The following is a 109,522-nucleotide window of genomic DNA, read 5'->3' on the forward strand; positions in this document are numbered from 1 at the left end:
CCTCGATGTCTCGAGCTTCTACCGGGCCTTTCGCGCCGCCTACGACGTCACGCCGAAATCGCTCCGGGAGCAGGCGGGGACCCTTCCGCCGGAGTGAGGTCTGGCCACAAGCTGTTGTGTTGCCCGACGGGCAAAACACCCAAGCGATCGGTCAACGCGCGTCGGCAAAAATATTCCACTTTACCGAAATTCGGAAACGGCGTATCCATCGCCTCGACCCGGCCCAAGGAAGAGGGGCGTATCGCGATCGTCACGAACGCGGGCCGGACGGCGGTGGACGTGGGCCACATCGGTGCGACGGTGATCGCAGGGCGGGCAACCGTGAGCGAGGCACATCGCACGCACGACCGGTGTGATCTGCGTACGGCAAAATCGTGTGGTCCTGGCGCCCGCAGGCTGGCGTCAAGCGTTGCGGTGATGTGGCGGCCCGACCGGGCGCGCGCATCGTCAGTCGCAAGGCGACGGGGGCAAGAGTGCATCGCTCCCCGGGGAGAGCGCGACATAAGCCGTAAAGCCACTGCGCAGGGAAGGCCGGATGTTTTGGCTACACCTGTATGCCGCTGTGCAGATTCTTGTTGCCACCTTTCGCACAGTGGACCGTGGGTGCCCGGCCGGCACCCGGTCTTCCCTGCGCCCTCTTTCATTTGAGGGTGACGCGAGATGTAAAGCTCGGGCGAAACACGCCGCGAGGATGCGAAGCTGTGTCTGTGATCGAAAACCAGATGGCGAACATTGTCGCGAGCACCAATCCGTCACCGTCATCCTGAGGTGCTCGACCTGCGGCGTGCCGCAGGGCGAGCCTCGAAGGGCGACGGCCCGGCTGCATCTCGGCCGTTCATCCTTCGAGGCTCCCGGCGCGATGCTTGGCATCGCGCCACTCGCACCTCAGGATGACGGAATGGACATTGTCGCCGCGGCGAGATTCTGATGACGCTCGCAATGACGAGGATGACGCAATTGTGCGCGAAAACTCCGGCCTCGTGCCCCGGACGCAGCGCAGCGTCCCTTCGACGGTGCGCTGCAGAGCCGGGGCCCATGTTGCAGCGAGCGCTGCGGCCTGCTGGGTCCCGGCTCTGCGCAGCAGCGTAAGAACGCTGCGGCGCGTCCGGGACACGAGAGCAAATGCTAAACCGGCTTGCCCGCATACGGCATCGACGCCGTCAGGCCGCCGTCCACCGGGAACGCCTGGCCGTTGACATAGGAGGCTTCGTCGCTGGCCAGAAACAATCCCATCGCGGCGAGCTCGTGCGGCTGGCCGGCGCGCTTCAGCGGGTTGAGCTGGCCGATCTTGTCGGAAGTGCCGCGCTCTTTCGCGCGGTCGAACACCGGCTTGGTCATGCCGGTCTCGATCAGGCCCGGGCATACCGCGTTGATGCGCACGCCGGTGCCGGAGAGCGAATAGGCCGTGGTCTGCACCAGGCTGATCACGCCGGCCTTGCTCGCCGCATAGGGATGACCGCTGGCGCCGGCCTTGAGGCCCGCGACGGACGCGGTCAGCACGATCGCGCCGGACTGCTGCTTCACCATGTGCGGCATCGCGTGCTTCACGGCCAGGAACGGTCCGATCAGATTGACGCGCAGCACCTCCTGCCACTGCTCCACGGTTTGCTCGCCGAGCGGCACCAGCCCGCCGGAGACGCCGGCATTGGCCCAGATCACGTCGAGCCGGCCGTGCGTCTTCACCGCCTTGTCGATGACGGCGATGACGTCCTGCTCGGAACCTGCATCCGCGATCATGGCTTCGGCGACGCCGCCGGCCTTCTTCACCTCGTCGACGGTCTCCTTCACCGCCTCGGTGCGATCCACCGCGATCAGTTTTGCACCTTCCCTTGTGAACAGCAGCGCAGCCGCACGGCCGATGCCGCTGCCGGCGCCGGTGATGATGACGGATTTGCCTTGCAGGCGGCCCATGCGTTTCTCCCTCTGGTGTGCCGCACGACGCTTGCCGCGCGACGGAATTTCAAACAAGATTTCAAACGGTAAAGTGTCTTGAGACAGGTTCGCTACTCACGTACAGCGACATCAAACGGGATGGAAGAGTTTCGATGGCAGGCGCAGACAAGCCCAATGTGGTCACGACACGGTGGTGGTGGGTCCGTCACGCGCCGGTGCGCAATGACGGCGGCAACATCTACGGACAGTCCGACATCGCCTGCGACACCAGCGACACCTATGTGTTCAATGCTGTTGCCAAGGTGCTGCCACGCAAGGCGGTCTGGTATTCGAGCAATCTGATGCGCACGCACCAGACCGCCGAAGCGATCTGGGCGGCCGGATTCCCAAGGCCCGCATCCATGACATGGGAAGCGGATCTCGCCGAGCAGAACCTCGGCCGTTGGCAAGGCATGAACCGCGCGCAGTTCATCGCCAGCCGCCCCGTGGGGTCGAGCTGGTTCGCCGACATCAACGAGCCTGCACCTGGCGGCGAAAGCTTCATGGACCTCTATAACCGCACGCGCCGCACCATCGAGCGGATCAACGCAGAGGCGGCCGGGCAGGATGTGATCGCGGTCGCCCATGGCGGCACCATCAAGGCGGCGCTCGGACTTGCGCTCGAGGGGCAGTTGGAGAAGGCGCTGTCGTTCGACATCGACAATTGCTCGATCACGCGTATCGATCATTTTGCAAGCCCCGAACGCACGGTCTGGCGATTGCCGATGGTGAACCAGCAGCCATGGATCGCTGATGACGCGCATGCGGCGATGCACCAGCCGGCGGGACCGGAAGTCAAGAAGCTCGCCTGATCCATTGTCCGCTCGCGCGACCACGGCGTAAGCTTCAGGCCAATTCAAATCATACTCTGGGAGAGAAACATGACCTTGTTCGACATGAAGGGCAAAGTTGCCGTCATCACGGGATCGACGCGCGGCATTGGGCTTGCGATCGCCGAGCGCATGGCCGAGCACGGTGCCAAGGTGGTGATCTCCTCGCGCAAGGCCGACGTCTGCGACCAGGTGGCGAAGGGGATCAACGACAAGTTCGGCAAGGGTACCGCGGTCGCGATCGCCGCCAACATCTCGTCGAAGGAAAATCTGCAGAACCTGATCGACGAGAGCAACCGCGCCTTCGGCAAGATCGACGTGCTGGTCTGCAACGCGGCCTCGAACCCGTATTACGGCCCGCTCGCCGGCATCTCCGACGATCAGTTCAGGAAGATTCTCGACAACAACATCGTCGCCAACAACTGGCTGATCTCGATGGTGGTGCCGCAGATGATCGAGCGCAAGGACGGCTCGATCATCATCGTCTCCTCGATCGGCGGTCTCAAGGGCTCGACCATCCTCGGCGCCTACGCGATCTCGAAAGCGGCCGACATGCAGCTGGCGCGCAACCTCGCCTGCGAATACGGCAAGGACAACATCCGCGTGAATTGCATCGCGCCCGGCCTGATCAAGACCGATTTCGCGAAGGCGCTGTGGGACAATCCGGAGAACCTGAAAGCCTCGACCTCGCGTTCGCCGCTGCTGCGCATCGGCATCCCCGACGAGATCGCGGGCGCGGCGGTGTTCCTGGGCTCGAAGGCCGGCGACTTCATGACCGGCCAGACCATGGTGATCGACGGCGGCGCGACGATCAGCTGAGGCGGTCGGGCGGGAGGGGAACGGGCAACTACGCCGTCCCAAAATAGGTGTCATCGCCCGCGAAGGCGGGCGATCCAGTACGCTGCGGCGGTTCGATTCTAGCCGCACTGCCGCGGAGTACTGGATGCCCCGCCTTCGCGGGGCATGACAGTGAGAGTGAGGATACGGCGTCGGCTAATCCACCGCCGCGTAGACGAGGTCCCGCACCAGTGTCCGCGTAAAATCGCGCTGGCCCGGGCCCTGGCTCATGAACACCGTGAACAGATCTTCCTTCGGATCGATCCAGAAGAACGTCCCCGCGATCCCGCTCCAGAAGTAATTGCCGACACTTCCGGGGAAGGGCGCGATGCCGGCCTCGCGGCGGACGGCGAAGCCGAGACCAAAGCCATGGCCGGGCGACAGCAGCGTGCCGTTGGTCACGACGTCAGGCCCGAGGTGATCGGACGCCATCAGCTCCAGCGTCTTGCGGCCGATGATCCTGTTGCCGTCGAGCGTGCCGCCATTGCGCAGCATCAGCGCGAAGCGGGCATAGTCCATCGTGGTCGAGACGAGACCGCCGCCGCCGGACTCCATGATCGGTTGTTCCAGTGCACTGAACAGCGCGACCTTGTCGCCGGTCCACGGATCGGCCGCGAACGGCTCGGCGAGCCGGCCGGCATTCGCCTCGGAGGTCGAGAAACCGGTCTCGGCCATCTGGAGCGGGTCGAGGATGCGCTCGGTGAGGAAGCTGCCAAGCGATTGGCCGCTGACCACCTCGATGATGCGGCCGAGGATGTCGGTGGAGCGGCTGTAGTTGAACTCGTCACCGGGATGGCAGACCAGCGGGAAGCTCGCCACCAGCGCGGCATGCTCGGCATTGGTGATCTTGCGGCTGCGCACCCGCGAGTCCTGGTAGATCTTGTGCACGGGGCCGTCGCCCTGGTGCTCGTAGGTCAGACCGGAGGTATGGCGGAGCAGGTCCTGCACCGTCATCGGCCGCTTGGGCGGAACCAGTTCCAGCTTGCCGCCGCTGACGACACCGACCTTCTGGCCTGCGAACTCCGGGATGAACTTGGCGACGGGATCGCCGAGCAGCAGGTGGCCGTCCTCCAGCAGCGCCATGATGCCGACCGACACGATCGGCTTGGTCATCGAGAAGATGCGGAAGATCGAATCGAGCGCCATGGGGGCGGACCCGGTCGGGCTCTGCTTGCCGAGGGCTTCGAACCAGCCGATCTGGCCGCGGCGGGCCACCAGCACGGTCACGCCGGGGATGGTTCCCTTGTCGATCTCGCGCTTGAAGGCATCCGACATCGCCTGGAGGCGCGGGCGCGACAGACCCAGCGTCTCGGGCTTGGCCTCGGGCAAAGGCGGGGTTTTCGGCGCGATCGCGGCGTGAGGGGCGGCTGTGGCGGTCATGTTCACTCCCGGGGACACATTATTGTCGGGGATGAAGTGTGGCCCAGAAGGCGCGGCACAAACAAGCGAAGCCAGCGCGCTTCACCCTTGCAATCCGGCCTTGCAAACCAGCTGCCCCCTGTGCTTGAAAGCGGCCCTGATCCGCGCGGCGACGTGAGGGTCCGTAGGAGTGTAGCTCAATTGGTAGAGCACCGGTCTCCAAAACCGGGGGTCGCAGGTTCGAGCCCTGCCACTCCTGCCAGCTCATCCGCAACAATCAGGATCGACAGGCAGGACAGCGGCGGGCCGAAAGCTCGGACCGTGGGTGATGGGGACCGGGTAAGCCCTTGATCCGGATCAGGTCCGCGGAAGGTCGCCACGGGCATTCCGGCCGGCCCACACCTTGACCTTTGGCCCCATCCGCAGTATCTACGCCGCACTCGCAGCCGGCCCGTTAGACGCGGATCTCCGGCGCGGCTTTGAAATCCCCGAACAATCGAGCCCGGTTTCCGGCTCATCCTTCGAGACAGAGGGCTGGGCCAACGGCGGCTGTTCGGATCCCTGAAATTCTTATTGGCGTCTCAAACGATGGCAGTCAGCCCGTTCAAGTTCTTGCAGGAAGTGCGCTCGGAGACCGCCAAGGTCACCTGGCCGACCCGTCGTGAGACCACGATCACCACCATCATGGTGTTCGTGATGGTCGCCGTGGCCTCGATCTTCTTCTTCGCCGCCGACCAGATCATCCGCTACCTCATCACCTTCCTTTTGGGCATTCACTGATGGCTACAGCCGCTGCAACCCAATCGTCCGACAAGCGCTGGTACATCGTCCACGCCTATTCGAACTTCGAGAAGAAGGTCGCCGAATCGATCCGCGAGCAGGCCAAGCAGCGCGGGCTCGAGGAGCTGTTCGAGCTGGTGCTGGTTCCGACCGAGAAGGTCACCGAAGTCCGCCGCGGCCGCAAGATCGACGCCGAGCGCAAGTTCTTCCCGGGCTACGTGCTGGTGAAGATGAAGCTGACCGACGAGGCGTTTCATCTGATCAAGAACACGCCGAAGGTCACGGGCTTCCTCGGCGCCGAGAACAAGCCGATGCCGATTTCCGAATCGGAAGCCATGCGCATCCTGCACCAGGTGCAGGAGGGCGTTGAGCGGCCGAAGGCGTCGGTGTCGTTCGAGATCGGCGAGAACGTGCGCGTGGCCGACGGCCCGTTCGCCTCGTTCTCGGGAGTGGTCGAGGAAATCGACGAGGCGCGCTCGCGCGTGAAGGTCGCGGTGTCGATCTTCGGCCGCGCCACGCCGGTCGAGTTGGAATTCGGTCAGGTCGAGAAGGTCTGATCGTTTGAGGCGTGAGGCTTAGGTCTCACGCTAACAAGAGGCCGTGGGAGGGAGAGGGCGGTTGCCAGCCGCATCCGACCCAGACCACGAACCTGAAACCGCCGGCTAGCCGGCACAACAGGAGTGATACATGGCAAAGAAAGTGACCGGATACCTGAAGCTTCAGGTCCCGGCCGGTGCGGCGAATCCCTCGCCCCCGATCGGTCCCGCGCTTGGTCAGCGCGGTCTCAACATCATGGAGTTCTGCAAGGCGTTCAACGCCCAGACCCAGAAGGAAGAGAAGAACACCCCGATTCCCGTCGTGATCACGATCTACGCCGATCGTTCGTTCACGTTCGAGATGAAGACCCCTCCGATGTCCTTCTTCCTCAAGCAGGCTGCCAAGATCCAGTCCGGTTCGAAAGCTCCGGGCCGTGACAAGGCTGGCGCGGTGACCAAAGCGCAGGTGCGCGAGATCGCCGAGAAGAAGATGAAGGACCTGAATTGCGACTCGATCGAGTCGGCCATGAAGATGGTCGAGGGCTCTGCCCGTTCGATGGGTCTGGAAGTGGCGGGGTAAGCGGCTATGGCAATCGGAAAGCGTTTGAACAAAGCTCGCGAAGGTGTTGATCGCGAAAAGCTTTACCCGCTCGCGGACGCCATCAAGATGGTCAAGGAACGCGCGAAAGCGAAGTTCGACGAGACCATCGAGGTCGCGATCAATCTCGGCGTCGATCCGCGTCACGCCGACCAGATGGTCCGCGGCGTCGTGACCCTGCCGAACGGCACCGGCCGTACGCTCCGCGTCGGCGTGTTCGCCCGCGGCGCCAAGGCCGACGAGGCCAAGGCTGCAGGTGCCGACGTCGTCGGTGCCGAGGACCTGGTCGAGAAGGTGCAGAACGGCACGATCGATTTCGACCGTTGTATTGCGACCCCCGACATGATGCCGCTGGTCGGCCGTCTCGGTAAGGTGCTCGGCCCGCGCGGCCTGATGCCGAACCCGAAGATCGGTACCGTGACCATGGACGTCACCGGTGCGGTGAAGGGTGCCAAGGGCGGCTCGGTCGAGTTCCGCGTCGAGAAGGCCGGCATCCTGCAGGCCGGCGTCGGCAAGGCCTCGTTCACCGAGGAGAAGCTGGTCGAGAACATCAAGGCGCTCGCGGACGCGGTCTCCAAGGCCAAGCCCGCCGGCTCCAAGGGCACCTACATCCAGCGCGTTGCGGTGTCCTCGACGATGGGCCCGGGCGTGAAGGTCGAGCCGGGCACCATCCTGGGCTAAGGTTCGAGAATTGCATGAGGCGAGGGGCGGAATCGGGTGACCGATTCCGTCCCTTTCCATTTTAGACTGGACTCACCGGAAACAAGAACAATGGCTGACAAGGTCCTGATCTACTCGCGCTTTCCCAAGACGATGATGGCGCGTTTCGCCGAGCGGTTCGAACTGCTCGACACCGCCGGCAAACCGGCGCGAGAGGTGTTTCCGTCGGAAGACCTTGGCAGTATCCGCGCGATCCTGACCGGCGGCGGCCAGCCGCTCGGCGCGGAAGCGATGGACCTGTTTCCGAAGCTCGGCGCCATCATCTGCTACGGGACCGGTTATGACGGTGTCGATCTGAAGGCGGCCTCCGCCCGCAACATCGCGGTCGGCCACAGCCCCGGTGCCAATGCGGCCTCGGTCGCCGATATCGCGATGACCCTGATGCTGGCGACGACGCGGCGGATCCTGGTCGCCGACCAATATGTCCGCAGCGGCGACTGGGCGGCGTCGAAGCCGTCGCCGATGATGCGGCCCCAGGCCGGCATGCCCGGCCGCCGCATCGGCGTCTACGGCATGGGCGAGATCGGCCGCAAGATCGCGGCGCGCAGCGCCGCCTTCGAAAGCGAAATCGGCTATTTCAGCCGCACCAAATACGATCTGCCCTATCAATATTTCCCGACGCTGGAGGCGCTGGCCGACTGGTGCAGCGTGCTGATGATCGCGGTCCGGGCAGGGGCCGACACCCAGCATGTCGTCAATGCCGATATCCTGAAGCGGCTCGGGGCGGACGGTTATGTCGTCAACATCTCCCGCGGCTCTGTGATCGACGAGAAGGCCCTGGTCGCGGCGCTGACCGACAAGACCATCGCGGGCGCCGGTCTCGACGTCTTCGAGAAGGAGCCGCACGCCCCGGACGCGCTGACCACGCTCCCCAACGTGGTGTTCGCCCCGCATATCGGCGGCCACACCCTCGAATCGCACGTCGCCATGCAGAACTGCGTGCTGGCGAACCTGGCCGCGTTTTTCGCGGGCAAGCCGCTGCCTTATGCGGTCAAATCGGCCTGAATCGGCACCTATGGGCTCGGGTCAAGCCCCGCCGGCAACGGATTGGAACTGGTGTGAATTTTGCTCTTGGCAAGCGGGCAGAGAGCGGTTAAAGAACCGCTTCCGGACGTGCCGGCTTCGGCTGGCGCGTTCGTGCACGCATTCCGAAAACCCGACAAGACAGGAGATCATTCCTTTTCAGGACGTCCGCGAGGATTTGCCGGAAAAGGAAGGAAAACCCGTCGGTTGGTGGAATGCGGGCAGAGGTCGGGCGGTTCGCCGGCTGACCTTGTCCTGTCCAAGACTGCAGGCGCCCGCGGGGAATTTCGATTTCTCAACGGCTTAATCGCATGGCCTGCATAGACGGGTGAAGACCGGATTTCACGTCGCAGCTCGCCTGAGGGCAGGTTGCGGAATGGGTTTGGTTCGGACCTCGACACCCCGTGGGCCCAAAAGGCTCCGGGAGGGCAGGCTTTAATCGTTGTCTCGCCCCGGCGTGTCCAAAGGGTTTTGACCCAGAGGTTCAGGTTTGGGTGGGACGATGGGTGCAACCCGGCGGTCCCGCTTTCGCGATGGCCGCCAACCGGAAAGAGCTTGCTGTGGAACGAGCGGCAAAAAAGGAAGCGGTCGAACAGCTCAACGGGGTCTTCAAGACCACGAGCGTCGCGGTCGTTGCCCAATATTCCGGCCTGACCGTTGTCCAGATGCAGAAGCTGCGTACGCAGATGAAGCAGGCTGGCGCCTCGGTGAAGGTCTCGAAGAACCGTCTCGCCAAAATTGCTCTTGAAGGCACTGACGTCGTTGCCATCGGTCCCATGCTGAAGGGGCCGACCGTGATCGCCACTTCGAACGATCCGGTAGCGGCGCCGAAGGTCGCCGTCGAATTCGCCAAGACGAACGAAAAGTTCGTCATCGTCGGCGGCTCGATGGGAACGACCGTCCTGAATGTCGACGGCGTGAAGGCGCTTGCCTCGCTGCCGTCGCTTGACGAACTGCGCGCAAAGATCGTCGGCCTGCTTGTGGCCCCGGCGACCAAGATCGCTCAACTCGCCAATGCGCCCGCGGGCAAGCTCGCGCGCGTCATCCAGGCTCATGCCTCAAAGGGCGAAGCGGCCTGACGCCCTTCGCAAAACTCAAACCCGAACCAGACTTACATTCAAGGAAACTGAACAATGGCTGACCTGCAGAAGATCGTTGACGACCTCTCGAGCCTCACCGTGCTCGAAGCTGCCGAACTCGCGAAGCTCCTCGAAGAGAAGTGGGGCGTTTCGGCTGCCGCGGCTGTCGCCGTGGCTGGCCCGGCTGGCGGTGGCGCTGCCGCTGCTCCGGCGGAAGAGAAGACCGAGTTCACGGTCGTTCTGGCCGCTGCCGGCGACAAGAAGATCGAGGTCATCAAGGAAGTCCGCGCCATCACCGGCCTGGGCCTGAAGGAAGCAAAGGACCTCGTCGAGGGCGCGCCGAAGCCTGTCAAGGAAGGCGTGAACAAGGACGAAGCCGAGAAGATCAAGGTCCAGCTCGAGAAGGCTGGCGCGAAGGTCGAGCTCAAGTAAGCAACGCTTACTGGCGAAAGATCCCGGCAAGCGTCAGCGAAACCGGGGTCTCGGTCCATCTCGAAAGGGTGGGCCAGATGCAAAAGGCGTGCGACGGAACGTCCCGACGCAGGCTGAACACGAAAAAGTGTGGGGATTTGAGGGTTTACCCCTCGAATCTCCACTATTGTCGCCCCATATCGGTTCGGCAGCACGAAAGCGCGGTGGGCAGGGATGCCGGATTTCCCTGTAAGCCGTTGGGAGAGCAGGCTATTTCGGGCTTTTGCAGTCCGTGAAGACGATCGTTGTGACGGGCGGGCGTGCCTATGCGCCCCGCGCGTCGTTTTGCGTTTTGAAGGTCTGAAGAACAGATTCAGGACATGACGGCCTGAAACTGGATTTTTGGTCCCCAAGACGGGTTCGAAAAATTCAACCCGGGGAGCGGTGGCAGCCGCGTCCTGGACGACGCGCCCCGAGCGGGCGACGAAATGAGAGGCCACGATGGCGCAGCAGACATTCACCGGTCGCAAACGCGTTCGCAAGTTCTTTGGACACATCAAGGAAGTCGCCGAGATGCCGAACCTCATCGAGGTTCAGAAGGCATCCTATGACCAGTTCCTGATGGTCGATGAACCCGTGGGCGGGCGTCTCGACGAGGGCCTGCAGGCCGTGTTCCGTTCCGTGTTCCCGATCTCCGACTTCTCCGGGACCTCGATGCTGGAATTCGTCCGTTACGAGTTCGAGCAGCCGAAATACGACGTCGACGAGTGCCGCCAGCGCGGCATGACCTTCGCGGCACCGCTCAAGGTGACGCTGCGCCTCATCGTGTTCGATATCGACGAGGAAACCGGCGCGAAGTCGGTGAAGGACATCAAGGAGCAGGACGTCTACATGGGCGATATCCCGCTCATGACGATGAACGGCACCTTCATCGTCAACGGCACCGAGCGCGTTATCGTCTCGCAGATGCACCGTTCGCCCGGCGTGTTCTTCGATCACGACAAGGGCAAGACCCATTCCTCGGGCAAGCTGCTGTTCGCTGCCCGCGTCATCCCGTATCGCGGTTCCTGGCTCGACATCGAGTTCGACGCCAAGGACATCGTTTATGCGCGTATCGATCGTCGCCGCAAGATTCCGGTGACGTCGCTGATGTTCGCGCTCGGCCTCGACGGCGAGGCGATCCTGTCGACGTTCTACAAGAAGATTCTCTACAAGCGGACCAAGGAAGGCTGGCGCGTTCCGTTCGACGCCAACCGTTTCCGCGGCTACTCGACCATCAACGACCTGATCGACGCGGATACCGGCAAGGTCGTGCTCGAGGCCGGCAAGAAGCTCACCGTGCGCGGTGCGCGTCAGATGCAGGAAAAGGGCCTGAAGGCGCTGCGCCTGTCGGATGAGGAACTCGTCGGCAACTATCTGGCCGAGGACCTCGTCAATCCCAAGACCGGCGAGATTCACGCCGAAGCCGGTGAAGAGATCACCGACAAGTCCATGAAAGCCCTCAACGAGCACGGCTACAAGGAATTGCCGCTGCTCGACATCGACCATGTCAATGTCGGCGCCTACATCCGCAACACGCTTTCGGCCGACAAGAACATGACGCGTGAGGACGCGCTGTTCGACATCTACCGCGTGATGCGTCCGGGCGAGCCGCCGACGCTGGATTCGGCGCAGGCGATGTTCCAGTCGCTGTTCTTCGACGCCGAGCGTTACGACCTCTCCGCGGTCGGCCGCGTCAAGATGAACATGCGCCTCGACCTCGATGCGCCCGACACCCAGCGCACGCTGCGCAAGGAAGACATCCTCTCCGTCATCAAGACGCTGGTGGACCTGCGCGACGGCAAGGGCGAGATCGACGACATCGACCATCTCGGCAACCGCCGTGTGCGCTCGGTCGGCGAGCTCATGGAGAACCAGTACCGCATCGGCCTGCTGCGCATGGAGCGCGCGATCAAGGAGCGTATGTCCTCGGTCGACATCGACACGGTCATGCCGCAGGACCTGATCAACGCCAAGCCGGCGGCTGCCGCAGTGCGCGAGTTCTTCGGCTCCTCGCAGCTCTCGCAGTTCATGGACCAGACCAACCCGCTGTCGGAGATCACCCACAAGCGCCGTCTTTCGGCGCTTGGTCCGGGCGGTCTGACCCGCGAGCGTGCCGGCTTCGAGGTGCGCGACGTGCATCCGACGCATTACGGCCGCATCTGCCCGATCGAGACGCCGGAAGGCCCGAACATCGGTCTGATCAACTCGCTCGCCACCTTCGCGCGCGTGAACAAATACGGCTTCGTCGAGACGCCTTATCGCAAGGTGAAGGACGGCCGCGTCACCGACGAGGTCGTGTACCTCTCGGCGATGGAGGAGGGCCGGTACTCGGTCGCGCAGGCCAACGTGCCGATCGACGCCAAGGGTCGTTTCACCGAAGATCTGGTCGTCTGCCGCTCGAGCGGGACGCGCGACGTCGTGCCGATGACGCCCGACAAGGTCGACTACATGGACGTGTCGCCGAAGCAGCTGGTTTCGGTCGCCGCGGCGCTGATCCCGTTCCTCGAGAACGACGACGCCAACCGCGCGCTGATGGGCTCGAACATGCAGCGCCAGGCGGTGCCGCTGGTTCGCGCCGAGGCTCCGTTCGTCGGCACCGGCATGGAAGGCGTCGTTGCGCGCGACTCGGGTGCCGCGATCGCGGCGCGCCGTTCGGGCGTGATCGACCAGATCGACGCGACCCGCGTCGTAATCCGCGCCACGGAAGATCTCGATCCGACCAAGTCGGGCGTCGATATCTACCGGCTGATGAAGTACCAGCGTTCCAACCAGTCGACCTGCATCAACCAGCGTCCGCTGGTGAAGGTCGGCGACATCGTCAAGAAGGGCGACATCATCGCTGACGGTCCGTCGACCGATCTCGGCGAGCTCGCGCTCGGCCGGAACGTGCTCGTCGCGTTCATGCCGTGGAATGGCTACAACTTCGAAGACTCGATCCTGCTCTCCGAGCGGATCGTGAAGGAAGACGTCTTCACCTCGATTCATATCGAAGAATTCGAGGTGATGGCCCGCGACACCAAGCTCGGACCCGAGGAAATCACCCGCGACATTCCGAACGTCTCGGAAGAAGCGCTGAAGAACCTCGACGAAGCCGGTATCGTCTACATCGGCGCGGAAGTGCGCGCCGGCGACATCCTGGTCGGCAAGATCACGCCGAAGGGCGAAAGCCCGATGACGCCGGAAGAGAAGCTCCTGCGCGCCATCTTCGGCGAAAAGGCTTCCGACGTTCGTGACACCTCGCTGCGCGTTCCTCCGGGCGTGCAGGGCACGATCGTGGAAGTGCGCGTGTTCAACCGGCACGGCGTCGACAAGGACGAGCGTGCGCTGGCGATCGAGCGGGAAGAGATCGAGCGTCTGGCCAAGGACCGCGACGACGAGCAGGCGATCCTGGACCGCAACGTCTACAACCGTCTTGCCGAGCTGCTCGAAGGGCGGCAGGGCATTGCCGGTCCGAAGGGCTTCAAGAAGGACACCAAGATCACCCGTGCGGTGCTCGAGGAGTATCCGAAGTCGCAGTGGTGGCTGTTCGCTTCGCCGAACGACAAGCTGATGGCCGAGATCGAGGCCATGCGGAAGCAGTACGACGAGTCGAAGAAGGGGCTGGAACAGCGCTTCCTCGATAAGGTCGAGAAGCTTCAGCGCGGTGACGAATTGCCGCCCGGCGTGATGAAGATGGTCAAGGTCTTCGTCGCGGTGAAGCGCAAGATCCAGCCCGGCGACAAGATGGCTGGCCGCCACGGCAACAAGGGCGTGGTGTCGAAGATCGTGCCGATCGAGGACATGCCGTTCCTCGAAGACGGCACGCATGCCGACATCGTGCTCAATCCGCTCGGCGTGCCCTCGCGCATGAACGTCGGACAGATCCTCGAGACCCATCTCGGCTGGGCCTGCGCCGGCCTCGGCAAGCGTATCGGCCAGACGGTCGATGCCTACCTGTCGAAGCAGGACATCAGGCCGCTGAAGGAAACCTTGAAGAAGGTCTACGGCGAGGACGAGACGATCAAGTCGCTCAACGACAACGAACTGATCGAGCTCGGCCACAATCTGAGCCGCGGCGTGCCGATCGCAACGCCGGTATTCGACGGCGCCAAGGAAGCCGACATCGAGGAGATGCTGAAGCTTGCCGGTCTGGACGCTTCGGGTCAGTCGACCGTCTATGACGGCCGCACCGGCGATGCGTTCGATCGCAAGGTGACGGTGGGCTACATCTACATGCTCAAGCTGCACCATCTGGTCGACGACAAGATCCACGCGCGTTCGATCGGTCCGTACTCGCTCGTCACCCAGCAGCCGCTGGGCGGCAAGGCGCAGTTCGGTGGCCAGCGCTTCGGCGAAATGGAGGTGTGGGCGCTCGAGGCTTACGGCGCGGCGTACACGCTCCAGGAGATGCTGACGGTGAAGTCGGACGACGTCGCCGGCCGCACCAAGGTGTACGAGGCGATCGTGCGCGGCGACGACACGTTCGAGGCCGGTATTCCGGAATCGTTCAACGTGCTGGTCAAGGAAATGCGCTCGCTCGGCCTCAACGTCGACCTGCACAATTCCAAGGTGGGACCGGCACCGACGTCGGAAGCGGCCGAGTAACACGACCTTTCATGCCCGGCCTTCACGGCCGGGCATTGGCGCCCCTCCCGAGGCCTTGAGGGCAGGGCGCCCCGATTGAGTGATTTTCGAATTTGCGGCCGTAGGCGACCGGCACGCGAGGAGAAGACGATGAACCAAGAAATTATGAATCTCTTCAACCCGACGACTCCGGCTCAGGTCTTCGACCAGATCCGGATTTCGATCGCGAGCCCAGAGAAGATTCTGTCCTGGTCCTACGGCGAGATCAAGAAGCCGGAGACCATCAACTACCGTACCTTCAAGCCCGAGCGCGACGGCCTGTTCTGCGCCCGCATCTTCGGGCCGATCAAGGACTACGAGTGCTTGTGCGGCAAGTACAAGCGCATGAAGTACAAGGGCATCATCTGCGAGAAGTGCTCGGTCGAGGTCACGCTGTCGCGCGTCCGGCGCGAGCGCATGGGCCATATCGAGCTCGCGGCTCCCGTCGCCCACATCTGGTTCCTGAAGTCGCTGCCCTCGCGCATCGGCCTTCTGCTGGACATGACGCTGAAGGATCTCGAGCGGATCCTCTACTTCGAATATTACGTCGTTCTCGAGCCGGGTCTCACCGCGCTCAAGGACCGTCAGCTGCTGTCGGAAGACGAGTATCTGAAGGCGCAGGACGAGTACGGCCAGGATTCCTTCACCGCCATGATCGGCGCGGAAGCGATCCGCGAACTGCTCAAGGGCATGGACCTCGAGAAGCTCGAAGCCACCTTGCGCCTCGAGATGCAGGAGACCGACTCCGACATCAAGCACAAGAAGCTCGCCAAGCGCCTCAAGATCGTTGAAGCGTTCCGCCACTCCGGCAACAAGCCGGAATGGATGATCATGACCGTGGTCCCGGTGATCCCGCCGGACCTGCGTCCGCTGGTGCCGCTGGACGGCGGCCGCTTCGCGACCTCGGACCTCAACGACCTCTATCGCCGCGTCATCAACCGCAACAACCGCTTGAAGCGGCTGATGGAGCTGCGCGCGCCCGACATCATCATCCGCAACGAGAAGCGCATGCTTCAGGAAGCGGTCGATGCTCTGTTCGACAACGGCCGCCGTGGCCGCGTCATCACCGGTGCCAACAAGCGCCCGCTGAAGTCGCTCGCCGACATGCTCAAGGGCAAGCAGGGTCGTTTCCGCCAGAACCTGCTCGGCAAGCGCGTCGACTATTCGGGCCGTTCGGTGATCGTGGTCGGTCCCGAGCTGCGCCTGCATCAGTGCGGCCTGCCGAAGAAGATGGCGCTCGAGCTGTTCAAGCCGTTCATCTATTCGCGGCTTGATGCCAAGGGCCTGTCCACCACCGTGAAGCAGGCCAAGAAGCTGGTTGAGAAGGAGCGGCCCGAGGTCTGGGACATTCTGGACGAGGTGATCCGCGAGCATCCCGTGCTGCTCAACCGCGCGCCGACGCTGCATCGCCTCGGCATCCAGGCGTTCGAGCCGGTGCTGATCGAGGGCAAGGCGATCCAGCTTCACCCGCTGGTCTGCTCGGCGTTCAACGCCGACTTCGACGGCGACCAGATGGCCGTGCACGTTCCGCTGTCGCTCGAAGCGCAGCTGGAAGCGCGCGTCCTGATGATGTCGACCAACAACATCCTGCATCCGGCGAACGGCCAGCCGATCATCGTGCCATCGCAGGACATCGTGCTCGGTCTCTACTACGTCTCGATCATGCGTGAAGGCCTGCCCGGCGAGGGCAAGATCTTCGGCGACATGGCCGAGCTCGAGCATGCGCTGCACGCGAAGGTCATCCACCTCCACACCAAGATCAAGTACCGGTGGCAGGGCATGGACGAGACCGGCAAGGTCTCGACGCGCTGGATCGAAACCACCGCAGGCCGCGTCATGCTGGGCAATCTGCTGCCGAGGAACCCGCGGGTCACGTACGAGATCATCAACAAGCTGATGACCAAGCGCGAGATCTCCGGCGTGATCGACCAGGTCTACCGCCACTGCGGTCAGAAGGAGACGGTGATCTTCTGCGACCGCATCATGGCGCTCGGCTTCTACAACGCGTTCAAGGCCGGCATCTCGTTCGGCAAGGACGACATGGTCGTGCCGAATTCCAAGTGGAAGATCGTCGACACCACCCGTACGCTGGCGAAGGATTTCGAGCAGCAGTACAACGACGGCCTGATCACCCACGGCGAGAAGTATAACAAGGTCGTCGACGCCTGGTCGAAGGCCACGGAAGAAATCGCCAAGGCGATGATGAAGGAGATCTCCTCGACCAAGAAGACGGCGAGCGGGGCGGATGCCGACATCAACTCGATCTACATGATGGCTCACTCCGGTGCCCGCGGTTCGCCGGCCCAGATGCGCCAGCTCGCCGGCATGCGCGGCCTGATGGCCAAGCCGTCGGGTGAGATCATCGAGACGCCGATCATCTCGAACTTCAAGGAAGGTCTTTCGGTTCTCGAGTACTTCAACTCGACCCACGGCGCCCGCAAGGGCCTCGCGGACACCGCGTTGAAGACCGCGAACTCGGGCTACCTGACCCGTCGTCTCGTCGACGTCGCGCAGGACTGCATCATCACGCAGAGTGACTGCGGCACCAAGCTCGGCATCAAGATGCGCGCCATCGTCGATGCGGGCACCGTGGTCGCTTCGCTCGGCTCGCGCATCCTCGGACGCACGGCCTGCGAAGACATTCGTGACAGCTCCGGCAAGGTGATCATCAAGCGCGATACGCTGATGGAAGAGAGCCATCTGGATGCCATCCAGCAGGGTGGTGTGCAGGAGGTGAAGATCCGCTCGGCGCTGACCTGCGAGCTCGTCAACGGCATCTGCGGCATGTGCTACGGTCGCGACCTCGCCCGCGGCACGCCGGTCAACCACGGCGAAGCGGTCGGCGTCATTGCGGCGCAGTCGATCGGTGAGCCGGGCACCCAGCTCACCATGCGCACCTTCCACATCGGCGGTGCGGCGCAGCTGAACGAGCAGTCCTTCGTCGAAGCCAACTTCGACGGCAAGATCGTGATCAGGAACAAGGCCATCGCCCGCAACAGCGAAGGTCACCTGGTCGCGATGGTGCGCAACATGGTGGTGGCGATCGTCGATGCCGACGGCACCGAACGTGCGACGCACCGCGTCCAGTACGGCTCGCGTCTGCACGTCGACGAGGGCGACAGCGTCAAGCGCGGCCAGCGTATCGTCGAGTGGGATCCCTACACCCGTCCGCTGCTCACCGAAGTCGAAGGTACGATCGGCTTCGAGGATCTGGTCGAAGGGCAGTCGATCTCGGAAACGCTGGACGAAGCCACCGGTATCGCCAAGCGCGTGGTCATCGACTGGCGCTCGACCCGCGGCGGTGCGGACCTGCGTCCGGCCATCGTGGTGAAGGGCAAGGACGGCAAGGTGCTCAAGCTCGCCCGTGGCGGCGATGCCCGCTACATGCTGTCGGTCGACGCCATTCTCTCGGTCGACGTCGGAGCCAAGGTCAATACGGGTGACATCCTCGCCCGTGTCTCGACCGAAAGCGCCAAGACGCGTGACATCACCGGCGGTCTGCCGCGGGTGGCGGAACTGTTCGAGGCTCGGCGTCCGAAGGATGCGGCGATCATCGCCGAAATCGCGGGCACCATCCGGTTCGGGCGCGACTACAAGAACAAGCGTCGCATCTCGATCGAGCCGATGGACAAGACCGACGAGGCACGCGAGTACCTGATCCCGAAGGGCAAGCACATCCACCTTCAGGACGGCGACGTCGTCGAAAAGGGCGACTTCATCGTGGAAGGCAACCCGGCGCCGCACGACATTCTCGCGGTCAAGGGCATCGAGGAACTCGCGGCCTATCTGGTCAACGAGATCCAGGAGGTCTACCGGCTCCAGGGCGTGCTCATCAACGACAAGCACATCGAGGTGATTGTCCGTCAGATGCTCCAGAAGGTGGAAGTCACCGACCAGGGCGACACGGACATGATCTCCGGCGAGCAGGTCGACAAGATCGAGTTCGACGCGCTGAACGAGAAGGCCAAGGAAGAGGGCAAGAAGATCGCCACGGGTACGCCGGTTCTGCTCGGCATCACCAAGGCGAGCCTCCAGACCCGCTCCTTCTTCTCGGCGGCCTCGTTCCAGGAGACCACTCGCGTCCTCACGGAAGCGGCGGTCAACGGCAAGGTCGATCCGCTCGAAGGCCTGAAGGAGAACGTCATCGTCGGCCGGCTGATCCCGGCGGGCACCGGCGCTTCCATGGCCAAGATCCGCGAAGTCGCGATGAAGCGCGACAAGATGATCCTGGACGAGCGCGAGAAGCAGGCGGCCGTCGTGTCGCCGGCTCCGGAAGCTGAACTTCCTGCGCTCCCGCCTGCGGAATAATGGTTCATCCGTAGGAATACGAGGATAACGAAAAGGCCGGCGCAAGCCGGCCTTTTTGCTGCTTTGTTTCCCTGTTGCGGTGCAGGATCAACCTTTGTTCATCTTTCCTTCAGGCGCAAAAGCGCTTCTGCTAGGGGAGCTTAGACGGCGGTCCCGTGACGGGGGCAGGGCCGGAGACCACGGAACGCACATGCTTGATCTCGCAATCGTAGGCGGCGGCCCCGGCGGGCTGATGAGCGCCTGGTACCTGAAGCGTAAGCTCGGCGACCTCTGCCGCGTCACCATCTACGAGGCCTCGGACCGGCTCGGCGGCAAGATCGTCACGCGCAAATTCGATTCCGCACCCGCGATGTACGAAGCCGGCGTTGCCGAGATCTACGACTACTCGATGACCGGCCCCGATCCGCTGCGCGAGCTGATTCAGCATTTCGGACTTCAGACCATTCCGATGGACGCCGAGCAGGTCCAGTTCGGCGGTGAACTCCTCAACGACGTCGCAGGCATGCGCCGCAAATACGGCGCCAAGACCGCGGCGGCGATCGAGGCGTTCCGCAAGCGCTGCGCCGAGGCGCTGTCGCCGATCGAGTATTACGAGGGCGTCGGCGCGCACGACAACGAGAACCCCTGGGCCTACAAGACCGCCGAGCAGGTGCTCGACGAGGAGGTCGAGGACGAAACCGCAAAGCGCTTCTTCAAGGTGATGGCGCGCTCGGACATCGCGACCGAAAGCCACAACACCAACGGCCTCAACGCGCTGAAGAACTATCTGATGGATGTCGACGGCTATATCGGCCTCTACTCCATCCAGAACGGCAATGAGCAGCTGATCGAATGCCTGCAGTCGGAGGTCAACGCCGACATCCAGCTCAATCATCGCGTGCTCGCCGTCGGCAAGGCGCCGACCGGCCGCTACCAGCTCAAGATGATGAACGGCAAGGGCCCTGAGACGCGTGACTTCGACCTCGTGCTGGTCTGCCTGCCGCATTCCTGGCTCGCTACCGTCGGCTGGGAAGGCGAGCAGCTGCGCAAGTCGATGGTCAAGCACGTCTCGTACTTCGATCGTCCGGCACACTACCTGCGCGTCTCGATCCTGTTCGACACGCCGTTCTGGGGCGAGAAGATTCCCGGCGCCTGGTTCATGTCGGAGGCCTTCGGCGGCTGCTGCGTCTACAATGAAGGCGCGCGCCACGATGTCGGCAAGCATGGCGTCCTGAATTGGCTCATTCCCGGCTCGGATGCGCTGGCGTTCGCGAATCTCTCGGACCAGGAACTGATCGACGCTGCGCTGAAATCGCTGCCGGCCTCGTTCGGCGATGCGCGGGCGCATTTCATGGAAGGCAAGATCCATCGCTGGCTGTCGTCGGTGAACGCGATTCCAGGCGGTATGCCCGTGCGCGACGTCATGACCAATCACCGGCCCGAGCCGAAGGAACATCCCGGCATCGTGGTGGTCGGCGACTATCTGTTCGACTCGACCCTGAACGGGCTGCTCGATTCGTCGGACGCGGCAACCGACATCATCCTGACCGAGATGATGCGGCTGCGCCGCGAGCGTGCGCAGGACGGCAAGCCGCTGTCGGACAAGATCGATCGCGAGTATTTCGAGAACTATCGCGGCCTCGGCCCCTATAGCGAGGCGTGGCGGCATTTCACGGATCCCGACTATCTCACAAAGCTGATCGGCATCGTCTGGGGCAAGGCCAAGGGCGCCAAGCTGTTGATCGCGGGCTCGGCCAGCGGCGAGCTGGTCGGCGCACTGCGCGAGCGCGGCATCGATGCCTGGGGCATCGAGAATAACCGTGCCATTCATGCCAAGACGCCGAAGGCGCTGAAGAAGTACAACAAGCTCGGCTCGATCACCGACATGCCGTTCAAGGACGGCGCGTTCGACTTCGTGTTCGAGACCAGCCTCTGCCATGTTTCCCCGAAGCAGGTGGTCCGCGCGATCCGCGAGCTCAACCGCGTGGTCAGGACCGGTCTCGTGTTCGGCTCGATCACCTCGGACATGGCCTCGGCCGTGATCGACCGCTACGACCTGCTGCGCGGGGTCAAGAAGCTCGGCACCTGGTGGGAATGGTCCGAACTGTTCTTCGGCAACGGCTTCGACCTGTCGATGCACCGCAAGGACTGCGCCGACGCGCTCTGGGAGACGACGCTCGCCGCCAACAAGGGCCCGGGCCAGTGGTACGCCGACGCCGACAGCTTGCGCTATTCGTTCTTCGACAAGGTCGAGGAGGAGGACGACGACTAGCCTTTCGGGCGCACCGGATTTGCCAATTGCTTTGCCGAATTCATCCTGATCGCATAGAATCGGTGCAATAGCGGTTGCCGCTATGTCCTGCTTTCTCTGCGGTCATGCCGGCCGTCAGCATCGGTTGGTTTCATGGCGTCCAAGCCTCCCACTTCCAAGCCTCCCTCTCCCGACAAACAGAAGCTCGCTGCGGAAGAGGCGGCCGGGTCCGACGACAAGCTCGCCTCCGCCAAGCCCGACCTCGAGGACGACGAGGACGACGAAGACGAGGAGGATGACGAGCTGGAGCTCGATGACGACGATGAGGACGAGGACCTCGTCGTCTTCACCGCGCGCGAGGCCGCCGGAGCGCTCGCGACCATCCTCGGTTTCGTCAAACCATTTCTGACCAACTACAAGCGGATACTGTCATTCGTGGCGTTCGGCGTCTTCGTCGAGACGCTGTTCAACGTCATCATGCCGCTCAGCCTGAAGTACCTGATCGACGACGCGCTCGGCGAGGAGGATTTCCAGGCGCTGTACAAGATTCTGGGCGTGCTCGCGGTCGCCGGCATCTTCACCTCCATCGTCGCGGTCTGGTACGAGCGCTGGGACGCGCGGCTGGCCGCCTGCATCATCTCCGACGTCCGCAAGCGCCTGTTCGAGCACGTCCAGGATTTGCCGGCGGCCTATTTCGGCCGCACCAGGCGCGGTGAGATTCTGTCGCGCTTCTCCGTCGACCAGGCTGCCTTCGAAGGCTCGGTCAAGACGTTCGCCAACAGCGCGGCGCTGCCGTTCCTCGAGTTGATCGCCGGCATCATCCTGATGGTGTTCCTGAACTGGCAGCTCGCTGCGGTCGCGCTGCTGGTGTTCCCGGTCACGCTGATCGGCCCGCGCATCCTCACGCCGAAGGCGGTGCAGGCCAATTACGAGCAGAAGCAGAACGAAAGCGCGCTGCTGGGCATGGTGCAGGAGAACGTGGCGGCGCAGGCCGTGATCAAGGCGTTCAGCCTGCAGCGCAAGATGTTCGGCTTCTTCCGCTTCCGAAACGACGAGACCCGCAACAAGATCGCCTCGGCCACGTTCCTGTCGACCATGGTGGAGCGTACAGTCACCATCTCGGTGCTGATGCTGCACCTCGTCGTGCTCGCGATCGGCGCGTATCTGGCGACCAAGGGCCAGATCACGATCGGCACCTTCGTCACCTTCGAGAGCGCGTTCTGGGAAGTCTCCTACAACATCGCCCACGTGATGCATTTCATCCCGGTGTCGATCTCCTCTGCCGCCGCGATCCGTCATATGCAGGAGCTGCTCGACGAGCCGACCCGCGGGGCCGATCGTCCCGGCGCGCCCGATCTGCCGCGCGTCACCCACGACATCACCTTCGACCGCGTCACCTTCCAGTACGAAGGCAGCCAGACGCCGGTGCTGGACAATCTCAGCCTCAAGCTCGATGTCGGCAAGCGTATCGCCATCGTCGGCCCCTCGGGCTCCGGCAAGAGCACGCTGCTCAACCTGATCCTGCGGCTCTACGTGCCCGATGAGGGCCGCGTCACCATCGACGGCGTCGATGTCCGCAAGGTGACGCTGGATTCGCTGCGCCGGAGCATGGCGGTGGTGTTCCAGGAGAACATGCTGTTCAACATGTCGATCCGCGAGAACATCCGGCTCGGCAAGGAAGGCGCGACCGACGAGGAGGTGGAGGAGGCCGCCAGGAAGGCCGAGATCCACCGCTACATCATGAGTCTGCCGCAGCGTTACGACACGCCGGTCGGCGAGCGCGGCGACACTCTGTCGGGCGGCCAGCGCCAGCGCATCGCGATCGCACGTGCGGTCATCCGCAATCCGTCCGTGCTGCTGCTCGACGAGGCGACCTCGGCGCTCGACCAGACCACGGAGGCCGCGATCAACCGCACGCTGCTCAAGGTCGCCAAGGGCCGCACCATGATCTGGTCGACCCATCGCCTGAGCTCGGTGGTCGAGATGGACGAGATCATCGTGATTTCAGGGGGCAGGGCGATCGAGCGCGGCTCCCATGCCGAGCTGCTCGCCAGGAACGGAACCTACCGCAAATTGTGGAACGACCAGACCCACCAGCCGCACGACGCGGCGGCTCAGGCCGATGACGACAGCGACGATGACGACGACGACCTCGAGGATGATGAGGACGAGGACGACGAGGAGGAGTGACCGAGGAAGTTCGGCTCGAGATCGAAGGCGCCTCCGAGCGGCCGTACGAGCCCCTGAACCGACCATGCGATGAAGCGCGCCCAGCGCTGCGCCGTCCAGTAGGGGCTGGTGCCGATCGAAACCGAGCGGAAGTCGAAAGCCTTCGCGGCCGCCCAGTCGTCGCAATCCCGCTTGACCGGATCGGCGTAGAACGCCGCGATCTTGTCCGCGTCCATCCCGTCGGTCGCGAGCCATTGCGGGATGTAGACGCTGCAGAGCCGCTCGACGTCGGTGAAGACCTTGTCGCAGCCGGTGCCGGCGACGGGGCATGAGGTCGAGAACGCATCCCCGACCAGCACGAGGCCAGGCTGGCCGCTTGCGTCGTTCACGTAGAGATCGACCGGGCGAATCTTCAGCTCGCCGGGGATATCGAATGCGCCGGTGATGCGCTTGAGCCGGGGCAGGGCGGCGTCCAGCGTCTCGGCGGGGGCACTGCGCAGCTCGCGCAGCCAGGGATCGTCGAAGTCGCGATAGACGAACAGATTGGCCCGCATCCGCGTGCCGATCGGAAACAGCGTGATGTAGGGGATACGGTCGCTCGGCCGCTCCGAGAAGTAGGTCAGGGCCGGGAAATCGAACGAACTCCGCCCGGCCGGGGCGATGTCGAATCCAATTGAGATCGAGTGGCAGGCGCTGATGACGTCCCGCGCGATACCGAGCTGGTGGCGCAGGCCGACATTGAGGCCGTTGGCGAGCACGACCAGGCGGGCCGAGATGGTCTCGTCATTGGAGAGCGTGACCCTTTGCCGCTCCGGTCTTGTCTCGATCGATATCGCCTTGGCGCAGATTCGCTCGACCGTGGCAGGGATCTCGTCGCGGACCGCATTAACGAGGGAATCGTAGAGGATGTTGAACTGACGGCTCGGCGCCTTGTCGAGCAGGCGGCCGAATCGCGCGATCCAGTTCTCGCCGGCGAAGGTTGCCCGGCGCAGCACCGATTCTCCGATTCCGGTCTTCAGGAATCGCTCGACCTGGGCTTGGCCGCTGAGTTTTTCGACTCGAAAGTCCGCCGGATAGCTCTCATGCGGATCAATCAGCACCGCCGAAATGCCGGCGCGGCCGAGCATTGCGGCGGCGGTGGAACCGGACAATCCTCCGCCGATGATGGCAATGTCGGTATAGCGCATGGCGTGAATCTCTGCCGGAGGCGGCAGATTGCGCATCAACAGACAAGAAAGCCTTAGCGAGGGTTATAAAAGTATATTTCATCCGGGTTAAAATGAAGCGAGGTGGCGGAACTGGCGTACCGTTCCCATATACGGGGAGGCGTGATCAGTGCGGCGAACGGGCAAATTCCATAGGCGCGAGAAGCGCTTTGTGACTGTCGTTTCGCCTTGACTTGATCGATTCCCACTTATAGAAAGCGCCTCACTTAACGACAGGCGGTGAGCATCGCCAACGTCGGAACGGGCCACCTGTTGATCCCCCGGGATCGGATCCCAAGGGATCGCTGAAGACAGGCACCAACCTCGACGAATGCCGCTCAAACGCTGTCGATCATAGCTAGGCAATGCCAGTGCGATTTTAGTTCTCATGAGCTCGCTCTCTTGAGATCAAACTCGGATGCATGACCTCGGTGCGCAGGCCACGGCTCTCTGCCGATTGGCCTGAAAACTGCGGTCCTCTGTGGCGTCGTAACGCTTTCCGCTCAGTGATGGAGTGGTTGGCGCAATTTCGCTTTGTGCGGTTTGTTCCGCACGGGGCGGCCTCGTCGGGCAGGGAGCTCGAAAGAATTTGCGGGCCCGAAAGGGGCCGCGGCAGAAAAAGGGTGAAGGCCAGAATGCCGACGATCAACCAGCTGATCGCTCAACCGCGGGAAGTGCAGAAGTCGCGCAAGAAGGTGCCGGCGCTGCAGCAGTCGCCGCAGAAGCGTGGTGTTTGCACGCGCGTCTACACCACGACCCCGAAGAAGCCGAACTCGGCGCTTCGTAAGGTTGCCAAGGTGCGCCTGACCAACGGCTTCGAGGTGATCGGTTACATCCCCGGCGAGGGCCATAACCTCCAGGAGCACTCGGTGGTCATGATCCGCGGCGGCCGCGTCAAGGATTTGCCCGGCGTGCGCTACCACATCCTCCGCGGCGTTCTGGATACCCAGGGCGTCAAGAACCGTAAGCAGCGTCGTTCGAAGTACGGCGCCAAGCGTCCGAAGTAAGCGGGAACCAGCTCCATGTCTCGTCGCCACTCAGCGGAAAAGCGCGAAGTTCTCCCGGATCCGAAGTTCGGGAACATCATCGTCACGAAGTTCATGAACTCGGTGATGTACGCCGGCAAGAAGTCGGTCGCCGAAGGCATCGTCTACGGTGCGTTCGGTCTCATCGAAGCCAAGACCAAGCAGAGCCCGCTCGGCGTGTTCGAGCAGGCGCTCGAGAACGTCATGCCGACGATCGAGGTTCGCTCCCGCCGCGTCGGCGGCGCGACCTACCAGGTTCCGGTCGAGGTTCGCTCGGTTCGCCGTCAGGCGCTGGGCATCCGCTGGCTGATCTCGGCTGCGCGCGAGCGCAACGAGAAGACGATGACCGAGCGGCTCTCTGCCGAGCTCCTGGATGCGTCGAACAATCGTGGCAACGCCGTCAAGAAGCGTGAAGACGTGCACCGGATGGCGGAAGCCAATCGTGCCTTCTCGCACTATCGCTGGTAACGGCGACACACTCGGACTCGCAAGGAACGACCCATGCCCCGCCAACATGCCATCGAAGACTACCGTAATTTCGGTATTATGGCGCATATCGACGCCGGCAAGACCACGACGACCGAGCGCATCCTCTATTACACCGGCAAGAGCCACAAGATCGGCGAAGTGCACGAAGGTGCCGCGACGATGGACTGGATGGAGCAGGAGCAGGAGCGCGGCATCACGATCACGTCGGCTGCGACCACCGCGTTCTGGGCCGGCAAGCGCCTGAACATCATCGACACCCCCGGCCACGTCGACTTCACCATCGAAGTCGAGCGTTCGCTGCGCGTGCTCGACGGCGCCGTCTGCGTGCTCGACTCGAACCAGGGCGTCGAGCCCCAGACCGAGACCGTCTGGCGCCAGGGTGACAAGTACAAGGTTCCGCGGATCGTCTTCGCCAACAAGATGGACAAGACCGGCGCTGACTTCTTCAAGTGTCTGGCCGATATCGTCGACCGTCTCGGCGCCAAGCCGATCGCGATCCAGCTTCCGATCGGTGCCGAGAACAACTTCAAGGGTCTCGTCGACCTCGTGAAGATGAAGGGCGTCGTCTGGAACGACGAATCGCTCGGCGCGAAGTTCGACTATGTCGACATTCCGGAAGACCTCGTCGACCAGGCCAAGGAATACCGCGAGAAGATGGTGGAAGCCGCCGTCGAGCTCGACGACGACGCTCTGGCTGCCTTTCTCGACGGCAACGAGCCGGACGAAGCGACGCTGAAGCGGCTGATCCGCAAGGCGGTGCTGACCGGTGCGTTCTATCCCGTGCTGTGTGGCTCGGCCTTCAAGAACAAGGGCGTGCAGCCGCTGCTTGACGCCGTCGTCGACTACCTGCCGTCGCCGATCGACGTGCCTGCGATCAAGGGCACCGACGACCGCGGCAACGAGGTCGTGCGCAAGGCCGACGACAAGGAGCCGCTCGCGCTGCTCGCGTTCAAGATCATGGACGACCCGTTCGTCGGCACCATCACCTTCTGTCGCATCTACTCCGGCGTCCTGCAGAGCGGCACCGGCGTCGTGAACTCGACGCGCGAGAAGAAGGAGCGCATCGGGCGCATGCTGTTGATGCATGCGAACAACCGCGAAGACATCAAGGAAGCCTATGCCGGCGACATCGTCGCGCTGGCCGGCCTGAAGGAAGCGCGCACCGGTGACACGCTGTGCGATCCCGACAAGCAGGTGATCCTCGAGAAGATGGAATTCCCCGAGCCGGTCATCGAGATCGCGATCGAGCCGAAGTCCAAGGCCGACCAGGAAAAGCTGGGCGTGGCGCTGGCCAAGCTCGCCGCGGAGGATCCGTCCTTCCGCGTGTCGACCGACCAGGAGTCCGGCCAGACCATCCTCAAGGGCATGGGCGAGCTCCACCTCGACATCAAGGTCGACATCCTCCGTCGTACCTACAAGGTCGACGCAAACATCGGCGCGCCGCAGGTGGCGTTCCGCGAGCGCGTCACCAAGAAGGCCGAGGTCAAGTACACCCACAAGAAGCAGACCGGTGGTACCGGTCAGTTCGCGGAAGTGTCGATCGTGGTCGAGCCGAACGAGCCCGGCAAGGGCTACGAGTTCGAGTCCAAGATCGTCGGCGGTGCGGTTCCGAAGGAATACATCCCCGGCGTTGAAAAGGGCCTCAACAGCGTGATGAGCTCTGGCGTGGTCGCGGGCTTCCCCGTGGTCGACGTCAAGGTTCAGCTCGTCGACGGCAAGTATCACGACGTCGACTCGTCGGCGCTCGCCTTCGAAATCGCATCGCGCGCGGCGTTCCGCGAAGCGCTGCAGAAGGGCAAGTCCGTCCTGCTCGAGCCGATCATGAAGGTCGAAGTGGTGACCCCGGAAGACTACACCGGCTCGGTCATCGGCGACCTGAATTCGCGGCGCGGTCAGATCCAGGGCCAAGACATGCGCGGCAACGCCAACGTCATCAACGCGATGGTGCCGCTCATGAACATGTTCGGTTACGTGAATAACCTGCGCTCGATGAGCCAGGGTCGCGCAACCTTCACCATGCAATTCGACCACTACGCAGAAGCGCCGGCCAACGTGTCGGCAGAAGTCCAGAAGAAGTTTGCCTGATTGTCGTCGGTCTAGAGCTGACGATTGAACGGAGAGTCAAATGGCCAAAGCAAAGTTTGAACGTAACAAGCCGCACTGCAACATCGGCACCATCGGTCACGTCGACCATGGCAAGACGTCGCTGACCGCGGCGATCACCAAGGTCCTCGCCGAAGCCGGCGGCGCGACGTTCACCGCGTACGACCAGATCGACAAGGCGCCGGAAGAGAAGGCCCGCGGCATCACCATCTCGACCGCGCACGTCGAGTACGAGACGCCGAACCGCCACTACGCGCACGTCGACTGCCCCGGCCACGCCGACTATGTGAAGAACATGATCACTGGCGCCGCCCAGATGGACGGTGCGATCCTGGTCGTGTCGGCCGCTGACGGCCCGATGCCGCAGACCCGCGAGCACATCCTGCTCGCCCGCCAGGTCGGCGTGCCCGCGCTCGTCGTGTTCCTCAACAAGTGCGACATGGTCGACGATCCGGAACTGCTCGAGCTCGTCGAGCTCGAAGTCCGCGAGCTGCTCTCGAAGTACGATTTTCCGGGCGACAAGATCCCGATCATCAAGGGTTCGGCGCTCGCCGCTCTCGAAGACAGCGACAAGAAGCTCGGCCACGACGCCATCCTCGAGCTGATGAAGAACGTCGACGAATACATCCCGCAGCCGGAGCGTCCGATCGACCAGCCGTTCCTGATGCCGGTTGAAGACGTGTTCTCGATCTCGGGCCGCGGCACCGTCGTGACCGGCCGTGTCGAGCGCGGTATCGTCAAGGTCGGCGAGGAAATCGAGATCGTCGGTCTCCGTGCGACCCAGAAGACCACCGTTACCGGGGTCGAAATGTTCCGCAAGCTGCTCGATCAGGGCCAGGCCGGCGACAACATCGGTGCGCTGCTCCGCGGTACCAAGCGCGAGGACGTCGAGCGCGGCCAGGTGCTGTGCAAGCCGGGTTCGGTCAAGCCGCACACCAAGTTCAAGGCTGAGGCGTACATCCTCACCAAGGAAGAGGGCGGTCGCCACACTCCGTTCTTCACCAACTACCGTCCGCAGTTCTACTTCCGCACCACCGACGTGACCGGTGTCGTGCATCTGCCGGAAGGCACCGAGATGGTGATGCCGGGCGACAACATCGCGATGGAAGTGCACCTGATCGTGCCGATCGCGATGGAAGAAAAGCTCCGCTTCGCGATCCGCGAAGGCGGTCGCACCGTCGGCGCCGGCGTCGTCGCCTCGATCATCGAGTAATCACGCGACAGGGAATGGCGAGTGGCGAATGGATGAAATCCATTCGCTGTTCGCTACTCGCCACTCACTAAGAAAGACACGGCAATGAACGGCCAAAACATTCGTATCCGTCTCAAGGCGTTCGACCATCGTATCCTCGATACGTCGACCCGCGAGATCGTGAACACGGCGAAGCGCACCGGCGCGCAGGTCCGCGGACCCATTCCGCTGCCCACCCGCATCGAGAAGTTCACCGTCAACCGTTCGCCTCACGTCGACAAGAAGAGCCGCGAGCAGTTCGAGATGCGCACCCACAAGCGCCTGCTCGATATCGTCGATCCGACCCCGCAGACTGTCGATGCTTTGATGAAGCTCGACCTGGCCGCCGGTGTCGACGTCGAGATCAAGCTCTAAGATTTTTGGATCACGTTCGCGACTTTGCGGACAGAAAGAACAGGAAGCACGCCGATGCGCTCCGGAGTGATCGCACAAAAGGTCGGGATGACGCGGGTCTTTACGGAGGCCGGCGAACATATCCCAGTGACCGTGCTGAAGCTCGGCAATTGCCAGGTCGTAGGCCACCGCACTGAAGAGAAGAACGGTTACGTCGCGCTCCAGCTTGGTTCTGGCAGCCGCAAGACCGTTTACCTGCCCAAGGCCGAGCGCGGTCAGTTCGCGGTCGCCAAAGTCGAGCCGAAGCGGCAGGTCGAGGAATTCCGCGTCTCCGCGGATGCCATGATCCCCGTTGGCGCCGAGATCCTCGCCGATCACTTCGTCGTCGGCCAGTTCGTCGACGTCACCGGCACCTCGGTTGGTAAGGGCTTCGCCGGCGGCATGAAGCGCTGGAACTTCGGCGGTCTTCGCGCCACGCACGGTGTGTCGGTGTCGCACCGTTCGATCGGTTCGACCGGTGGTCGTCAGGACCCCGGCAAGACCTGGAAGAACAAGAAGATGCCCGGCCACATGGGTGTCGACCGCATCACCACGCTCAACCTTCGAGTCGTTCAGCTCGATGTCGAGCGCGGCCTGATCCTCGTCGAAGGCGCCGTTCCCGGCTCCAAGGGCGGCTGGATCCGTGTGCGCGACGCCGTCAAGAAGCCGCTGCCGAAGGAAGCTCCGAAGCCCGGCAAGTTCAAGGTTGCTGGCGACGCGGAAGCCGCCCCGGCTGCGCAGGAGGCGTGAGATGGAATTGAAGGTCACGACCCTCGAAGGTAAGGAAGCCGGCTCCGTCCAGCTTTCCGACGCCATTTTCGGCCTCGAGCCGCGCCAGGACATCATTGCGCGTTGCGTGCAGTGGCAGCTCAACAAGCGTCAGGCCGGCACCCACAAGGCCAAGGGCCGCGCCGAGATCTGGCGTACCGGCAAGAAGATGTACAAGCAGAAGGGCACCGGCGGTGCTCGTCACGGCTCGGCCCGCGTGCCGCAGTTCCGCGGCGGCGGTCGTGCCTTCGGACCGGTGGTGCGTTCGCACGCCACCGACCTGCCGAAGAAGGTCCGCGCGCTTGCTCTCAAGCATGCGCTGTCGGCCAAGGCCAAGGACGGCGATCTGCTGGTGATCGACAAGGCCGCGCTGGAAGCTGCCAAGACCAAGGCGCTGCTCGGTCATTTCTCGGGCCTCGGCTTGACCAACGCGCTGATCATCGATGGTGCCGAGCTCAACAACGGCTTTGCCGCTGCGGCCCGCAACATCCCGAACATGGACGTGCTGCCGATCCAGGGCATCAACGTCTATGACATCCTGCGCCGTCGGAAGCTTGTTCTGACCAAGGCCGCCATCGATGCGCTGGAGGCGCGCTTCAAATGACGAAGAACATCGAGCCTCGCCATTACGACGTGATCGTCGCTCCTGTCGTCACCGAAAAGGCGACGCTGGCGTCCGAGCACAACAAGGTCCTGTTCAAGGTGGCCGCGAAGGCGACCAAGCCGCAGATCAAGGAAGCGATCGAGAAGCTCTTCGACGTCAAGGTCAAGAGCGTCAACACGCTGGTCCGCAAGGGCAAGACCAAGGTCTTCCGCGGCAATCTCGGCTCGCAGTCGAACACCAAGCGCGCGATCGTGACCCTCGAAGAGGGCCACAGGATCGACGTCACCACCGGTCTGTAAGGTCGTACGACGATGGCACTGAAGACATTCAATCCCACGACGCCGGGCCAGCGCCAGCTGGTCATGGTCGATCGTTCGGCCCTGTACAAGGGCAAGCCGGTCAAGGCGCTCACCGAAGGCAAGCACTCTTCGGGCGGTCGCAACAACACCGGTCGCATCACCGTGCGCTTCCGCGGCGGCGGTCACAAGCGGACGCTGCGTATCGTCGACTTCAAGCGCGACAAGGTCGATGCGCCCGCGACGGTCGAGCGGCTGGAATACGATCCGAACCGGACTGCGTTCATCGCGCTGGTGAAGTACGAGGACGGCACCCAGGCCTATATCCTGGCGCCGCAGCGCCTGGCCGTCGGTGACTCCGTCGTCGCCGGCAACTATGTCGACGTGAAGCCGGGCAACGTCATGCCGCTCGGCAACATGCCGGTCGGCACGATCATCCACAACATCGAGGTCAAGATCGGGAAGGGCGGCCAGCTCGCCCGTTCCGCAGGCACCTACGCCCAGCTCGTCGGCCGCGACCACGACTACGTCATCATCCGTTTGAACTCGGGCGAGCAGCGCCTGGTGCACGGACGTTGCCGCGGCACGATCGGCGCGGTGTCGAACCCGGATCACATGAACACCTCGATCGGCAAGGCCGGTCGCGCCCGTTGGCTGGGTCGCAAACCGCATAACCGCGGCGTCTCGATGAACCCGATCGACCATCCGCACGGCGGTGGTGAAGGTCGTACCTCGGGCGGTCGCCACCCGGTCACTCCGTGGGGCAAGCCGACCAAGGGCAAGAAGACCCGCAGCAACAAGTCGACCAACAAATTCATTCTCCTAAGCCGCCACAAGCGGAAGAAGTAAGGAACGACGGACATGGTTCGTTCAGTCTGGAAAGGCCCGTTCGTCGAGGGTTCTCTGCTCAAGAAGGCAGATGCCGCCCGCGCGTCCGGCCGTCACGACGTCATCAAGATCTGGAGCCGTCGTTCGACGATCCTGCCGCAGTTCGTCGGTCTGACCTTCGGTGTCTACAATGGTCAGAAGCACGTCCCGGTGGCCGTCAACGAGGAAATGGTCGGTCACAAGTTCGGCGAGTTCTCGCCGACCCGGACCTTCCATGGCCACTCCGGGGACAAGAAAGCCAAGAAGGCTTGAGGATTAAACGATGAGCAAACCTAAGCGCGAACGGAGCCTCGCCGAGAACGAGGCCAAGGCGGTCGCCCGGATGCTGCGGGTGAGCCCGCAGAAGCTCAATCTGGTCGCCCAGCTCATTCGCGGCCGGAAGGCAGCTGCTGCGCTCGCCGACCTGCAGTTTTCGCGCAAGCGGATCGCGGTCGACGTGAAGAAGTGCCTGGAATCGGCTATCGCCAACGCCGAGAACAACCACGACCTCGACGTCGACGATCTCGTCGTGGCGCAGGCCTTCGTCGGCAACGGTCTCGTGATGAAGCGCTTTGCCGCCCGTGGCCGTGGCCGTTCGGGTCGCGTCTACAAACCATTTTCGCAGCTGACGATCATCGTTCGTCAGGTCGAAGCCGAAGCAGCGGCCTAAGGGACGCAGGAGCACACGATGGGTCAAAAGATCAATCCAATCGGTCTGCGTCTCGGCATCAACCGGACCTGGGATTCCCGTTGGTTCGCCGGCAAGCAGGAATACGGCAAGCTGCTGCACGAGGACGTCAAGATCCGTGAGATCCTGCACAAGGAGCTCAAGCAGGCGGCCGTCGCCCGCATCGTGATCGAACGCCCGCACAAGAAGTGTCGCGTCACCATCCACTCGGCTCGTCCGGGCGTGGTGATCGGCAAGAAGGGCGCCGACATCGACAAGCTGCGCAAGAAGGTCGCGGACATCACCTCGTCCGACGTCGTCATCAACATCGTCGAGATCCGCAAGCCGGAGCTCGATGCGACGCTGGTGGCGGAATCGATCGCGCAGCAGCTGGAGCGCCGCGTGGCGTTCCGCCGTGCCATGAAGCGCGCCGTGCAGTCGGCGATGCGTCTCGGCGCGGAAGGCATCCGCATCAACTGCTCGGGTCGTCTGGGCGGCGCGGAAATCGCGCGCATGGAGTGGTATCGCGAAGGTCGCGTGCCGCTGCACACGCTGCGCGCCGACATCGACTACGGCGTTGCGACCGCGTTCACGACCTTCGGCACCTGCGGCGTCAAGGTCTGGATCTTCAAGGGCGAGATCCTCGAGCACGATCCGATGGCCCAGGACAAGAGAATGGCCGAAGGCGAGAGCAGCGGCGGTGGTGATCGTGGTGGCCGTGGGCGCCGCGACAACGCTGCGGCCTGAGCTGCACCAAGAATTTGAGGGCTTAAAGCCATGATGCAACCTAAGAAAACGAAGTTCCGGAAGGCGCATAAGGGCCGTATCCACGGCGTTGCGTCCTCGGGCGCGACGTTGGCGTTCGGCCAGTTCGGCCTGAAGGCGACCGAGCCTGAGCGCGTCACTGCGCGCCAGATCGAAGCCGCTCGCCGCGCGCTGACCCGTCACATGAAGCGCGCCGGCCGCGTCTGGATCCGCGTGTTCCCCGACGTTCCGGTGTCGAAGAAGCCCGCCGAAGTCCGCATGGGCTCCGGCAAGGGTTCGCCGGAACTGTGGGTCGCGCGCGTCAAGCCGGGCCGGGTGCTGTTCGAGATCGACGGTGTCAACACCCAGACGGCGCGTGAAGCTCTGACCCTGGCGGCCGCCAAGCTGCCGATCAAGACGCGCTTCGTCGAGCGCATTGCGGAGTAATGGCCATGGCCCAGATGAAGATCGAAGACATCCGCGCGATGAGCCCCGACCAGCAGGATGACGCCATCCTGAACCTGAAGAAGGAGCGCTTCAACCTGCGCTTCCAGCGCGCCACCGGGCAGCTCGAGAACACCTCGCGCCTGCGCGAGGCTCGCCGCGACATCGCCCGCATCAAGACCATCGCCGCGCAGAAGCGCGCGAAAGAGAAGTAAGGGGCTCACGAATATGCCGAAACGTACTTTGCAAGGCGTGGTCGTCAGCGACAAGCAGGCCAAGACCATCGTGGTGCGCGTCGATCGCCGCTTCACGCATCCGATCTACAAGAAGACGATCCGCCGTTCGAAGAACTATCACGCGCACGACGAGAGCAACGAGTTCAAGCCGGGCGACGTGGTGTGGATCGAGGAATCGAAGCCGATTTCGAAGTTGAAGCGCTGGGTCGTGATCCGGGGCGAACACAAGAAAAGCGCCTGATCTGTTGGCTTTAGCCGACTGACTTCAGGGAAATGTTGAGCGCCGGCTGGGCTGGCGCAAGAGAGAAGAGGACGAGGTGCATCAATGATTCAGATGCAGACCAACCTCGACGTGGCCGACAATTCTGGCGCACGCCGTGTCATGTGTATCAAGGTGCTCGGAGGCTCCAAGCGCCGCTACGCCACGATCGGCGACATCATCGTCGTCTCGATCAAGGAAGCGATTCCGCGTGGCAAGGTGAAGAAGGGCGACGTGATGAAGGCCGTCGTGGTGCGCGTCCGCAAGGACATCCGCCGCGCCGACGGTTCGGTCATCCGCTTCGACCGCAACGCCGCCGTCCTGATCAACAATCAGTCCGAGCCGGTCGGCACCCGTATCTTCGGGCCCGTGCCGCGCGAGCTGCGCGCCAAGAACCACATGAAGATCATTTCGCTCGCGCCGGAGGTGCTGTGATGGCCGCGAAGATCCGCAAGGGCGACAAGGTCGTCGTGCTGACCGGTCGCGACAAGGGTCGCACCGGCGAGGTGTTCGAAGTGCGTCCCGACGCCGGCACGGCGCTGGTGCGCGGCATCAACGTGGTCAAGCGTCACCAGAAGCAGACGCAGGCCCAGGAGGGCGGCATCATCTCGAAAGAGGCGCCGATCCAACTGTCCAACATCGCGTATGTCGGCAAGGATGGAAAGCCGACCCGCGTCGGATTCAAGATTCTGGCGGACGGCAAGAAGGTCCGCATCGCCAAGAGCTCGGGAGCTGAGATCGATGGCTGAGGCCGCTTACACGCCGCGCCTGCGCGCGGAATACGACGCGAAGATCCGCACGGAGATGACCGAGAAGTTCGGTTATGAGAACGTGATGCAGGTTCCGCGCCTGGACAAGGTCGTGCTGAACATGGGCGTTGGCGATTCCGTCAACGACCGCAAGAAGGCCGAGACCGCCGCCACCGAGCTGACCCAGATCGCCGGCCAGAAGGCGCTCGTGACCTATTCGCGCATCGCGATCGCGACCTTCAAGCTGCGTGAAAACCAGCCGATCGGCTGCAAGGTCACGCTGCGCAAGGCCCGCATGTACGAGTTCATCGATCGCCTGGTGACGGTCGCGCTGCCGCGCGTCCGCGACTTCCGCGGCCTGAACCCGAAGAGCTTCGACGGCCGCGGCAACTATTCGCTCGGCATCAAGGAGCACATCATTTTCCCCGAAATCGACTTCGACAAGGTCACGGAAGCCCGCGGTATGGACATCACCGTCTGCACCACGGCCAAGACCGACGAAGAGGCGAGGGCCTTGTTGACCGCTTTCAATTTCCCGTTCCGGCAGTGAGACGCTGAGCTAAAGCCTCTCAAACGCGGATACCCAGGAGCCAAGCATGGCAAAGAAGAGTTCAATCGAGAAGAACAACCGGCGCAAGCGGATGACGAAGAACGCCGCTCCGAAGCGCGCGCGGTTGAAGGCGATCATCGCCGACAAGACGCTGCCGATGGAGGAGCGGTTCGCCGCCACCCTGAAGCTTGCGGAAATGCCGCGCAACTCGTCGGCCACCCGCATCCGTCTGCGTTGCGAGCTGTCGGGCCGTTCGCGCTCGAACTACCGCAAGACCAAACTGTCCCGCATCGCGATGCGCGAGCTTGGCTCCAAGGGCATGGTCCCGGGCCTCGTGAAGTCCAGCTGGTAAGGAGGGTCGTTTAGATGTCTACGCACGATCCAATCAGCGATCTGATCACCCGTATCCGCAACGCGCAGATGCGCTCCAAGAACAAGGTCTCCACGCCTGGTTCGAAGATGCGCGAGAACGTCCTCGAAGTGCTGAAGTCCGAGGGCTACATCCGCGGTTACGCCACGCTCGAGCATTCCTCGGGCCGCAGCGAGATCGAGATCGAGCTGAAGTATTTCGACGGCGAGCCCGTCATCCGCGAGATCGAACGTGTTTCCAAGCCCGGGCGTCGCGTTTACGCCTCGGTGAAGAACCTGCCGCGGGTCAACAACGGACTCGGCATTTCGGTGTTGTCGACGCCGAAGGGAATCATGGCCGACCACAGTGCGCGTGAAGCGAACGTGGGCGGTGAAGTTCTCTTCACGGTGTTCTGAGAAGGATTTTTGATCCATGTCACGAGTTGGCAAAAGGCCTGTTCCGGTTCCGTCGGGTGTGACCGCGACCGTCGATGGGCAGACCGTCAAGATGAAGGGGCCGAAGGGCCAGCTTCAGTTCGTCGTCCATGACGACGTCGAGGTGAAGCTCGAGAACGGCCAGGTGAAGGTGAACCCGCGGGTCGAGACCAACCGCGCGCGCGCGCTGTACGGTACCGCTCGCGCCCAGGTCGCGAATCTGGTCGAAGGCGTTACCAAGGGCTTCGAGAAGAAGCTCGAAATCACCGGCGTCGGTTACCGCGCCGCGATGCAGGGCAAGAACCTGCAGCTCGCGCTCGGTTACAGCCACGACGTGGTCTATGCGATCCCGGAAGGGATCACGATCACCGTGCCGAAGCCGACCGAGATCACGGTGACCGGCAGCGACATCCAGCGCGTCGGCCAGGTCGCCGCCGAGATTCGCTCCTATCGTCCGCCGGAGCCCTACAAGGGCAAGGGCGTGAAGTATGTTGGCGAATTCATCTTCCGCAAGGAAGGCAAGAAGAAGTAACGGAGCCGGTCATGTCGAAAGCCAAGGTTACGAATGCCCGGCGCAAGCGGAGTGTGCGGCTGAAGCTGCGCCGCTCCGGTGGTGGCCGTCCGCGTCTGTCGGTGTTCCGCTCGTCCAAGCACATCTACGCCCAGGTCATCGACGACCTGAAGGGCGAGACGCTGGCCTCTGCCTCCTCGCTCGAGAAGTCGATGCGCGACGGCGGCAAGACCGGCGCCGACATCGATGCTGCGAAGGCGGTCGGCAAGCTGCTGGCCGAGCGCGCCGCCGAGAAGGGCGTCAAGGAAGTCGTGTTCGATCGCGGCAGCTACCTCTATCACGGGCGCGTCAAGGCTCTTGCCGACGCGGCGCGTGAGAGCGGGCTGAGCTTCTAACAGAATTTGAGGATTGAGGCGTAAGCCTCTGAAGGATTGGAAAAATGGCAGAACGCGAACAACGTGGTGGACGCGATCAACGCGGCGGACGTGACCGCCAGCAGCGGGAGGAGCGCGACAGCGAGTTCGTCGACAAGCTCGTCCACATCAACCGCGTGGCCAAGGTCGTCAAGGGCGGCAAGCGCTTCGGTTTCGCCGCGCTGGTCGTGATCGGCGACCAGAAGGGCCGCGCCGGCTTCGGTCACGGCAAGGCGCGCGAAGTGCCTGAAGCGATCCGCAAGGCCACCGAGTCCGCCAAGCGCAACCTGACCCGCGTGTCGCTGCGCGAGGGCCGCACGCTCCATCACGACATCGCCGGCCGTCATGGCGCGGGTCGTGTCTACCTGCGTGCAGCTCCGGCCGGTACCGGCATCATCGCGGGCGGCCCGATGCGCGCCGTGTTCGAGACGCTCGGCGTCCAGGACGTGGTGGCGAAGTCGATCGGCTCGTCGAACCCGTACAACATGGTTCGCGCCACCTTCGACGCGCTGAAGCATCAGGATTCGCCGCGTTCGGTCGCAGCCCGCCGCAACATCAAGGTGTCCACCCTCCAGTCCCGTCGCATCGGCGGTGACGCCGAGGCGGCTGCCGACTAACGGAAGCTTTCGGAGTAGACCATGATGGCCAAGGCCGCAAAGACGATCAAGCTCGAGCAGACCGGCAGCGCGATCCGCCGCCATCACTCGCAGCGTTCGACGCTGATCGGGCTCAAGCTCAACAAGATCGGTCGCACCAGCGAACTGCCGGACACCCCGGCTGTCCGCGGCATGATCGAGAAGGTTCACCATCTCGTTCGCATCGTCGACGAGAAGTAGGCAAGGGCGCAGGATCCCGAACAGCGGACACCCGTATTCGGTGAAGATCGTGCGCAAGAAACAAGGAGAAGGGCGATGAAGCTCAGCGATATCGCCGACAATGCCGGCTCGCGCAAGAAGCGTATGCGTGTCGGCCGCGGCATCGGTTCGGGCAAGGGCAAGCAGTCCGGCCGCGGCGGCAAGGGCCAGACCGCGCGTTCGGGCGTGCGCATCAAGGGTTTCGAAGGCGGCCAGATGCCCTTGCATCGCCGTCTGCCCAAGCGCGGCTTCACCAACATCTTCCGCGTCGAGTTCGCCGAGATCAACCTCGACCGGCTCCAGGATGCGGTCGATGCCAAGAAGATCGACACCGGCAGCGTCGTGAACGTCGAGGCCCTGGTGAAGGGCGGCGTGCTGCGCCGCGCCAAGGGCGGCCTGCGGCTGCTCGGCCGAGGCGAGCTCAAGTCCAAGCTCAACATCGAAGTCCACGGTGCCACCAAGGCCGCGATCGAAGCGGTCGAGAAGGCTGGCGGCTCGGTGAAGATCCTCGCCCCTGCCAAGGAAGAAGGCGAGGCGGCGTAACAACTGCGTCATTGGCCCGCGGCTCGCGGGCCTTTACGCATGCGGGACGTGGACTTATCGAAGCCGAGCCCCAGATAATGTCCGGCGTCCGCTACACTAGCCCGGCCGCGGGCATGACGGCGCAATAGGCGGCGGGAGAAAGTCCAAGATGGCCTCTGCAGCGGAACAACTTGCAGCAAATCTCAATTTCGGTGCGTTTGCCAAGGCCGACGAACTGAAGAAGCGCATCTGGTTCACCCTGGGTGCGCTGCTGGTTTATCGGCTCGGGACCTACATTCCGCTACCCGGCATCGATCCCAACATCTGGGAGCAGGTGTTCCGCTCCCAGGCGGGCGGCATCCTCGGCATGTTCAACATGTTCGCCGGCGGCGGCATCCACCGCATGGCGATCTTCGCGCTGAACATCATGCCGTACATCTCGGCCTCGATCATCATCCAGCTCCTGACCACCGTCTCGCCGCAGCTCGAGGCGCTGAAGAAGGAAGGCGAGGCCGGCCGCAAGCTGCTGAACCAGTACACCCGCTATCTGACGGTCATCCTGGCCGCGTTCCAGTCCTACGGCATCGCGGTGGGCCTCGAGGGCGCCGGCAACGTCGTCAGCGACCCCGGCATGTTCTTCCGTCTCTCGACCGCGATCACGCTGACCGGCGGCACCATGTTCCTGATGTGGCTGGGCGAGCAGATCACCTCGCGCGGCATCGGCAACGGCATCTCGCTGATCATTCTTTCCGGCATCGTCGCCGAGCTGCCCGCGGCGCTCGCCAACATGCTGGAGCTCGGCCGTCAGGGCGCGATGTCGACCGGCCTGATCCTGGTCGTCATCATCATGGCGGTCGCCGTGATCGCCTTCATCGTGTTCGTGGAGCGCGCCCAGCGCCGGCTGCTGATCCAGTATCCGAAGCGCCAGGTCGGCAACAAGATGTTCGAGGGCCAGTCCTCGCATCTGCCGCTCAAGCTCAACACCTCGGGCGTGATCCCGCCGATCTTCGCGTCCTCGCTGTTGCTGCTGCCGACCACGGTGGCCAACTTCAACGCGGGCAGCGGACCGGAATGGTTCCAGTGGATCACGACGCAGCTCGGCCACGGCCGTCCGCTGTTCCTGATCATGTATCTCGCGCTGATCGTGTTCTTCGCGTTCTTCTACACCGCGATCGTGTTCAACCCGACCGAGACCGCGGACAATCTGAAGAAGCACGGCGGCTTCATTCCGGGCATCCGCCCGGGTGAGCGCACCGCGGAATATATCGACTACGTGCTGTCGCGCATCACGGTGCTCGGCGCGATTTATCTCGCGATCGTCTGCTTGATCCCTGAGATCCTGATCTCCTACGCTTCGGTGCCGTTCTACTTCGGCGGCACCTCGCTGCTGATCGTCGTCAGCGTCACCATGGACACGGTGGCACAGGTGCAGGGCTATCTGCTGGCCCATCAGTACGAAGGCCTGATCCGCAAGTCGAAGCTGCGGGGCCGTCGCCGCTAAGCGCGGCGTCCTGTCCGGCTTCCGACTCACATCGCCGATTCGCCGCGCACATAGCTGCGCGGCTTCCGCGAGGTGCATGGACCTACCGTTCGGTCGCATCGGCAGAACTGCTCTGACTGCGACGCAATCACTGATTTCAAAGGGGTTCTTGGCGGCAGGGCATTTGCTCCCCTATGATATGGGTGGCAGTGCGGAGCCGATTGTGATTTGCACTGTTGTCGAACTTCAAACACAGGTGCGCGACGTATCGCTCACCAATCCGGGGGGCGTACGCCGATGAGAATTATACTTCTGGGACCGCCGGGGTCAGGCAAGGGGACCCAGGCGCAGCTGATGGTGCAGCGCTATGGTATCGTCCAGCTGTCGACCGGCGAGATGTTGCGCGCGGCCGTCGCGGCGGGAACGCCGGTCGGCCTCAAGGCCAAGGAAGTCATGGCCAGCGGTGGCCTCGTGCCCGACGACGTCGTCGTCGGAATCATCTCCGACCGCATCGACCAGCCGGATGCCAGAAACGGTTTCATTCTCGATGGCTTTCCGCGCACCGTGCCGCAGGCCGAAGCGCTGGATGCGCTGCTCAAGCAGAAGCATCTCAAGCTCGACGCCGTGATTGAGCTTCGCGTCAACGAGAGTGCGCTGCTGAGCCGCGTCGAGACTCGCGTGGCCCAGATGCGGGAGCGCGGGGAGGAGGTCCGGGCCGACGATACCCCGGAGGTCCTGACCAAGCGTTTGGCCAGCTACCGCAACCAGACCGAACCGCTGATTCACTACTATTCGGAACGGCGGAAGCTCTCGACCATCGACGGCATGATGGCGATCGACGAGGTCACCGGCGCCATCCACCGCCAGCTCGTGGCGCTCGGGGCGACCGAATCCAAGGCGCGTGCCAAGAGCACGTCCAACAGCACTTCCAAGAGCGCTTCCAAGAGCGCTGCCAGGGCGGCCCCCGCCAAGAAGGGAGCGGCGAAGGCCAAAATGGCCAAGAAATCGGCGAAAACAGCCAAAAAGCCTGCCAAATCCGCTAAGAAAGCCGCCAAGAAGGCTGTGAAGGGTACGAAAAAGGCGGCCAAGAAGACCGTCAAGAAAGCCGCGAAAAAGGCTGCCCGGAAGTCCGCGAAGAAGTCCGTCAAAAAGGGTGCCAAAAAGGCCGCAAAAAAGGTCACGAAAAAGCGAGCTAAGCGCTAGCAGCGGTTGACGAAAGCCCCCTGAATCCCCTAATAAGCCCCGCATCCAAGTCGGATAGTTTCAAACGATGCCGGGCCCCAGGAAGACTAGGGGTGGGCGTCGTGTTCGCGTTTGTGAACACCTGCCCGAGAAACAAAGCACTTAAAGACCGGTTCCTGACGAGGGATCGGCAACAGGAGAGAGAGCCGTGGCCCGTATTGCCGGCGTGAACATTCCGACCAACAAGCGCGTGCTCATCGCGCTCCAGTACATCCATGGCATCGGCCAGAAGATTGCCGGTGAGATCCTCGAGAAGGTGAAAATTCCCGAGGATCGTCGCGTCAATCAGCTCAGCGACGCCGAAGTGCTCCAGATCCGCGAAGTGATCGACCGCGACTATCTCGTCGAGGGCGATCTGCGTCGTGAGGTCGGCATCAACATCAAGCGTCTGATGGACCTCGGCTGCTATCGCGGTCTGCGCCATCGTCGCGGCCTGCCGGTGCGCGGTCAGCGCACCCACACCAATGCGCGCACGCGCAAGGGTCCGGCCAAGGCCATCGCCGGCAAGAAGAAGTAAGTTTTCGAATCAAGATAGCGGCGTGTGGCGAACCGGGGATGACCCGTCGCCACGCGCCTTTCGTTCCACAGGTGTAGCCGCTGGCATTACGGCGGCGTTCGAGATCTCCAGGAAAGGTACTCAATGGGTAAGGAAGCCACCCGCGTTCGCCGTCGTGAACGCAAGAACATCGCCTCCGGCGTTGCTCACGTGAACTCCTCGTTCAACAACACGACCATCACCATCACCGACGCGCAGGGCAACACGATTGCCTGGTCTTCCGCCGGCACGATGGGCTTCAAGGGCTCGCGCAAGTCGACCCCGTACGCCGCGCAGGTTGCCGCCGAGGACGTGTCGAAGAAGGCGCAAGAGCACGGCATGCGTACGCTCGAAGTCGAAGTCGCCGGTCCCGGTTCGGGCCGCGAGTCGGCGCTCCGCGCGCTGCAGGCCGCGGGCTTCACCGTCACATCGATCCGCGACGTGACCACGATCCCGCACAACGGTTGCCGTCCCCGCAAGCGTCGGCGCGTTTGATACCGAGTTGCGGGCGCATCGGCGCCCGCGATGACTTTTGCAAGAAGCCGCAGGTGCGACCTGCGGCCTTTCTCCAACGCCAGTGTCTGCAACGGCAGTTCGACTGGCCTGTATGGGTGAAACAGTGACGATCCAGAAAAATTGGCAAGAACTGATTCGGCCGAACAAGCTCCAGGTTCAGCCCGGCAGCGATCCAGCTCGGTTCGCGACGATTGTCGCCGAGCCGCTCGAGCGCGGCTTCGGCCAGACCCTCGGTAACGCGCTGCGCCGCATCCTGCTCTCCTCGCTCCAGGGCGCGGCGGTGCAGTCGGTGCACATCGACGGCGTGCTGCACGAGTTCTCCTCGATCGCGGGCGTCCGTGAGGACGTCACCGACATCGTGCTCAACATCAAGGACATCTCGATCAAGATGCAGGGCGAAGGCCCCAAGCGCATGGTCGTGAAGAAGTCCGGCCCGGGCGTCGTCACCGCTGGTGACATCCAGACTGTCGGCGACGTGGTGGTGCTCAACCCGGACCTGCAGATCTGCACGCTCGACGAGGGCGCCGAGATCCGCATGGAGTTCACGGTCGCCACCGGCAAGGGCTATGTGCCCGCCGAGCGCAACCGTCCCGAGGACGCGCCGATCGGCCTGATTCCGGTCGACAGCCTATACTCGCCGGTCCGCAAGGTCTCCTACAAGGTCGAGAACACCCGCGAGGGCCAGATCCTCGACTACGACAAGCTGACCATGACGATCGAAACCAACGGCGCACTGACGCCGGATGATTCGGTGGCTTACGCCGCCCGCATCCTGCAGGATCAGCTCAACGTGTTCGTCAACTTCGAAGAGCCGCGCAAGGAAGTCGCCCAGGAGATCATCCCGGACCTCGCCTTCAACCCGGCCTTCCTCAAGAAGGTGGACGAGCTCGAGCTGTCGGTGCGTTCGGCCAACTGCTTGAAGAACGACAACATCGTCTACATCGGCGACCTCGTGCAGAAGTCGGAAGCCGAAATGCTCCGCACCCCGAACTTCGGCCGCAAGTCGCTGAACGAAATCAAGGAAGTGCTGGCCCAGATGGGTCTGCATCTCGGCATGGAAGTGCCGGGCTGGCCGCCGGAGAACATCGACGAGCTCGCCAAGCGCTTCGAGGATCACTACTGATCTGAACTCACAACAGGCGAAGGCGCGAATTCATCGCGCTTTCGCGGGCGAACGCAGGCAGCCCACCTGAGCAACAAGTCCGACGAACCGTCGCGACGAAAGCAATCTAGGGAATACCAAAATGCGTCACGGCAAGGTTCATCGTAAGCTCAACCGCACCGCCGAGCATCGCCGCGCGATGTTCGCCAACATGTGCGCGGCGCTGATCAAGCACGAGCAGATCGTCACCACGCTCCCAAAGGCGAAGGAATTACGCCCGATCGTCGAGAAGCTGGTCACCCTCGGCAAGAAGGGCGGGCTGGCCATGCGCCGCCAGGCCATCTCCGAGATGCGCGACAAGGATCAGGTCAAGAAGCTGTTTGACACGCTCGCGCCCCGCTACAAGGACCGTCAGGGCGGCTACACCCGCATCATCAAGGCCGGCTTCCGCTACGGCGACAATGCCGCGATGGCCGTGATCGAGTTCGTCGATCGCGACGTCGATGCCAAGGGCCAGGACTCGGGTCCAGTGCAGGAGAAGGAAGCCGAGGCGGCGTAAGCCGGCCGGTCTCTCAGATTTCAGAAAGCGGCGCCCCCTGGGCGCCGCTTTTTTGTATGGCGCGGCGATATCTCATGCCGCGCATCGTCTGGTGAACGCGATTGTGGCTGGGGGGCCGTCGATGCGGCTTGTGTTTGGGATTGCGCTGGCGCTGCTGACGTCACCGGCTTTTGCCGAGACCCTGGTCGAGCGCGGCGCCTATCTCGTCAACAGCGTGATGGTCTGCCACAACTGCCATACACCGCGCGGCCCTCAAGGCCTCGATCTCTCGCGCGCGCTATCGGGCGGCAGCCAGGTATTCGACGAGCCCGCCTTCAAGGTCTCCGGCTCCAACATCACGCCGGACAAGGACACCGGCATCGGCAACTGGAGCGATGCCGAGCTGAAGCGGTTTCTCGTCAGCGGCATCAGGCCTGATGGCCGCAGGGTCGCGCCGATCATGCCGACCGCGTTCTACACCGTGCTCACCACCCGCGATCTCGACGCGCTCACGGCCTATTTGCGTTCCGTGCCATCTGTGCGCCACGAGACGCCGGCGCCGGAATACCGGATCGCGCTGAAGCCGGAGGTGCCGACCTATGCCGGCAAGCAGGCCGCCGAGGCCGAGCTGTCCGACAAGCTCGCGCGAGGCCGATATCTCCTGACCCTCTCTCACTGCCTGGAATGTCACACGCCGGAGGGCCCGTCCGCCGTGCATGATTTCACCGCGGCGAGCGGCAAGGGCGGCCGGACGTTCCGGGGCCCGTGGGGCGAATCCGTCTCCGCCAACATCACCGCGGATCCCGCGGCGGGCCTTGGCGACTGGAGCGATGACGAAATCAAACGTGCGATTACGCAAGGCATCGCGCGCGACGGCCACAAGCTTAAGCCGCCGATGGCCTATGCTGCCTACGCCACCATGACGGCTCAGGATCTCGATGCCATCGTCGCATTTATCCGGACGTTGCCGCCACGCCACTAGTTGCTCACGCGTCGGTGAGGGGCGATTGCAGCCGCGTGTGCAGCGCACGATATCTGCGTCAGCATCAATGGAGACGACGTATGAACCTCGACCTTTCCGGAAAGACCGCGCTCGTGACTGGTTCGACCGCCGGCATTGGCCACGCCATCGCCAAGGGACTTGCGGGCTCGGGCGCCAGCGTGGTGATCAACGGGCGTAGCCAGGACAAGGTCGATGCGGCCGTGCGCAAGCTGGAAGGCGCGGGCGCCAAGGTCCGCGGTATCGCCGCCGACGTCTCGACCGCTTCGGGCTGCAAGGCGCTGGTGGCGGCGCTACCTGAGGTCGACATCCTCATCAACAATGCCGGCATCTTCGAGCCGAAGGACTTCTTCGACATCCCGGACGAGGACTGGACGCGCTTCTTCGAGGTCAACGTGATGAGCGGCGTGCGGCTGTCGCGCGCGTACATGCAGGGCATGCTCAAGCGCAACTGGGGCCGCATCGTCTTCATCTCCTCGGAGTCCGGGCTCAACATTCCCGTCGAGATGATCCACTACGGCATGAGCAAGACAGCCCAGCTCTCGGTCGCGCGCGGCCTCGCGCAGCTGACCCGTGGCACCGGCGTCACCGTCAATTCGGTGCTGCCGGGACCGACCATGTCGGAGGGGGTCGAGACCTTCGTGAAGGAAATCGCCAGGCAGAACGGCCAGTCGGTGGACGAGGCTGCGGCCAATTTCGTCAAGCAGCATCGCCCGAGCTCGCTGATCCAGCGATTTGCCAGCGTCGATGAGATCGCCAACATGGTGGTCTATGTCGCGTCCAAGGAAGCATCCGCCACCAACGGCGCGGCGCTGCGGGCCGAGGGCGGTATCGTCAATACGATTGCTTGATTACGTGGTCGTAGGGTGGGTTAGCCGAAGGCGTAACCCACCAACTTCGTTCCGCATTCGATGAAGCATGGTGGGTTACGCCGAGCAGATGCGCTGTGCGCATCTGCAGGGCTAACCCACCATGCTTACCGACGTCGCAGCCCTACCACCCCTCCAGCACGATCTTGCCGCGCGACTTGCCGCTCTCGAGCAGCGCGTGCGCGCGCTTGAGATTGGCTGCGTTGATCGTGCCAAAGGTCTGGTCGAGCGTGGTGCGCAGCACGCCCTTGTCGATGAGGTCGGCGACGTCATTGAGCAGATGATGCTGCGCGATCATGTCGGGTGTCTGGAACGAGGAGCGCGTGAACATCGACTCCCAGTGCACCGAGATCGCCTTGCCCTTGAAGGTGCTCATCGTGAACTCCGGCGGATCGTCGATCAGGCCGAACCGGCCCTGCGGCGCCATGAGTTCGGCGATCGCCTTGTAGTGCTGGTCGGTGAAGGTGAGGCTCGCCACCAGCGCGACCGGCGGCAGCTTGAGCTTCTCGATCTGCTCCTTCATCGGCTTGCCGTGGTCGATCACCGCATGCGCGCCGAGATCAAGGCACCATTTCTGCGACTCCGGCCGCGTCGCGGTCGCGACCACGGTGAGACCGGTGAGGCGGCGGGCGAGCTGGATCAGGATCGAACCGACGCCTCCGGCGCCGCCCGTGATCAGCAGCGTGCGCGGATCGACGCTCTTGCCGGGCACCGCGCCGAGCCGGTCGAACAGCAATTCCCATGCGGTGATGGAGGTGAGGGGAAGGGCTGCGGCCTGCGCGAACGAGAGCGACTTCGGCTTGTTGCCGACGATGCGTTCATCGACGAGATGGAGTTCGGCGTTGGTGCCCTGACGCAGGATCGAGCCGGCGTAAAACACCTCGTCGCCGGGCTTGAACAGCGTCACGTCGGGCCCGACCGCATCGACCACGCCGGCGGCGTCATAGCCAAGGATCTTGGTCTCGCCCTCGGGCGGGGCGGCGCGCTTGCGCACCTTGTAATCGACCGGATTGGCCGAGATCGCCTTCACGGCGACGCGGATGTCGCGTCCCTTGGGCTCGGGTTTCGCGGTTTCGAAATCGATCAGCGCGTCCTGATCCTCGATCGGAAGCGACTTCTTGTAGCCGACGGCCTTCATGGCTTGTCTCCATCAGATGGCGCGATAGCGTGTGACGTGCGCCTGCCATTGTAACTGTCCCGCTAGGCGCCATTTGGCAAGTACTGTAAATTCGGGGATATAGTCCCTGTTTGGATACTATTGGGAAAACACGCATGAAACGGCGGGATTTTGCCCGGCGTCCCGGCTGCTCGGTCGAGGCGACGCTGGATCTGATCGACGGCAAGTGGAAGGGCGTGATCCTCTACCACCTCCAGGACGGCACCCAGCGCTTCGGCGAGTTGCGCCGCCGGATGCCCGGCATCACCCAGCGCATGCTGACAAAGCAGCTTCGCGCGCTGGAGGAGGACAAGCTCGTCATCCGCAAGGTCTATGCCGAGGTGCCGCCGCGGGTGGAGTATTGCCTCTCCGAGCTCGGCGAGAGCCTGCGGCCGGTGATCGACATCCTCAAGGCCTGGGGCGAGAGCCACCAGCAGCGGCTGTCCTGCGCGCCGCCGCCGGTGGTCGTGAGGAAGAAGCGCGCGGCGTGAATTATCCATGCCGCCGCACTCTCGGTGTCATCCCCGCGAACGCGGGGATCCATAACCACAGAGAGGAGTTATAGTTTGAGCTGGAAACTCCGATCTTCGCCAAACGACTGCCTGTGGCTATGGGTCCCGGGTTCGCGCGTTCGCGCGCCCCGGGACGACGAGAGAAGTCAGAACGCGAACTGCGTGCGCATCGCCACCGCGTCGAACTTCGCGCCGACATCGGCGGTCGAGACCGGCGAGGCCTGCTTCGATACCGTGCCATGCAGGTAGTCGAGCATGAAGCGGACGTTGCCATTGACGTACCAGTTCAGCGCCGCCGTGTAGACGGTCTGTCGGCCGCCGGCGATGCCGGTCGCCGTTCCCAACTGGTTGTTGAGGTCGATCGTCGAGAAGCGTCCCGCAATTTCCCACGCGCCCCAGCCACCGCCGTCGAGCGAGAACGGATGCGCCGGCTTGACGCCGTTGTAGGCCGCGTTCGCCGCATTGTAGGTCCGGCCCTCGCCGGTCAGCACGTAACCGGCCTGCGCATAGCCGCCCTGGAATTTCAGGCTGGGTGCGCCGATCGGCGCGAGGCCGGTGTTGGCGGTGCGATCGATGTTGTACCAGAAGTACTCGCCCTGGAGGATCAGCGAGCCGTAGGTGGCGGCGGCTTCGACGCTGTAGACCTGAGCGCCCGAGGCATTCGCGATCGCGCCCGTCGAGATCAGCGAGGTCGGGTCGAGACGCAATTCCGGCCGGTCGCTGAGCGTGACCGTCTGCGTGTTGGCGATCAGATTGCGCGGCGGCTGGATCAGCCATTCCGCGTCGGCGCCGATATGTACCGAGTAGTCCTTGCCGCTGATCGGGTTGCCGGCAATACGCGCCACCGCGCCGTATTGCTCGCTCGTGCCCGCGGGCGCCGCGCTCGAGGCGGAGTGGATCGCGCCGGTCGACGGTCCCGTGACATAGCCGCCGATCCAGAGCTGGTCGTTGAACCAGCGTGCGCCGGCTGCGGAGCGGAAGTCGCCGGCGGCGATGCTGGTCGCGATCACGCCGGCTGAGGCGCGCTCCATGAACATGGTGTCGTTGGAGCTCGTGGCCTCGTCCATGGTGTAGGGCAGGTCCATGATGCCGGCCTCGATCGCCATCCGGCCGCCGAACGGTTTCAGGCCGGTGTAGCTGAGATAGGCATTCTCGACGCCGGACACGCCGCCGCCGGGCAGGGAGCCCGGCGCTGCGCCGCCAAAGCCGTCGGAGGAGCCGCCGAAATCGTAGACCAGCGCGAAATTCCAGTCGTTGAAGAATTTGCCGGCGACGCCGATGCGGGCGCGGCGGACGTTCTCGCCGCTGTCGAGCTTCTGCGGCACGGTCGCCGCGGTGTTGGGACGATAATCATAGCCGCCGACATCCCAATGGACGCGGCTGGTGATGGCAACGCAGTTTGCCCCGTCGGCGGTGCAGATGGTCGGCCGGTTGTTCGGCATCGTCACCACGACGCCGGACGCCGGTGCCGGTCCCTTGAGCGGGATTGCCGCGTTGGCATTGGCGACGACGGCCTTTGCCTCCGAGCGCGCTTCCGCCTTTGCTTCGGCTTTGGCCTTCGCCGTGGCTGCCGTGTTCGCCGCGGTCTGGTTCTGCAGCTTGTCGAGCTTCTGCTCCAGCATCTTCAGTTGCTGCTTCAGCAGGGCGATCTCCTGCTCGCTGCTGCTTGCCGTTTGGGCCTGGGCCTGGGCGGCCGCCAGCGCACCGGCAAGACCAATCGCCGTGGCTGCAAGTCTTGTCCTGATCACGTCATCCACTCCATGGTTTGACCAACTTCCCCAAGTCGCAAACGCAGAGCCTAGGAACGATCGATGACTGCCCTGCGACGGCGCGTCCCGGTGTGCGGGTTCCCACTGATGTAGATTCGCCGCAACCGAATCGGCCCTCCGCGACAATGCAAGATGACGGGCCTCATGCCAATCCGTAGCAACACCGCAAAATGCCCGTGATGCGCACAGGCCTTGCTGGCCGGGAGCTGGCGGGAGGGGCTGAATATTGCCGCCCGGCGCCCTTCTATTGGCCGGCGAACGCGCCTATATTCCGGCGTCTTTTCCGAGAGGTAGGAATGTTTCGCTCGATCCGTGCCGCCGTCATCACTGTACTGTGCATAGGCTTTTCGGCCTCCTTCGATCCGGCCGCCGCGCAGGACCGCCGGGTCCCGTCGTCGCCGGCCGAATTGCGGCTGTCCTATGCCCCGATCGTGCAGCGGGTGCAGCCTGCGGTCGTCAACGTCTATGCGGCCAAGGTGGTGCAGAACCGCAATCCGCTGCTCGACGACCCGGTCTTCCGCCGCTTCTTCGGCGTGCCCGGCCAGCAGCCAGAGCAGATGCAGCGCTCGCTCGGCTCCGGCGTCATCGTCGATGCCTCCGGCCTGGTCGTCACCAACGTCCACGTCATCGAGGGCGCCGACCAGGTCAAGGTATCGCTGGCGGACAAGCGCGAGTTCGAAGCCGAGATCCTGTTGAAGGATCCCCGTACCGATCTTGCCGTGCTGCGCCTGAAGGACACCAAGGAGAAATTCCCGACCCTCGACTTCACCAATTCGGATGAGTTGCTGGTCGGCGACGTCGTGCTGGCGATCGGCAATCCCTTCGGCGTGGGGCAGACCGTGACCCACGGCATCATCTCGGCGCTGGCGCGCACGCAGGTCGGCATCACCGACTACCAGTTCTTCATCCAGACCGATGCGGCGATCAATCCCGGCAATTCCGGCGGCGCGCTGGTGGACATGAGCGGCAAGCTTGCCGGCATCAACACCGCGATCTATTCGCGCTCCGGCGGCTCGCAGGGCATCGGCTTTGCGATCCCCGCCAACATGGTGCGCGTCGTCGTTGCCTCCGCCAAGGGCGGCGGCAAGGCGGTGAAGCGTCCCTGGCTCGGTGCAAAATTGCAGGCGGTGACGCCCGAGATCGCCGAGAGCCTCGGCCTGCGCTCGCCGACCGGCGCGCTGGTTGCGAGCGTGGTCTCGAGTGGCCCCGCGGCGAAGGCCGGCCTGAAATCTTCCGATCTCATCACCGGGATCGACGGCCAGACCGTGGATGATCCCAACGCCTTCGACTACCGCTTCGCGACGCGTCCGCTCGGCGGCACGGCACAGATCGACGTGCAACGCGGCGGCAAGCAGGTCAAGCTGGTGGTGGCGCTGGAGACCGCGCCCGATACCGGCCGCAACGAGCTCGTCGTCACCGCGCGCTCGCCGTTCCAAGGCGCGAAGGTGTCGAGCATCACGCCGGCGGTCGCCGATGAGCTGCATCTGGACGCCGACACCGAGGGCGTCGTGATCACCGATCTCGGCGGCGACAGCGCGGCCGCGAGTGTCGGCTTCCAGAAGGGCGACATAATCCTGGCGGTGAACAACCAGAAGATCAGCAAGACCGGCGACCTCGAAAAGGCCGCAGGCGAGCGCCCGCGGATCTGGCGCATCACGCTGGTGCGTGGCGGCCAGCAGATCAACGTTTCGCTGGGCGGATGAGTCCGAAGCGACCACAGGAGACGCCAACTCTCTTTGCCGCGGCGGGGCTCGACCACGAGGCTCCGCATCCGCTGCCGGACCGGCTGCGTCCGCGCGTGCTGTCGGAGGTCGTCGGGCAGGATCACATCCTCGGTCCCGACGGCGCGCTGACGCGCATGCTGGAGACGCGCACGCTGGGATCGCTGGTGTTCTGGGGCCCGCCCGGCACCGGCAAGACCACCGTGGCGCGGCTGCTGGCGGATGCCACCGATCTGCATTTCGAGCAGATCTCCGCGGTGTTCTCCGGCGTCGCCGACCTCAAGAAGGCCTTTGACGCCGCGCGCGCCCGCCGCGAGATGGGCAAGGGCACGCTGCTGTTCGTCGACGAGGTGCATCGCTTCAACCGCGCCCAGCAGGATTCGTTTCTCCCCGTGATGGAAGACGGCACCGTCGTCATGGTCGGCGCCACCACCGAGAACCCGTCTTTCGAGCTCAACGCGGCGCTTCTGTCCCGCGCGCGCGTATTGGTGTTTCGCTCGCTTGATGCGGCCGCGATCGAAAAGCTTTTCGCGCATGCCGAGGAGGTCGAGGGCAAGAAGCTACCGCTCGATGACGAGGCGCGCGCCGTGCTGGTGCGCATGGCCGACGGCGATGGACGGGCGTCGCTGACGCTTGCCGAAGAGGTCTGGCGTTCGGCGCGGGCGGATGAGATTTTCAACGCCGCGCAATTGCAGGACATCCTGCAGCGCCGCGCGCCGATCTACGACAAGTCGGCCGACGGCCATTACAACCTGATCTCGGCCCTGCATAAATCGGTGCGCGGCTCCGATCCCGATGCCGCGCTGTATTATCTCTGCCGCATGCTCGATGCTGGCGAGGACCCGCTGTTCCTGGCCCGCCGCGTCGTGCGCATGGCGGTGGAGGACATCGGCCTTGCCGATCCGCAAGGACTCGTCATCGCCAATGCGGCCAAGGACGCCTTCGATTTCCTCGGCCACCCCGAAGGCGAGCTCGCCATCGCGCAGGCGGTCGTCTATCTCGCCACCGCGCCGAAATCGAACGCGGTCTACACCGCTTTCAAGGCGGCGATGCAGGTCGCCAAACAGGCCGGCTCGCTGCTGCCGCCCAAGCACATCCTCAATTCCCCGACCAAGCTGATGAAGTCGGAAGGCTACGGCGCAGCCTACGAATACGACCACGACACCCCCGACGCCTTCTCGGGGCAGGACTATTTTCCAGATGCCCTCGGGCGTCAGACCTTCTACGATCCGCCGGAGCGCGGTTTCGAGCGGGAGATCCGCAAGCGTCTGGATTACTGGGCCAAGCTGCGCAAGGAGCGGGGCGGGAAGTAGGCCTTTGGAGCTTGCGGTAGGGTCGGATTTACGGTTTACGTAACGCGTAATTCGCGCTAGTCCGACCAAGAAAACACCATGCCCCGCATACCTACCCATCCCGGCGAACATCTCGCTGAAGAGCTGCGAGAACTCGGCATATCCGCCGCAGAGCTCGCGCGTCAGATCGACGTCCCCGTAAATCGCGTGACTGGCATCATCAACGGGCAGCGCGGCATCACCGCTGACACTGCGCTGCGCCTTGGTCATTGGTTTGGCTCCAGTCCGCAATTCTGGATGAACCTGCAACAGCAATATGAACTGCGGCTGGCGGAGAAAGAGGTTGGTGCGCAGGTTGCGACGCTGCCCCGTCGCGCCGCGCAGTCGACACGAAAGCTTGGAAAAACCGCATGAGCCGCCGCATCAAGAGAATGAACCCGAAACCTCGCGAGCCCGACGAGCGCAAGGAGGCACGTCCGTTCAAAGCGCGCGGTGCGTCAAAGGCCGGCCCGCGTCCGGGCGGCAAGCCGGGCATGAAGCCGCCGCCGCGCTTTGCGGGCGAGCGCGCCGAGCGGCGTCCGCCCAAGGTGGCCGCGCCGGAAACGCCTGCGCCGGCAAAGCCCGTCGAGGCGCTGCTGCCGACCAAGGTGCAGACCGTCAAGGTGACGGCCGACGAGAACAACATGCGGGTCGACCGCTTCCTCGAAGCGCGCTTTCCGGGCCTGTCGTTCTCTCACATCCAGCGTGTCGTCCGTAAGGGCGAGCTGCGCGTCGATGGCAAGCGCGTCGACAGCAAGGATCGGCTGGAGGAGGGGCAGAGCGTCCGTATTCCGCCGCTGAAACTCGACACGCCGAAGCCGGTCGACGAACTGTCGGAGGCCGCGCAGAAGACGCTCAAGGCGCTGAAGGAGATGACCATTTACGAGGACGACGACGTTCTCGTGCTGAACAAGCCGTTCGGGCTTGCGGTGCAGGGCGGCTCCGGCACGACGCGGCACATCGATCAGATGCTGGAGGTGATGCGCGACTCCAAGGGGCAGAAGCCGCGGCTCGTGCACCGGATCGACAAGGATACGTCGGGCTGCCTGCTGATCGCCAAGACGCGCTTCGCCGCCTCGTATCTGACCGGCGAGTTCCGCTCGCGCTCGGCGCGGAAAACCTATTGGGCGCTGGTGCCGGGCCTGCCGAAGCCGAAGCAGGGCCGCATCTCGACCTTCCTCGCCAAGGAAGAGAGCGAGGACGACACCATCATGCGCATCGCCCAGCATGGCGACGAGGGCGCGAGCCACGCGGTGACCTATTACGCGGTGGTCGAGACCGCCGGCAACAAGCTGACCTGGGTGTCGCTGAAGCCGGTGACGGGCCGCACCCATCAGCTCCGCGCGCACATGGCGCATATCGGCCATCCCATCGTCGGCGATCCCAAATATTTCAACATCGAGAACTGGCAATTGCCGGGCGGCTTGCAGAACCGGCTTCATCTGCTCGCGCGCCGCATCGTCATTCCGCATCCGCGCGGCGGCGTGATCGACGCCACCGCCCCGCTGCCGCCGCACATGCAGCAATCGTGGAATCTGCTCGGGCTCGATGCGAGCCGGTTCGATCCGATCGAGAACGCGCCGGAAGAGTAGGGCGCGACGGGAACCATAGAGGGGTAGACCAGCCACACCCTCCGCTGTCATCGCCCGGCTTGACCGGGCGATCCAGTATTCCAGAGACCGCAGTGATTGAACCGAGAGCCGCAGCGTACTGGATGCCCCGGTCAAGCCGGGGCATGACAGCTGTGGTTGGTACGACCGACAATCCCTCAATTCCGAAACTGCTCCAGAAACATCCGCAAGGAGTCATGCGGGCTTTCGACGTCGGTGATCAGCCAGCCCTCGGGCCCGTTGACCAGGATGAAGTTCAGCGTCACCCGCCGGCCGCGATTGTCGAAATTCGCCTCGACATAGGTCTTGTCATATTGCCTGCGGACGATCGCGATCGTCACAGGGCCGAGCTTCCAGCTCGGGCTCTGCACCAGGAAATCATAGGGCTCGGTCCGCGGCGCGGACCACGCCTTGCGCAAGGAGGGGTCGAAGAACTGCCGGGCGGTCGCCGCATCCCGCGGCAGGCCCTTGGACAGCTCCGGCGCGCCTTCGCCGTAATAGGCATAGACGTTGCGGACCAGCGATTCCGGGGTGCGAAAGCCGGCCTCTGCCGCGGCCAGCCAAAGCCCGGCGAACAGGGCCACAATGCCCGCAAGTTCCCTCATGCCCGCCGCTCGCTTTATCGGCCGCAAGGTTTGGCTTAAAATGGTCTTATCTTAAAACACTAGCATCCACCGCCGGAGAGCGAAAACTCAAGATGCGCGAATTGTTCGATGAAGCTGCGGTGCGATCCGCTCGCGATCCCCGGGAATCGGTCCGCCAGTCTGCGCGTACGCCACAGCGCAAGCGCTTCTACAAGGAGGCCGGCGCCACTGAAACCGAGGGCGGCTTCGCCATCACGCTCGACGGCAAGCCGATCCGCACGCCGTCCGGCCGCCAGGTGGTGATCCCCTCGCGCGCACTGGCCGATGCGGTCGCCGCCGAATGGGCGGCGCAGGGCGAGACGATCGATCCCGTGACCATGCCGCTGACGCGGATCGCCAACAGCGTGGTCGAGGGCGTCGTCGACCGCGTCGAGCTCGTCACCGACGACCTCGCCAAATACTTCGAGTCCGACCTGCTGTTCTATCGGGCAGGCCACCCCGAGGGGCTGGTGGCCCGCGAGGCCGCGCACTGGGACCCCCTGCTGTTCTGGGCGGCGGAGACGCTGGGCGCGCATTTCATCCTGTCCGAGGGCATCATGCATGTGAAGCAGCCGGACGAGGCCATCCAGGCCGCCCGAGGTGCGCTGCCGGGGGATGCCTGGTCGGTCGCCGCGCTCCATGTGGTGACGACCCTGACCGGTTCGGCGCTGCTGGCGCTGGCACTGGCCCATGGCGTGCACGATGCCGGCCAGGTCTGGGCCGCCGCCCATGTCGACGAGGACTGGAACGCCGAGAAATGGGGCGTGGACGAGGAGGCAGCTGCCCGCCGGGCCGCCCGCTTGCGGGATTTCGAGGCCGCCGTGGCGGTATTGGCCGCCGTAAAGCCTGCTGCGGCCAAAGGTCCTTAACGAGAGGTTTACGAGGGCGGCCTTAGGGTAGAGCCAGCGTTCCCCGGGCCCCTGAGATGTCGACGCCGATAAGCTCGATTCTTCCCGTCAGTGCCGCCAGCCCCGTGGCTGATGCGGCAACGCCCGATCTCGTGCTTCAGGCCGGCAGCGTCGTCGACGCCAGGGTCGTCAGCGTGATGGCCGACAATCTGGTGCGGATCGCGATCGCCAATTTGTCGATGGACGTGATGTCGGAGGTGTCGCTCACACCGGGGCAGAGCCTCCAGCTCGCGGTCTCGCAGAACGGCGGCACCATCCGGCTCGCGGTGATGAGCGGGGCGGGCGAGGCGACGGGGGATCAGATCACGTTGACGCCGCGGGCGGCCTCGCTGGTGGAGAGCCCATCGCTGGCGCCGTCTGCGATTGCCGCACGCAACACGCTGACGCCGCTGGAGCAGGCCGCCGTCACCGCCGCTTCGGCCGAGGCGGTCACGAAACAGGGCAGCCAGGCGCCGTTGTTCGCCAATCTGGCCGCTGTCGTCACCGGCAGCGATCTGCCGGCGGGGCTGAAGCAGGCGGTGCTGGACGTGCTGGCGCAGCAGACGCCGCTCAATGCCGGGCTCGATGGCGGCGATATCGAATCCGCCTTCCAGAAATCCGGCCTGCTGCTCGAGGCCTCGCTGGCTGCAGGCGGGACGCCGCCTTCCGGGGCCGTGCCGGATTTGAAGGCCGCGCTGCTGGTGCTGCGGCAGACGCTGGCGAGCCTCGAGACCGCGCCGCAGGTGCAAGGTGCCGCGCTTGCGACTGGTACAACCGGGACGCCGCAGGCCGTTGCCGCGCCGGCTCAGACAGCAGGTGAGGCCGCGTCATCTTCCGGTGCCGGGATCGCCCAACAACCGCAACTGCCGCGCGATGCCAATCTCGCGGCCGCCTTGCTGGCCGACATAGCCGGCAACAATCCTCAGTCCGCGATGCCGCGCACCATGTCCGCAGGCCTTGCCGCAAGCCTGTTGCAGGAGGTCACGCAAAACCTGCCGCGCCTGATGGGCAACGTCCCCGGCTCGAACAAGGTCGTGCCCGACGGTCATATCTTCGAGGCCGCCGCGCGTACGACGCCACCGCCGTTTCGCGGCGCATTGCCGGCGCCGCAGGCGGTCGCCGCGCCATCGCTCGCGCCTGAGACACCGCTCTCCGTAACGGTGCACCGCCTGCTCGACGACACCGATGCCGCGATCGCGCGGCAGACGCTGTTGCAGGTCGCCTCGCTGCCCGATCGTACCGACGCCGGCGGCCACCGCATTGATCCAGCCGTGCCGCAGTGGAATTTCGAGATTCCGTTCTCGACGCCGCAGGGCACCGCGATGGCGCAGTTCGAGATTTCGCGCGACGGCGGCAACGAATCTGCCGATCCCGCCAAGCGCGCCTGGCGCGCGCGCTTCACGCTCAATGTCGAGCCGGCCGGCCCCGTGCATGCGCTGATCACGCTCAACGACGACAAGACCTTCGTGCGGATGTGGGCGGAGCGCCCCGCGACCGCGCAGCAACTTCGCGCCGGCATCGGCGAACTCAATCAGGCGCTGACGCGCGCTGAACTCAAGCCCGGCGACATCCTGGTGCGCGACGGCACGCCGCCGCAGCCGGCGCCAGCCCGCGCCGGTCATTTCCTGGATCGCGCCACATGAGCAATCCATCCAAGCTCGCCATTGCGCTGCATTACGAGAAGGGCAGCAACGCGCCCGTCGTTGTCGCCAAGGGCAAGGGCACGATCGGCGAGAAGATCGTCGAGATCGCCAAGGCCAACGACATCCCGATCGAGGAGAACGAGATTTTGGCGGGTGCGCTCTCCAAGGTCGAGCTTGGCGAGGAGATCCCGCCAGATCTCTACAAGGCCGTGGCTGAGGTGTTGGTGTTTGTGCTGCGGCTGTCGGGTCGGGGGCGCTGAGCGCCGTCATCGTTTGACCAGATATTGGCGGCATTGTAGCCGTCGCCTTCATGACTCAACGGAAATCGCCCGTGCTGACCCGCCGTTCCACCCTCGGCCTTCTTGCCGCAGCTTCGATCCTGCCGCGGCACGCGCTCGCGCATGTCGCGCCGCCGCGCAATGAGATCCGCGACAGCCTGGCAAAGCGTTTCACCGACCTCGGCACGTCGGGCACCTTCGTCGGCTACAAGGTCGAGGACTATCTGATCGTCGCCAGCGACAAGGAGCGCTCGGGCGAGGGCAAGCTGCCAGCCTCGACCTTCAAGATCCCGAACTCGCTGATCGCGCTGGAGACCGGCGTCGTCGCCGATCCTGACAAGGACGTGTTCCCGTGGGACGGCGTGAAGCGTCCGATCGAGGCCTGGAACAAGGATCATACGCTGCGCAGCGCCATCGCGGTGAGCGCGGTGCCGGTCTATCAGGAGATCGCCCGCCGCATCGGCCAGGAGCGCATGCAGAAATATGTCGATCTGTTCGACTACGGCAATCGCGACATCGGCGGCGGTATCGACCAGTTCTGGCTCACGGGCGCCTTGCGCATCGATCCGATCGAGCAGATCGATTTCGTCGACCGGCTGCGTCGCCGCGCGCTGCCGATCTCCAGGCGCAGCCAGGATGTGGTCGCCGATATCCTGCCGGTGACCAAGGTCGGCGACAGCATCATCCGCGCCAAGTCGGGCCTGCTCGGCGCCGAGCGCGGCGAGCCCTCGCTCGGCTGGATGGTTGGCTGGGCCGAGAAGGGCGAGGCGCACACGGTGTTCGCGCTCAACATGGATTGCACCGAGCCGCGCCTCGTCGGCGAGCGCATGCCGCTGACGCAAGCCTGCCTTGCCGCGATCGGCGCGATCTGACGTCGCCACGCTGGCGCACCCGACGGCGCTCGACTAGCATCCTTCAGACCAAGCAATAAAAAGGTCGGGAGGACACCAATGAACTCAACGCCACTTTGGCTATCGTCGCTCACGTTGGCCGCTGCTGGCGGCTGGCTCGCCGCCACGATGTTTGCAGCGCCCGCCACCAGCAAGGAGCCGCGCTTTCCGCAGCTCACCATGGACCAGCTGGACGCCAAGCAAAAACCGCTCGGCGAGCAGATCATGAAGGTGTCGAGCGTCGGCATCGGCGGGCCCTACAATCCCATGATCCGCAGCCCCGTGCTCGGACAGCGCCTGTTCGACCTGTTCTACTATCTGCGCTGGGAAACCTCGGTCCCGACCAAGCTCAACGAGTTCGCGATCCTCATCATCGGCCGGCAGTGGCGCTCGCAGGTGGAATGGTTCGCGCACGCGCCGCTCGCGGCCAAGGCGGGCTTGTCTGCGGATATCATCGCGGAGCTGAAGGCCAACAAGCGCCCGTCGAAAATGGCTGAGGATGAGGCGGTGGTCTACGACTTCGTCACCGAGCTCACCACGACCAGGAAGGTCTCTGACGAGACCTACGCGCGGGCGAAGAAGCTCTTCAACGACCAGCAGATCGTCGACCTCACCGCGGTCTCCGGCAATTACGTGATGGTCGCGATGCTGCTGGCGATGGCGGAAGAGACAGTGCCGCCGGACAAGCAGGAGCCGTTCAAGCCCGGCGAGCCGTAATTCGCCTCAGGCCTTGTCGGCTGTCTTCTTCCCCGTCAGCGCCTGGTCGATGGCAAAGCCGCCGATCTCGCTCATGGCCTGCGAGATCACGTCACCCTTGCGGGCGAAGCCTTCGGAGAGGAAGTCGAACTGGGTGCGCGCCAGCCGCAGCACCTCGATCGGCACGGAGACGACGGTCTCGTTGAAGGCGTCGACGGAAGCGCGCAAGCTGTCGAGCTCGCTGGTCAGTTTGCCGATGTGGCTCTCCGCGTGCTGCATCAGGCCGAGCAGCTTGTTGCGCTCGGCATCGAATGCGGCGCGCTCGGCAGCGGCCGCCGCCGTCACGTCCGCCAGTTGTGCCCGCAGCGCCTCGATCTGGCTGACCATGGCGTTGGAGGCGAGTTCGGCGGCCTCGCGCAATTCGGCGTTGCGCGTGCTCTCGTCCTGCTGCTGGTGATACAGCCGTTCGGCCGTCATCGCCCGCTGCGCCAGCGACTCGATCAGCGATGCGGCGCGCAGCAGCATCTCGCCGTTCCTTCCCGACACCATGCTGGCCATGCGGCGCAGGAAGTCGGTGGTTTCGGACGATGAGTTCGGCGGCAGGGGGACGACCGTCGCGGACATGAGGTGATGCTTGAGCCAGAGCGTCATGATCACCGCCGTACCGACTGGGCTCACGCAACATCGGCGCCTGATCGCAAGCCTGGAGCAAGCCTGAATCGGCAGGCCCGGTCAACCGGGCCAGCCGCCAAATTTGCGGCGGCGTCCGCCGCAGGAGCCCGCGGGGTCAGGTGTCCTTCTGTCGCCCGATCCGCCCCAGATGGGTGAAGCCGAACCCGGCCGAGTATTTCAGCCCGTAGCCCAGCGCCCGGTCGATGCCGATATGGGCGAGCCAGATCAAGGCGATGGACAGGATGAGCGGCGAGGCGATGCCGAAGCCCAGCGTCAGCAGCGCCACCGGGGCCATGTAGCTGTGGGCGGCGTTGTAGACCATCGCGCCGAATTTGGCGTCGGAGAGGTATGCCAGGAAGCTCAGATCGGGCACGAAAAAGAGCAGGGCGAACACCAGCCAGGAGCCGTCCCAGGCCGCGTAGAGCATCACCATGCCCGCGAACAGGGTCAGGCCCTCCAGCCGGAGCAGGATCTTGACGCCGCCCGTCACCGCGCCGGTCTCGGCGCCGGTCTTGGCCATTCCTTGGTCCATCGTCGTCTCCCCGGGCAAAACTTTGTAATTCCTTGCGCTTTCCCGCTGCGACAAGGCAGCCCTGCGGTGCCGAAAGCCGCTTCCCGGCCCGCAAAATGCCGTGTTAGAACCCCCGGCAATCGCATTTAGGCTAAGAACTGGCGGGAGCAAATGAAGAATATCCTGGACGCCCTTGAAGATCGTCGTGCCGGCGCAAAGCTCGGCGGCGGGGAGAAGCGCATCGAGGCGCAGCACGCCCGCGGCAAGCTGACCGCGCGCGAGCGCATCGAGCTCCTGCTCGACAAGGGATCGTTCGAGGAGTTCGACATGTTCGTCGAGCACCGCTCCACCGAGTTCGGCATGGAGAAGAACAAGGTTCCCGGCGACGGCGTCGTCACCGGCTGGGGCACCGTCAACGGCCGCAAGACGTTCGTCTTCGCCAAGGATTTTACGGTGTTCGGCGGCTCGCTGTCCGAGACCCACGCGCTGAAGATTACGAAACTTCAGGACATGGCGATGAAGGCGCGGGCGCCCATCATCGGCCTCTATGATGCGGGCGGCGCCCGCATCCAGGAGGGCGTCGCCGCGCTCGCCGGCTATTCCTACGTGTTCCGCCGCAACGTGCTCGCCTCGGGCGTGATCCCGCAGATCTCGGTCATCATGGGCCCTTGCGCCGGCGGCGACGTCTACTCGCCGGCGATGACCGACTTCATCTTCATGGTGAAGAACACCAGCTACATGTTCGTCACCGGCCCTGACGTCGTGAAGACCGTCACCAACGAGGTCGTCACCGCCGAAGAGCTCGGCGGTGCTAGCGTGCACGCCACGCGCTCCTCGATCGCCGACGGTGCCTTCGAGAACGACGTCGAGACGCTGTTGCAGATGCGTCGCCTGATCGACTTCCTGCCGTCCAACAACAGCGACGGCGTGCCGGAATGGCCGAGCTTCGACGACATCGGCCGCGTCGACATGTCGCTCGATACGCTGATCCCCGACAATCCGAACAAGCCCTACGACATGAAGGAGCTGATCCTGAAGGTCGTCGACGAGGGCGATTTCTTCGAGATCGCGGACATGTTCGCCAAGAACATCGTCACCGGCTTCGGCCGTATCGCCGGCCGCACCGTCGGCTTCGTCGCCAACCAGCCGATGGTGCTGGCCGGCGTGCTCGACAGCGACGCCTCGCGCAAGGCCGCGCGCTTCGTTCGCTTCTGCGATGCCTTCAACATCCCGATCGTCACCTTCGTCGACGTGCCGGGCTTCCTGCCGGGCACCGCGCAGGAATATGGCGGCCTGATCAAGCACGGCGCCAAGCTGCTGTTCGCCTATTCGCAATGCACCGTGCCGCTGGTGACCATCATCACCCGCAAGGCCTACGGCGGCGCCTTCGACGTCATGGCGTCCAAGGAGATCGGCGCCGACATGAACTACGCCTGGCCGACCGCCCAGATCGCGGTGATGGGCGCCAAGGGCGCCGTCGAGATCATCTTCCGCTCTGATATCGGCGACCCCGACAAGATCGCGGCCCGCACCAAGGAATACGAAGACCGCTTCCTGTCACCGTTCATCGCCGCCGAGCGCGGCTACATCGACGACGTCATCATGCCTCACTCGACCCGCAAGCGGATCGCGCGGGCGCTGTCGATGCTGAAGGACAAGAAGGTGGAAACGCCGGCGAAGAAGCACGACAATTTGCCGTTGTGAGGATGGCGTAGCCCGGATGGAGCGCAGCGAAATCCGGGTACATCGCTAGATCTCCCGCGTGTCGCTACGCTGGTGCAGGCGACTGTTTTTGATTTGGCATCCTCGATCAATACCCAATGACCGAAGACGATCCGACCGACGAGATTTCACAGATCGAAGATCGGATCGAGGCACTCGCCGAGATCGCCGAGCGCTGCCGCAAATACATTCTGGCGTCCAAGATCGCCGTCGGCGGCGGCGCTGTATTGCTGCTGGTCACGATCCTCGGCGTGTTTGGCTTGGGTCAAACGGCCGCGCTCGGCTCGATCGCTTTGGTACTGGGCGGTATCGTCTCGCTCGGTTCGAATGTCAGCACTCTGCGGCAGACGGATGAGGCCATCCAGGCTGCGGAGGCGCTTCGCGCGCGGCTGATAAGCAGTATCGATCTGCGCGTGGTCGCCGATACACCGATGAAGCTGGTGTGACGCGGCGCCCGGAGAATGCCAAGGCGCCTTACGCCGCAGCCCTGCGGGTCAGGACCTGCAGCTCACCGCGGCATTCGGCTGCGAAGGTTTGAAGTCGCTGTGCGGTTTGCTGGTCGAGGATCGCTTTCGCCAGCCGCTCGGCGCGGGCAAGCTGCTCTTTCAGATATGCGATGCGGGCCATGTGTCACCTTCCGCAGGGGAATTTGAAGGATAATTTGAAGCAAATTACTTGGTTCCGATGGCGGTGAAGCTAGGGCTAACACCGCGCTAATGATGTGCGGTCCGTCACACTCCGCGCGCCACATCCGCCGCGGCGAAATGCGCCATCTGGTCGGCGCGGGCCTTGGCGAAGGCCGGGCGGGCCGTGGCGCGCGCGACATAGTTGCGGCAGGCAGGACTGTCCGCTAGCCCGCCGAAACCATCGACGACGCGCAGCACGTCCGACATCAGGATGTCTGCGACCGAAAAAGATCCCGCCAGCCATTCGCGCCCCGCAAGCACGGGCTCGAGATGCTTGAGGCGAAGCTTGAGGAAATCGTCGACGAATTTCCACGCCGCCGTGTCGGTCGGATGTCCCATGAACTTCGACATCCCCCAAGGCAGGCTCGCCATCTCCACCGAATTGAGCGCCGCGAACACCCATTCCGTCGCCTCGCTCTGGCCGCTCGGATCTGACGGCATCAGCCTGGCGCTGAGCTTGCCCAGATGCAGCAGGATCGCGCCGGTCTCGAAAATCGAGAGATCGCCGTCGGTCAGCCACGGCACCTGGCCGAACGGCTGGTGTGCCAGATGCGCGGCACCGCGATCGTCGATCGGCACGCTGGCGACGCGATAGGGCAGAGCGGCTTCTTCCAGCGCCCAGCGCACGCGAAGGTCGCGCACGAAGCCGCGCGGGGCAGGGGGAACCCAATCGAAGGTGGTCAGCGTGAGGTCGGCCATGCGGTGTCTCCAGCGGTTCAAACGCGTGCTGTTCGAAGCAAGGACGGCCGAGCGGCGCGCATTCCGACAACGCCGCCAACTCTTTTTGTCGCCGGTCCGGGGACGGTCTATGCTGGCGCCAAACAGCAGGAGAAAACACATGCCCGCCGCCTACTTCGTCGTCCGCGCCACCGTCACCGATCCGGCAAAGCGCGCCGCCTTCGACAAATGGTACGAGACGGAACACGTGCCCGACGCGGTGAAGGCGTTCGGCGTAGCCAAGGCCTGGCGATTCTGGAGCCTCGACGATCCCTCGCTGCACCAGGCCATGTACCAGTTCGACGACGAGGCTGCGTTGGCTGCGATGCTGAAGGGCGATGCGTTGAACAAGCTCGTCGCCGATTTCAACCGCGACTGGCCCGATGTGACGCGCACTCGGGAGACGCTGGTGCTGGCGCAGGCGTTTGGAACGTAGCCTGTCGGCTTTGCAATGAACCTGAACGCAGGATTCAGCGGCAGTTCATGTCACCACCACGACAATTCGCTCTGCATCACTTGAGAGAAAGCCGAGAGGGACATGTCATGGAACGCCGCAATTTTCTGAAACTCGCCTTCGGTGTCGCGGCGGGAGCCGCCGCGCTCACGACCGCCGCACAGGCCGCGCCGCTGGCGCCACAGCCGCTCGGAGATCCCCGCATGCCGCAAGGCAATCCGGACGCCCATCCGGCCGTCACCACCAGCGATGAGGCCGCAGAGCTCAAGCCCGAGCAGGTGCATTGGCGCGGCCATCACCACCACTGGCGTCACCGTCACTGGGGCTGGCGCCGTCGCCGTTGGCATCGCCGCCACTGGTAAGCTCCACACAAGCTATGCTCCGAGCGGGGATCGCAATTGCGCTCCCCGTTATGATTCGGAATTGCTACGACCCCACGCGATCTCTTGGTGTTCAAAATGTCTTGGTGTTCAAAAAGAAATGGCCGCGCAGGCTGATCCCGCGCGGCCATTTTGCAATGCGAGAAGGTCAGATCAGAACGGCCGGCAGCGGCCGGCGTACCAGCGGAAGCCGTAAGGGCACACGCGCGGACGTACCACGACGACCGGGGCTGGAGCGGGCACGACGACCACGGCCCCACGCCGGGCCATCGGCTGGCAACCGCCATACGGGCCGCGATACCAGCCGGGGCCACAGCCGCCGGCGGCGCTGGCCGCCTCGCTGAAACCGACGACCGCGCTGGCGAGCATCACGGCGGCGAACATATATTTCATCTGATCTTCCTTCTCGTCCTTGGGGGCAGATTCCTAAGGGCAGATTCCTGGGGGCGGCGCTTGCGGCGAACAATGAATCAAAAGACACGATTCGACATGTTAAATTTTGCAACATGCCGACACGTCGCGATCCAAACCTGCCAATCATGACCTGAATGCGGCGTGAACATTCCCCGCATGCTGCTTCAGGCGACACGCAAACGGCGCTAGCGGCCGAGAAAGCCCAGCACCAGCTCCTTGTACTTCTCCGGCGCCTCCAGGAAGACGAGGTGGCCGGTGTCCGGGATCACCTCGGCCCGCGCATTCGGCATCTTCGCGGCCAGCGCCTTCGCCAGCTCGGCGTTTTGTCCCATCCTGGCGCGCAGCGCCTCCGGTGCGAGTGGCCGTCCCGGCGCGTTGTGATCGTCGGCGCCCATGATGAACAGCGTCGGCCCGGACAAAAGCGCGACCTCGTGCGCGACCGGCTCGCGATAGATCATCTGGCCGGAGCTGACATAGGCGCGCAGCCAGCGCGGATAATCCGGGCTGCCTTTCATGTTGAAGCGGGCATCGACGAACGGGGTGATCGCTTCCGGCGGCAGCTTGATCGCGTAATTGGTCTGGAGCTGCTTGCGGTAGCCGTCGGCGGTGAGCTTGCCCTCGTTCTCGATGATGGTCTCGGTCGGGGTCGGCGGCACATAGAGGCGGTAGTCTTCCAGCCCGATTGGGGCCGTCAGAACAAGGTGAGCGACGCGGTCCGGATAGGCGCGGGCGATGCGCACGCCGAGCATGCCGCCGAGCGAATGCGCCACGATTTCCGCTTTGTCGATCTTGAGGTGATCGAGCAGCGCGATGGTGTTGCGCGCCAGTGTGTCGAAGTGCAGTTCGCCTGACGGCTTGGAGGATTTGCCGAAGCCGATCTGGTCGGGCACCACGACGCGATAGCCGGCCTCGATCAGCATCTTGATGACGGGTGCCCAGTAGCTCGACGGAAAATTGCGCCCGTGCAGCAGCACCACGGTGCGGCCGTTCGGCTGCGTGGGTGCGACGTCCATATAGGCCATGCTGAGCTGCTCGCCGTCGTTGACTACAGGCAGCAGGTGCACGGGAAGGGGATAGGCAAAGCCTTCGAGCGCGATGCCGTAGGGTTCGCGCGGTGCGGTGTCCGCGGCGCGGGCGGAGGTGAACGCGGCGGTGAGCAGGGCGGCCGCGAGCGCGGCCGTAAGGATGCGGTTCATAAAGGTCTCCGTCATGCCCGGGCTTGTCCCGGGCATCCACGTGCCAGCCGCAATAAAGACGTGGATGGCCGGGTCAAGCCCGGCCATGACGAGGAGCTCCGATCCCACGCAAACGTGCGATCTCACGCATCTCGCGTGATCAGTCCTTCTCATTTGCGAACAGCGCCGCAAACTGCTTCTCGCCGGTGCGGGTGAAATTCACCACGCGGCTGCCGGGTGTGGCATCGCGCGCGGCCCATTTCAGCTCGGCGAAGCGATGCATCATGGCGGCGCCGAGCGTGCCAGCGAGATGGTGGCGCCGCTCGCTCCAGTCGAGGCAGGCTTTGCACACCGGACGGCGCGGATGGGCCAGCATGTCGGGCGAGATCTGCAGATGTTTGGCCAGGAAGCGCTCGCCTTCCGGCGTCAGCTCGATCTCCTGTTTCTTCTGCCTGATCAGGTTTCGCGTGCGCAAGGAGTCCAGCATCTGCACGCCGAGATCACCGGCGAGATGGTCGTAGCAGATCCGCGCGCGGCGCAGCGCCGGATCCTTCGGCCCGGTGCGCACGCGCATGTGGCCCGTGCGTGCGGCGAGCCCCGCAAGGCCTTCGAGCACGCCGGCGACATCGTCGTCGGTGAGGCGGTAGTAGCGGTGACGGCCCTGCTTCTCCGGTTCGATCAGTCCGCCGGCCTCGAGCTTCGAAAGGTGCGAGCTCGCGGTCTGCGGCGTGATGCCGGCCTCCTGCGCCAGCTCGCTCGCGGTGAGCGCGCGGCCGTTCATCAGCGCCGTGAGCATGTTGGCGCGGGCGGGATCGCCGACCAGCGCGGCGACCATGGCGATGTCAGGGCCTGATTTCATGCTTCGATGGTAACCGAAGCATCGTGGTCGGGCAAGGGCGTAGCGTGTCGCCACGAACTCATCATTGCGAGCGAAGCGAAGCAATCCAGACTGCTTCGGCGGCGACGGTGTCGCTTTGTCCGTTGCAACGACCAATCAGGAGCCCACATGTCGGTCACCGTCTTCATCCGCTACCAGCTCGACCCCTTCAAGCGCGCGCAGTTCGAGGAATATTCCAAGCGCTGGCTCACCATCATCCCGAGCTGCGGCGGCGACCTGATCGGCTATTTTATGCCGCATGAGGGCACCAACAACATCGCCTTCGGACTGATCAGCTTCGAGAGCCTGGCCGCCTACGAATCCTATCGCGCGCGGCTGCGGCAGGATACCGAGGGCATGGCCAATTTCCATTTCGCCGAGGAGCACAAATTCATCCTCGCGGAAGAGCGCACCTTCCTGCGCAAGGTGGTATTGTAGGCCACCAACACAAGGAGACGCCCGTGATCGCCGTGATTTTCGAAGTCTGGCCCAAGCCGGAACATCGCCAGGACTATTTCGACCTCGCGGCCGATCTGAAGCCGATCCTGCAGACCATCGACGGCTTCATCTCGGTCGAACGCTTCGAGAGCCTGACCGACAAGGGCAAGATCCTGTCGGTGTCGTTCTGGCGGGACGAAGCCGCGGTGCAAGCCTGGCGCAATACGATGGAGCACCGCCGCACCCAGGCCAAGGGCAGGGCGCAGATCTTTGCCGACTATCATCTGCGCATCGCCAGCGTCGTCAGGGACTACAGCATGACCGATCGCGAGCAGGCGCCGAAGGACAGCCGCGCGGTGCACGACGCGCACTAGCGCGCTTCGAAGAGCGTGCCTATGTTCGCGCGGCCAACACCAGGGAGAGAAACATGCACGTGACAACCGCTGACAAGCGCGCGACGTTCAAGAAGATGCACGAGAGCGGCTGCTTCATTCTGCCCAATCCGGTCGATGTCGGCAGCGCCAAGGCGTTGCAGCATCTCGGTTTCAAGGCGCTGGCCTCATCCAGTGCGGGCTTTGCCTGGACCATCGGCAAGCCCGACAACCATGGCACGGTGGAGGATGTCTGTCAGCATCTGGCAGCATTGTGCTCGGCCGTCGACATCCCCGTGAACGCGGATTTCGAGGGCGGCTTCGCGGTTGAGCCGGGCAAGGTCGCTGATCATGTCGAGCGCTGCGTGCGCACCGGCGTCGCGGGCCTGTCGATCGAGGACTCCACCGGCGACAAGGACAAGCCGATCTACGAGCGCGCGCTCGCGGTCGAGCGCATCGCCGCCTCGCGCAAGGCGATCGGCGACAGCAACACGATGCTGGTCGGCCGCTGCGAGGCTTATCTGTGGGGCGTCACCGATCTCAAGCTCGTCATCGACCGGCTCACCGCTTACGCCGATGCCGGTGCCGACTGCCTCTACGCGCCGGGCCTGAAGACCCGCGAGGACATCGCCGCGGTGGTGAAGGCGGTGCATCCAAAGCCGTTCAACCTGCTGATCGGTGCATCCGGCCTGTCGTTGCGGGAGGCCGAAGATCTCGGCGTGCGCCGCATCAGCGTCGGCGGCTCGCTCGCCCGTGCCGCCTGGGGCGGCTTCATGCGGGCCGCCAAGGAGATGGCTGAGAAGGGGACGTTCACCGAGCTTGCCGGCGGCTATCCCGGCGGCGAGCTCAACAAGATGTTCAGCTAGAGCATGATCCGGAAAAGTGTGAAGCGGTTTTCCGGAAAGATCATGCTCCAACGATAAACGAAAAGCGGCGGGACCTTGCGGGTCCCGCCGCTCTCTCGTGTCACTGCGGACTGTTACTTCGCGCCGTCAGACGGAGCGGCCGGATCAGGCGCCGCCGGCTTGCTCGGCGCAGCGCCCGTGGTCATGCCAGGCTCGGTGTTGCTGCGCGGGGTCACGTCACGCATGCCGGGAGGCGCGGCCGGATTGGCGGACGGCGCCTGCTGGGCCGTCTGCGTCATCGGCGCGTTGCTCGCCTGGTTGCCGGTGCTGGAGTTGTTCAAGCTATAGAACACGGCGCCCAGCACCAGGGCGACCGCCACTGCGAACACAGCGACCTTGCCGCTTGAAGCCGGGCCTTCGCCAAGCTCGGGATCTGCCTGAAGTTCGGCATCCCGGCGCGCCGCGCCAACATACTCATCGTCGGCGAGGTTCGGGCGATACGGATCGTTGGGAAAACGCTCGTCAGCCATCGTTGGATCTCCTCGTTTATTGCGCGGGGACAACCCCTAGATGCGAGATTCCGTTCCGCCCTCCCTATGCTTTCGTCGCATGTTGCCCCCTCGCAGGGAATCGGGAACCTGTCAAGTTCCACGTGCAACGAAGGGAACAAGGCGATGTGGAATCTGCCGCCGAGCGATAGCGTGCTGCATTTCCTGTCGCTGGTCGCCGTCGCCGCGCAAGGCATGACCGCTGCGCTCGCCGCGGGCAGGCGCAGCATGGACTGGTTGGGCGTCTGCTTCCTCGGCTGCATTACCGCGCTGGGCGGCGGCACGCTGCGCGATCTGTTCCTCGGGCACTATCCGCTCGCCTGGGTGCAGAACCCGATCTATCTGGCGCTCGTCGGCGGCGCGGCCTTTCTCACCATCCTGACCGCGCGCCTCGTGCACCGGCTCAAGCTCGCCTTCATCGTGCTCGATGCGATCGGCCTCGTCGTCTTCACCATGACCGGCTGCGATATCGCCTGGCAGATGGATGCCACGCTGCCGATCGTCATCGTCTCCGGCATGGTGACCGGCTGCGCCGGCGGCGTGCTGCGCGACGTGCTCTGCAACGACGTGCCGCTGCTGTTTCGCTCGGAGCTCTACGCCACAGTTTCGGCGGCCACCGGCCTGTTCTATGCCACCGCCTTCGGCTTCAATCTCAACGCCGAGCTCTGGACCATCTTGACGTTCGTCCTCGGCATCAGCTTCCGCCTGCTGGCGGTGCGCTACAAATGGGAGATGCCGAAATTCGTTTTCACGGGAGATGAGGAAAAGTAGTCCCGCCGTCATTGCGAGCGCAGCGAAGCAATCCAGACTCTTTCCGCGGTGGGACTCTGGATTGCTTCGTTGCGCTCGCAATGACGCAGAGGCCTCAATTCTCCTTCCGCGCCTTCGCCACCTGCGCCGGCGTCACTATCAGGCCCGCATTGCCCCAGGAATTGCGAATGTAATTGGTCACCGCCGCGATATCTTCGTCGGACAATTGTTTGGCATAGCCCGGCATCTCGCCGGTATTCGGCGCGCGTGGCGTCGTCACCGTGTGGGCGCCGTCGAGGATGACGCGCAGGGTGGAGGACGGATTGATCGATTGCAGCAGCGCATTGCCCGGCAGCGGCGGATACATCCGCGGCGCGCCTGTGCCGTCGGCTTCATGACAGGCGATGCAGAGTTTTGCATAGACGGCCTGGCCGGCCTTCATCTCGGTCTCGCCGGGCGGCGTCACGATCGTCTCGCGCCGCGCCGGTGGCAGGCTCTTCAAATAGAGCGCGATCGCGCTCACGTCGGCATCGCTCATCTTCGACGTGGAGTTGACGACCACCTCCGCCATCGGCCCGCCGGCATGGCTCCTGGCGTTGCGCCCGCTCTGCAGATACTCGACGATCTCCTGCGCGCTCCATGATTTCAGCCCGGTGCGCGCGGCACCATCGAGCCTTGGCGCATACCAGCCGCCGATTTCGCTGCCGGCGAGCGCCTGCGCGGTCTTGTCCGCGCCAAAATAGTTCTTCGGCGTGTGGCAGGCGCCGCAATGCCCGAGCCCGGTGACGAGATAGCCGCCCCTGTTCCACGCCGCGCTCTGGCTCTGATCCGGCTCGAACAGGCCGGGCGTGAAGAACATGGCGTTCCAGACCCGCATCAAGCGGCGATAGCCGAACGGCCAGCGCAGCTCCGGCGGTTTGTTTCGGCCCACGACGGGCGGCAGCGTGCCGAGATAGGCCCGGATCGCCAGCGTGTCGTCCTTGGTCATCTTCGTGAAGTAGGGGTAGGGGAACGCCGGGTAATAGTTCGATCCGTCCGGCGCGATGCCGGTGCGCAACGCGCGCGTGAAATCGGCATCCGGCCAGGCGCCGATCCCGGTCTCGCGATCCGGCGTCAGGTTCGGCGCATAGATCGCGCCAAAAGGCGTGTCGATGCGCTTGCCGCCCGCGAACGGTCTTGCGGGATCCGCGGTGTGGCAGCCCGCGCAGTCGCCGGCCTCGACCAGCGACTTGCCATAGGCGATCAGCTCCGGTGACGGCTCGGCGGCGAGGGCCATGCTCGTAGCCGCACTGCACAAGAGCAAAACAGCCAGAATCGTCCGCATCCCGAGGTCTCCCGCGACCAATCACCCGCGTCCCGCATTATACGTGCGTCACGTCGTTTCGCGACGGCGGGGGTATGGTGACACAAATTGAAAATCGCCGATGCCTTGCAGCCATGAAATTGCGATTTTTACCCGGCGCTTCCTTTGGTCCAGATTTGTGATGCGGAGCGTTAAATATCCGACATAGAGTGGCGCGGATGGTCGGCGCGCCCTAGCTAAAAACAACGGGCAGGCAACGGCTTAAGCAGCCAGGCGCTCAAAAGGGCGGAAGAGGACGAGAATGGGCATCAACCAGGGTCCGATCAGTCTCGATCAGAAATACACCCAGGACACCGGCCATATCTTCACGACCGGCATTCAGGCGCTGGTCCGCCTGCCCATGGCCCAAATTCGCCGCGACCGCGCCGCGGGGCTGAACACCGCGGGCTTCATCTCGGGCTACCGCGGCTCGCCGCTCGGCGGCTACGACCAGCAGCTTTTCGCCGCCCGCAAGCATCTCGAACAGTACAACATCAAGTTCCAGCCCGGCGTGAACGAGGACCTCGCCGCCACCGCCGTCTGGGGCTCGCAACAGCTCAACCTCTCGCCCGGCGCCAAATATGACGGCGTGGTCGGCATCTGGTACGGCAAGGGCCCCGGCGTAGACCGCTGCGGCGACGTGTTCCGCCATGGCAATGCCGCCGGCTCGGCCAAGAACGGCGGCGTGCTGTGCCTCGCCGGCGACGACCACGGCGCCAAATCCTCTACCGTTCCGCATCAGTCCGACCACGCCTTCATGTCGGCGCTGATGCCGTATCTTTATCCCTCGAGCATTCACGAGATGATCGAGATGGGCCTGCTCGGCATCGCGATGTCGCGCTATTCGGGCTGCTGGGTCGGCATGAAGGTCATCACCGAGACGGTGGAGACCACCGCCGAGATCGACCTCACCGACGAGATGAAGCCGTTCATCATCCCCACCGATTTCGAGCTGCCGCCGGGCGGCCTCAATTTGCGCTGGCCCGACGACCGCTTCGAGCAGGACCGCCGCCTGCAGGACTACAAGGGCTTTGCCGCGATCGCCTTTGCGCGCGCCAACAAGGTCAACCGCATCACCATGGATTCGCCGAACGCCCGTTTCGGCATCATGGCGTCGGGCAAGAGCTACGAGGACGTCCGTCAGGCGCTGCGCGAACTCGGCATCACCGAGGAGATCGCCGCCAAGATCGGCCTCAGGCTCTACAAGATCGGCATGCCCTGGCCGCTGGAGCCGGAAGGCGTGCGCCAGTTCGCGGTCGGGCTCGAAGAGATCTTCATCATCGAGGAACGCCGCGAGATCGTCGAGAACCAGGTCAAGCAGGAGCTGTTCAACTGGCGCGACGACGTGCGCCCGCGCATCGTCGGCAAGATGGACGAGCACGACAAGCGCTTCCTGACCTTCTCCGCCGAGCTCAGCGTCGCCTCGCTCGCGACCTCGCTGACCGAGCGACTTCTTCGACTTAATCTCAACCCTGAAATCGCGGAGATGATCCGCGTCAAGGCCGACTGGTTCAACGGCCGCCAGGCGACCCAGATGCAGGCGGTCGCCCCCGTCTCCCGCACCCCGTATTTCTGCTCCGGCTGTCCTCACAACACCTCGACCAAGGTCCCCGAAGGCAGCCGCGCGCTGGCCGGCATCGGCTGCCACTTCATGGCGCTGTGGATGGACCGTTCGACCGAGACATTCACGCATATGGGCGGCGAGGGCGTGCCGTGGGTCGGCATCGCGCCCTTCACCAACGAGAACCACATCTTCGCCAATCTCGGCGACGGCACTTATTTCCACTCCGGGCTGCTGGCGATCCGCCAGGCGGTCGCGTCCAAGACCAACATCACCTACAAGATCCTCTACAACGACGCCGTCGCCATGACCGGCGGCCAGCGCCATGACGGCGATCTGTCGCCGCAGCAGATCACCTTCCAGCTCCACGCCGAAGGCATCCGCGAGATCTACCTGGTCTCCGAAACGCCCGACGCCTATCCCGCCGACAGCATCGCACCCGGCGTGAAGCTGTATCATCGCGACGAGCTGCAGAACGTCATGAAGATGTGCCGGGAGCACAAGGGCACCTCGGCCATCGTCTTCGTGCAGACCTGCGCCGCCGAGAAGCGCCGCCGCCGCAAGCGTGGCCTGCTTGAGGATCCGGCGCGCCGCGTCATGATCAACCCGGCCGTCTGCGAAGGCTGCGGCGATTGTTCGGTGCAGTCGAACTGCATCTCGGTCGAGCCGCTGGAGACCGAGTTCGGCCGCAAGCGCGCCATCAACCAGTCGTCCTGCAACAAGGACTATTCCTGCGTGAAGGGTTTCTGCCCGTCCTTCGTCACCGTCGACGGCGGCAAGCCGCGCCATCGCGCGCCGGCCGATCTCTCGGACATCGGTACGATCGCCGAGCCGGCTTCGCGCCCGACGCTTGAAAAACCCTACAACATCGCCGTCGGCGGTGTCGGCGGCACCGGCGTGCTCACCATCGGCGCGCTGCTCGGCATGGCCGCCCACATCGAGGGCAAGGCTTCGATGATCCTCGACATGTCGGGCCTTGCGCAGAAAGGTGGCGCGGTGCTCAGCCATGTCCGCCTGTCGGATCACCCGGCCGAGGTGACGTGCTCCCGCATCGTCACCGGCACCGCCGATGTCGTGCTCGCCGCCGACGAGGTGGTCGCTGTCGCCAAGGACACCATCTCGCTGTGCGACACCACCCGCACCCGCGGCATCATCAATAGCCACGTCATCCCGACCGCGGACTTCGTCCTGAACCGCGACTTCAACTTCCAGACTCGCAAGCTGAACGGCTTGCTGGAGACGGCGCTGCACAAGGACTCGGTCTTCTTCGACTTCACCAAGCCGGCCGAGCAACTGCTCGGCGACAGCATCGCCACCAACATGATGATGATGGGCTATGCCTATCAGAAGGGCCTGCTGCCGCTGTCGGCGGAGTCGATCGAGCAGGCGATCGAGGTCAACGGCGTCTCGATCAAGATGAACAAGGAAGCCTTCCGCCTCGGCCGCCTCGCGGTCGCCGATCCCGCGCGTCTTGCCGGCATGCTGAAGGGAACGGACGAGGTGGTCGCGCCCAAGTCTCTGGACGCGATGACGCTCGACGAGGTCATCGAGCATCGCGCCATGCACCTGACCGCTTATCAGAACGGCCGTCTTGCCAAACGCTATCGCAAGCTGGTCGACCAGGTCCGCGATGTCGCGAAGCAGGGCGGTTACGGCGACGCGCTGCCGCGCGCGGTCGCGGTGAACTACGCCAAGCTCCTGGCCTACAAGGACGAATACGAAGTCGCGCGCCTATTCACCGACGGCACGTTCGAAAAGCAGCTGCGCGACCAGTTCGATGGCGACTTCAAGTTCAACTTCAACCTCGCCCCGCCGATCCTCAGCAGTGGCGTCGATGCACTGGGCCGCCCGAAGAAGCGCGCTTTCGGTCCCTGGATGCTCGGCGTTCTCCGCGTGCTCGCAAAGTTCAAGGTGCTGCGCGGCACGCCGCTCGACATCTTCGGCCGCAGCGCCGACCGCAAGCTCGAGCGCGACCTGATCGCGGGCTACGAAAAGGACGTCGCCACGGTGCTCGGCCTATTGTCGCCGCTGACGATCGACACCGCGGTGGAATTGCTGTCGCTGCCCGACCGCATCCGCGGCTACGGCCCGGTGAAGGAGAAGGCAGTCGCGGACGCGAAAGTGCGTTACGCCCAGCTTGCCGCCGACCTCGCGAGCCCGCCGCCGGCCCCAAGGCAGATCGCAGCGGAGTAGGGCAGTCTCGTAGAGTGGGCAAAGGCGCAAAGCGCAGTGCCCACCATCTCACCGAGATTTGTGCAAGAAGAGGTGGGCACGCTTCGCTTTGCCCACCCTACGGGCTAAGCAGCCGGCGCATCTCTTGATGCCCGGCTCCGCAGCGGATTTTGCAACGAAAAGCGCCGAACTTCCGCGGAGCACATCGCGCAGGCCGTCTCATCCTCTCGCCGCAAGAACTCATCAAGCTCGCTGTCGGTACATGTCGGCGGGAGCGGCTTGTACTGCAAATACGGATCCCATTTCGGCGACAGATCGTATTTCGCCTTCTGCAGATTGAGATAGGCGAGCGGCGGACATTTCCAGAGGTGGCCATCGTGCAATTGCTTGCAGTATCTGGCGGGGCAAACCTCCCAGCTTTGCCGGGGCTGGCCGTCTTCGAACGGCAACATGTCGGCACCGGAGCCGAGGTAGCGGAGCGTCCATTTCTCGTCGGATTGCCTGATTTCGACGGCGATGCCGTGATCACGCTGCCACGCCGCGACGAGGTCGAGAGCGGGACGCAGTCGCTCGAGATACGACGGGTCGTCGTGATGCACCGACAAGGAGAGGCTGGCGTTGCCGTCGGCGGCCAGCGTCGCTGGAAGCGCGGGGTGGCGATGCAGGAAAAAGCCGTTGGTGATGATGCGGATATGCGTCGCCGGCCAGTATTTTCGGGCCAGCACGACGAATTCGGACAGGCGGGGGTTCATGGTCGGCTCGCCGCCGAGCAGGTTCAGCTCGTCCAGCGTAATGCGCTTGCTCCATGCGCTAATCCAGCTTTCCGCCAGCGCCAGATCCAGAATGCCCTTGTGCGCGTGGTTGGAGTAGTGGGAGCAGCTCTCACAGGCCAGATTGCAGGTGTGGGCGACATGCAGCTCGATGAAGGAGACGTGCCCGGGCGCTGGCGCGGGTTGTGGTTCCGGCCTGCGCAGGCGCCGAAACATTCCGGTGAAGATGCCCATTCGATCTCTATAGCAGATGAGGGCGGAGACGCCATGTCGGCCGGCTTGCCTGCCTTGCGATTTCCTCTTTGAAATCAACCACCGTTCTACTGTGCATGGGGTTGTTTTCGCGAAAGGGGTTCTTTCGATAAAGCGAAAATCGCTGGTGCCGTCGGGCAAAACACCTTTAGGATTTCTCCCGACCTCTCGTGCCCGGACGCGGCGCAGCGCCTCTTTGCGGTGCGCCGCAGAGCCGGGGCCCATCTTGCAACGTGCGCGGTGGCATGGGTCCCGGCTCTGCGCGGCAACGCCGAAGCGTTGCAGCGCGTCCGGGACACGAGAGTGGCGTCCCACTTGCGCCAGCCCGCAACCCTCTCGCCCGACGGAATATTTCCGCGCTTGCCAATCAGGCCACCGCGGTTCAGAAAAAAGAGCCAAGAAGAAACGCGAGCGGAGACCTCTGTTTTGACCATCAAGGGCAAGGCCTACATTGCCGGGATCTACGAACACCCGACCCGGCATGCGCCGGACAAATCCACCGCCCAGCTCCACGCCGAGGTCGCCAAGGGTGCGATCGAGGATGCCGGGATCAGCAAGGACGATGTCGACGGCTATTTCTGCGCGGGCGACGCGCCCGGCGGGGCCTGGCCGATGGTCGATTATCTCGGCCTGAACACCAAGAAGCTGCGCCACGTCGATTCCACCGAGACTGGCGGCTGTTCCTACATCATCCATCTCGGCCATGCCGCGGAGGCGATCGCGGCGGGCAAGTGCTCGATCGCGCTGATCACGCTCGCCGGCAAGCCCCGCACCGGCGCGATGCCGCCGCGGGCGCAGGGCGCCGAAGCCGATTTCGAGACCGCGTACGGCGCGACCACGCACAATGCCTATGGCATGTGTGCCATGCGCCACATGCACGACTATGGCACCACCAGCGAGCAGCTCGCCTGGATCAAGGTCGCGGCCTCGCACCACGCGCAATACAACCCGCATGCGATGCTCAAGGATGTCGTCACCGTCGAGGACGTCTTGAACTCGCCGATGATCTCCGATCCCCTGCACCGCATGGACTGCTGCGTCGTCTCCGACGGCGGCGGCGCACTGATCGTGACCACGCCGGAGATCGCCAGGAGCCTGAAGAAGCCGCTGGTCAAGCTGATCGGCCATGGCGAGGCGATGAAGGGTCCGCGCGGCGGCAAGGATCTCGATCTCACATACTCCGCCGGCATCTGGTCCGGCCCGCGCGCGTTCGAGGAAGCCGGCATCACGCCGAAGGACATCAAATACGCCTCGATCTACGACAGCTTCACCATCACGGTGCTGATGCAGCTGGAAGACCTCGGCTTCTGCAAGAAGGGCGAGGGCGGCAAGTTCGTTGCCGACGGCAACCTCATCTCGGGCGTCGGCAAGTTGCCGTTCAACACCGACGGCGGCGGTCTGTGCAGCAACCATCCCGTCAACCGCGGCGGCATGACCAAGATTCTCGAGGCCGTGAGGCAATTGCGCGGCGAGGCGCATCCGAAGGTGCAGGTTCCGAATTGCGATCTCGCCATCGCGCATGGCACCGGCGGCCTTCTGGGCGTTCGTCACGCGGCCTCGACCGCCATTCTGGAGCGCGTGTGATGAGCGAAGCGAAGAAATATCCAGCCCCGGTGACCAATCCGGAGACCTCGGCGTTCTGGGACGGGGCCAAGCAAGGCAAGTTCATGATCAAGCGCTGCACCGCCTGCGGCGAGGCGCATTACTTCCCGCGCTCGATCTGTCCGTTCTGCTACTCCGACAAGACGGTGTGGGAAGAGGCCTCGGGCGAGGGCACGATCTACACCTGGAGCCTGATGCGGAAGTCGCCGACCGGTCCCTACGCGATCGGCTACGTCACGCTGAAGGAAGGTCCGTCAGTGCAGACCAATTTCGTCGATTGCGATCTGGAGAAGCTGAAGATCGGCCAGAAGGTGAAAGTGGTGTTCAAGCCGACCGACGGGGCGCCGCTGCCGTTCTTCACGGTGGCGTGATCTTTTCCCTTCTCCCCTTGTGGGAGAAGGTGGCGCGAAGCGCCGGATGAGGGGTATCGCTCCACGGAGAGAATTTTCAACGCGGAAGCAACCCCTCACCCAAACGCGTATGTGGCCGGCATCTCGTAGCCCTCTCCCGCAAGGGGAGAGGGCGCATCAATGAGCGCCGGTGAAATGCCGGGAGGAAACCAGAAAATGTCCGCCAGATACGAAGAGCTCAAAGGCCTGAAAAACATCGGCCAGAAGTACGCCTACACCGATCGCGACGTCATGCTCTACGCTTATGGAATCGGCCTCGGCGCTGATCCCATGGACGAGAACGAGCTCGCCTTCGTCAACGAGGGCACGCTGACGCCGCGGCCGCTGAAGGTGGTTCCGACATTCGCCTCCGTTGCGGCCTGGGGCTCGGGGCCGGGCGAGATGAACCTCAACCGCGTGATGGTGGTGGACGGCGAGCGCGACATCACCTTTCACCAGCCGCTGCCGGTGGCAGCCAACATCACCGCCGACTCCTCCGTCGTCGAGGTCTACGACAAGGGCAAGGACAAGGGCGTCGTCATCGCCCACCAGACCGTGCTGAAGAACGAGAAGGGCGAGAAGCTGGCAACGCTGGTCGCCTCGCGCTTCGCCCGCGGCGACGGCGGCTTCGGCGGGCCGAACCTGACCCAGCCCGATCCGCACAAGATCCCGTCGCGCAGCCCTGACAAGACCATCGATATCGTCACGCGTCCCGACCAGGCGCTGGTCTATCGCCTCTGCGGCGACCGCAACCCGCTGCACAGCGATCCCGAATTCGCCAAGAAGGCCGGTTTCCCGCGCCCGATCCTGCACGGCATGTGCACCTACGGCATCACCTGTCGCGGCGTGCTCCAGACCTATGCCGACTACGATGCGTCGGCGTTCCGCCAGCACGTCGCGCGGTTCTCCTCGCCGGTCTATCCCGGCGAGACCGTGACGATGGACCTCTGGAAGGACGGCAACGTCATCTCGTTCGAAGCCAAGGTGAAATCGCGTGGCGTCACCGTGATCAAGAATGGCAAGACGGTGCTGGGTTAGGCCGGCACCGGCGTCTCACTCCCTCGCCCCGCTTGCGGGGAGAGGGTGGGGTGAGGGGGAGTCTCCGCGAGGGCGGTGACAGTCGAGCACGCGGAGGCTCCCCCTCACCCTGAATCAAGCTGCGCTTGATTTCCAGGCCTCTCCCCGCACGCGGGGGAGAGGCGAAGGAAGAAAAACATACAGGGAGAAGCCACCATGGGACTACTCGACGGCAAGGTTGCGCTGATCACCGGCGCGGGCGGGGGACTCGGTGAGGCCTACGCCAAGCTGTTCGCGCGGGAAGGGGCCTCGGTCGTCGTCAACGATCTCGGCGGTCCCCGCGACGGCTCCGGCGCCGACAAGTCGATGGCGCAGCTCGTGGTGGACGCGATCATGGCCGAGGGCGGCAAGGCGGTCGCCAACGGCGCCGACATCTCGACCATGGAAGGCGGCCAGTCGGTGTTCGACGACGCCATCAAGCACTTCGGACGCGCCGACATCCTGGTCAACAATGCCGGCATCCTGCGCGACCAGACCTTTTCCAAGGCCTCCGAATCCGACTGGGACAAGGTCATCAAGGTCCACCTCAAGGGTACCTTTTGTTGCACCATGCCGGTGTTTCGCTGGATGCGGGAAAACGGCGGCGGCGTGATCGTCAATACCTCCTCGACATCAGGGCTGATCGGCAATTTCGGCCAGACCAATTACGGCGCCGCCAAGGGCGGCATCTGGGGCCTGTCCAACGTGTTGGCGATCGAGGGCCGGAAGTACAACATCCGGATCTGGACGCTGGCCCCGGGCGCCCTGACCCGCATGACCGCAGACCTGCCCCGCTATAAGGAGAACCCCTCGGCGGCGCTGGGGCCGGACGGCATCGCGCCGGCCGTGCTATACATGGTCAGCGACTTGTCGGGCGACCAGACCGGCAAGGTGCTGGGCGTGTCCGGGCCCCGCGGCGTGCGCGAAATGCGGATGATGGAAATGGAAGGCTGGAAACCGCCGCACTCGGGCTGGAAAGCCCAGGACGTCGTTGAGCATGCCAAGGAGATCTTCTTCTCCGAGGAGCAGATCAAGATGGGGGCGCGGAGGTTTTAGCCACACTGTCATTCCGGGGCGCGACGAAGTCGCGAGCCCGGAATCCATGGTACAGCACGCGCAGCAGATAAATGGTTTCCGGGCTCGTGCTTCGCACGCCCCGGAATGACGTAGAAAGAGAGACTTATGAAACTGACCGCCGACGCCAAGGGCACCTTCGCAATCGCGCCGACGCCGTTCCACGATGACGGCCGGATCGACGAACGCTCGATCGACCGCCTGACCGATTTCTACGAGGAGGTCGGTTGCGACGGCGTCACGGTGCTGGGCATTCTTGGCGAGGCGCCGAAGCTCGACGCGGTCGAGGCCGAGCAGGTGGCGGTGCGCTTCGTCAAGCGCGCCAAGAAAATGCAGGTGATTGTCGGCGTCTCCGCCCCGGGCTTTGCCACCATGCGCGCGCTGGCGAAGGCCTCGATGGATGCGGGCGCCGCCGGCGTCATGATCGCGCCGCCGCCCTCGCTTCGTACCGACGACCAGATCATCGGTTATTACAAGCAGGCGGCCGAGGCCATCGGCCCCGATGTGCCCTGGGTGCTCCAGGACTATCCGCTGACGCTGTCGGTGATCTTCACCCCTGCCGTGATCCGCAAGATCGTCATGGACAATGCGAACTGCGTGATGCTCAAGCACGAGGACTGGCCGGGGCTCGAAAAGATCTCGACGCTGCGCAATTTCCAGAAGGACGGCTCGCTCCGTCCGCTCTCGATCCTCTGCGGCAATGGCGGCATGTTCCTCGATTTCGAGATGGAGCGCGGTGCCGACGGTGCCATGACCGGCTACGCCTTCCCCGAGTTGCTGATCGACGTTGTGAACCTCTCGAAGGCCGGCAAGCGCGACGCCGCGCACGATCTGTTCGACGCGCATCTGCCGCTGATCCGCTACGAGCAGCAGCCGGGCGCGGGCCTTGCCGTGCGCAAATACGTGCTCCAGAAGCGCGGCATCATCGCCTCCAGCGCCCAGCGCAAGCCGGGCGCGACCATCACCCCGGCGGCGAAAGCGGAGGTCGAGTACCTGCTGTCGCGCGTCGCCCGTGTCGACAAGCGCGCCAATCTTGGCCCGCAATCCAGCGCTGCAGGTTAACTGAATGCCCGAGACATCAGCGTCGCGCCCAGCCTCGACGATTCTCCTGCTCCGTGATGGTGCAAAGGAGATCGAAGTCTTCATGATGGTCCGCCATCATCAGATCGAGTTCAACTCGGGCGCGCTGGTGTTTCCTGGCGGCAGTGTCGATGCCGGCGACCAGGAGATTGTCGCCCGCTCCGACCTGTATTCGGGCGGCGAGGGCCTGAGCGAGGCGGACCGCGGTTTTCGTATCGCCGCGATCCGCGAGACCTTTGAGGAGAGCGGCATCCTGCTGGCGCGCGCGCAGGACTCAGGCACGCCGATCGATGCCAGGCGCGCCGGCGAGATCGCAGATGCGCATCGCGTCGCGCTCAACGAGCACAAGATCAGCTTCCTCAGCATTCTCGCCGACAACGGCCTTCAACTCGCGCTCGACACGCTGTTGCCTTACGCGCACTGGATCACGCCGGAGGGCCTGCCGAAGCGCTTTGACACCTGGTTCTTCCTCGCCGCAGCGCCGCCCGACCAGCTCGGAGCGCATGACGGTCGTGAGTCGACGGATTCGATCTGGGTGTCGCCGCGCGAGGCGGTGGAGGGCGGCGAGAGCGGACGCTTCAAGCTGCCGTTTCCAACCACGCGCAACCTGATCCGGCTCGCCAAGCAGGGCAGCGTCGACGCTGCGCTCGACCATGCCCGTGGCCTTTCCATCGTCACGGTGATGCCGGTCATGACCAAGACCGAAGCCGGCCGCCAGCTCCGGATTCCACGCGAGGCCGGCTACGACGGCGAGGTGTTCGACGTCGGCGCCGTCGGCTGACACAGTTCGACAGGCGACGAATTATCGCGCTCGTCGCCGCTGTATGTTCCGTCCCCTGACAGCGAGGCGGAACGAGCACCATGGACAACCGGCAGGATACCAACATCGCCGTCGAGCTGGCGCTGCTGGTCGCGCTCGCAACACTCTGGGGCGGCTCCTACACCTTCATCAAGCTCGGCGTCGCCACCATTCCGCCGATCACGCTGATCGCGGCGCGTACCGTCATCGCGGGCCTCTTGCTACTCGTCGTCATGTGGGCGCGCGGCATCAGGATGCCGACGGATGCGGCGACCTGGCAGCGCTTCGCGTTCCAGGCCGTGCTCAACAGCGTCATCCCCTGGACGCTGATCGCTTGGGGCGAGCGCCACGTCGATGCCGCGCTCGCGACCATCCTCAATTCCGCCGGACCGATCTTCACTTTCCTGCTCACGGCGATCGTCACCCGCCACGAGGCAACGACGCCGCGAAAACTGTTCGGCGTGGTCGCCGGCATGGCCGGTATCCTGCTGATCGTCGGCGTCGACGCTTTCCATGGCGTCGGCAGCGGCCTGGTCGCTGAGGCCGCCATCGTTGCGGCGACCATCTGCTACGCCTGCGCCGCGATTTTCGGCCGCAGCTTTAAAGGTCTCGATCCCATGGCGCCTGCGGCCGGCTCGCTGCTGGCAGGGGCGGCAGCCCTGATCCCGGCCTCGCTGATCGTCGAGCAGCCCTGGACGCTGTCGCCTTCGCTCGCTTCCGTGCTGGCACTGCTGGCGCTCGCAGTGTTCTCGACCGCGGCGGCGTTTGCGATCTATTTCCGCCTGATCCAGACCCTGGGTTCAGTCGGCACCACCGCGCAGGCCTATCTGCGCGTGCCCATCGGGGTCGCCATCAGCGTGACCTTCCTTGGGGAAACTCTGAGCCAGACCGCCTGGATCGGGCTTGCCTGCGTCGTCCTTGGGGTCGCCGCCATGACGATCCCGGCGCGCAAGGCCGGCAGCGTCAAAACGTCATAATCGGGAGGGCAGGACGACTGCGATATTAAGGATATGGGACCGCCTGAGGCATGTTCCCCCGGGGGGCATTACGTCGTATATTGGGCCTCCAGTAGCCCGGTCCCTCAACCACACCCATGTCCGCCGAATTGACGCCGACCCCTGAGAAAAAGCGAACCTTCTCGCTCTCCATCGGCCAGCTCACGTTCGGCAGCTTCCTGTTAGTGCTGGCGGTGATCATCGTCACCTCGACCGCGAGCGTGATCGCGATCCGGCACATCGACACGACCTTCGCCGAGCTGCAGCGGCTCCAGAGCGTCGGCGACCTCGCCGAGGACATCGACCGCCGCATGAACGAGTTGCGCCTTGCCGCGCGCGACTTCGTCACCGATCCCGGCGCCGGCATCCAGTTCAAGCAGGTGGGCGAGGCGGCCTCGACTCTGAGCGATATCCTGAAGAAGACCCGCATCGAGCTCGCTCCCGAGCAGCAGGACATGATCGACGGCGTCACCGAGCGCCTTGCGACCTACCGCAACGGCCTCGAGCGGATCTCGACCCTGATCGACCGCCGTGCCCAGCTGCTCGCCGGCCTGCCGCCGCTGCGCGACCGGTTCGATACGGCCGTCGGAGGCACGGCGGACCGTGAGCTGGCCTCGCGCCTGTCAGAGGCGCAGAGCCGCATCGCGCTCGGTCTGCTGGCGCGCAACCCGTCCGCGGCCGAGCAGGCTGCACAGAGCATGCGGACGATGGATATCGCCGATCCCAGGCTGAAGGTAGCCGTGAGCGACTACGCCGAAGCCATCATCGCGGTGGCGGTCCGGGAGCGGCAGATTGCCGACATCGACCGCGAGGTGCTGGGCACCGAGGGCCGGCTGATCGGCCGCGTCACCGAATTGCTGCGCGAGGTCAGCGCAAGGCGCGGCCACGTGCTGTCGCGCGATTTTGCCCGCACGCTGACGGAAGCGCGGTGGCAGAGCATCGTGTTCGGCACCATCGGCGTGCTGATCGGCATTCTCGCGGCCGGCTTCGTGGTGCGGCGGACCGTGCGGCCGCTGGCGAAGATCGCCAGATCAATCCGCGCGCTGGCTGCCGGCGAGAAGAACACCTCGATCCCGTCGGCCGACCTCGACAACGAGATCGGCGACATCGCGCGCGCGGCCGAAGTGTTCCGCCGGGCGCTGGAGGAGGCCGACACGGCGCGCGAGGCGGCGGTGCGCGCGCTCACCGAGCAGCGTCTGGCCGAGGAGAGCTACAGAAAACTGTTCGAGGGCTCGGTCGACGGAATCTACGTCACGACGCCGGCCGGCGACCTTCTCAACGCCAATCCGGCGCTGGCGCGGATGATGGGTTATGACAGCCCGCAGCAGCTGATCGACAGCATCAACGACATCGCCCACACGATCTACGTCCATCCTGAAGCACGCGTCGAATACCAGCGGCTGATGAATCGCGACGGCATCGTGCGCGAATTCGAGTACCAGGTGCGCCAGCGCAGTGGCAACGTCCTGTGGCTTTCCGACAGCGCCACGGGCGTGCGTGACGAGGCGGGCAACATCGTCCGCTATGAGGGCACGCTGCGCGACATCACCGACCAGAAGCGGGCGGAGGACGCCATCGCCGAAGGCCGGCGCCTGCTCCAGCAGGTCATCGATACCGTGCCCGCGGTCATCAACGTCAAGGACCGCGACCTGCGCTACGTACTGATGAACCGCTACATGGCCGGCATCTTCGGCATCGAGCCCGGCGACGCGCTCGGCCGCACCACCGCCGACCTGATGTCGCGCTACGGCGCGGCCAAGACCGACGAGAACGACAAGCGCGTGCTCAATCTCCGCAGGGGACTCGGCTTCTACGAGGAGGAGTACAAGGATTCCTCCGGCAACATGCGGCAATGGCTTGTCAACAAGTTGCCGCTGCTCGACGCCGAGGGTGAGATCGAGCGGATCGTCACCGTTGCGCTCGACATCGGCGAGCGCAAGCGCGGCGAGCAGGAGATGCGCAAAGCCAAGGAATCCGCCGAGACCGCGCTGCGCAATCTGCGCGAGACCCAGGCCTCGCTGATCGAGGCGGAGAAGCTCGCCGCGCTCGGACGGCTCGTTGCCGGCGTTGCGCATGAGGTCAACAACCCCGTCGGCATCAGCCTCACGGTGGCCTCCGCGCTGGAGCGCAAGACTGCGATGTTCACCGCCGAGGTCGAGCGCGGCGAACTCCGCCGCTCCACGCTCAACGACTTCCTCAACACCAGCCGCGACGCGTCCTCGCAGCTCGTCTCCAATCTCAACCGCGCCGCCGAGCTGATCCAGTCGTTCAAACAGGTCGCGGCCGACCGCAACTATTCGGACCAGCGCAGCTTCGACCTCGGCGACCTCACCGAGCAGGTGGTGATGAGCCTGCGGCCGGGCCTGCGCAAACACAATCTGACGCTCAACGTCGAGTGCCAGCCCAGCCTGACCATGAACAGCTATCCCGGCCCCTATGGCCAGGTGCTGACCAATCTGTTTCTCAACTCGGTGGCGCACGCCTTTCCGGACGGACGTCCGGGGATCATCGACATCCAGGTGCGCGAGTCCGGCAAGGACAACGTCGAGATCATCTTCGCCGACAATGGCTGCGGCATGTCGCTCGACGTCCGCCGCCGTGCCTTCGATCCGTTCTTCACGACGCGGCGCGACCAGGGCGGTACCGGTCTCGGTCTGCACATCGTCTACAGCATCGTCACCAACAGGCTTGGCGGCCGGCTCGATCTGGATTCCGAGCAGGGCGAGGGGACGCGCATCCAGATCATCCTGCCGCGAGTAGCTCCGCTGGAGCAGGCTGCCGAATAGCTTCGCGCCTAATCTGCGTCTGCAAGTTTGTGGAGCGTGGCGCCGAAGATCTGGCTGGCCTTGCCGACCAGCGCCGTGCCTGTCATGTCCCCGCGCGTATCGGTGAAGGTGCCGCTGACGCCGATGCCGACCGCCGCAGGGCCGCCGAACAGGGGATTGTCGTCGCCTCTCGGGGAGGTGTGCCGCTGCACCAGCACCTCACCCTTGAAGGTGTTGTCCTTCACCACGTAGCTGCCGGTGTAATAGAGGTAGGCATCGCCGCCAAGGATCTTGCCGTCGCGGAAAAGAATCACGCCGCTGCCCTTGCCGACCCGACCATCGAGCAGGTTCACGTGAATCGAATAGAGGCCGTTCTTCATAACGTCCCGTAGGCCGGCCGCCATCGCCCAATGGCGTAACCGGTCGTGCTTTTATGCCAAAGCGCATCTGCTCGCGCAACGCGGCAGTTTGCCGGCCGGCCACGCGCACCGCCCACCGACGAGCCGTAGTTGTCCCGGCTTGTCTGCGACAGGGCTATGACCGTCTCATTGCGGGGCGAGACCAGTTGGAGCGAATCAAAACTGGCCCGCGAAATGCATAACCATTGTTGCACTAGCCGCGGGGTGCTGGAGCAAGAGCAACGTGACCAACTGGATCGATTCCGGCGGCCATGAGCCGCGTCTGTACAGTGCGCGTTCCACGAATTGCAAAAGCGAACACCGGAGGACAAGTCGTGCGACACGGCGGCCAAGCGTGGCGAGCCTGCCTTGCGCCCTGGCCTTGATCGCCCTCGTTGCCCCGCTCGGGTACGCGCGCGATCGCGGCCAGTTCGTAAACACCAATGCCGATTTGAAGGCCTGGTTCGACGGATTGCGAAGCGGAAAGGGGCCGTGTTGCTCCGATGCCGACGGCTCGGCGCTCTCGGACACCGACTGAGAAAGCAAGGACGGACATTTTCGTGTCCGCGTCCCGCGCCTGGGCTATGTGCTCGACGGCCAGCAGCAGGAGCTCGTCTGGGTCGACGTGCCGGAGGAGGCCGTGATCTCGGAGCCGAACCGGGTCGGCCGGACCATGGTCTGGCCGGTCTACGGCTACATGGGCGTGACCATCCGCTGCTTTATGCCCGGTAGCATGACTTAGCCGGGCGGCAGCGCGCCCGGCTTCTCGTCGATACCTGATGCGTGCTGCGTCAGGTGTATTTCTTGTCGCGCTCGAGCAGCTCGATCGAGATGCCTTCGGGGCCGCGGATGAAACAGATGCGCACGCCCGGCCGGAGCGTGGTCGGCTCGCGTGTGAAGGTGACGCCCTTGGCCTTGAGCTCGGCCGCGACGGCGTCGATGTCCTTCACCGCGAGGCCGAAATGGTCGAGCCCCTGATGCGGGTGTGGGGGCGGCGGGTTGACGGCGTTGTCGCCCTCGAGCGGCGCGATGAAGATTTTTGCGCCGCCGAGGTTCACGTCGATCCGTCCCGGTGCGCGGACGACTTCGCCGCCGAGAATGTCCCGCAGCCAATTCGCGGTGGCCTCCGGATCGGGGCTGCGCAGATGGACGTGATCCCAGGTGACGACGACAGGCATTTCATGTTCTCCCAACGGGGGCTTCGATGTTGCAGTGCATATTATCGGCCGTGGCCGGCGATCGCCACCGTCCGTGTCGATTCGCATCTGCGCGGGGAACCTTAGTTCGTCTGCTCGATTAAGGTAAGCAGTGGCCGATTCGTTGAACGTGCTTCGGCCGTCATCGGTGACATACCCATGAACGCGAGGTTTGACCGGATCGGGCTGGGACGTTTCGCCGGGAACGGCGAGCGACTGGCGCGGGCCGCGACGATCGCGAGCGTTTCGTTTGGCCGAGGCCTGTTGTGGGGGCTGGCGGCCATCATTGTCGGCTGCAGCGTCTGGGTGCTGATGCCTCTCTCCAAAGGTAGCAGTACCGAGCCGGCGAAGTCCGACGTGGCTACCGTCGAACCTGCTGCCCCCAGCGATGCGGCAGCTGCGGTCGCGCCGATCGCGCAGGCTTGGACTGCGGCGCAACTCGATCGTCTCAGAATTTCATCGCAGACCTGGCGTCGCGGCGGGCTCGGCTCGAAGGCGCTGGTGACCTTCACGTTGCGGAACGACAATGACTATTCCGTAAAGGATCTGGAGATCGTTTGCGCGTTTGCACGACGCGATGGCAGTCATCTCACCGACCGCCGCCGCGTGCTGGCCGACACCGTCAACATGAAGAGCCGAAAAACGTTTGCGCGCGTGGCTGTCGGCTTTGTCAACGTTAATGCCGATCAGGCAAGCTGTTCGCTGATTGCCGCACGGCGCGCGTAAAGGCGGCGTTTGCCGGTAGCGGAAAAGTGACTGTCAGTGCCCCTTGGTCAAGAATCCCGGCGTTGCCATTTGAACCAAAGGCTGGGTGCAGGAACCAAATCAGAGTATCGCCTGTTAAGGCGAAGAGCCCACGCGGGGATGCGGTGGGTGGAGTGCGGCCCATGCCCATCTTCCGGTATTTCATGTTCGTCGGTGGAGCGTTGCTCGCACTGTTGTTCGCGGCGGACTTCGTTTGGCCGACCACCCCCTTCGCCAAAGCAATCGCGACAGCGAGCAATGATCAGCCGCTGATCCGGATCCGGTCGGATCGCCACTTGCCGGATCGCGTCGTGCTCGACACCAGCCAGCCGACCCTTGTCGCGCCCACGCTCAAGACGGCCGCCGTTGCCGCGCCGCAGCAGCCCGTGCAGGCGGACATGCTGGCCGAGATGTCGGCCAAGGCAAGGGTGCGCGAAACCTTTGCCCAGTTCACGCCGGCTCCGAAGGCTGATGCCGCCGCAGCGAGGAGGGCCGATGCCAAGCCGCAGGCGCAGGTCGCTCAGGTTCCTCACGTTCAACCCAAGCGTAAGGTCGCCCGGATACATCCGGCGCCGCAGCAGCGGCAGGGCCGTCCGATGATGCTGGTGGCCCAACAGCCGCATTTCGGGCTCTTCAACACGACTTGGTGAGAGCGCCTTCGACCCGCCTCGAAACGAGAAGGGCGGGGCTTTTTATTGGTCAGTCTCTCTGCTAATTCGAAACCCACCCGAACCCCGCCCGGCGTGCTGGCTTGCCAGCTGCGGTCCGCCGGTTCTGGTTGCGGCCCAATCCCAGGGCCGAGGCGCTCGTAGCTCAGCTGGATAGAGCATCGGATTTCGATTCCGAGGGTCGGGAGTTCGAATCTCTCCGAGCGCGCCATTTGTCAGATGCTTCGGGCCGGGTGCACTCCGCCAGCCCTATCTACTTACCCTGGATCTTCAGCCCATTGGGGCCGACATTGATTTGCACGCCGTCGGGCTGCTTTTTCTCCTGGTAGAGATTGTAGCCAAGCACGCCTGCGGTGACGACCAGAGCGCCGATGATCAGAAACAACAAATTGCGGCTGATGGACATTCGCTTCCTTGAATCGGGTTTGATGGCGGCGAGAAAAACCCCGCGGTTTGGATGCGCGGGGTGCCTGCGAGATAACGCGGCTCGAAGGAACTGGTTCCACAGGCCCGACACGCTCGTCCGAGGCAATCCGTGGCGCCGGGAGGTCAGTTTGCCGGGATTCCGGTTTGCCGGCCCCGCGCCAGCGTGGCGGAAGGAGCTTCGTGGAAGGTCGCGCGGTAGGCGGCGGCAAACTCGCCAAGGTGGTGAAAGCCCTGGGCGCGTGCGCATGTGGCGACCGACGCACCACTGCTCCTGAGAAGCTGGGTGCGGGTCGCCCACAGCCGCTTCAGGCGGATGTACTGGTGCAGGCTCATGCCGCGCACCTTGGTCACCGCGCCGCTGAGAGTCCGCACCGAGACTCCGCATGCCCCGGCGAGATCTGCCGTATAGATCGGCGCGGTCGGATACGCCGCGACATAATCGTCGATCTGCTGCACGAGCTTCGCGGACCGGGCGCCCGGAATCGGAGCACCGCCGTCGGACAGCGGGTCAATGCGAAACAGATCATCGAGGGCGAGCAGCAGGCCCTCCTGCAGATGTCCGGCGGCCTCCGTCGTCTCGAACATGTGCGGCTCGACCGAGGCGGTGCGCAGGATGTCGAGCACGAGCTGTCGGGCGTGGAGTTGAGCGGCGCGGTCCGCGACGCGGACCCACAATTTGTCGGCACAATCGAACCAGCCGCGATCCCTGAGAAAGGGCGAGAAGATGATCAGCGCGTGATAATTGATCTGGGGCTCGACGAAATGGCAGTCATGATTGCCGCGCAGGGCCGCGAAGAAGCGTGCATCGAGATTCAGCCCGCTCGACGTCGCGCGCAGATCGTCTGTCATCGGCAGGATCACCATGCCGCCCGGTGCGCGATAGGCTGTATCGAGGATGCGCGCAAACGACTTTGCGACGATGATCCGGCACGCCGGCAGGTTCACGACCGCGCGCGCCGCCGCGAAGTTGGTGACGTCGAGCGGAATGCTGCGGGCGTCCTCCAGCGATTCGACCGGTCGAAACGCGTCGATATCCGCAAAGCGGACCAACTGAAGGGCGGAAGAGGGGGCAAGCGCGTCGAAGAACATGCGTCCGGCCGGGTGCTGAAATGTGATAATCAAATGAACGTCTGTACATCGCCATCATTGGCGAAACACGACGATTCAGTAAACCGGATTCCGGGCCGTAGTATTGCGGACATCATGCCACGTGGCCGGACGGATTGATGTCACCGTCAACGGTCTCGGTGCATCGGCTGGCCGGTGGCGAGGTCGATGAAATGGAGCCGCGTGCATGCGGGACAGGTGATGGACTCGAAGCTACGACCTTCAGGTCTGTGCTGCTTTTCCAAATGCGTTTGCACATTCATGCCCGTCTGGGGGCACCGGAAAACAATAAAATCCACCATTGAGGCAGGATGACTGGATGGTGCGCGGCGTCTTTGATCTAGATCAGTTTTGGAGCTGCTCTAGATTGGATCACGTCGCCATTCACGATCTCGCAAAAGCGAAGGGGCCCCGGAGGGCCCCTCTTGATGTCACCAGCCGCGGTAGCCGTAATAGCGGGGCCCGTAGGGGCGGGGTCCGTAAGGACGGGGACCATAATAGCGCGGGCCATAATATCGGGGGCCGTAGTACGGCCGCGGGCCGTAATATCCATAAACGTTCGGACGCCAGAAACAGCGCCCCCAGGCGTCGCAGACCATGCGGACCTGCTCGACGTCGGAGGCCTGCGGCGTCGCAGGCGCGGGTGCGATGGGCATGGCGGACGCCGCCGGCGATGCCGCGATGGCACCGAACAGGGATGCGGCGACGAGGCCGATCTTGATCTTCATGATGTCTTTCTCCGCTTTACGCAGTACAGGATATCGAAGTTGTTCTGATCAAATTGTGGCGGAACCGAAATGTAATGCTGATGAACAAATCTTCAGCCAGTCCGCCGCAGGCCTGACCTTCGGCCTTGAGAGACTATCCCAGGTTCGGGCGCGTGACCAATGCTGCGCTGGGCCTGCCCCGCAAGACGTCGCCGTCATCCTTGATCCTGCGCAATTCGCCGGCGCGGCTTCGTCCCTAGTCTTGTCGCCGTGGCCTGGCTTTCGAGGACATGAGGGGCGGGCTCACGGATTGCTTGGAGCTGTGCAATGGACAAGATGAGATTAGACAAAGGTGACTGGCTGGTCGTGTGCGATGGGCGCAAGGCGCTCATTCTGGAAAACCTCGGCGACGAGATGTTTCCGAACCTCCACACCAAAGAGGTGCACGAGCAGCCCAATCCGTCGACCAGCGCGCAAGGGACCGATGCGCCGGGCCGACTGCATGCCGCCGCCGGCGGCGCGCGCAGTTCGGTCGAGCAGACCGATTGGCATGATGAGGCGGAGCGCGCCTTCCTGCGCAGCCTGGCCGGCCGGCTCGATGCTGCCGTCAGCGCGGGCGAGACCACGGCCCTGACCATGGTGGCCTCACCGCGCGCGCTCGGCATGATCCGCGCCGATTATTCGGATGCGGTGCGCAAGGCGCTTCAGGGCGAAGTCGGCAAGGACCTCGTCAAGCTGCCGGTTTACGAAATCGAGAAGCAGTTGCTGCTGACGGGCGCCGCCAGATAGGGACGCCCGTCGAGGACGCGCTGGCGCCCCTCAGTAGCAGGGGTGCCGGCGGCGGTCCTGGCCGACATAGGCGGCGGCGCTGCGGTAGCAGTGATTGGTCGAGGGGCCGTCGTAGAAGGCGAAGGTGCCGGGCGCGATGCCGGGGCCGTAATTGTGCACATAGCTGATCTGATAGGGCAGCGGGTTGGCGTAGCGATGGTACCGGTGATGTCCCCGTGCCTCCGCCAGATCAGGGGCTAGGATTGCGGCCGACAAGGCAGCAACCGCGGCTACCAGCTTCAATTTGCTCATCTCGATTCTCCGGAACCCGCTCGAATAGGTGAGCCGTTTATAGCCAGTTCGGGCCGCCGGGACACCCGTCCACGGGCCGTAAATCGGAGCCAATCCCGCAGATTCCCGGGTGGGTGTGACAGAATTGCCGGAATGGCCGTCCAGGGCTGCCCATTTTTGGCCTTTTCGGGATGCTTAACGAATTCCCCACACAAGTATGACCAAAGAGAATTCGGTCAAGAATCCTGTTGCCGGCCCTTTGGGGTCCTTCGAGGCCGGTTTATTCCTGAAGGTTTTCGTCGTCACGCCGCCATGCGCATCACGCTTCTGAGCCTGCTGTTGCTCTGCATCGCCGCCGCCACGCCGGCGCGCGCCGAGCTGCACATCACCCGCGACCACGGCGGCTACGTCGAGGAGTACAAGGCCAAGTACAAGCGCGTCCGCGAGAAGGGCGAGCGCGTCATCATCGACGGCATCTGCAACTCGGCCTGCACCCTGGTGCTCGGCATCGTGCCGATGAACAAGATCTGCGTGACGCCGCGCGCGAGCCTCGGCTTCCATCAGGCCTATTACGACAAGGCCTTCACCTTCGGCATCAAGGTCACCAGCGCGGAGGGCACCTCCGACCTGATGTCCTATTACCCTGACACGGTGAAGGACTGGATCCGCCGCAATGGCGGGCTCACCACCGACATGAAGAAGATCAAGAACGGTGTCGATCTCTGGAGGATCATCGATCCTTGTCCGGAAGAATGGTGAGCGGCTGAATTGATCCGGCGCTTCCGCACTCTGTCGCGGCGCAGCATCTCTGAAGTGGAAATTCGCATTGCCGCATAGGCCCCGGTGGGGCAATGAGGGCGGCAATGAACCATAATCAAGAAGCCCTGACCGCCCGCGCCGCGCCGATCCTGTTCGTCGTGCTCTGGAGCACCGGATTCATCGGAACCAAATACGTCATCAACAACGCCGATCCCTTGACCTATCTCGCCATCCGCATGGCGGTGGTGGTTGGCCTGATGGCGATCATCGCGGCGATCGCGCGGCCGAAATGGCCTGATCGTATCGGCATCGCGCACAGCGCCGTGGCCGGCATCCTCGTCCACGGCTTCTATCTCGGCGGCACTGCGATCGCGATCGCGCATTCGATTCCGGCCGGGCTGTCGGCGCTGATCCCCGGCCTGCAGCCGATTCTGACCTCGACCATCGCTAACCGCTGGCTCGGCGAGAAGGTGACGCCGGTGCAATGGGCGGGCCTCGTGCTCGGCCTCGGCGGCGTCATGCTGATTCTGCACGGCCGCCCCATGACCGGCGAAGCCGGGCTCGGCTGGCTCGCCTCGGTGGTCTCGCTGATCTCCATCACGCTCGGCACGCTCTATCAGCGCCGCTACTGCAACCCCATCGACTGGCGTGCCGGCAATCTGGTGCAGTACGTTTCCGTCACGATCTTCTTCACGATCGGTGCCTTCCTGTTCGAGGACCGCGTCGTGCACTGGACGCGGGAGTTCGTGCTTGCGCTCGGCTGGCTCGCCGTGGCGCTTTCGATCGGATCGATCGGGCTGTTGTACTGGCTAATCCGTCACGCCGCGGCGACCTCGGTCGCGAGCCTGTTCTATCTGGTGCCGGCGGTCACGGCGCTGATGGCGTATCTGCTGTTCGGGGAGAGGCTCGACGCGCTGGCGATTGCCGGCATGGGGATGTGCGCGGCGGCGGTGTTCGTGGTCAACCGGCGCTTCTAGACCGGTAAACCAGATGGCCGAACTGCATCCCTGACGTGCGCGGCACGTACGTGTTAGGCTGGACGCATTTCAGTTTCCCTTTCGGAACGGTGATTTTCATGAACAAGGCGAGGCGCGCACTGCTCGGCAGGTCCCTGAAGCCGGTCCGGATTGCCTGCATCAACTACGCGGAAGAGATGATGAGCGACCGGATGATGGCGAGGCTCACCGCCGCGCTCCAGAAATGCTACGACGAGCACTTCCTGCCGGTCTGGGGCTATCCCGTCGATCTCGATGTCACGAGGAAGCCGAAATCCACGGACTGGCAACTCGTCTATTTCGATGATGCCACCCACAAGAACTTCCTCGGGCGGCACGAGCTGACGCATCGTGGTCAGCCGATCTCGAAAATCTTCCTCAAGGCGCTCGGCGAGGACGATCCGGTCAGCCTCGCGGCGTCGCATGAGCTGTTCGAGATGGTGCTCGATCCCATGGCCAATCTCTGGGCCGACAAGAACAGGAACACGCAATACGCCTATGAGGTCTGCGACGCCGTGGAGGAGGATTCCTTCCTCGTCGACGGCTTTCCGATGTCGAACTTCGTCTATCCGTCCTGGTTCGAACCGTTCAAACATCCCCGCGGCACCAGGTTCGACCACAAGGGAACGCTGAAGGAGCCGTTCTCGATGACCGAGGGCGGCTATGTCATCAAGAAGATCAACGGCAGGAAGGTGATCAAGCAGTTCGGCTCGCCCGAGAAGCGGCGGCGCTTCGCCAAGGAGGACCGCCGCGGCCATCGCAGCGAATTCCGCGATCCGCAGGGCGTGCACCACCCGGGCCGGCGCGCGGCCAAGACGCGAGGGTAGGGCGCTGGAGCCATCTCCGGGCGCCGTCCGCACCCGGAGACATGTTTGAGCGCTGCGCTCAGCGCTTGGCCTTCTTGGCCTTTTTCTTCTTCGTGGCGGCTTTCCTGGAAGTCTTCTTGGCCGCCTTCTTCACGGATTTCTTGGCTGCCTTCTTCGACGACTTCTTGGCGGCTTTCTTCGAAGCTTTCTTGGCCTTCTTCCTGGAAGCCTTCTTGGCCTTCTTCGGCCCTACTTTCTTCGCGACCTTCCTGGCGGCTTTCTTCACCTTCTTGACGGCGGTGACAGCGGCTTCCTTGGTCGCTTCCACAGCTGTGGTGATGGTGTCCAGCGCCTGTTCGGTGATCGGCTTGTCGTCGTCCATATCGTCCCCCACGGTTTTTATGGAGCGATGACGATAGCGGGTTTCAAAATTGTGTCAAAGCAACGCTCAACCTTTGCGGATATTCGCGTAGGCCGCGAGCGCGCGTTCGCGCCCCTTGGCATGATCGATGATCGGTTGCGGATAGGTCTTGCCGAGCGTGACGCCGGCGCTCGCTAGCTCGATCGGCGTCGCCTGCCAGGGCTGGTGGATCAGTTTGGCTGGCATGTCCTTCAGCTCCGGCACCCAGCGCCGGACATAGGTTCCGTCGGGATCGAACTTCTCGCCCTGGAGGATCGGATTGAACACGCGGAAATAGGGCGCTGCGTCGGCGCCGCAGCCGGCGACCCATTGCCAGTTGGCTGGATTGCTGCCGGCATCCGCGTCGACCAGCGTGTCCCAGAACCAGCTCTCGCCATCGCGCCAGTCGATCAGGAGATGCTTGACCAGGAAGGACGCCACCACCATCCGGACCCGGTTGTGCATCACGCCGGTGTGCCAGAGCTCGCGCAGCCCCGCATCGACGATGGGGTAGCCGGTGCGCCCGCGTTGCCAGGCGGCGAGTGCTGTCTTGTCGGGCTTCCAGGGGAAGCCGTCGAAATTCGCTTGCAGGTTCTCGGTGGTGAGGTCGGGGTGATCGTGGAGAAGGTGACGGCAGAACTCGCGCCAGCCGAGCTCGCTCAGGAACTTTTCGACGCCGGAGCCGATCGCGGGGTTCTCGGCTGCTGCGAACCGCGCGGCGTGCCAGATCTGGCGCGGGCTGAGCTCGCCGAACCTCAAATGCGGGGAGAGGCCTGAGGTGCCCTCCCGGTCGGGGCGGTCGCGATCGCCAGCGTAGCTGTGCGCGGTGTGCTTGAGGAAGTCGCGCAGGCGCGTCCGCGCGGACGCCTCGCCGGGCGTCCAGCTCTCGCGCAGGCCGCCGGCCCAATCCGGCTTGCTCGGCTCGAGCTTCCAGCTCTCCAGCGCATCGCCGGTGACCTTCGGACCTGCACGCAGCTCCTTGGGTGCGGGCAGCGGCTTTGGCGGATCGCCGAGCGACAGCACCCGCCGCCAGAACGGCGTGAATACGCGCAGGCCCCGGCCTTCCTTGTTGCGGATCGCCGAGGGCGCGACCAGGAGGTCGCCGGGGAGGATATGCGAGTCGGCGCCGAGCTTTGCCAGCGCCGCTTCGAGCGCTTTCTCGACCGACTGATGCGGCGCCTGCGCGATCCCGTTCCAGTAGACCGCAGCGGCTCCGCTCTCGCGCGCCACCTCGGGGATCACCCTGGCTGCCGGCCCCTTGCGCAGGATCAGCGATCCGCCACGCCTCGCGATGTCGGCGCCGAGCGCCCGCAGCGATTGCGCCAGCCACCAGCGCGTCGCGCCGCCCGGCGCACGCCCGGCCGCGTCATCGAGCACATAGAGGCAGATGACCGGCGCACCGGTCTTCGCGGCAGCATGAAGGGCTGGATGGTCGGACAGGCGGAGGTCATCGCGGAACCAGACGATGACCGGCTGTGGGCTTGGCATGATCGAGGATGTGTCGCGTTGAGTGTGTTCTCAATATACGGGACACAGGAGCGGAGTTTCATATTCCAATCAGTCATCCCGGGGAGTTGCTCCCCGGGATGGATGCTCGCTGCTGGCGCAACGGCCAGAGGTTATTTCGGCTGCGGCACGATGCGGATGTAGGGCTTCGGCTCTTTCCAGCCCTGCGGATAGATCGTCTTGGCCTCGTCGTTGGAGACCGAGCCCGCGATGATGACGTCGTCGCCTTGCGACCAGTCGGCCGGTGTCGCGACGCGATGCTTGGCGGTGAGCTGGAGCGAGTCGATGACGCGCAGGATCTCCTGGAAGTTCCGGCCCGTGGTCATCGGATAGACCAGCACCAGCTTGATCTTCTTGTCCGGCCCGATGACGAAGACGTTGCGGACGGTCTGGTTGTCGGCGGCGGTGCGGACGAGGGGATCGCCCGAGATGGCGGCCGGCAGCATGCCGTACAGCTTGGAGACGTTGTAGTCGGTATCGGCAATCATCGGGAAGTTCGGCGCCGCACCCTGGGTCTCCTTGATGTCCTCCGACCATTTGGCATGGCGATCGACCGGATCGACCGAGAGGCCCATCAGCTTGACGCCGCGCTTGTCGAATTCCGGCTTCAACCTGGCGAGAGCGCCGAGCTCCGTCGTACACACCGGCGTGAAGTCCTTCGGGTGCGAGAACAGCAGCGCCCAGCTGTTGCCGATCCAGTCGTGAAACTTGATCTTGCCTTCGGTGGTCTCGGCTTCGAAGTCAGGAGCGGTGGCGCCGATCGGGAGTGTCATGATTTTACCTCATCGCATTGAATTTATTGGAACATTCATTTGTGACCGTCGCCGCCAGTATAGGGGCTTGGCGAGGCCAAGTGAACGTCAAGTGAACCGCCTCAAGTAAAATGTGAATTCCTTCTTTGAAGGGCCGATTTCCTAGCACCTTTCTGTTACTGCCGCGCCTGCGACGAAACATCTCCACCGTGGACGCACGGTCTCGATTGCCCCGAGAAAGCCTTTTATGACTCGCATCACGCTGGCCCGACGTTTGATGGAACCAAAACGATCCTGATAGCGACCAATTGGCAACCATCGAGAAAAGTCGCGATCCCCGTATCGAATCATTAACCACCTCTTTACGCCCGCATGAAAATGCTGGTCAGTCAGAAGAAATCTGGAAGTGAACTAATGTCCGCCGCTGCGCATATGTCTGTTGAGTCGCCGTCCCTCGAACCGTCCTGCCGCGATACCGCGGCTCATGCACTCTCCGTCGTGCGCGACGGCGTGATCACGGGCGAAGGCCCGACCATTAAGGGCCGGGTCCACTTTTCCCGCTCGCTCGATGCCGATGACACCGCCTGGTGCACCCGCATCCTGACCGCTACGGCCGTCAACGACCAGCCGGTCAGCCGCGCCGAAGCCGAAGCGCTGTTCGAGATCAACGAGGCGGCGACCGAGCGCACCGATGGTGGCCGGTTCGACGATTTGCTTGCCAAGGCCGTGGCTCATTATGCCGCCAGCGCCTCGGGTCTGAAGGTGCCGCCGCGTAGCGTCGCGCTGTCGGCCGAGTCCGACATCGAGAGCTGGGCGCCGTCCTATGCCTCCAAGGTCAACAGCGAGATGCTGGAGTGGATCGCCGGCCAGATGCGCGGCAAGCGCCAGAACAGCCGTCGCCTGATGGCGATGGTGGCGACCTTCCTGGGCGCCACCGCGCTGCCTCTGGCTGGCCAATTGCCGAACGTGTTCGACATCGGCATGTAAGATTCCGCGTCTCTCGCGAGAACGGATTTGAGCGGCGGGGTTATTTCCCCGCCGTTTTTTGTTTGCCGGCGTCCGGCTCGAGGCCGAGCGTGCGGCCCGGGAAGCCGGCGGCGTCGAAATAACGCTGACTGCCGACGCGCTGCACGTTGAGCACGGTCTCCAGGCCGTTCTCGGATTTCTTCTTCGACCTCTCGACGCTCTTGTACGCCTTCGGCACGATGCCGTTGGGCAGTGCCTCCGACATCACGCGGCCGACGAGGCCGCCGTTCTGCGAGCCGCGCAGGCCGAGGAGCTGGGCGGCGGTCATGCCGACGTCGGCATTGCTGACCGGGATCTCGCTGACATAGCCGGCTTTGAAGTCGGGACCGATGGCGGCCATGAAGTTCATGGTGTCGCCACGGCTGAAGCTGCCATGCATGCCCTGGCCCTGGCGCAGCACCGTGTCGGCGACCTGCACCGAGCAGTTGGTCGGCGCCTCGCCGCAATCGCTGGCGTAGGAGCGGAAGTTGACGACGATCGACGGCGTCGGCGTCGCCGACTTGCCGCGCAGATTGACGCTCGACAGCGGCAGCGTGCCGGGGAAGCGGCCGAGCGAGTCATCGACGAACAGGCCGGACACGTAGTCCTGTTCGAGCAGGGCCTTGACGGTCTTGGCCGCCAGCTTCTTGTCCCTGTTCGGAAGGTAGACCAGATCCGAGCCGCCATTGGTGGCGACGACGAGATCGGGCTTCTCCGGATCCTTGCCGAGCACGCCGTTGCCGGCCTTCGGATGCTTGTTGCCTTCGACCTTCGCGTTCTTGTCGTTGGGATCGAACAGCGGCAGGTCGAGCGCCTTGGCGAGGTCGATTGCCAGGAAGCCCATCGGCAGGAAGTCCTTCGGCGTGTCGTCGTAGCTGACCTTGGCCGAGGGGCTGGTCTTGCTTTCCTTGGAGATGGTCGAGAAGCCGTGGTCGGCCTGCACCATGATGTTGGTGGTGGCCGCGAGACCGAGTTCGTCAAGCGCCTTGCGGAGCTGGGCGAGGTTGTTGTCGGCGTTCTTGATTCCGGCCATCGAGGTCGGCCCGTTGATGCCGGGCAGGATCTGGTTGAGGCTGTCGCCGGTGTTGTGCTGGCTGCCGTCGGGGTCGCGCGACCAGAACACCAGCACGAACGGCTTGTTGCGCGCCTTGAACATCGGCAGCACCACCTTGGCGGCGACGTCGGCGAAATAGGCCTGCTGCGCGACGTTGGCGACGATGGTGCCGGGCGTCTTGGCATCGCCCGCCTTGCTGTTGTCGCCACGCGGCGGCGTGGCGAGCGGCAGTCCGGCCTTGGTCAGCGCCGCTTTCACCTCGTCCGACAGCGCCACGCCGTTCTTGCCGCCGGTGGAGTCGTCGAACACGACCGAATGCAGGCCGGGCTTCTCGGGCTTGTCGGTATGGTCGAACTGGTAGGTCGGGCCGACCTTGCCCAGCGCCGCTGTGCTGTATCCCTTGTCGCGAGCCATCTTCAGGATGGTCTCTTCGTTGAGATAGTCGCCCTTGAAATGCTCGTCGATGTCGCCGAGCACGGCGTCGTTCTCGATGAAGGGCACCACGGTGTCGCCAGCCGGACCTGAAGTGTAGTTGGTCCAGATCGTGTTGGAGAACACCCCGGTGTCGCCGAGATAATGACCGGTCGACATCGCCGAACCATTGGCCATGGTGAAGGTGGGGAAGAGCGAGTGCGGGTTCTTGAAGTTGACGCCCTTATCGCGAACCTCCGCCATTGCGGGTGCCGTTTCGGGAGTGACTTTCAATGCGCGGAGGCCGTCCGGAATGAACAGGATCAGGTTGCGGGGCGTGTTGTTCTGGGCGGAGGCAAATCCGGTGGACAGCGCTGCCAGTCCGACGGACAGCAACACCAGTGAACGGCGGCGCATCAAGTCTCTCCTGCGATGAGGCGAATGGCCGCGGTCGCGGCCCCCGGCATCGTTTAGTTTCGCTGTATGACAGTTTTGTTACAAGGGCGGAGCGGCATGCAACAGGGCTGGGGAGGGGCTCGTTCTCACAGACTCGTCATTGTGAGTGCAGCCAGAATCTCGCCGCGGCGACAATGTCCAATCCGTCATCCTGAGGTGCGCGTGGCGCGATGCCAAGCATCGCGCCGGGAGCCTCGAAGGATGAACGGCCGCGCTGCGAGAGCCGGGCTGTCGCCCTTCGAGGGCCGCTGAAGAAGCGGCCGCCTCAGGGTGACGGTCATAGATAAGCGCTCACGGCAACATTCGAGTTGTGAAGGGTTAGACACACCTTCACAGCCTCGCGGCGGATTTCGCCCGAGCTTTGGCTGGTCGCGTCACCCCCCAAAATGAAAGAGGGCGCAGGGAAGACCGGGTGCCGGCTGGCACCCGCGGTCCACTGTGCGAAGTCGTAGTGAGAAATCTGCACAGCGGCATACAGGTGAAGCCAAAACATCCGGCCTTCCCTGCGCAGTGGTTTGACGGCTTATGTCGCGCTCTCCCCGGGGAGCGATGCACTCTTGCCCCCGTCGCCTCGCAGCTTCACGATGCGCGCGCCCGGTCGGGCCGCCACATCACCGCAACGCTTGACGCCAGCCTGCGGGCGCCAGGACCACACGATTTTGCCGTACGCAGATCACACCGGTCGTGCGTGCGACGTGCTTCGCTCACGGTTTCCCGCCCTGCGATCACCGTCGCACCGATGTGGCCCGCGTCCACCGCCATCCGGCCCGCGTTCGTGACGATCGCGATACGCCCCTCTTCCTTGGGCCGGAATGCTCAATTCATAACAAAAATCCGAATTCTAATAAAGAGAAATATTTTGCGACTGGTCTCTTGACCCCCGTGCTTGGGTGTTTTGCCCGACGGGTTGCACAAGAGGGTGTTGCGGGAACGGTCATTCCGGCGCAATCGGGACCCGCGGATTCTGCGCGAGTGCCTGGGCTGGCTTGACTGTTGCCGGTGTGGCTCCGCTCCTGGTCAGATCGCGTCTCAGAGCAAGCGGGGCTGCTTTGAGCGCATAGATGATTGCGATCTGAGTCCTGTTCTGGATGCGGTATTTGCGCATGATGTTACCGATATGCGCCCGCACCGTGTTCTCCGAGATTTTCAGCTCGTAGGCGATGTTCTTGTTCTGCATTCCGCGGGCGATCAGCATCATCAGCTCGCGTTCACGCGGCGTCGGCGTAATCGAATTTTTCGAATCCAGGCTCATGACTGGCTCCTCCATGGCCGTTGAGTTGATGTCGCCATCCCAGCATTTTCTCATTCCGTCTTGAGCGCTTCTATTGGACTGAGTCTGGACGCCTTGTGCGCAGGATAAAAACCGAAGATGAGGCCGGTTCCGATCGAGAAGAGCAGGGCCAGGGCAATTGCTTCGCTATCGATCGAGGTGATCCAGCCCGCCATGCGGGCGACGGTCATCGACAGCGTGATGCCGCCGACGACGCCTATGGCGCCGCCGAGAAGGCAGAGCACGAGCGCTTCGCAGAGAAACTGCAGGCGGATGTCCCGCATCCGCCCGCCGAGGGCGCGGCGAATGCCAATCTCCCGCGTGCGCTCGGTAACCGACACGATCATGACGTTCATGATGCTGATGCCGCCGACGAGCAGCGAGACCGAGGCGATGGCGACGAGCAGGAGCGCCACTGTGCGGATCGCGCCCTGCTGCGCTTCCATGGCGGCCGCGGGATCCTGGACCTTGAAGTCGTCCTCCTGGCCGGCGGGGATGCGGTGGCGCTGCCGCAGCAGGCTTTCGATCTCCGTTCGCGCGCCCGCCATCTGACCGTCCGCGGCCACCTTGGCGATGATGTAGGCGACCGAATCCCGGTTGATGTTGCTCGCGCTGCCGAGGAAGCGCAGCTTGGCCGTGCTGAGCGGCACGAAGGCGACGTCGTCCTGCGCCGGGCCCTTGCGATCGAGAACGCCGACCACTTCGAGCGGCACCTTCATGATCCTGATCTGCGCGCCAACGGGATCGTCGCCCGGCGCGAACAGTTCGCGCGCAACGGTGCTTCCGAGGATCACGACCTTGCTGGCCCCGGCCTCCTCGGTGCCGGAGAAATAACGTCCGGCAGCGAGCTGCCAGTCGCGCACCATGAAGTGGCCGGTCGTCGTGCCGTTGATGGTCGTATTCCAATTCCTGCTCTCGTGGATGACCTGCGCCGTTCCGGCGATCGAGCCCGCTGCGGCCTGGATTTCCGGAATCTGCTCGAGGATCGCCTGCACGTCGCTCTCGGTCATCGTCAGTTTGCTGCCGTCCTTGAGGCGTACGCCACCCTGATAGACCGCGCCGGGCGTGATCATCAGTACATTGGCGCCGATCGAGCGGATCTGTTCCTGCAGGCGAAGCTGCGCGCCGGCCCCAATCGCAAACACGGTCACGATGGAGGCCACGCCGATCACGATTCCGAGCATGGTGAGAAAACTGCGTAGCGGGTTGAGGCGCAAGGCGTGCAGAGCAATCTGGAAGCCCTGGAGCATCGTCATGACGCATGATTCCGTTTCGGCAGGAGTTGCGCCGACGTCTCGTCGCTGACGAGCTCGCCGTCGTGCAGGCGGATCGTGCGCCGGCACTGCGTCGCGATGCCCGGATCATGGGTGATCATCACGACGGTCTGGCCGTTCCGGTTGAGCGCGGCGAACAACGCCAGGATTTCGGCACCCGTGCGGCTGTCGAGCGCCCCGGTCGGCTCGTCGGCGAGCACGATCAGCGGGGAGGCGATCAGTGCACGCGCGATCGCGACGCGCTGCTGCTCACCGCCCGAGAGCTGTCGTGGAAAGTGATGGGCCCGGTGCAGCATGCCGACGGCCTGAAGGCTCTGTTCGGCACGCGCCAGGCGCTCCTTGCGGCCGATGCCGCAATAGACCAGTGGCAGCGCGACGTTCTCGATCGCATCGTGGCGTGCGAGCAAATTGTAGGACTGGAACACGAATCCGATGCTGCGGGCGCGCAGGGACGACCGGCGATCTTCCGAGATTTCGGCGACATTGGCCCCCTCGAGATGGACCGCGCCCTCGCTCGGCAGGTCAAGCAGCCCGATCATGTTCATCAGCGTGGACTTGCCGGAGCCCGACGGTCCCATCACGGCGACGATCTCGCCCGGCGCGATGTCGAAGCTCACGTTGCGCACAGCAGCTACCGCGACCCCGTCGGTGCGATAGGTCCTGGATACGGACCGGAGACTGATGAGGGGCAGGGGGGCGGTCATGATCCGAACCTGATTCCAAGAAACTCCATGCCGGCCGGCCGGATGGCCTGGCCGACGGCGACCTGGCTGCCCTCGACGAGGTCTCCGCTCTTGAGAGCGACCTGTTCGGTGCCGGCCGCGCCGACCGTCACGGCGATGCGGTGGAGCGAGCCGCTGGCAGTAAGGACCCAGACGCCGCTGCGTTCGGCTGTCGAGTCCGGCCGTGTGCCGGACGGTTGGAAGCGCAAGGCGGCGAGCGGCACCTTCAGCACGTCGTCCTGTCGCTCGATCACGATCTTCACCAGGGCAGTCATGCCAGGCAGCAGCGCGCCGTCGAGATTGGAGGTCGACAACACGACGGTGTAGGTAACGACGTGCTGCTGGTTCTGCGGAGCCTTGCGCACCTGCCGGACCACGGCCTCGAAGCGGCGATCGGGATAGGCATCCACCGTAAAATGGGCGCGCTGTCTCGGGACGATGCGCCCGATGTCGGCCTCGTCGACCTGGGCGTGGATCTCCATGTCTTCCAGGCGGTGGGCGACCACGAAGGTCGTGCGCGACTCCAGGCCGACCGCGAGCGTCTGGCCCTCGTTGACGAATCTTCCGACAACGACGCCGTCGATCGGAGAACGGATCACGGTGCGGTCGAGATCAGCCTGGGCCGCGGCAAGAACGGCGGCTTTCTCCGGCACCGCCATTCGCGCCTGCTGCAATTCGGCCTCGATCCGGCGGACGTCGGCCTGCGCGCCATCCACGGAGTAGGCGTTGAGGGACATGAGGACCTCGGCCTCGCGTTCCTGGGCGAGCCGTGCGGTGAATTCCGTCTGCGCGTCGTCCACCGTCGTGGTCGCCACTACGTTCTGCGACTGCAGGGCAAGTTTGCGCTGCAGTGTCTTCTGCGCCGACGTCTTGACCGCCTGGGCGCTCTCGAGCTTGGCGGCGAGCACGTCGCGGCTGCCTCTGGCGTTCTGCAGGTCGATCCTGGCGCGATCGAGCTTGGCCCGCGCGATATCGACCAGCGAGTTGGCCACTGCCACGGAGGCCCTGGCTTCGTCGACCCTGGCTGCGAAGCTGCGTGGATCGATCAGGGCGAGTGGTTGGTCCTTGCTGACGGTATCGTTGAAGTCGACATAGACCCGAGCGAGCTGCCCCGATAGTTGGGAACCCACCTCGATCGTCTTGACCGGCTGGAGCGCTCCCGTGACCGTCACGGTCTGCTCGATGCTGCCGCGCTGGATCGCGGCGTAGCGGAATACAGGCGCATCCCCCCCGAACGTGGGGGCTTTGCGCCCGCCTTGCGCAAGGAACTGCTTCGTCGCTTCGTAGGCGCGGGCCATGCCGCCCGCCGCGTTCCCGGCCGCGCCCGAGACGACGGCCGGTGGTGCGGCGTAGGCCAGGGTCAGGCCGAATCCAGTTCCGATCAACACAATGATTGGTACAAATCGCATATCAAACCCGCCTCTTGAAATGAAGCTGAGAGCGGAAAAGTCGAATATCGCGCTATGGTTGCATATTTCCCGAGGCAGTGGTGGCGTCTCGGTCGTATGTCGCCGTTCTTAGTGCGACGGACGGGTGCGCTCCATGATCCAGAAGTAAAAGTGCACGGCTGCGAGCTTCGCGACTTGCGCGAGTCCCATACCGGGCGTATTCAAAATGAAGCGCGCGGTATCGGACTCGATAGCTGACTGTACGTCCCGGCTGGCCCAAGCGGCGAGCTGGTGTCATTTGGTTGGCACATGAGTGGCTAAGCCATGACGCAACTGGCGAGATCACGGCCCGGGACGCCTGATTGCCGCATTCTGGTTGCGGCGCCTCGCCGTGGCGCCGCGCACGGCGACGCCGAAGTTCTCCAATCACGAAACCCGATATGTGAACGCCTTCACTCTTGCCGGACGGATGTTGGCCCTAAAGACGTCAGGCCGGCGAGCAGAAACGACTTGGCCGATTTGCACCGATGCATTCACGCACCTTGTTATCGCTTGCAGGAACTATGGATGGCTCGTGCTTGATCGTCGCGCGCCAAGTCCGGGAGTCTGTCGCAATGAGTTCAAATCAAGCCACAGTTTATGTCGTTGACGACGAAATCCAGATACGAAACGCGATCGGAATCCTCTGCGAGGAGACGGGACATCAGGTCAGGCTGTTTGCCTCGACGGATGAATTCATGGGCGAGTGCCTTTCCCAAGGCCCATCATGTCTCGTGCTCGACGTTCGCTTTCCCGGTACCTCGCCGACCGGGCTCGAGCTGCAGAGCCGGCTGACAGAAACGGGTGTGTCCATTCCGATCGTCTTCATCAGTGGTCATTTGGACGTCCGTGTCTCCGTCGAGGCCATGAAACGCGGCGCGGTCGAGTTTCTGCCAAAGCCGTTCCGCGAACAGGAAATTCTCGATGCCATCAGGCACGGCATCGAGCGCGATCGCAGACGGATGGAGCGTGAGGACGTGGTGCGCGCAGCGCGCCGGCGCGTCGAGACGCTGACCGCGCGCGAGCGGGAGATCATGCTGCTGATGGCTGAGGGGCTCGTCGCCAAGCAGATCTCGGCGAGACTCGGCGTCAGCGAGGTGACCGCCAAGGTCCATCGCGCCAGGATGATGCGGAAGCTGGAACTGCGTTCGCCGATCGAAGTGGTGAGATTGATCGACAGCATGGGTCGAGACGCCGATGCAGCTCGAACCGGAGTTAGTCATCCGCTGACGTAGACATGCAGGCGGCGAGATGCGGCGCGACGTCTAGTCCTTAGCGATTAGCATGAACTGCAGTCTATCGCACTGACCACCATCGGTTCAGAGTTATCCCTACGATGTCGGCCTCCTCCAAGACGGCATCCGAACCCAGTCAGACAACTTGGCGAGAAAGGGATATTCCATGCGCAAATTGTTTTTTGCTTCCGTTGCCGTGTTCGCTCTGTCTTCCGCGGCGCAGGCTGCCAACACCTCGACCACGGTGCAGCTCGGCGTCGTGAACTCCTCGAGCGTCACCCAGAACGGCTTCACCAATGACAGCTCGGCGACGACCCAGATCGGTATCCTGAACGGTGCGAGCACCATGCAGGGCACCAGCTCGGCGTCGCTCAACAACGCCAGCACCGTCAACCAGGCCGGCGTGCAGAATTCGGCGACCACCGGTCAGGTGGCGTTCGGCAACAACGGCAGCGCGATCACCCAGAATTCGTTCGGGCCGCCCGCGCTCCAGAACAACTCCGCCGGCGTCGGCCAGCTCAGCGGCTTCGGCATCAACACCAGCACCGTCTCGCAGACGGCGCACTAAGCCAGCCCCGTTTGGCCGGGCGCGTCACGGCGTGACGCGTCCGAGCCATTCTCGCAGAGCACCGCAAATGGCAGACGACCGGATCAGCTTCGCCCGCCCACCTTCGCGGAGGAAATGACATGCGGATCACCTATCTCCTTGCGACGATCGGCACACTCAGCGTGCTGACTGCCGTCGACGCCCAAGCCGGCAACTCGGCGAGCGTGCTGCAATTCGGCACGACCAACAGCTCCTTCATTTCGCAGGCGGGCTCAACCAGCAACAGCGCCACGACGATGCAGTTCGGAGCGACCAATACGGCGACCACCTTGCAGATGGGTTCTTTCCTCACCGTCAACACCTCGGTGATCGGGCAGGGCGGCACAACCGCGACGGCTTCCAACTCGGCGCTGGCTGGCCAGGTCGGCGGCTCCAATTCGAGCCTGATCGGCCAGATCGGCGTGAACAACACGGCCGGAGTCGGGCAGCTCGGAATCCTGAACGGCTCGACGATTCTTCAGCAGGCTCCGTGAGCAAATCCCAAGCAATGAGGCACGTCATGAAACGTCTCCTGACAAGCGCGTGTGCTGGACTGCTCTTTCTGTGCTGTGCCGGCGCCGGATCGGCGGGCGCCCAGACCGCCGATATCAAGACCATCGTGTCGGTCGGCGGACCGCCGGTCGTTCTGAACCAGAACGGTCAGCTCAACATGGCGGGCGTGTTCATGATCGGCGGCAGCACCAGCGCCACGGTTGTCCAGAACGGTACCAACAATGCCACGGGCGTCCTGCAATTCGGCGGAACCAATTCGGCAGCGATCGGGCAGGCCGGGATGAACAATTTCGCTTTCGTCGGCCAGACCGGCCAGTCGGCAAGCAGTCTCGTGTCCCAGTTCGGCGCGATGAATACGGGGGCGGTGGCGCAATTCAGCGCTGTCAACAGTTCGGCGATCGTTCAGACCGGTCCATGATGATGCGCGCGTGCTCATCAGGGTTGGAAACCAGCGGGGGAGCGCGATGCAGTGTGGCGGAGAGGTCGTGAAGCGCATTCTGGCTGTTGCGGCCTTGCTCGGCGCCCTCGGCACGGCGCAGGCGTCGGCGGGATCAGTCCAGCGCAGCGTGACGAACCGGAACGTGAGCATCGAGACCATCGTGCAATTCGGCGACAATGTTCAGCCTGTCACGATCGAGGAGAACAGCCGCATCAATATCGCGCGGGTGATCCAGATCGGCGGAACGGGCACCGTCGATGCGACCATCATTCAGACCGGCACGCGCAACTATGTTAACGTGATCCAGGTGGGCGGCACGACAAATGCCGCGATCGGTCAGTCGGGCGTGAGCAACACCGCCGACATTACCCAGGTCGGCAATTCGACCAACGCTCTCCTGCTGCAGATCGGAGACATGAACACCGGCGCGGTGAGGCAGTTCGGGCGCTTCAACTGGCTCGCCATATTTCAGTTTGGCCGATGACGGAAACCGAAACGATGAGGTGTGATATGAAGTTCCTCCTGCTCGCATCCGGAATGAGCCTCATGGCGGCAATCGCGATGGCGCCGGCCGGAGCCGGCGAGACCGGCGACGGCCACACCACGGTGGTCCAGGACGAGAACGGGACCGCGGCAATCACGCAAAGCGGCGACCCGGCGCAGGCCGAGGTCAAGGTCGACAAGCAGCCCGGTCGCACGACGATCTACCGCCGCAGCGGTGGAAACACCGCGATCGTGTCGCAGGGGACAGGAAACGCGCAGGACATGCTCGATTGGCTGCACAAGCAGCAGGGCCGCTGAGCGAGCCGCGTTGCCTTCAACCGACCGATGATGAGGGTGCGTTCCGCGGATCGAATTGGCTGTCATCAACCCGTAATCCCGGGCGTTCTGCCGCACCGGGTTCCCTGTTAATCCCGCGCCTTAACCAATAATTAATTATAGGTTTGCAGGGGGCAGACAGCCCGGCCTAGCGTGCCATGGGGAGCCGCTGAAGCCGAACGAGTTGGTGCGTATCATGATGTCCAGATCATTTGGGGCGCTCGCCGCCTTCTTCAGCGCAGCTGCGCTTCTTCTTGCTCCCAGCGACAGTTTTGCCCGGCCCGGTGGCTCCGCGCCGCATGGACTTGCAACAGCCGCTGTGCCGTCCGGCCCGGTGGCGCGTCCGTCGATGACGCCGGGTGCCCGGTTCCGCGGCCGCAACAATCCCTGGGTCTACTGGCCGGGCGGGGGCGGGTTCTTCTACGAGAATGCCGGCTACAACCAGCCCTTCGTCGATGCCGGGCAGCCGGTCTCCACCGATATCCGCTACACCTACACCTATGACGTTCCCTGGGACTGGACCCATCGCTTCCCGCCGAACGTGGTGCCGTCCGACCGGCCCTATGTGCCGAGTTGCCCGACGGAGCAGGTGACGGTGCCCGGCCGCGGCGGCGGCGAGCACACCGTCAACGTCATGCGCTGCTACTGAGCGGCGCTAGCCGAGCTCAAAGCTGGTCACGCCGAAGACGCGGTCGATCCGCAGCGGCGCGATCGGCCCCGTGTACATCCGCGCCGTCTCGAACACCGGCTTGAGGCCGAGCGTTTCGGCGAGCGCGATGGCTTCGCGATTGACGGCGGGAACGT

General features: G+C 64.0%; 119 protein-coding genes, 2 tRNA genes and 1 pseudogene (2 of these 122 only partly in view). 91 read left to right on the top strand and 31 right to left on the bottom strand.

Annotated elements, in window-relative coordinates; all coding sequences use genetic code 11:
• A protein-coding gene (locus tag F8237_RS29235; protein WP_151649636.1) for an AraC family transcriptional regulator crosses the window boundary here: on the top strand, positions 1-97 show its 3' portion. 902 nt of this gene lie to the left of the window's left edge; the window shows 97 of its 999 coding nt (coding positions 903-999); the start codon falls outside the window, past its left edge; it ends in the stop codon at positions 95-97.
• 1,028 nt (positions 98-1,125) lie between these two features.
• Here the strand turns inward: F8237_RS29235 and F8237_RS29245 are convergent.
• A complete protein-coding gene (locus F8237_RS29245; RefSeq protein ID WP_151649637.1) occupies positions 1,126-1,911 on the bottom strand; it encodes an SDR family NAD(P)-dependent oxidoreductase in 786 nt (261 codons plus the stop codon).
• Positions 1,912-2,045: 134 nt separating this feature from the next.
• Here F8237_RS29245 and F8237_RS29250 point away from each other — a divergent pair, with 134 nt between their 5' ends.
• Together F8237_RS29250 and F8237_RS29255 are read left to right on the top strand one after the other, a co-directional pair.
• Complete coding sequence (locus F8237_RS29250) at positions 2,046-2,744, top strand: histidine phosphatase family protein (protein ID WP_162006262.1); 699 nt, start codon at positions 2,046-2,048, stop codon at positions 2,742-2,744.
• A 69-nt stretch (positions 2,745-2,813) separates the two neighbouring features.
• Complete coding sequence (locus F8237_RS29255) at positions 2,814-3,581, top strand: SDR family NAD(P)-dependent oxidoreductase (protein ID WP_151649639.1); 768 nt, start codon at positions 2,814-2,816, stop codon at positions 3,579-3,581.
• Between the two features lie 174 nt (positions 3,582-3,755).
• Here F8237_RS29255 and F8237_RS29260 read toward each other — a convergent pair whose 3' ends face one another.
• Positions 3,756-4,979, bottom strand: a complete 1,224-nt coding sequence (locus tag F8237_RS29260) for a serine hydrolase domain-containing protein (RefSeq protein WP_162006263.1) — start codon at positions 4,977-4,979, stop codon at positions 3,756-3,758.
• Between the two features lie 165 nt (positions 4,980-5,144).
• On the opposite strand from F8237_RS29260, the gene F8237_RS29265 reads away from it, so the two are divergent.
• The 12 genes from F8237_RS29265 to F8237_RS29320 all read left to right on the top strand — a co-directional run bounded on the left by F8237_RS29265 (position 5,145) and on the right by F8237_RS29320 (position 23,477).
• Positions 5,145-5,220, top strand: a tRNA-Trp gene (locus F8237_RS29265).
• Positions 5,221-5,546: 326 nt separating this feature from the next.
• Positions 5,547-5,738, top strand: coding sequence for a preprotein translocase subunit SecE (gene secE, locus F8237_RS29270; protein WP_007611620.1), 192 nt, complete (start codon positions 5,547-5,549; stop codon positions 5,736-5,738).
• Positions 5,738-6,295, top strand: coding sequence for a transcription termination/antitermination protein NusG (nusG, locus tag F8237_RS29275; protein WP_015685389.1), 558 nt, complete (start codon positions 5,738-5,740; stop codon positions 6,293-6,295). Before secE ends, nusG begins: the two co-directional genes overlap by 1 nt.
• 130 nt (positions 6,296-6,425) lie before the next feature.
• Positions 6,426-6,854, top strand: coding sequence for a 50S ribosomal protein L11 (gene rplK, locus F8237_RS29280; RefSeq protein WP_007602986.1), 429 nt, complete (start codon positions 6,426-6,428; stop codon positions 6,852-6,854).
• Between the two features lie 6 nt (positions 6,855-6,860).
• Positions 6,861-7,553: a 50S ribosomal protein L1 gene (rplA, locus tag F8237_RS29285; RefSeq protein WP_151649641.1), complete on the top strand. Its 693-nt coding sequence runs from the start codon at positions 6,861-6,863 to the stop codon at positions 7,551-7,553.
• Between the two features lie 90 nt (positions 7,554-7,643).
• Positions 7,644-8,597 carry a 2-hydroxyacid dehydrogenase gene (locus F8237_RS29290; RefSeq protein WP_151649642.1) on the top strand — a complete coding sequence of 318 codons (954 nt, stop codon included), beginning with the start codon at positions 7,644-7,646 and terminating at the stop codon, positions 8,595-8,597.
• 578 nt (positions 8,598-9,175) lie between these two features.
• Positions 9,176-9,694 (top strand): 50S ribosomal protein L10, encoded by a 519-nt coding sequence (gene rplJ / locus F8237_RS29295; protein WP_151649643.1) that lies wholly within the window; start codon positions 9,176-9,178, stop codon positions 9,692-9,694.
• 54 nt (positions 9,695-9,748) lie between these two features.
• The gene (gene rplL / locus F8237_RS29300) at positions 9,749-10,126 is read left to right on the top strand and encodes a 50S ribosomal protein L7/L12 (protein WP_028152883.1); all 378 of its coding nucleotides are present in this window, start codon (positions 9,749-9,751) and stop codon (positions 10,124-10,126) included.
• 480 nt (positions 10,127-10,606) lie between these two features.
• Positions 10,607-14,731 (top strand): DNA-directed RNA polymerase subunit beta, encoded by a 4,125-nt coding sequence (gene rpoB, locus F8237_RS29305; protein ID WP_151649644.1) that lies wholly within the window; start codon positions 10,607-10,609, stop codon positions 14,729-14,731.
• A 129-nt stretch (positions 14,732-14,860) separates the two neighbouring features.
• On the top strand, positions 14,861-19,057 hold the full coding sequence (rpoC, locus tag F8237_RS29310; RefSeq protein WP_151649645.1) for a DNA-directed RNA polymerase subunit beta': 4,197 nt from the start codon (positions 14,861-14,863) through the stop codon (positions 19,055-19,057).
• A 190-nt stretch (positions 19,058-19,247) separates the two neighbouring features.
• The gene (locus F8237_RS29315; RefSeq protein ID WP_151649646.1) at positions 19,248-21,308 is read left to right on the top strand and encodes an FAD-dependent oxidoreductase; all 2,061 of its coding nucleotides are present in this window, start codon (positions 19,248-19,250) and stop codon (positions 21,306-21,308) included.
• 132 nt (positions 21,309-21,440) lie between these two features.
• Positions 21,441-23,477, top strand: a complete 2,037-nt coding sequence (locus tag F8237_RS29320; RefSeq protein WP_151649647.1) for an ABC transporter ATP-binding protein — start codon at positions 21,441-21,443, stop codon at positions 23,475-23,477.
• Here F8237_RS29320 and F8237_RS29325 read toward each other — a convergent pair.
• Positions 23,402-24,643 carry an FAD-dependent oxidoreductase gene (locus F8237_RS29325; RefSeq protein WP_151649648.1) on the bottom strand — a complete coding sequence of 414 codons (1,242 nt, stop codon included), beginning with the start codon at positions 24,641-24,643 and terminating at the stop codon, positions 23,402-23,404. The genes F8237_RS29320 and F8237_RS29325 overlap by 76 nt on opposite strands.
• A gap of 653 nt (positions 24,644-25,296) precedes the next feature.
• Here F8237_RS29325 and rpsL point away from each other — a divergent pair.
• From rpsL to F8237_RS29490, 33 genes are all read left to right on the top strand, one after another.
• Positions 25,297-25,668: a 30S ribosomal protein S12 gene (rpsL, locus tag F8237_RS29330; RefSeq protein ID WP_007603006.1), complete on the top strand. Its 372-nt coding sequence runs from the start codon at positions 25,297-25,299 to the stop codon at positions 25,666-25,668.
• Positions 25,669-25,683: 15 nt separating this feature from the next.
• Complete coding sequence (gene rpsG, locus F8237_RS29335; protein ID WP_041748231.1) at positions 25,684-26,154, top strand: 30S ribosomal protein S7; 471 nt, start codon at positions 25,684-25,686, stop codon at positions 26,152-26,154.
• 33 nt (positions 26,155-26,187) lie between these two features.
• Positions 26,188-28,260, top strand: a complete 2,073-nt coding sequence (gene fusA, locus F8237_RS29340; protein ID WP_151649649.1) for an elongation factor G — start codon at positions 26,188-26,190, stop codon at positions 28,258-28,260.
• Between the two features lie 40 nt (positions 28,261-28,300).
• Positions 28,301-29,491 carry an elongation factor Tu gene (gene tuf / locus F8237_RS29345; RefSeq protein ID WP_008136415.1) on the top strand — a complete coding sequence of 397 codons (1,191 nt, stop codon included), beginning with the start codon at positions 28,301-28,303 and terminating at the stop codon, positions 29,489-29,491.
• Positions 29,492-29,575: 84 nt separating this feature from the next.
• Positions 29,576-29,884, top strand: coding sequence for a 30S ribosomal protein S10 (rpsJ, locus tag F8237_RS29350; RefSeq protein WP_002712302.1), 309 nt, complete (start codon positions 29,576-29,578; stop codon positions 29,882-29,884).
• 54 nt (positions 29,885-29,938) lie between these two features.
• Complete coding sequence (rplC, locus tag F8237_RS29355) at positions 29,939-30,652, top strand: 50S ribosomal protein L3 (RefSeq protein WP_015685401.1); 714 nt, start codon at positions 29,939-29,941, stop codon at positions 30,650-30,652.
• A 1-nt stretch (position 30,653) separates the two neighbouring features.
• Positions 30,654-31,274 (top strand): 50S ribosomal protein L4, encoded by a 621-nt coding sequence (rplD, locus tag F8237_RS29360; protein WP_015685402.1) that lies wholly within the window; start codon positions 30,654-30,656, stop codon positions 31,272-31,274.
• On the top strand, positions 31,271-31,573 hold the full coding sequence (locus F8237_RS29365; RefSeq protein WP_011088149.1) for a 50S ribosomal protein L23: 303 nt from the start codon (positions 31,271-31,273) through the stop codon (positions 31,571-31,573). The genes rplD and F8237_RS29365 overlap by 4 nt, the downstream gene beginning before the upstream one ends.
• 12 nt (positions 31,574-31,585) lie before the next feature.
• Positions 31,586-32,419 carry a 50S ribosomal protein L2 gene (rplB, locus tag F8237_RS29370; protein ID WP_151649650.1) on the top strand — a complete coding sequence of 278 codons (834 nt, stop codon included), beginning with the start codon at positions 31,586-31,588 and terminating at the stop codon, positions 32,417-32,419.
• A gap of 12 nt (positions 32,420-32,431) precedes the next feature.
• Positions 32,432-32,710: a 30S ribosomal protein S19 gene (gene rpsS, locus F8237_RS29375; RefSeq protein ID WP_008136357.1), complete on the top strand. Its 279-nt coding sequence runs from the start codon at positions 32,432-32,434 to the stop codon at positions 32,708-32,710.
• A gap of 10 nt (positions 32,711-32,720) precedes the next feature.
• Entirely contained in the window at positions 32,721-33,107 is a 387-nt protein-coding gene (rplV, locus tag F8237_RS29380) for a 50S ribosomal protein L22 (RefSeq protein ID WP_008136353.1), read from the top strand.
• An 18-nt stretch (positions 33,108-33,125) separates the two neighbouring features.
• Positions 33,126-33,851, top strand: coding sequence for a 30S ribosomal protein S3 (rpsC, locus tag F8237_RS29385; RefSeq protein ID WP_151649651.1), 726 nt, complete (start codon positions 33,126-33,128; stop codon positions 33,849-33,851).
• Between the two features lie 30 nt (positions 33,852-33,881).
• Positions 33,882-34,295, top strand: coding sequence for a 50S ribosomal protein L16 (rplP, locus tag F8237_RS29390; RefSeq protein ID WP_008136349.1), 414 nt, complete (start codon positions 33,882-33,884; stop codon positions 34,293-34,295).
• A 5-nt stretch (positions 34,296-34,300) separates the two neighbouring features.
• Positions 34,301-34,507, top strand: a complete 207-nt coding sequence (gene rpmC / locus F8237_RS29395) for a 50S ribosomal protein L29 (RefSeq protein WP_151649652.1) — start codon at positions 34,301-34,303, stop codon at positions 34,505-34,507.
• 13 nt (positions 34,508-34,520) lie between these two features.
• Positions 34,521-34,769: a 30S ribosomal protein S17 gene (gene rpsQ, locus F8237_RS29400; protein WP_018647248.1), complete on the top strand. Its 249-nt coding sequence runs from the start codon at positions 34,521-34,523 to the stop codon at positions 34,767-34,769.
• Between the two features lie 84 nt (positions 34,770-34,853).
• Positions 34,854-35,222, top strand: coding sequence for a 50S ribosomal protein L14 (rplN, locus tag F8237_RS29405; protein ID WP_007603030.1), 369 nt, complete (start codon positions 34,854-34,856; stop codon positions 35,220-35,222).
• Positions 35,222-35,536 (top strand): 50S ribosomal protein L24, encoded by a 315-nt coding sequence (rplX, locus tag F8237_RS29410; RefSeq protein WP_008549245.1) that lies wholly within the window; start codon positions 35,222-35,224, stop codon positions 35,534-35,536. Before rplN ends, rplX begins: the two co-directional genes overlap by 1 nt.
• Complete coding sequence (gene rplE, locus F8237_RS29415; RefSeq protein ID WP_151649653.1) at positions 35,529-36,086, top strand: 50S ribosomal protein L5; 558 nt, start codon at positions 35,529-35,531, stop codon at positions 36,084-36,086. Before rplX ends, rplE begins: the two co-directional genes overlap by 8 nt.
• Positions 36,087-36,132: 46 nt before the next feature.
• Positions 36,133-36,438: a 30S ribosomal protein S14 gene (gene rpsN, locus F8237_RS29420; protein ID WP_151649654.1), complete on the top strand. Its 306-nt coding sequence runs from the start codon at positions 36,133-36,135 to the stop codon at positions 36,436-36,438.
• A gap of 14 nt (positions 36,439-36,452) precedes the next feature.
• Positions 36,453-36,851 (top strand): 30S ribosomal protein S8, encoded by a 399-nt coding sequence (gene rpsH / locus F8237_RS29425; protein WP_007603034.1) that lies wholly within the window; start codon positions 36,453-36,455, stop codon positions 36,849-36,851.
• Positions 36,852-36,867: 16 nt separating this feature from the next.
• Positions 36,868-37,401: a 50S ribosomal protein L6 gene (gene rplF, locus F8237_RS29430; RefSeq protein WP_008136336.1), complete on the top strand. Its 534-nt coding sequence runs from the start codon at positions 36,868-36,870 to the stop codon at positions 37,399-37,401.
• Positions 37,402-37,412: 11 nt separating this feature from the next.
• Positions 37,413-37,775 (top strand): 50S ribosomal protein L18, encoded by a 363-nt coding sequence (rplR, locus tag F8237_RS29435; protein WP_007603036.1) that lies wholly within the window; start codon positions 37,413-37,415, stop codon positions 37,773-37,775.
• Positions 37,776-37,819: 44 nt separating this feature from the next.
• Positions 37,820-38,410, top strand: a complete 591-nt coding sequence (rpsE, locus tag F8237_RS29440; protein ID WP_015685409.1) for a 30S ribosomal protein S5 — start codon at positions 37,820-37,822, stop codon at positions 38,408-38,410.
• A 24-nt stretch (positions 38,411-38,434) separates the two neighbouring features.
• Entirely contained in the window at positions 38,435-38,629 is a 195-nt protein-coding gene (gene rpmD / locus F8237_RS29445) for a 50S ribosomal protein L30 (RefSeq protein WP_011088137.1), read from the top strand.
• A gap of 75 nt (positions 38,630-38,704) precedes the next feature.
• A complete protein-coding gene (rplO, locus tag F8237_RS29450) occupies positions 38,705-39,190 on the top strand; it encodes a 50S ribosomal protein L15 (protein WP_151649655.1) in 486 nt (161 codons plus the stop codon).
• Between the two features lie 148 nt (positions 39,191-39,338).
• Positions 39,339-40,670 carry a preprotein translocase subunit SecY gene (gene secY, locus F8237_RS29455; protein ID WP_015685412.1) on the top strand — a complete coding sequence of 444 codons (1,332 nt, stop codon included), beginning with the start codon at positions 39,339-39,341 and terminating at the stop codon, positions 40,668-40,670.
• 276 nt (positions 40,671-40,946) lie between these two features.
• A complete protein-coding gene (locus F8237_RS29460; protein ID WP_151649656.1) occupies positions 40,947-41,852 on the top strand; it encodes an adenylate kinase in 906 nt (301 codons plus the stop codon).
• Between the two features lie 187 nt (positions 41,853-42,039).
• Complete coding sequence (gene rpsM / locus F8237_RS29465; RefSeq protein WP_014494511.1) at positions 42,040-42,408, top strand: 30S ribosomal protein S13; 369 nt, start codon at positions 42,040-42,042, stop codon at positions 42,406-42,408.
• A 123-nt stretch (positions 42,409-42,531) separates the two neighbouring features.
• A complete protein-coding gene (rpsK, locus tag F8237_RS29470; protein WP_007603045.1) occupies positions 42,532-42,921 on the top strand; it encodes a 30S ribosomal protein S11 in 390 nt (129 codons plus the stop codon).
• A 112-nt stretch (positions 42,922-43,033) separates the two neighbouring features.
• Positions 43,034-44,065, top strand: a complete 1,032-nt coding sequence (locus F8237_RS29475; RefSeq protein ID WP_106944311.1) for a DNA-directed RNA polymerase subunit alpha — start codon at positions 43,034-43,036, stop codon at positions 44,063-44,065.
• A 121-nt stretch (positions 44,066-44,186) separates the two neighbouring features.
• Complete coding sequence (gene rplQ, locus F8237_RS29480; protein ID WP_015685415.1) at positions 44,187-44,603, top strand: 50S ribosomal protein L17; 417 nt, start codon at positions 44,187-44,189, stop codon at positions 44,601-44,603.
• Positions 44,604-44,724: 121 nt separating this feature from the next.
• Positions 44,725-45,564: a c-type cytochrome gene (locus F8237_RS29485; protein ID WP_151649657.1), complete on the top strand. Its 840-nt coding sequence runs from the start codon at positions 44,725-44,727 to the stop codon at positions 45,562-45,564.
• Positions 45,565-45,644: 80 nt separating this feature from the next.
• Entirely contained in the window at positions 45,645-46,433 is a 789-nt protein-coding gene (locus tag F8237_RS29490; protein WP_151649658.1) for an SDR family NAD(P)-dependent oxidoreductase, read from the top strand.
• 142 nt (positions 46,434-46,575) lie between these two features.
• Here F8237_RS29490 and F8237_RS29495 read toward each other — a convergent pair whose 3' ends face one another.
• Positions 46,576-47,589: a zinc-binding alcohol dehydrogenase family protein gene (locus F8237_RS29495; protein ID WP_151649659.1), complete on the bottom strand. Its 1,014-nt coding sequence runs from the start codon at positions 47,587-47,589 to the stop codon at positions 46,576-46,578.
• A gap of 134 nt (positions 47,590-47,723) precedes the next feature.
• Here F8237_RS29495 and F8237_RS29500 point away from each other — a divergent pair, with 134 nt between their 5' ends.
• Positions 47,724-48,098 (top strand): winged helix-turn-helix transcriptional regulator, encoded by a 375-nt coding sequence (locus F8237_RS29500; RefSeq protein ID WP_151649660.1) that lies wholly within the window; start codon positions 47,724-47,726, stop codon positions 48,096-48,098.
• 167 nt (positions 48,099-48,265) lie between these two features.
• On the opposite strand, the gene F8237_RS29505 is transcribed toward F8237_RS29500, so the two are convergent.
• Positions 48,266-49,867 carry an OprO/OprP family phosphate-selective porin gene (locus F8237_RS29505; protein WP_151649661.1) on the bottom strand — a complete coding sequence of 534 codons (1,602 nt, stop codon included), beginning with the start codon at positions 49,865-49,867 and terminating at the stop codon, positions 48,266-48,268.
• Positions 49,868-50,184: 317 nt separating this feature from the next.
• Between F8237_RS29505 and F8237_RS29510 the strand changes: the two genes are divergently transcribed.
• The 4 genes from F8237_RS29510 (at position 50,185) to F8237_RS29525 (ending at position 54,532) form a co-directional block, all read left to right on the top strand.
• Positions 50,185-51,591 (top strand): DegQ family serine endoprotease, encoded by a 1,407-nt coding sequence (locus tag F8237_RS29510; protein ID WP_162006264.1) that lies wholly within the window; start codon positions 50,185-50,187, stop codon positions 51,589-51,591.
• Positions 51,588-52,922 carry a replication-associated recombination protein A gene (locus tag F8237_RS29515; RefSeq protein ID WP_151649662.1) on the top strand — a complete coding sequence of 445 codons (1,335 nt, stop codon included), beginning with the start codon at positions 51,588-51,590 and terminating at the stop codon, positions 52,920-52,922. Before F8237_RS29510 ends, F8237_RS29515 begins: the two co-directional genes overlap by 4 nt.
• A gap of 78 nt (positions 52,923-53,000) precedes the next feature.
• On the top strand, positions 53,001-53,315 hold the full coding sequence (locus tag F8237_RS29520) for a HigA family addiction module antitoxin (RefSeq protein WP_151649663.1): 315 nt from the start codon (positions 53,001-53,003) through the stop codon (positions 53,313-53,315).
• Positions 53,312-54,532: an RluA family pseudouridine synthase gene (locus F8237_RS29525; protein ID WP_151649664.1), complete on the top strand. Its 1,221-nt coding sequence runs from the start codon at positions 53,312-53,314 to the stop codon at positions 54,530-54,532. Before F8237_RS29520 ends, F8237_RS29525 begins: the two co-directional genes overlap by 4 nt.
• Positions 54,533-54,708: 176 nt before the next feature.
• Here F8237_RS29525 and F8237_RS29530 read toward each other — a convergent pair whose 3' ends face one another.
• Entirely contained in the window at positions 54,709-55,155 is a 447-nt protein-coding gene (locus F8237_RS29530) for a hypothetical protein (protein ID WP_151649665.1), read from the bottom strand.
• Positions 55,156-55,247: 92 nt separating this feature from the next.
• Between F8237_RS29530 and F8237_RS29535 the strand changes: the two genes are divergently transcribed.
• From F8237_RS29535 to F8237_RS29555, 5 genes are all read left to right on the top strand, one after another.
• Entirely contained in the window at positions 55,248-56,042 is a 795-nt protein-coding gene (locus tag F8237_RS29535; protein ID WP_151649666.1) for an ATP12 family chaperone protein, read from the top strand.
• Positions 56,043-56,098: 56 nt separating this feature from the next.
• Complete coding sequence (gene fliK, locus F8237_RS29540; protein WP_162006265.1) at positions 56,099-57,703, top strand: flagellar hook-length control protein FliK; 1,605 nt, start codon at positions 56,099-56,101, stop codon at positions 57,701-57,703.
• On the top strand, positions 57,700-57,963 hold the full coding sequence (locus F8237_RS29545; protein WP_151649667.1) for an EscU/YscU/HrcU family type III secretion system export apparatus switch protein: 264 nt from the start codon (positions 57,700-57,702) through the stop codon (positions 57,961-57,963). Before fliK ends, F8237_RS29545 begins: the two co-directional genes overlap by 4 nt.
• A 50-nt stretch (positions 57,964-58,013) precedes the next feature.
• Entirely contained in the window at positions 58,014-58,853 is an 840-nt protein-coding gene (locus F8237_RS29550) for a penicillin-binding transpeptidase domain-containing protein (RefSeq protein ID WP_374761622.1), read from the top strand.
• Positions 58,854-58,931: 78 nt separating this feature from the next.
• On the top strand, positions 58,932-59,588 hold the full coding sequence (locus F8237_RS29555) for a carboxymuconolactone decarboxylase family protein (RefSeq protein WP_151649669.1): 657 nt from the start codon (positions 58,932-58,934) through the stop codon (positions 59,586-59,588).
• Positions 59,589-59,594: 6 nt separating this feature from the next.
• Here the strand turns inward: F8237_RS29555 and F8237_RS29560 are convergent, their stop codons facing one another.
• Both F8237_RS29560 and F8237_RS29565 read right to left on the bottom strand, forming a co-directional pair.
• On the bottom strand, positions 59,595-60,191 hold the full coding sequence (locus tag F8237_RS29560) for a hypothetical protein (protein WP_162006419.1): 597 nt from the start codon (positions 60,189-60,191) through the stop codon (positions 59,595-59,597).
• Between the two features lie 163 nt (positions 60,192-60,354).
• On the bottom strand, positions 60,355-60,759 hold the full coding sequence (locus tag F8237_RS29565) for a DUF4260 domain-containing protein (RefSeq protein WP_201280231.1): 405 nt from the start codon (positions 60,757-60,759) through the stop codon (positions 60,355-60,357).
• 162 nt (positions 60,760-60,921) lie between these two features.
• On the opposite strand from F8237_RS29565, the gene F8237_RS29570 reads away from it, so the two are divergent.
• Positions 60,922-62,454, top strand: a complete 1,533-nt coding sequence (locus F8237_RS29570; RefSeq protein ID WP_151649672.1) for an acyl-CoA carboxylase subunit beta — start codon at positions 60,922-60,924, stop codon at positions 62,452-62,454.
• A 116-nt stretch (positions 62,455-62,570) separates the two neighbouring features.
• Positions 62,571-62,918 (top strand): hypothetical protein, encoded by a 348-nt coding sequence (locus tag F8237_RS29575; protein WP_151649673.1) that lies wholly within the window; start codon positions 62,571-62,573, stop codon positions 62,916-62,918.
• A 28-nt stretch (positions 62,919-62,946) separates the two neighbouring features.
• Here F8237_RS29575 and F8237_RS36515 read toward each other — a convergent pair whose 3' ends face one another.
• Complete coding sequence (locus F8237_RS36515; protein ID WP_167527498.1) at positions 62,947-63,099, bottom strand: hypothetical protein; 153 nt, start codon at positions 63,097-63,099, stop codon at positions 62,947-62,949.
• A gap of 104 nt (positions 63,100-63,203) precedes the next feature.
• Positions 63,204-63,857, bottom strand: a complete 654-nt coding sequence (locus F8237_RS29580; protein ID WP_151649674.1) for a glutathione S-transferase family protein — start codon at positions 63,855-63,857, stop codon at positions 63,204-63,206.
• 139 nt (positions 63,858-63,996) lie between these two features.
• On the opposite strand from F8237_RS29580, the gene F8237_RS29585 reads away from it, so the two are divergent.
• Together F8237_RS29585 and F8237_RS29590 are read left to right on the top strand one after the other, a co-directional pair.
• Positions 63,997-64,311 carry a hypothetical protein gene (locus F8237_RS29585; RefSeq protein WP_151649675.1) on the top strand — a complete coding sequence of 105 codons (315 nt, stop codon included), beginning with the start codon at positions 63,997-63,999 and terminating at the stop codon, positions 64,309-64,311.
• 107 nt (positions 64,312-64,418) lie between these two features.
• Positions 64,419-64,691 (top strand): twin-arginine translocation signal domain-containing protein, encoded by a 273-nt coding sequence (locus tag F8237_RS29590; RefSeq protein ID WP_151649676.1) that lies wholly within the window; start codon positions 64,419-64,421, stop codon positions 64,689-64,691.
• 171 nt (positions 64,692-64,862) lie between these two features.
• Here the strand turns inward: F8237_RS29590 and F8237_RS29595 are convergent, their stop codons facing one another.
• The 3 genes from F8237_RS29595 to F8237_RS29605 all read right to left on the bottom strand — a co-directional run bounded on the left by F8237_RS29595 (position 64,863) and on the right by F8237_RS29605 (position 67,157).
• Entirely contained in the window at positions 64,863-65,102 is a 240-nt protein-coding gene (locus F8237_RS29595) for a GCG_CRPN prefix-to-repeats domain-containing protein (protein ID WP_151649677.1), read from the bottom strand.
• 206 nt (positions 65,103-65,308) lie between these two features.
• Positions 65,309-66,319 carry an alpha/beta fold hydrolase gene (locus F8237_RS29600; protein WP_151649678.1) on the bottom strand — a complete coding sequence of 337 codons (1,011 nt, stop codon included), beginning with the start codon at positions 66,317-66,319 and terminating at the stop codon, positions 65,309-65,311.
• 139 nt (positions 66,320-66,458) lie between these two features.
• A complete protein-coding gene (locus tag F8237_RS29605; protein WP_162006266.1) occupies positions 66,459-67,157 on the bottom strand; it encodes a metalloregulator ArsR/SmtB family transcription factor in 699 nt (232 codons plus the stop codon).
• A 147-nt stretch (positions 67,158-67,304) separates the two neighbouring features.
• Here F8237_RS29605 and F8237_RS29610 point away from each other — a divergent pair, with 147 nt between their 5' ends.
• Genes F8237_RS29610 through F8237_RS29620 form a run of 3 tightly spaced genes read left to right on the top strand, consistent with a single transcriptional unit; the run spans position 67,305 to position 68,850 of the window.
• Positions 67,305-67,613, top strand: a complete 309-nt coding sequence (locus F8237_RS29610) for an NIPSNAP family protein (RefSeq protein WP_151649680.1) — start codon at positions 67,305-67,307, stop codon at positions 67,611-67,613.
• A gap of 23 nt (positions 67,614-67,636) precedes the next feature.
• Positions 67,637-67,987 carry an antibiotic biosynthesis monooxygenase family protein gene (locus F8237_RS29615; protein ID WP_015685445.1) on the top strand — a complete coding sequence of 117 codons (351 nt, stop codon included), beginning with the start codon at positions 67,637-67,639 and terminating at the stop codon, positions 67,985-67,987.
• Positions 67,988-68,040: 53 nt separating this feature from the next.
• Complete coding sequence (locus tag F8237_RS29620; protein WP_151649681.1) at positions 68,041-68,850, top strand: isocitrate lyase/PEP mutase family protein; 810 nt, start codon at positions 68,041-68,043, stop codon at positions 68,848-68,850.
• A gap of 113 nt (positions 68,851-68,963) precedes the next feature.
• Here the strand turns inward: F8237_RS29620 and F8237_RS29625 are convergent, their stop codons facing one another.
• Positions 68,964-69,359 carry a hypothetical protein gene (locus F8237_RS29625; RefSeq protein WP_151649682.1) on the bottom strand — a complete coding sequence of 132 codons (396 nt, stop codon included), beginning with the start codon at positions 69,357-69,359 and terminating at the stop codon, positions 68,964-68,966.
• 144 nt (positions 69,360-69,503) lie between these two features.
• On the opposite strand from F8237_RS29625, the gene F8237_RS29630 reads away from it, so the two are divergent.
• Complete coding sequence (locus F8237_RS29630; protein ID WP_151649683.1) at positions 69,504-70,148, top strand: trimeric intracellular cation channel family protein; 645 nt, start codon at positions 69,504-69,506, stop codon at positions 70,146-70,148.
• A gap of 94 nt (positions 70,149-70,242) precedes the next feature.
• On the opposite strand, the gene F8237_RS29635 is transcribed toward F8237_RS29630, so the two are convergent.
• On the bottom strand, positions 70,243-71,451 hold the full coding sequence (locus F8237_RS29635) for a c-type cytochrome (RefSeq protein WP_151649684.1): 1,209 nt from the start codon (positions 71,449-71,451) through the stop codon (positions 70,243-70,245).
• 280 nt (positions 71,452-71,731) lie between these two features.
• Between F8237_RS29635 and F8237_RS29640 the strand changes: the two genes are divergently transcribed.
• Positions 71,732-75,223 carry an indolepyruvate ferredoxin oxidoreductase family protein gene (locus F8237_RS29640; RefSeq protein ID WP_151649685.1) on the top strand — a complete coding sequence of 1,164 codons (3,492 nt, stop codon included), beginning with the start codon at positions 71,732-71,734 and terminating at the stop codon, positions 75,221-75,223.
• Between the two features lie 104 nt (positions 75,224-75,327).
• On the opposite strand, the gene F8237_RS29645 is transcribed toward F8237_RS29640, so the two are convergent.
• A complete protein-coding gene (locus F8237_RS29645) occupies positions 75,328-76,206 on the bottom strand; it encodes a radical SAM protein (protein WP_244626009.1) in 879 nt (292 codons plus the stop codon).
• Between the two features lie 444 nt (positions 76,207-76,650).
• On the opposite strand from F8237_RS29645, the gene F8237_RS29650 reads away from it, so the two are divergent.
• The 8 genes from F8237_RS29650 (at position 76,651) to F8237_RS29685 (ending at position 86,005) form a co-directional block, all read left to right on the top strand.
• Entirely contained in the window at positions 76,651-77,808 is a 1,158-nt protein-coding gene (locus F8237_RS29650; RefSeq protein WP_151649686.1) for a thiolase domain-containing protein, read from the top strand.
• On the top strand, positions 77,808-78,197 hold the full coding sequence (locus tag F8237_RS29655; RefSeq protein WP_151649687.1) for a Zn-ribbon domain-containing OB-fold protein: 390 nt from the start codon (positions 77,808-77,810) through the stop codon (positions 78,195-78,197). The genes F8237_RS29650 and F8237_RS29655 overlap by 1 nt, the downstream gene beginning before the upstream one ends.
• A 195-nt stretch (positions 78,198-78,392) precedes the next feature.
• Complete coding sequence (locus tag F8237_RS29660) at positions 78,393-79,253, top strand: MaoC/PaaZ C-terminal domain-containing protein (protein WP_151649688.1); 861 nt, start codon at positions 78,393-78,395, stop codon at positions 79,251-79,253.
• Between the two features lie 195 nt (positions 79,254-79,448).
• A complete protein-coding gene (locus F8237_RS29665) occupies positions 79,449-80,327 on the top strand; it encodes an SDR family oxidoreductase (RefSeq protein ID WP_151649689.1) in 879 nt (292 codons plus the stop codon).
• Positions 80,328-80,453: 126 nt separating this feature from the next.
• Positions 80,454-81,407: a dihydrodipicolinate synthase family protein gene (locus F8237_RS29670; protein ID WP_151649690.1), complete on the top strand. Its 954-nt coding sequence runs from the start codon at positions 80,454-80,456 to the stop codon at positions 81,405-81,407.
• A gap of 4 nt (positions 81,408-81,411) precedes the next feature.
• Positions 81,412-82,206: an NUDIX hydrolase gene (locus F8237_RS29675; RefSeq protein ID WP_151649691.1), complete on the top strand. Its 795-nt coding sequence runs from the start codon at positions 81,412-81,414 to the stop codon at positions 82,204-82,206.
• 80 nt (positions 82,207-82,286) lie between these two features.
• Positions 82,287-83,201, top strand: coding sequence for a DMT family transporter (locus F8237_RS29680; RefSeq protein WP_151649692.1), 915 nt, complete (start codon positions 82,287-82,289; stop codon positions 83,199-83,201).
• 116 nt (positions 83,202-83,317) lie between these two features.
• Positions 83,318-86,005, top strand: coding sequence for a PAS domain S-box protein (locus F8237_RS29685; RefSeq protein ID WP_151649693.1), 2,688 nt, complete (start codon positions 83,318-83,320; stop codon positions 86,003-86,005).
• An 8-nt stretch (positions 86,006-86,013) separates the two neighbouring features.
• Here the strand turns inward: F8237_RS29685 and F8237_RS29690 are convergent, their stop codons facing one another.
• Positions 86,014-86,364, bottom strand: coding sequence for a GrlR family regulatory protein (locus F8237_RS29690; protein WP_162006267.1), 351 nt, complete (start codon positions 86,362-86,364; stop codon positions 86,014-86,016).
• 262 nt (positions 86,365-86,626) lie between these two features.
• Here F8237_RS29690 and F8237_RS29695 point away from each other — a divergent pair.
• Positions 86,627-87,124: pseudogene (locus F8237_RS29695) on the top strand (hypothetical protein).
• Between the two features lie 49 nt (positions 87,125-87,173).
• On the opposite strand, the gene F8237_RS29700 reads toward F8237_RS29695, so the two are convergent.
• Positions 87,174-87,560: a VOC family protein gene (locus F8237_RS29700; RefSeq protein ID WP_151649695.1), complete on the bottom strand. Its 387-nt coding sequence runs from the start codon at positions 87,558-87,560 to the stop codon at positions 87,174-87,176.
• Between the two features lie 177 nt (positions 87,561-87,737).
• Here F8237_RS29700 and F8237_RS29705 point away from each other — a divergent pair, with 177 nt between their 5' ends.
• The 3 genes from F8237_RS29705 (at position 87,738) to F8237_RS29715 (ending at position 89,201) form a co-directional block, all read left to right on the top strand.
• Complete coding sequence (locus tag F8237_RS29705) at positions 87,738-88,304, top strand: hypothetical protein (protein ID WP_151649696.1); 567 nt, start codon at positions 87,738-87,740, stop codon at positions 88,302-88,304.
• A gap of 161 nt (positions 88,305-88,465) precedes the next feature.
• Complete coding sequence (locus tag F8237_RS29710) at positions 88,466-88,972, top strand: hypothetical protein (RefSeq protein ID WP_151649697.1); 507 nt, start codon at positions 88,466-88,468, stop codon at positions 88,970-88,972.
• A gap of 152 nt (positions 88,973-89,124) precedes the next feature.
• Positions 89,125-89,201 (top strand) — tRNA-Arg (locus F8237_RS29715).
• 42 nt (positions 89,202-89,243) lie between these two features.
• Here the strand turns inward: F8237_RS29715 and F8237_RS36520 are convergent.
• The 3 genes from F8237_RS36520 to F8237_RS29730 all read right to left on the bottom strand — a co-directional run bounded on the left by F8237_RS36520 (position 89,244) and on the right by F8237_RS29730 (position 91,251).
• Positions 89,244-89,396: a hypothetical protein gene (locus F8237_RS36520; protein ID WP_015685469.1), complete on the bottom strand. Its 153-nt coding sequence runs from the start codon at positions 89,394-89,396 to the stop codon at positions 89,244-89,246.
• Between the two features lie 143 nt (positions 89,397-89,539).
• Positions 89,540-90,505: an AraC family transcriptional regulator gene (locus F8237_RS29720; protein WP_151649698.1), complete on the bottom strand. Its 966-nt coding sequence runs from the start codon at positions 90,503-90,505 to the stop codon at positions 89,540-89,542.
• Positions 90,506-90,954: 449 nt separating this feature from the next.
• Positions 90,955-91,251 carry a hypothetical protein gene (locus F8237_RS29730; RefSeq protein WP_151649700.1) on the bottom strand — a complete coding sequence of 99 codons (297 nt, stop codon included), beginning with the start codon at positions 91,249-91,251 and terminating at the stop codon, positions 90,955-90,957.
• A 306-nt stretch (positions 91,252-91,557) separates the two neighbouring features.
• Between F8237_RS29730 and F8237_RS29735 the strand changes: the two genes are divergently transcribed.
• Positions 91,558-92,019 (top strand): host attachment protein, encoded by a 462-nt coding sequence (locus F8237_RS29735; RefSeq protein ID WP_151649701.1) that lies wholly within the window; start codon positions 91,558-91,560, stop codon positions 92,017-92,019.
• Between the two features lie 30 nt (positions 92,020-92,049).
• Here F8237_RS29735 and F8237_RS29740 read toward each other — a convergent pair whose 3' ends face one another.
• A complete protein-coding gene (locus tag F8237_RS29740) occupies positions 92,050-92,310 on the bottom strand; it encodes a hypothetical protein (protein WP_151649702.1) in 261 nt (86 codons plus the stop codon).
• 291 nt (positions 92,311-92,601) lie between these two features.
• Between F8237_RS29740 and F8237_RS29745 the strand changes: the two genes are divergently transcribed.
• The 3 genes from F8237_RS29745 (at position 92,602) to F8237_RS29755 (ending at position 94,870) form a co-directional block, all read left to right on the top strand.
• On the top strand, positions 92,602-93,048 hold the full coding sequence (locus F8237_RS29745) for a hypothetical protein (protein WP_015685474.1): 447 nt from the start codon (positions 92,602-92,604) through the stop codon (positions 93,046-93,048).
• A 104-nt stretch (positions 93,049-93,152) separates the two neighbouring features.
• Positions 93,153-94,025, top strand: a complete 873-nt coding sequence (locus F8237_RS29750; RefSeq protein WP_151649703.1) for a DMT family transporter — start codon at positions 93,153-93,155, stop codon at positions 94,023-94,025.
• 98 nt (positions 94,026-94,123) lie between these two features.
• Positions 94,124-94,870: a hypothetical protein gene (locus tag F8237_RS29755; protein ID WP_162006268.1), complete on the top strand. Its 747-nt coding sequence runs from the start codon at positions 94,124-94,126 to the stop codon at positions 94,868-94,870.
• 58 nt (positions 94,871-94,928) lie between these two features.
• Here the strand turns inward: F8237_RS29755 and F8237_RS29760 are convergent, their stop codons facing one another.
• The 3 genes from F8237_RS29760 to F8237_RS29770 form a co-directional block, all read right to left on the bottom strand.
• Positions 94,929-95,231, bottom strand: coding sequence for a histone (locus F8237_RS29760; RefSeq protein ID WP_162006269.1), 303 nt, complete (start codon positions 95,229-95,231; stop codon positions 94,929-94,931).
• A gap of 66 nt (positions 95,232-95,297) precedes the next feature.
• On the bottom strand, positions 95,298-96,737 hold the full coding sequence (locus tag F8237_RS29765) for a cryptochrome/photolyase family protein (protein WP_151649706.1): 1,440 nt from the start codon (positions 96,735-96,737) through the stop codon (positions 95,298-95,300).
• Between the two features lie 131 nt (positions 96,738-96,868).
• Complete coding sequence (locus F8237_RS29770) at positions 96,869-97,528, bottom strand: peroxiredoxin (RefSeq protein WP_007611501.1); 660 nt, start codon at positions 97,526-97,528, stop codon at positions 96,869-96,871.
• Between the two features lie 393 nt (positions 97,529-97,921).
• Here F8237_RS29770 and F8237_RS29775 point away from each other — a divergent pair, with 393 nt between their 5' ends.
• Complete coding sequence (locus F8237_RS29775) at positions 97,922-98,494, top strand: hypothetical protein (RefSeq protein WP_162006270.1); 573 nt, start codon at positions 97,922-97,924, stop codon at positions 98,492-98,494.
• A gap of 40 nt (positions 98,495-98,534) precedes the next feature.
• On the opposite strand, the gene F8237_RS29780 is transcribed toward F8237_RS29775, so the two are convergent.
• The 5 genes from F8237_RS29780 to F8237_RS29805 form a co-directional block, all read right to left on the bottom strand.
• Positions 98,535-100,394, bottom strand: coding sequence for an alkaline phosphatase family protein (locus F8237_RS29780; RefSeq protein ID WP_151649707.1), 1,860 nt, complete (start codon positions 100,392-100,394; stop codon positions 98,535-98,537).
• Positions 100,395-101,367: 973 nt separating this feature from the next.
• Positions 101,368-101,685, bottom strand: coding sequence for a response regulator transcription factor (locus tag F8237_RS29790; RefSeq protein ID WP_162006271.1), 318 nt, complete (start codon positions 101,683-101,685; stop codon positions 101,368-101,370).
• A 50-nt stretch (positions 101,686-101,735) separates the two neighbouring features.
• Positions 101,736-102,959 (bottom strand): ABC transporter permease, encoded by a 1,224-nt coding sequence (locus F8237_RS29795; RefSeq protein ID WP_151649708.1) that lies wholly within the window; start codon positions 102,957-102,959, stop codon positions 101,736-101,738.
• On the bottom strand, positions 102,956-103,681 hold the full coding sequence (locus tag F8237_RS29800) for an ABC transporter ATP-binding protein (RefSeq protein ID WP_151649709.1): 726 nt from the start codon (positions 103,679-103,681) through the stop codon (positions 102,956-102,958). Before F8237_RS29800 ends, F8237_RS29795 begins: the two co-directional genes overlap by 4 nt.
• On the bottom strand, positions 103,678-105,108 hold the full coding sequence (locus F8237_RS29805; protein ID WP_151649710.1) for an efflux RND transporter periplasmic adaptor subunit: 1,431 nt from the start codon (positions 105,106-105,108) through the stop codon (positions 103,678-103,680). Before F8237_RS29805 ends, F8237_RS29800 begins: the two co-directional genes overlap by 4 nt.
• 557 nt (positions 105,109-105,665) lie before the next feature.
• Here F8237_RS29805 and F8237_RS29810 point away from each other — a divergent pair.
• From F8237_RS29810 to F8237_RS29840, 7 genes are all read left to right on the top strand, one after another.
• Complete coding sequence (locus tag F8237_RS29810) at positions 105,666-106,361, top strand: response regulator transcription factor (RefSeq protein ID WP_244626010.1); 696 nt, start codon at positions 105,666-105,668, stop codon at positions 106,359-106,361.
• A 166-nt stretch (positions 106,362-106,527) separates the two neighbouring features.
• Positions 106,528-106,929: a curlin subunit CsgB gene (locus F8237_RS29815; protein WP_151649711.1), complete on the top strand. Its 402-nt coding sequence runs from the start codon at positions 106,528-106,530 to the stop codon at positions 106,927-106,929.
• A 119-nt stretch (positions 106,930-107,048) separates the two neighbouring features.
• Entirely contained in the window at positions 107,049-107,441 is a 393-nt protein-coding gene (locus tag F8237_RS29820; RefSeq protein WP_151649712.1) for a curlin, read from the top strand.
• A 26-nt stretch (positions 107,442-107,467) separates the two neighbouring features.
• Positions 107,468-107,878, top strand: coding sequence for a curlin (locus F8237_RS29825; protein ID WP_162006272.1), 411 nt, complete (start codon positions 107,468-107,470; stop codon positions 107,876-107,878).
• 67 nt (positions 107,879-107,945) lie between these two features.
• Entirely contained in the window at positions 107,946-108,383 is a 438-nt protein-coding gene (locus tag F8237_RS29830; protein ID WP_259174232.1) for a curlin, read from the top strand.
• A gap of 26 nt (positions 108,384-108,409) precedes the next feature.
• Positions 108,410-108,700, top strand: a complete 291-nt coding sequence (locus F8237_RS29835) for a hypothetical protein (RefSeq protein ID WP_151649715.1) — start codon at positions 108,410-108,412, stop codon at positions 108,698-108,700.
• 214 nt (positions 108,701-108,914) lie between these two features.
• Complete coding sequence (locus F8237_RS29840; protein ID WP_162006273.1) at positions 108,915-109,367, top strand: hypothetical protein; 453 nt, start codon at positions 108,915-108,917, stop codon at positions 109,365-109,367.
• A 6-nt stretch (positions 109,368-109,373) separates the two neighbouring features.
• Here F8237_RS29840 and F8237_RS29845 read toward each other — a convergent pair whose 3' ends face one another.
• Positions 109,374-109,522: the 3' end of a GNAT family N-acetyltransferase gene (locus tag F8237_RS29845; RefSeq protein WP_151649717.1), read on the bottom strand. 694 nt of this gene lie beyond the right edge of the window; 149 of the gene's 843 nt are visible here — the last part of the coding sequence; the start codon falls outside the window, past its right edge — the gene reads right to left on this strand; it ends in the stop codon at positions 109,374-109,376.

Source organism: Bradyrhizobium betae, from assembly GCF_008932115.1.
GTDB lineage: Bacteria > Pseudomonadota > Alphaproteobacteria > Rhizobiales > Xanthobacteraceae > Bradyrhizobium > Bradyrhizobium betae.

Excerpts from the sequence above, each read along its gene's own strand:
- F8237_RS29245 (WP_151649637.1), bottom strand. The coding sequence starts at position 1,911 with ATGGGCCGCCTGCAAGGCAAATCCGTCATCATCACCGGCGCCGGCAGC.
- F8237_RS29250 (WP_162006262.1), top strand. The coding sequence starts at position 2,046 with ATGGCAGGCGCAGACAAGCCCAATGTGGTCACGACACGGTGGTGGTGG.
- F8237_RS29255 (WP_151649639.1), top strand. The coding sequence starts at position 2,814 with ATGACCTTGTTCGACATGAAGGGCAAAGTTGCCGTCATCACGGGATCG.
- F8237_RS29260 (WP_162006263.1), bottom strand. The coding sequence starts at position 4,979 with ATGACCGCCACAGCCGCCCCTCACGCCGCGATCGCGCCGAAAACCCCG.
- secE (WP_007611620.1), top strand. The coding sequence starts at position 5,547 with ATGGCAGTCAGCCCGTTCAAGTTCTTGCAGGAAGTGCGCTCGGAGACC.
- nusG (WP_015685389.1), top strand. The coding sequence starts at position 5,738 with ATGGCTACAGCCGCTGCAACCCAATCGTCCGACAAGCGCTGGTACATC.
- rplK (WP_007602986.1), top strand. The coding sequence starts at position 6,426 with ATGGCAAAGAAAGTGACCGGATACCTGAAGCTTCAGGTCCCGGCCGGT.
- rplA (WP_151649641.1), top strand. The coding sequence starts at position 6,861 with ATGGCAATCGGAAAGCGTTTGAACAAAGCTCGCGAAGGTGTTGATCGC.
- F8237_RS29290 (WP_151649642.1), top strand. The coding sequence starts at position 7,644 with ATGGCTGACAAGGTCCTGATCTACTCGCGCTTTCCCAAGACGATGATG.
- rplL (WP_028152883.1), top strand. The coding sequence starts at position 9,749 with ATGGCTGACCTGCAGAAGATCGTTGACGACCTCTCGAGCCTCACCGTG.
- rpoB (WP_151649644.1), top strand. The coding sequence starts at position 10,607 with ATGGCGCAGCAGACATTCACCGGTCGCAAACGCGTTCGCAAGTTCTTT.
- rpoC (WP_151649645.1), top strand. The coding sequence starts at position 14,861 with ATGAACCAAGAAATTATGAATCTCTTCAACCCGACGACTCCGGCTCAG.
- F8237_RS29315 (WP_151649646.1), top strand. The coding sequence starts at position 19,248 with ATGCTTGATCTCGCAATCGTAGGCGGCGGCCCCGGCGGGCTGATGAGC.
- F8237_RS29320 (WP_151649647.1), top strand. The coding sequence starts at position 21,441 with ATGGCGTCCAAGCCTCCCACTTCCAAGCCTCCCTCTCCCGACAAACAG.
- F8237_RS29325 (WP_151649648.1), bottom strand. The coding sequence starts at position 24,643 with ATGCGCTATACCGACATTGCCATCATCGGCGGAGGATTGTCCGGTTCC.
- rpsL (WP_007603006.1), top strand. The coding sequence starts at position 25,297 with ATGCCGACGATCAACCAGCTGATCGCTCAACCGCGGGAAGTGCAGAAG.
- rpsG (WP_041748231.1), top strand. The coding sequence starts at position 25,684 with ATGTCTCGTCGCCACTCAGCGGAAAAGCGCGAAGTTCTCCCGGATCCG.
- fusA (WP_151649649.1), top strand. The coding sequence starts at position 26,188 with ATGCCCCGCCAACATGCCATCGAAGACTACCGTAATTTCGGTATTATG.
- tuf (WP_008136415.1), top strand. The coding sequence starts at position 28,301 with ATGGCCAAAGCAAAGTTTGAACGTAACAAGCCGCACTGCAACATCGGC.
- rpsJ (WP_002712302.1), top strand. The coding sequence starts at position 29,576 with ATGAACGGCCAAAACATTCGTATCCGTCTCAAGGCGTTCGACCATCGT.
- rplC (WP_015685401.1), top strand. The coding sequence starts at position 29,939 with ATGCGCTCCGGAGTGATCGCACAAAAGGTCGGGATGACGCGGGTCTTT.
- rplD (WP_015685402.1), top strand. The coding sequence starts at position 30,654 with ATGGAATTGAAGGTCACGACCCTCGAAGGTAAGGAAGCCGGCTCCGTC.
- F8237_RS29365 (WP_011088149.1), top strand. The coding sequence starts at position 31,271 with ATGACGAAGAACATCGAGCCTCGCCATTACGACGTGATCGTCGCTCCT.
- rplB (WP_151649650.1), top strand. The coding sequence starts at position 31,586 with ATGGCACTGAAGACATTCAATCCCACGACGCCGGGCCAGCGCCAGCTG.
- rpsS (WP_008136357.1), top strand. The coding sequence starts at position 32,432 with ATGGTTCGTTCAGTCTGGAAAGGCCCGTTCGTCGAGGGTTCTCTGCTC.
- rplV (WP_008136353.1), top strand. The coding sequence starts at position 32,721 with ATGAGCAAACCTAAGCGCGAACGGAGCCTCGCCGAGAACGAGGCCAAG.
- rpsC (WP_151649651.1), top strand. The coding sequence starts at position 33,126 with ATGGGTCAAAAGATCAATCCAATCGGTCTGCGTCTCGGCATCAACCGG.
- rplP (WP_008136349.1), top strand. The coding sequence starts at position 33,882 with ATGATGCAACCTAAGAAAACGAAGTTCCGGAAGGCGCATAAGGGCCGT.
- rpmC (WP_151649652.1), top strand. The coding sequence starts at position 34,301 with ATGGCCCAGATGAAGATCGAAGACATCCGCGCGATGAGCCCCGACCAG.
- rpsQ (WP_018647248.1), top strand. The coding sequence starts at position 34,521 with ATGCCGAAACGTACTTTGCAAGGCGTGGTCGTCAGCGACAAGCAGGCC.
- rplN (WP_007603030.1), top strand. The coding sequence starts at position 34,854 with ATGATTCAGATGCAGACCAACCTCGACGTGGCCGACAATTCTGGCGCA.
- rplX (WP_008549245.1), top strand. The coding sequence starts at position 35,222 with ATGGCCGCGAAGATCCGCAAGGGCGACAAGGTCGTCGTGCTGACCGGT.
- rplE (WP_151649653.1), top strand. The coding sequence starts at position 35,529 with ATGGCTGAGGCCGCTTACACGCCGCGCCTGCGCGCGGAATACGACGCG.
- rpsN (WP_151649654.1), top strand. The coding sequence starts at position 36,133 with ATGGCAAAGAAGAGTTCAATCGAGAAGAACAACCGGCGCAAGCGGATG.
- rpsH (WP_007603034.1), top strand. The coding sequence starts at position 36,453 with ATGTCTACGCACGATCCAATCAGCGATCTGATCACCCGTATCCGCAAC.
- rplF (WP_008136336.1), top strand. The coding sequence starts at position 36,868 with ATGTCACGAGTTGGCAAAAGGCCTGTTCCGGTTCCGTCGGGTGTGACC.
- rplR (WP_007603036.1), top strand. The coding sequence starts at position 37,413 with ATGTCGAAAGCCAAGGTTACGAATGCCCGGCGCAAGCGGAGTGTGCGG.
- rpsE (WP_015685409.1), top strand. The coding sequence starts at position 37,820 with ATGGCAGAACGCGAACAACGTGGTGGACGCGATCAACGCGGCGGACGT.
- rpmD (WP_011088137.1), top strand. The coding sequence starts at position 38,435 with ATGGCCAAGGCCGCAAAGACGATCAAGCTCGAGCAGACCGGCAGCGCG.
- rplO (WP_151649655.1), top strand. The coding sequence starts at position 38,705 with ATGAAGCTCAGCGATATCGCCGACAATGCCGGCTCGCGCAAGAAGCGT.
- secY (WP_015685412.1), top strand. The coding sequence starts at position 39,339 with ATGGCCTCTGCAGCGGAACAACTTGCAGCAAATCTCAATTTCGGTGCG.
- F8237_RS29460 (WP_151649656.1), top strand. The coding sequence starts at position 40,947 with ATGAGAATTATACTTCTGGGACCGCCGGGGTCAGGCAAGGGGACCCAG.
- rpsK (WP_007603045.1), top strand. The coding sequence starts at position 42,532 with ATGGGTAAGGAAGCCACCCGCGTTCGCCGTCGTGAACGCAAGAACATC.
- F8237_RS29475 (WP_106944311.1), top strand. The coding sequence starts at position 43,034 with ATGGGTGAAACAGTGACGATCCAGAAAAATTGGCAAGAACTGATTCGG.
- rplQ (WP_015685415.1), top strand. The coding sequence starts at position 44,187 with ATGCGTCACGGCAAGGTTCATCGTAAGCTCAACCGCACCGCCGAGCAT.
- F8237_RS29485 (WP_151649657.1), top strand. The coding sequence starts at position 44,725 with ATGCGGCTTGTGTTTGGGATTGCGCTGGCGCTGCTGACGTCACCGGCT.
- F8237_RS29490 (WP_151649658.1), top strand. The coding sequence starts at position 45,645 with ATGAACCTCGACCTTTCCGGAAAGACCGCGCTCGTGACTGGTTCGACC.
- F8237_RS29495 (WP_151649659.1), bottom strand. The coding sequence starts at position 47,589 with ATGAAGGCCGTCGGCTACAAGAAGTCGCTTCCGATCGAGGATCAGGAC.
- F8237_RS29500 (WP_151649660.1), top strand. The coding sequence starts at position 47,724 with ATGAAACGGCGGGATTTTGCCCGGCGTCCCGGCTGCTCGGTCGAGGCG.
- F8237_RS29510 (WP_162006264.1), top strand. The coding sequence starts at position 50,185 with ATGTTTCGCTCGATCCGTGCCGCCGTCATCACTGTACTGTGCATAGGC.
- F8237_RS29515 (WP_151649662.1), top strand. The coding sequence starts at position 51,588 with ATGAGTCCGAAGCGACCACAGGAGACGCCAACTCTCTTTGCCGCGGCG.
- F8237_RS29520 (WP_151649663.1), top strand. The coding sequence starts at position 53,001 with ATGCCCCGCATACCTACCCATCCCGGCGAACATCTCGCTGAAGAGCTG.
- F8237_RS29525 (WP_151649664.1), top strand. The coding sequence starts at position 53,312 with ATGAGCCGCCGCATCAAGAGAATGAACCCGAAACCTCGCGAGCCCGAC.
- F8237_RS29530 (WP_151649665.1), bottom strand. The coding sequence starts at position 55,155 with ATGAGGGAACTTGCGGGCATTGTGGCCCTGTTCGCCGGGCTTTGGCTG.
- F8237_RS29535 (WP_151649666.1), top strand. The coding sequence starts at position 55,248 with ATGCGCGAATTGTTCGATGAAGCTGCGGTGCGATCCGCTCGCGATCCC.
- fliK (WP_162006265.1), top strand. The coding sequence starts at position 56,099 with ATGTCGACGCCGATAAGCTCGATTCTTCCCGTCAGTGCCGCCAGCCCC.
- F8237_RS29545 (WP_151649667.1), top strand. The coding sequence starts at position 57,700 with ATGAGCAATCCATCCAAGCTCGCCATTGCGCTGCATTACGAGAAGGGC.
- F8237_RS29550 (WP_374761622.1), top strand. The coding sequence starts at position 58,014 with ATGACTCAACGGAAATCGCCCGTGCTGACCCGCCGTTCCACCCTCGGC.
- F8237_RS29555 (WP_151649669.1), top strand. The coding sequence starts at position 58,932 with ATGAACTCAACGCCACTTTGGCTATCGTCGCTCACGTTGGCCGCTGCT.
- F8237_RS29560 (WP_162006419.1), bottom strand. The coding sequence starts at position 60,191 with ATGTCCGCGACGGTCGTCCCCCTGCCGCCGAACTCATCGTCCGAAACC.
- F8237_RS29565 (WP_201280231.1), bottom strand. The coding sequence starts at position 60,759 with ATGGCCAAGACCGGCGCCGAGACCGGCGCGGTGACGGGCGGCGTCAAG.
- F8237_RS29570 (WP_151649672.1), top strand. The coding sequence starts at position 60,922 with ATGAAGAATATCCTGGACGCCCTTGAAGATCGTCGTGCCGGCGCAAAG.
- F8237_RS29575 (WP_151649673.1), top strand. The coding sequence starts at position 62,571 with ATGACCGAAGACGATCCGACCGACGAGATTTCACAGATCGAAGATCGG.
- F8237_RS36515 (WP_167527498.1), bottom strand. The coding sequence starts at position 63,099 with ATGGCCCGCATCGCATATCTGAAAGAGCAGCTTGCCCGCGCCGAGCGG.
- F8237_RS29580 (WP_151649674.1), bottom strand. The coding sequence starts at position 63,857 with ATGGCCGACCTCACGCTGACCACCTTCGATTGGGTTCCCCCTGCCCCG.
- F8237_RS29585 (WP_151649675.1), top strand. The coding sequence starts at position 63,997 with ATGCCCGCCGCCTACTTCGTCGTCCGCGCCACCGTCACCGATCCGGCA.
- F8237_RS29590 (WP_151649676.1), top strand. The coding sequence starts at position 64,419 with ATGGAACGCCGCAATTTTCTGAAACTCGCCTTCGGTGTCGCGGCGGGA.
- F8237_RS29595 (WP_151649677.1), bottom strand. The coding sequence starts at position 65,102 with ATGAAATATATGTTCGCCGCCGTGATGCTCGCCAGCGCGGTCGTCGGT.
- F8237_RS29600 (WP_151649678.1), bottom strand. The coding sequence starts at position 66,319 with ATGAACCGCATCCTTACGGCCGCGCTCGCGGCCGCCCTGCTCACCGCC.
- F8237_RS29605 (WP_162006266.1), bottom strand. The coding sequence starts at position 67,157 with ATGAAATCAGGCCCTGACATCGCCATGGTCGCCGCGCTGGTCGGCGAT.
- F8237_RS29610 (WP_151649680.1), top strand. The coding sequence starts at position 67,305 with ATGTCGGTCACCGTCTTCATCCGCTACCAGCTCGACCCCTTCAAGCGC.
- F8237_RS29620 (WP_151649681.1), top strand. The coding sequence starts at position 68,041 with ATGCACGTGACAACCGCTGACAAGCGCGCGACGTTCAAGAAGATGCAC.
- F8237_RS29625 (WP_151649682.1), bottom strand. The coding sequence starts at position 69,359 with ATGGCTGACGAGCGTTTTCCCAACGATCCGTATCGCCCGAACCTCGCC.
- F8237_RS29630 (WP_151649683.1), top strand. The coding sequence starts at position 69,504 with ATGTGGAATCTGCCGCCGAGCGATAGCGTGCTGCATTTCCTGTCGCTG.
- F8237_RS29635 (WP_151649684.1), bottom strand. The coding sequence starts at position 71,451 with ATGCGGACGATTCTGGCTGTTTTGCTCTTGTGCAGTGCGGCTACGAGC.
- F8237_RS29640 (WP_151649685.1), top strand. The coding sequence starts at position 71,732 with ATGGGCATCAACCAGGGTCCGATCAGTCTCGATCAGAAATACACCCAG.
- F8237_RS29645 (WP_244626009.1), bottom strand. The coding sequence starts at position 76,206 with ATGGGCATCTTCACCGGAATGTTTCGGCGCCTGCGCAGGCCGGAACCA.
- F8237_RS29655 (WP_151649687.1), top strand. The coding sequence starts at position 77,808 with ATGAGCGAAGCGAAGAAATATCCAGCCCCGGTGACCAATCCGGAGACC.
- F8237_RS29660 (WP_151649688.1), top strand. The coding sequence starts at position 78,393 with ATGTCCGCCAGATACGAAGAGCTCAAAGGCCTGAAAAACATCGGCCAG.
- F8237_RS29665 (WP_151649689.1), top strand. The coding sequence starts at position 79,449 with ATGGGACTACTCGACGGCAAGGTTGCGCTGATCACCGGCGCGGGCGGG.
- F8237_RS29670 (WP_151649690.1), top strand. The coding sequence starts at position 80,454 with ATGAAACTGACCGCCGACGCCAAGGGCACCTTCGCAATCGCGCCGACG.
- F8237_RS29675 (WP_151649691.1), top strand. The coding sequence starts at position 81,412 with ATGCCCGAGACATCAGCGTCGCGCCCAGCCTCGACGATTCTCCTGCTC.
- F8237_RS29680 (WP_151649692.1), top strand. The coding sequence starts at position 82,287 with ATGGACAACCGGCAGGATACCAACATCGCCGTCGAGCTGGCGCTGCTG.
- F8237_RS29685 (WP_151649693.1), top strand. The coding sequence starts at position 83,318 with ATGTCCGCCGAATTGACGCCGACCCCTGAGAAAAAGCGAACCTTCTCG.
- F8237_RS29690 (WP_162006267.1), bottom strand. The coding sequence starts at position 86,364 with ATGAAGAACGGCCTCTATTCGATTCACGTGAACCTGCTCGATGGTCGG.
- F8237_RS29700 (WP_151649695.1), bottom strand. The coding sequence starts at position 87,560 with ATGCCTGTCGTCGTCACCTGGGATCACGTCCATCTGCGCAGCCCCGAT.
- F8237_RS29705 (WP_151649696.1), top strand. The coding sequence starts at position 87,738 with ATGAACGCGAGGTTTGACCGGATCGGGCTGGGACGTTTCGCCGGGAAC.
- F8237_RS29710 (WP_151649697.1), top strand. The coding sequence starts at position 88,466 with ATGCCCATCTTCCGGTATTTCATGTTCGTCGGTGGAGCGTTGCTCGCA.
- F8237_RS36520 (WP_015685469.1), bottom strand. The coding sequence starts at position 89,396 with ATGTCCATCAGCCGCAATTTGTTGTTTCTGATCATCGGCGCTCTGGTC.
- F8237_RS29720 (WP_151649698.1), bottom strand. The coding sequence starts at position 90,505 with ATGTTCTTCGACGCGCTTGCCCCCTCTTCCGCCCTTCAGTTGGTCCGC.
- F8237_RS29730 (WP_151649700.1), bottom strand. The coding sequence starts at position 91,251 with ATGAAGATCAAGATCGGCCTCGTCGCCGCATCCCTGTTCGGTGCCATC.
- F8237_RS29735 (WP_151649701.1), top strand. The coding sequence starts at position 91,558 with ATGGACAAGATGAGATTAGACAAAGGTGACTGGCTGGTCGTGTGCGAT.
- F8237_RS29740 (WP_151649702.1), bottom strand. The coding sequence starts at position 92,310 with ATGAGCAAATTGAAGCTGGTAGCCGCGGTTGCTGCCTTGTCGGCCGCA.
- F8237_RS29745 (WP_015685474.1), top strand. The coding sequence starts at position 92,602 with ATGCGCATCACGCTTCTGAGCCTGCTGTTGCTCTGCATCGCCGCCGCC.
- F8237_RS29750 (WP_151649703.1), top strand. The coding sequence starts at position 93,153 with ATGAACCATAATCAAGAAGCCCTGACCGCCCGCGCCGCGCCGATCCTG.
- F8237_RS29755 (WP_162006268.1), top strand. The coding sequence starts at position 94,124 with ATGAACAAGGCGAGGCGCGCACTGCTCGGCAGGTCCCTGAAGCCGGTC.
- F8237_RS29760 (WP_162006269.1), bottom strand. The coding sequence starts at position 95,231 with ATGGACGACGACAAGCCGATCACCGAACAGGCGCTGGACACCATCACC.
- F8237_RS29765 (WP_151649706.1), bottom strand. The coding sequence starts at position 96,737 with ATGCCAAGCCCACAGCCGGTCATCGTCTGGTTCCGCGATGACCTCCGC.
- F8237_RS29770 (WP_007611501.1), bottom strand. The coding sequence starts at position 97,528 with ATGACACTCCCGATCGGCGCCACCGCTCCTGACTTCGAAGCCGAGACC.
- F8237_RS29775 (WP_162006270.1), top strand. The coding sequence starts at position 97,922 with ATGTCCGCCGCTGCGCATATGTCTGTTGAGTCGCCGTCCCTCGAACCG.
- F8237_RS29780 (WP_151649707.1), bottom strand. The coding sequence starts at position 100,394 with ATGCGCCGCCGTTCACTGGTGTTGCTGTCCGTCGGACTGGCAGCGCTG.
- F8237_RS29790 (WP_162006271.1), bottom strand. The coding sequence starts at position 101,685 with ATGAGCCTGGATTCGAAAAATTCGATTACGCCGACGCCGCGTGAACGC.
- F8237_RS29795 (WP_151649708.1), bottom strand. The coding sequence starts at position 102,959 with ATGACGATGCTCCAGGGCTTCCAGATTGCTCTGCACGCCTTGCGCCTC.
- F8237_RS29800 (WP_151649709.1), bottom strand. The coding sequence starts at position 103,681 with ATGACCGCCCCCCTGCCCCTCATCAGTCTCCGGTCCGTATCCAGGACC.
- F8237_RS29805 (WP_151649710.1), bottom strand. The coding sequence starts at position 105,108 with ATGCGATTTGTACCAATCATTGTGTTGATCGGAACTGGATTCGGCCTG.
- F8237_RS29815 (WP_151649711.1), top strand. The coding sequence starts at position 106,528 with ATGCGCAAATTGTTTTTTGCTTCCGTTGCCGTGTTCGCTCTGTCTTCC.
- F8237_RS29820 (WP_151649712.1), top strand. The coding sequence starts at position 107,049 with ATGCGGATCACCTATCTCCTTGCGACGATCGGCACACTCAGCGTGCTG.
- F8237_RS29825 (WP_162006272.1), top strand. The coding sequence starts at position 107,468 with ATGAAACGTCTCCTGACAAGCGCGTGTGCTGGACTGCTCTTTCTGTGC.
- F8237_RS29835 (WP_151649715.1), top strand. The coding sequence starts at position 108,410 with ATGAAGTTCCTCCTGCTCGCATCCGGAATGAGCCTCATGGCGGCAATC.
- F8237_RS29840 (WP_162006273.1), top strand. The coding sequence starts at position 108,915 with ATGATGTCCAGATCATTTGGGGCGCTCGCCGCCTTCTTCAGCGCAGCT.